117 protein-coding genes, 2 tRNA genes and 3 pseudogenes (2 of these 122 running past the window's edge) are annotated in these 112584 nt (G+C 59.5%); 76 read left to right on the plus strand and 46 right to left on the minus strand.

Annotated elements, in window-relative coordinates:
• From glnA to ntrC, 4 genes are all read left to right on the plus strand, one after another.
• Positions 1-238, plus strand: the end of a protein-coding gene (gene glnA, locus EI969_RS28730) for a type I glutamate--ammonia ligase (RefSeq protein ID WP_008002929.1). The gene continues 1169 nt to the left of window position 1, outside the view; 238 of the gene's 1407 nt are visible here — the last part of the coding sequence; the start codon falls outside the window, past its left edge; its stop codon occupies positions 236-238.
• Positions 239-381: 143 nt separating this feature from the next.
• Positions 382-897: a DUF4124 domain-containing protein gene (locus tag EI969_RS28735; RefSeq protein ID WP_160390671.1), complete on the plus strand. Its 516-nt coding sequence runs from the start codon at positions 382-384 to the stop codon at positions 895-897.
• A gap of 274 nt (positions 898-1171) precedes the next feature.
• Positions 1172-2257 (plus strand): nitrogen regulation protein NR(II), encoded by a 1086-nt coding sequence (gene glnL / locus EI969_RS28740; RefSeq protein ID WP_160390672.1) that lies wholly within the window; start codon positions 1172-1174, stop codon positions 2255-2257.
• Complete coding sequence (gene ntrC, locus EI969_RS28745; RefSeq protein ID WP_160390673.1) at positions 2254-3690, plus strand: nitrogen regulation protein NR(I); 1437 nt, start codon at positions 2254-2256, stop codon at positions 3688-3690. Before glnL ends, ntrC begins: the two co-directional genes overlap by 4 nt.
• A 545-nt stretch (positions 3691-4235) precedes the next feature.
• Here ntrC and EI969_RS28750 read toward each other — a convergent pair.
• Positions 4236-4676, minus strand: coding sequence for a hypothetical protein (locus EI969_RS28750; protein ID WP_178120865.1), 441 nt, complete (start codon positions 4674-4676; stop codon positions 4236-4238).
• Here EI969_RS28750 and EI969_RS28755 point away from each other — a divergent pair.
• Complete coding sequence (locus tag EI969_RS28755; protein WP_160390674.1) at positions 4675-5130, plus strand: tRNA (cytidine(34)-2'-O)-methyltransferase; 456 nt, start codon at positions 4675-4677, stop codon at positions 5128-5130. The genes EI969_RS28750 and EI969_RS28755 overlap by 2 nt on opposite strands.
• Positions 5131-5238: 108 nt before the next feature.
• Here EI969_RS28755 and secB read toward each other — a convergent pair whose 3' ends face one another.
• From secB to EI969_RS28770, 3 genes are read right to left on the minus strand one after another with little or no spacing between them, the layout of a single operon-like run.
• Entirely contained in the window at positions 5239-5724 is a 486-nt protein-coding gene (gene secB, locus EI969_RS28760) for a protein-export chaperone SecB (RefSeq protein ID WP_015093084.1), read from the minus strand.
• 56 nt (positions 5725-5780) lie between these two features.
• The gene (gene grxC / locus EI969_RS28765; RefSeq protein ID WP_160390675.1) at positions 5781-6035 is read right to left on the minus strand and encodes a glutaredoxin 3; all 255 of its coding nucleotides are present in this window, start codon (positions 6033-6035) and stop codon (positions 5781-5783) included.
• Position 6036: 1 nt separating this feature from the next.
• Positions 6037-6450 carry a rhodanese-like domain-containing protein gene (locus EI969_RS28770; RefSeq protein WP_160390676.1) on the minus strand — a complete coding sequence of 138 codons (414 nt, stop codon included), beginning with the start codon at positions 6448-6450 and terminating at the stop codon, positions 6037-6039.
• Between the two features lie 152 nt (positions 6451-6602).
• Here EI969_RS28770 and gpmI point away from each other — a divergent pair, with 152 nt between their 5' ends.
• The 4 genes from gpmI (at position 6603) to EI969_RS28790 (ending at position 11799) form a co-directional block, all read left to right on the plus strand.
• Entirely contained in the window at positions 6603-8132 is a 1530-nt protein-coding gene (gene gpmI, locus EI969_RS28775) for a 2,3-bisphosphoglycerate-independent phosphoglycerate mutase (protein ID WP_160390677.1), read from the plus strand.
• 241 nt (positions 8133-8373) lie between these two features.
• Complete coding sequence (locus EI969_RS28780; protein ID WP_160390678.1) at positions 8374-9669, plus strand: murein hydrolase activator EnvC; 1296 nt, start codon at positions 8374-8376, stop codon at positions 9667-9669.
• Between the two features lie 31 nt (positions 9670-9700).
• Positions 9701-11020: a S41 family peptidase gene (locus EI969_RS28785; protein WP_160390679.1), complete on the plus strand. Its 1320-nt coding sequence runs from the start codon at positions 9701-9703 to the stop codon at positions 11018-11020.
• A gap of 2 nt (positions 11021-11022) precedes the next feature.
• The gene (locus tag EI969_RS28790; RefSeq protein ID WP_160390680.1) at positions 11023-11799 is read left to right on the plus strand and encodes a divergent polysaccharide deacetylase family protein; all 777 of its coding nucleotides are present in this window, start codon (positions 11023-11025) and stop codon (positions 11797-11799) included.
• Positions 11800-11928: 129 nt separating this feature from the next.
• Here the strand turns inward: EI969_RS28790 and EI969_RS28795 are convergent, their stop codons facing one another.
• The 7 genes from EI969_RS28795 to EI969_RS28825 form a co-directional block, all read right to left on the minus strand.
• Positions 11929-12684 carry an ABC transporter substrate-binding protein gene (locus tag EI969_RS28795; RefSeq protein WP_160390681.1) on the minus strand — a complete coding sequence of 252 codons (756 nt, stop codon included), beginning with the start codon at positions 12682-12684 and terminating at the stop codon, positions 11929-11931.
• A gap of 78 nt (positions 12685-12762) precedes the next feature.
• Positions 12763-13533, minus strand: a complete 771-nt coding sequence (gene hisF / locus EI969_RS28800; RefSeq protein ID WP_007972752.1) for an imidazole glycerol phosphate synthase subunit HisF — start codon at positions 13531-13533, stop codon at positions 12763-12765.
• 9 nt (positions 13534-13542) lie between these two features.
• On the minus strand, positions 13543-14280 hold the full coding sequence (gene hisA / locus EI969_RS28805; RefSeq protein WP_027617356.1) for a 1-(5-phosphoribosyl)-5-[(5-phosphoribosylamino)methylideneamino]imidazole-4-carboxamide isomerase: 738 nt from the start codon (positions 14278-14280) through the stop codon (positions 13543-13545).
• Positions 14281-14322: 42 nt separating this feature from the next.
• On the minus strand, positions 14323-14580 hold the full coding sequence (locus tag EI969_RS28810) for a DUF2164 domain-containing protein (protein ID WP_093227621.1): 258 nt from the start codon (positions 14578-14580) through the stop codon (positions 14323-14325).
• Positions 14581-15219, minus strand: coding sequence for an imidazole glycerol phosphate synthase subunit HisH (gene hisH / locus EI969_RS28815; RefSeq protein ID WP_160390682.1), 639 nt, complete (start codon positions 15217-15219; stop codon positions 14581-14583).
• Positions 15219-15812, minus strand: coding sequence for an imidazoleglycerol-phosphate dehydratase HisB (hisB, locus tag EI969_RS28820; protein WP_007897437.1), 594 nt, complete (start codon positions 15810-15812; stop codon positions 15219-15221). The genes hisH and hisB overlap by 1 nt, the downstream gene beginning before the upstream one ends.
• A 227-nt stretch (positions 15813-16039) precedes the next feature.
• Positions 16040-17704, minus strand: a complete 1665-nt coding sequence (locus EI969_RS28825; RefSeq protein ID WP_160390683.1) for an OFA family MFS transporter — start codon at positions 17702-17704, stop codon at positions 16040-16042.
• Between the two features lie 226 nt (positions 17705-17930).
• Between EI969_RS28825 and EI969_RS28830 the strand changes: the two genes are divergently transcribed.
• From EI969_RS28830 to EI969_RS28950, 26 genes are all read left to right on the plus strand, one after another.
• On the plus strand, positions 17931-18335 hold the full coding sequence (locus EI969_RS28830; protein ID WP_160390684.1) for an acetyl-CoA sensor PanZ family protein: 405 nt from the start codon (positions 17931-17933) through the stop codon (positions 18333-18335).
• A gap of 78 nt (positions 18336-18413) precedes the next feature.
• The gene (locus tag EI969_RS28835; RefSeq protein ID WP_160390685.1) at positions 18414-20645 is read left to right on the plus strand and encodes an AsmA family protein; all 2232 of its coding nucleotides are present in this window, start codon (positions 18414-18416) and stop codon (positions 20643-20645) included.
• Complete coding sequence (gene mutY / locus EI969_RS28840; protein ID WP_160390686.1) at positions 20642-21709, plus strand: A/G-specific adenine glycosylase; 1068 nt, start codon at positions 20642-20644, stop codon at positions 21707-21709. Before EI969_RS28835 ends, mutY begins: the two co-directional genes overlap by 4 nt.
• Entirely contained in the window at positions 21706-21978 is a 273-nt protein-coding gene (locus EI969_RS28845) for an oxidative damage protection protein (protein ID WP_007972770.1), read from the plus strand. The genes mutY and EI969_RS28845 overlap by 4 nt, the downstream gene beginning before the upstream one ends.
• A gap of 103 nt (positions 21979-22081) precedes the next feature.
• Positions 22082-22157: transfer RNA gene (locus EI969_RS28850), tRNA-Phe, on the plus strand.
• A gap of 208 nt (positions 22158-22365) precedes the next feature.
• Positions 22366-23568 carry an integrase arm-type DNA-binding domain-containing protein gene (locus EI969_RS28855; protein ID WP_160390687.1) on the plus strand — a complete coding sequence of 401 codons (1203 nt, stop codon included), beginning with the start codon at positions 22366-22368 and terminating at the stop codon, positions 23566-23568.
• Positions 23569-23691: 123 nt separating this feature from the next.
• A complete protein-coding gene (locus EI969_RS28860) occupies positions 23692-24720 on the plus strand; it encodes a hypothetical protein (RefSeq protein ID WP_160390688.1) in 1029 nt (342 codons plus the stop codon).
• A gap of 158 nt (positions 24721-24878) precedes the next feature.
• Positions 24879-25133 (plus strand): AlpA family transcriptional regulator, encoded by a 255-nt coding sequence (locus EI969_RS28865; RefSeq protein ID WP_160390689.1) that lies wholly within the window; start codon positions 24879-24881, stop codon positions 25131-25133.
• A 1-nt stretch (position 25134) separates the two neighbouring features.
• Entirely contained in the window at positions 25135-25437 is a 303-nt protein-coding gene (locus EI969_RS28870) for a helix-turn-helix domain-containing protein (RefSeq protein ID WP_160390690.1), read from the plus strand.
• A complete protein-coding gene (locus EI969_RS28875) occupies positions 25434-25907 on the plus strand; it encodes a Rha family transcriptional regulator (RefSeq protein ID WP_160390691.1) in 474 nt (157 codons plus the stop codon). Before EI969_RS28870 ends, EI969_RS28875 begins: the two co-directional genes overlap by 4 nt.
• Positions 25908-26224: 317 nt before the next feature.
• Entirely contained in the window at positions 26225-26386 is a 162-nt protein-coding gene (locus EI969_RS30325; protein ID WP_178120866.1) for a hypothetical protein, read from the plus strand.
• Positions 26383-26694 carry a hypothetical protein gene (locus EI969_RS28880; protein WP_160390692.1) on the plus strand — a complete coding sequence of 104 codons (312 nt, stop codon included), beginning with the start codon at positions 26383-26385 and terminating at the stop codon, positions 26692-26694. The genes EI969_RS30325 and EI969_RS28880 overlap by 4 nt, the downstream gene beginning before the upstream one ends.
• Complete coding sequence (locus tag EI969_RS28885) at positions 26691-26969, plus strand: hypothetical protein (RefSeq protein WP_305989814.1); 279 nt, start codon at positions 26691-26693, stop codon at positions 26967-26969. Before EI969_RS28880 ends, EI969_RS28885 begins: the two co-directional genes overlap by 4 nt.
• A gap of 4 nt (positions 26970-26973) precedes the next feature.
• Positions 26974-27261, plus strand: a complete 288-nt coding sequence (locus EI969_RS28890) for a hypothetical protein (protein WP_160390693.1) — start codon at positions 26974-26976, stop codon at positions 27259-27261.
• A complete protein-coding gene (locus tag EI969_RS28895) occupies positions 27254-27481 on the plus strand; it encodes a hypothetical protein (protein WP_160390694.1) in 228 nt (75 codons plus the stop codon). The genes EI969_RS28890 and EI969_RS28895 overlap by 8 nt, the downstream gene beginning before the upstream one ends.
• Positions 27478-28359, plus strand: coding sequence for a toprim domain-containing protein (locus EI969_RS28900; protein WP_160390695.1), 882 nt, complete (start codon positions 27478-27480; stop codon positions 28357-28359). Before EI969_RS28895 ends, EI969_RS28900 begins: the two co-directional genes overlap by 4 nt.
• A complete protein-coding gene (locus tag EI969_RS28905) occupies positions 28346-30148 on the plus strand; it encodes a DUF927 domain-containing protein (RefSeq protein WP_160390696.1) in 1803 nt (600 codons plus the stop codon). Before EI969_RS28900 ends, EI969_RS28905 begins: the two co-directional genes overlap by 14 nt.
• Before the next feature lie 336 nt (positions 30149-30484).
• On the plus strand, positions 30485-30799 hold the full coding sequence (locus EI969_RS28910) for a hypothetical protein (protein WP_160390697.1): 315 nt from the start codon (positions 30485-30487) through the stop codon (positions 30797-30799).
• The gene (locus EI969_RS28915) at positions 30796-31404 is read left to right on the plus strand and encodes a hypothetical protein (RefSeq protein WP_160390698.1); all 609 of its coding nucleotides are present in this window, start codon (positions 30796-30798) and stop codon (positions 31402-31404) included. The genes EI969_RS28910 and EI969_RS28915 overlap by 4 nt, the downstream gene beginning before the upstream one ends.
• A gap of 110 nt (positions 31405-31514) precedes the next feature.
• A complete protein-coding gene (locus EI969_RS28920; protein ID WP_160390699.1) occupies positions 31515-31895 on the plus strand; it encodes a hypothetical protein in 381 nt (126 codons plus the stop codon).
• A gap of 10 nt (positions 31896-31905) precedes the next feature.
• Positions 31906-32526, plus strand: coding sequence for a tail assembly protein (locus EI969_RS28925; RefSeq protein WP_160390700.1), 621 nt, complete (start codon positions 31906-31908; stop codon positions 32524-32526).
• Positions 32523-33128, plus strand: coding sequence for a tail assembly protein (locus tag EI969_RS28930; RefSeq protein WP_160390701.1), 606 nt, complete (start codon positions 32523-32525; stop codon positions 33126-33128). Before EI969_RS28925 ends, EI969_RS28930 begins: the two co-directional genes overlap by 4 nt.
• Positions 33129-33176: 48 nt before the next feature.
• Positions 33177-33608, plus strand: coding sequence for a hypothetical protein (locus tag EI969_RS28935; RefSeq protein ID WP_160390702.1), 432 nt, complete (start codon positions 33177-33179; stop codon positions 33606-33608).
• Between the two features lie 120 nt (positions 33609-33728).
• On the plus strand, positions 33729-34718 hold the full coding sequence (locus EI969_RS28940) for a DUF2971 domain-containing protein (protein ID WP_218575264.1): 990 nt from the start codon (positions 33729-33731) through the stop codon (positions 34716-34718).
• Between the two features lie 394 nt (positions 34719-35112).
• Positions 35113-35724 carry a hypothetical protein gene (locus EI969_RS28945; RefSeq protein ID WP_160390703.1) on the plus strand — a complete coding sequence of 204 codons (612 nt, stop codon included), beginning with the start codon at positions 35113-35115 and terminating at the stop codon, positions 35722-35724.
• A 375-nt stretch (positions 35725-36099) separates the two neighbouring features.
• Positions 36100-36327 (plus strand): hypothetical protein, encoded by a 228-nt coding sequence (locus tag EI969_RS28950; RefSeq protein WP_160390704.1) that lies wholly within the window; start codon positions 36100-36102, stop codon positions 36325-36327.
• A 274-nt stretch (positions 36328-36601) separates the two neighbouring features.
• Here EI969_RS28950 and EI969_RS31145 read toward each other — a convergent pair whose 3' ends face one another.
• Complete coding sequence (locus EI969_RS31145) at positions 36602-37189, minus strand: topoisomerase DNA-binding C4 zinc finger domain-containing protein (protein ID WP_371926035.1); 588 nt, start codon at positions 37187-37189, stop codon at positions 36602-36604.
• 389 nt (positions 37190-37578) lie between these two features.
• Positions 37579-37833 (minus strand): hypothetical protein, encoded by a 255-nt coding sequence (locus EI969_RS28955; RefSeq protein WP_160390705.1) that lies wholly within the window; start codon positions 37831-37833, stop codon positions 37579-37581.
• Positions 37834-38340: 507 nt separating this feature from the next.
• On the opposite strand from EI969_RS28955, the gene EI969_RS28960 reads away from it, so the two are divergent.
• The 5 genes from EI969_RS28960 (at position 38341) to EI969_RS30335 (ending at position 44959) form a co-directional block, all read left to right on the plus strand.
• Complete coding sequence (locus EI969_RS28960) at positions 38341-39366, plus strand: hypothetical protein (RefSeq protein WP_160390706.1); 1026 nt, start codon at positions 38341-38343, stop codon at positions 39364-39366.
• A gap of 858 nt (positions 39367-40224) precedes the next feature.
• A complete protein-coding gene (locus tag EI969_RS30850; protein ID WP_160390707.1) occupies positions 40225-42858 on the plus strand; it encodes a calcium-binding protein in 2634 nt (877 codons plus the stop codon).
• A gap of 377 nt (positions 42859-43235) precedes the next feature.
• A complete protein-coding gene (locus tag EI969_RS28970) occupies positions 43236-44027 on the plus strand; it encodes a TSUP family transporter (RefSeq protein ID WP_160390708.1) in 792 nt (263 codons plus the stop codon).
• A 189-nt stretch (positions 44028-44216) separates the two neighbouring features.
• Positions 44217-44690, plus strand: a complete 474-nt coding sequence (locus tag EI969_RS28975) for a hypothetical protein (RefSeq protein ID WP_160390709.1) — start codon at positions 44217-44219, stop codon at positions 44688-44690.
• A 71-nt stretch (positions 44691-44761) separates the two neighbouring features.
• On the plus strand, positions 44762-44959 hold the full coding sequence (locus tag EI969_RS30335; protein ID WP_178120857.1) for a hypothetical protein: 198 nt from the start codon (positions 44762-44764) through the stop codon (positions 44957-44959).
• Here EI969_RS30335 and EI969_RS28980 read toward each other — a convergent pair.
• Together EI969_RS28980 and EI969_RS28985 are read right to left on the minus strand one after the other, a co-directional pair.
• Positions 44870-45264, minus strand: a pseudogene (locus EI969_RS28980) (TonB-dependent receptor domain-containing protein); the annotation flags it as partial. The gene EI969_RS30335 and the pseudogene EI969_RS28980 overlap by 90 nt on opposite strands.
• 61 nt (positions 45265-45325) lie before the next feature.
• The gene (locus EI969_RS28985; RefSeq protein WP_160390710.1) at positions 45326-45775 is read right to left on the minus strand and encodes a carboxypeptidase regulatory-like domain-containing protein; all 450 of its coding nucleotides are present in this window, start codon (positions 45773-45775) and stop codon (positions 45326-45328) included.
• Between the two features lie 254 nt (positions 45776-46029).
• Here EI969_RS28985 and EI969_RS28990 point away from each other — a divergent pair.
• The 4 genes and pseudogenes from EI969_RS28990 (at position 46030) to EI969_RS29005 (ending at position 49040) form a co-directional block, all read left to right on the plus strand.
• Positions 46030-47088, plus strand: a pseudogene (locus tag EI969_RS28990) (YhcG family protein).
• Positions 47089-47156: 68 nt separating this feature from the next.
• On the plus strand, positions 47157-48125 hold the full coding sequence (locus tag EI969_RS28995) for an alpha/beta fold hydrolase (protein ID WP_160390711.1): 969 nt from the start codon (positions 47157-47159) through the stop codon (positions 48123-48125).
• Positions 48126-48161: 36 nt separating this feature from the next.
• Positions 48162-48578, plus strand: a complete 417-nt coding sequence (locus EI969_RS29000) for a hypothetical protein (protein ID WP_160390712.1) — start codon at positions 48162-48164, stop codon at positions 48576-48578.
• Between the two features lie 6 nt (positions 48579-48584).
• Positions 48585-49040, plus strand: a complete 456-nt coding sequence (locus EI969_RS29005) for a hypothetical protein (RefSeq protein ID WP_160390713.1) — start codon at positions 48585-48587, stop codon at positions 49038-49040.
• A gap of 71 nt (positions 49041-49111) precedes the next feature.
• On the opposite strand, the gene gabP is transcribed toward EI969_RS29005, so the two are convergent.
• Positions 49112-50503, minus strand: a complete 1392-nt coding sequence (gene gabP, locus EI969_RS29010) for a GABA permease (protein ID WP_160390714.1) — start codon at positions 50501-50503, stop codon at positions 49112-49114.
• 564 nt (positions 50504-51067) lie between these two features.
• Here gabP and EI969_RS29015 point away from each other — a divergent pair.
• The 7 genes from EI969_RS29015 (at position 51068) to EI969_RS29045 (ending at position 56593) form a co-directional block, all read left to right on the plus strand.
• Positions 51068-51841 carry an ABC transporter ATP-binding protein gene (locus tag EI969_RS29015; RefSeq protein ID WP_150717416.1) on the plus strand — a complete coding sequence of 258 codons (774 nt, stop codon included), beginning with the start codon at positions 51068-51070 and terminating at the stop codon, positions 51839-51841.
• A gap of 13 nt (positions 51842-51854) precedes the next feature.
• Complete coding sequence (locus tag EI969_RS29020; protein WP_160390715.1) at positions 51855-52601, plus strand: ABC transporter substrate-binding protein; 747 nt, start codon at positions 51855-51857, stop codon at positions 52599-52601.
• Between the two features lie 78 nt (positions 52602-52679).
• Entirely contained in the window at positions 52680-53375 is a 696-nt protein-coding gene (locus EI969_RS29025; protein WP_150717418.1) for an ABC transporter permease, read from the plus strand.
• Positions 53372-54061: an ABC transporter permease gene (locus tag EI969_RS29030; RefSeq protein ID WP_015093059.1), complete on the plus strand. Its 690-nt coding sequence runs from the start codon at positions 53372-53374 to the stop codon at positions 54059-54061. Before EI969_RS29025 ends, EI969_RS29030 begins: the two co-directional genes overlap by 4 nt.
• Positions 54042-55271, plus strand: coding sequence for a methyltransferase (locus EI969_RS29035; RefSeq protein WP_160390716.1), 1230 nt, complete (start codon positions 54042-54044; stop codon positions 55269-55271). The genes EI969_RS29030 and EI969_RS29035 overlap by 20 nt, the downstream gene beginning before the upstream one ends.
• A 343-nt stretch (positions 55272-55614) precedes the next feature.
• Positions 55615-56439: an FkbM family methyltransferase gene (locus EI969_RS29040; protein ID WP_160390717.1), complete on the plus strand. Its 825-nt coding sequence runs from the start codon at positions 55615-55617 to the stop codon at positions 56437-56439.
• A gap of 78 nt (positions 56440-56517) precedes the next feature.
• Positions 56518-56593, plus strand: a tRNA-Thr gene (locus tag EI969_RS29045).
• A 296-nt stretch (positions 56594-56889) separates the two neighbouring features.
• Here EI969_RS29045 and EI969_RS30715 read toward each other — a convergent pair.
• Both EI969_RS30715 and EI969_RS30720 read right to left on the minus strand, forming a co-directional pair.
• On the minus strand, positions 56890-57153 hold the full coding sequence (locus EI969_RS30715) for a hypothetical protein (protein ID WP_160390718.1): 264 nt from the start codon (positions 57151-57153) through the stop codon (positions 56890-56892).
• Complete coding sequence (locus EI969_RS30720) at positions 57131-57667, minus strand: hypothetical protein (protein ID WP_256678382.1); 537 nt, start codon at positions 57665-57667, stop codon at positions 57131-57133. The genes EI969_RS30715 and EI969_RS30720 overlap by 23 nt, the downstream gene beginning before the upstream one ends.
• On the opposite strand from EI969_RS30720, the pseudogene EI969_RS30725 reads away from it, so the two are divergent.
• Both EI969_RS30725 and EI969_RS29065 read left to right on the plus strand, forming a co-directional pair.
• Positions 57604-57857: pseudogene (locus EI969_RS30725) on the plus strand (DEAD/DEAH box helicase); the annotation flags it as partial. The gene EI969_RS30720 and the pseudogene EI969_RS30725 sit on opposite strands and share 64 nt — an antisense overlap.
• Positions 57858-58177: 320 nt before the next feature.
• Positions 58178-58756, plus strand: a complete 579-nt coding sequence (locus EI969_RS29065; protein WP_160390719.1) for a hypothetical protein — start codon at positions 58178-58180, stop codon at positions 58754-58756.
• Positions 58757-59246: 490 nt separating this feature from the next.
• Here EI969_RS29065 and rffA read toward each other — a convergent pair whose 3' ends face one another.
• From rffA to EI969_RS29130, 13 genes are all read right to left on the minus strand, one after another.
• Positions 59247-60386 (minus strand): dTDP-4-amino-4,6-dideoxygalactose transaminase, encoded by a 1140-nt coding sequence (rffA, locus tag EI969_RS29070; protein ID WP_160390720.1) that lies wholly within the window; start codon positions 60384-60386, stop codon positions 59247-59249.
• Between the two features lie 20 nt (positions 60387-60406).
• A complete protein-coding gene (locus tag EI969_RS29075) occupies positions 60407-61156 on the minus strand; it encodes a trans-aconitate 2-methyltransferase (protein WP_160390721.1) in 750 nt (249 codons plus the stop codon).
• Complete coding sequence (locus EI969_RS29080; RefSeq protein ID WP_160390722.1) at positions 61153-61563, minus strand: GtrA family protein; 411 nt, start codon at positions 61561-61563, stop codon at positions 61153-61155. Before EI969_RS29080 ends, EI969_RS29075 begins: the two co-directional genes overlap by 4 nt.
• A 50-nt stretch (positions 61564-61613) precedes the next feature.
• Entirely contained in the window at positions 61614-62537 is a 924-nt protein-coding gene (locus EI969_RS29085) for a glycosyltransferase family 2 protein (protein ID WP_160390723.1), read from the minus strand.
• Complete coding sequence (locus EI969_RS29090) at positions 62534-63220, minus strand: WbqC family protein (RefSeq protein WP_160390724.1); 687 nt, start codon at positions 63218-63220, stop codon at positions 62534-62536. Before EI969_RS29090 ends, EI969_RS29085 begins: the two co-directional genes overlap by 4 nt.
• A complete protein-coding gene (locus EI969_RS29095; protein ID WP_160390725.1) occupies positions 63217-64482 on the minus strand; it encodes a hypothetical protein in 1266 nt (421 codons plus the stop codon). The genes EI969_RS29090 and EI969_RS29095 overlap by 4 nt, the downstream gene beginning before the upstream one ends.
• Positions 64483-64775: 293 nt before the next feature.
• Complete coding sequence (locus EI969_RS29100) at positions 64776-65486, minus strand: SDR family NAD(P)-dependent oxidoreductase (RefSeq protein WP_160390726.1); 711 nt, start codon at positions 65484-65486, stop codon at positions 64776-64778.
• Positions 65487-65531: 45 nt separating this feature from the next.
• Complete coding sequence (locus EI969_RS29105) at positions 65532-66188, minus strand: DsbA family oxidoreductase (protein WP_160390727.1); 657 nt, start codon at positions 66186-66188, stop codon at positions 65532-65534.
• Entirely contained in the window at positions 66185-66406 is a 222-nt protein-coding gene (locus EI969_RS29110) for a 4-oxalocrotonate tautomerase family protein (RefSeq protein WP_007972813.1), read from the minus strand. The genes EI969_RS29105 and EI969_RS29110 overlap by 4 nt, the downstream gene beginning before the upstream one ends.
• A 220-nt stretch (positions 66407-66626) precedes the next feature.
• Positions 66627-66911 carry a DNA-binding transcriptional regulator gene (locus EI969_RS29115; protein ID WP_008003166.1) on the minus strand — a complete coding sequence of 95 codons (285 nt, stop codon included), beginning with the start codon at positions 66909-66911 and terminating at the stop codon, positions 66627-66629.
• Complete coding sequence (locus tag EI969_RS29120; RefSeq protein ID WP_160390728.1) at positions 66901-67218, minus strand: transcriptional regulator; 318 nt, start codon at positions 67216-67218, stop codon at positions 66901-66903. Before EI969_RS29120 ends, EI969_RS29115 begins: the two co-directional genes overlap by 11 nt.
• 245 nt (positions 67219-67463) lie before the next feature.
• Positions 67464-68750 (minus strand): OprD family porin, encoded by a 1287-nt coding sequence (locus EI969_RS29125; RefSeq protein WP_160390729.1) that lies wholly within the window; start codon positions 68748-68750, stop codon positions 67464-67466.
• A 261-nt stretch (positions 68751-69011) separates the two neighbouring features.
• Positions 69012-69683, minus strand: a complete 672-nt coding sequence (locus tag EI969_RS29130; RefSeq protein WP_160390730.1) for a DsbA family protein — start codon at positions 69681-69683, stop codon at positions 69012-69014.
• Positions 69684-69946: 263 nt separating this feature from the next.
• Between EI969_RS29130 and EI969_RS29135 the strand changes: the two genes are divergently transcribed.
• On the plus strand, positions 69947-72040 hold the full coding sequence (locus tag EI969_RS29135) for a TonB-dependent siderophore receptor (protein WP_160390731.1): 2094 nt from the start codon (positions 69947-69949) through the stop codon (positions 72038-72040).
• Positions 72041-72226: 186 nt separating this feature from the next.
• On the opposite strand, the gene EI969_RS29140 is transcribed toward EI969_RS29135, so the two are convergent.
• The 3 genes from EI969_RS29140 to EI969_RS29150 all read right to left on the minus strand — a co-directional run bounded on the left by EI969_RS29140 (position 72227) and on the right by EI969_RS29150 (position 76978).
• Positions 72227-72439 (minus strand): hypothetical protein, encoded by a 213-nt coding sequence (locus tag EI969_RS29140; protein ID WP_085717852.1) that lies wholly within the window; start codon positions 72437-72439, stop codon positions 72227-72229.
• A 244-nt stretch (positions 72440-72683) separates the two neighbouring features.
• Entirely contained in the window at positions 72684-73790 is a 1107-nt protein-coding gene (gene aguA, locus EI969_RS29145) for an agmatine deiminase (RefSeq protein WP_160390732.1), read from the minus strand.
• A gap of 275 nt (positions 73791-74065) precedes the next feature.
• Positions 74066-76978 (minus strand): aminotransferase, encoded by a 2913-nt coding sequence (locus EI969_RS29150; RefSeq protein WP_160390733.1) that lies wholly within the window; start codon positions 76976-76978, stop codon positions 74066-74068.
• A 177-nt stretch (positions 76979-77155) separates the two neighbouring features.
• Between EI969_RS29150 and rfbC the strand changes: the two genes are divergently transcribed.
• The 4 genes from rfbC (at position 77156) to EI969_RS29170 (ending at position 81478) form a co-directional block, all read left to right on the plus strand.
• Positions 77156-77701 (plus strand): dTDP-4-dehydrorhamnose 3,5-epimerase, encoded by a 546-nt coding sequence (gene rfbC, locus EI969_RS29155; protein ID WP_160390734.1) that lies wholly within the window; start codon positions 77156-77158, stop codon positions 77699-77701.
• Between the two features lie 81 nt (positions 77702-77782).
• On the plus strand, positions 77783-79591 hold the full coding sequence (locus tag EI969_RS29160) for an ATP-binding protein (protein WP_160390735.1): 1809 nt from the start codon (positions 77783-77785) through the stop codon (positions 79589-79591).
• On the plus strand, positions 79588-80982 hold the full coding sequence (locus EI969_RS29165; RefSeq protein WP_160390736.1) for a sigma-54 dependent transcriptional regulator: 1395 nt from the start codon (positions 79588-79590) through the stop codon (positions 80980-80982). Before EI969_RS29160 ends, EI969_RS29165 begins: the two co-directional genes overlap by 4 nt.
• A 40-nt stretch (positions 80983-81022) precedes the next feature.
• Entirely contained in the window at positions 81023-81478 is a 456-nt protein-coding gene (locus EI969_RS29170; RefSeq protein ID WP_008003181.1) for a YiiD C-terminal domain-containing protein, read from the plus strand.
• A gap of 113 nt (positions 81479-81591) precedes the next feature.
• On the opposite strand, the gene cysQ is transcribed toward EI969_RS29170, so the two are convergent.
• On the minus strand, positions 81592-82419 hold the full coding sequence (gene cysQ / locus EI969_RS29175; protein WP_160390737.1) for a 3'(2'),5'-bisphosphate nucleotidase CysQ: 828 nt from the start codon (positions 82417-82419) through the stop codon (positions 81592-81594).
• On the minus strand, positions 82416-82982 hold the full coding sequence (gene nudE / locus EI969_RS29180) for an ADP compounds hydrolase NudE (RefSeq protein WP_160390738.1): 567 nt from the start codon (positions 82980-82982) through the stop codon (positions 82416-82418). The genes cysQ and nudE overlap by 4 nt, the downstream gene beginning before the upstream one ends.
• A gap of 88 nt (positions 82983-83070) precedes the next feature.
• On the opposite strand from nudE, the gene yrfG reads away from it, so the two are divergent.
• Positions 83071-83733 (plus strand): GMP/IMP nucleotidase, encoded by a 663-nt coding sequence (yrfG, locus tag EI969_RS29185; protein WP_160390739.1) that lies wholly within the window; start codon positions 83071-83073, stop codon positions 83731-83733.
• A gap of 126 nt (positions 83734-83859) precedes the next feature.
• Here the strand turns inward: yrfG and lysM are convergent, their stop codons facing one another.
• Positions 83860-84300, minus strand: a complete 441-nt coding sequence (gene lysM / locus EI969_RS29190; RefSeq protein WP_160390740.1) for a peptidoglycan-binding protein LysM — start codon at positions 84298-84300, stop codon at positions 83860-83862.
• A gap of 129 nt (positions 84301-84429) precedes the next feature.
• Here lysM and EI969_RS29195 point away from each other — a divergent pair, with 129 nt between their 5' ends.
• The 4 genes from EI969_RS29195 to EI969_RS29210 all read left to right on the plus strand — a co-directional run bounded on the left by EI969_RS29195 (position 84430) and on the right by EI969_RS29210 (position 89440).
• Positions 84430-85317, plus strand: coding sequence for a LysR family transcriptional regulator (locus tag EI969_RS29195; RefSeq protein WP_160390741.1), 888 nt, complete (start codon positions 84430-84432; stop codon positions 85315-85317).
• Positions 85318-85409: 92 nt separating this feature from the next.
• The gene (gene fdhD, locus EI969_RS29200) at positions 85410-86249 is read left to right on the plus strand and encodes a formate dehydrogenase accessory sulfurtransferase FdhD (RefSeq protein WP_160390742.1); all 840 of its coding nucleotides are present in this window, start codon (positions 85410-85412) and stop codon (positions 86247-86249) included.
• Positions 86246-88594 (plus strand): FdhF/YdeP family oxidoreductase, encoded by a 2349-nt coding sequence (locus EI969_RS29205; protein ID WP_160390743.1) that lies wholly within the window; start codon positions 86246-86248, stop codon positions 88592-88594. The genes fdhD and EI969_RS29205 overlap by 4 nt, the downstream gene beginning before the upstream one ends.
• Before the next feature lie 354 nt (positions 88595-88948).
• A complete protein-coding gene (locus tag EI969_RS29210) occupies positions 88949-89440 on the plus strand; it encodes a glycine zipper domain-containing protein (RefSeq protein ID WP_160390744.1) in 492 nt (163 codons plus the stop codon).
• Positions 89441-89506: 66 nt separating this feature from the next.
• Here EI969_RS29210 and EI969_RS29215 read toward each other — a convergent pair whose 3' ends face one another.
• The 3 genes from EI969_RS29215 to EI969_RS29225 all read right to left on the minus strand — a co-directional run bounded on the left by EI969_RS29215 (position 89507) and on the right by EI969_RS29225 (position 93255).
• Positions 89507-89929 carry a thioesterase family protein gene (locus EI969_RS29215; protein WP_160390745.1) on the minus strand — a complete coding sequence of 141 codons (423 nt, stop codon included), beginning with the start codon at positions 89927-89929 and terminating at the stop codon, positions 89507-89509.
• Between the two features lie 60 nt (positions 89930-89989).
• Positions 89990-91216 (minus strand): 3-hydroxyacyl-CoA dehydrogenase, encoded by a 1227-nt coding sequence (locus EI969_RS29220; protein WP_160390746.1) that lies wholly within the window; start codon positions 91214-91216, stop codon positions 89990-89992.
• A 68-nt stretch (positions 91217-91284) separates the two neighbouring features.
• Positions 91285-93255 carry an ATP-dependent DNA helicase RecQ gene (locus EI969_RS29225; protein WP_160390747.1) on the minus strand — a complete coding sequence of 657 codons (1971 nt, stop codon included), beginning with the start codon at positions 93253-93255 and terminating at the stop codon, positions 91285-91287.
• Positions 93256-93680: 425 nt separating this feature from the next.
• Between EI969_RS29225 and EI969_RS29230 the strand changes: the two genes are divergently transcribed.
• The 4 genes from EI969_RS29230 (at position 93681) to EI969_RS29245 (ending at position 96401) form a co-directional block, all read left to right on the plus strand.
• The gene (locus tag EI969_RS29230; protein ID WP_160390748.1) at positions 93681-93971 is read left to right on the plus strand and encodes a hypothetical protein; all 291 of its coding nucleotides are present in this window, start codon (positions 93681-93683) and stop codon (positions 93969-93971) included.
• 311 nt (positions 93972-94282) lie between these two features.
• Positions 94283-94777, plus strand: coding sequence for a transcriptional regulator (locus EI969_RS29235; protein WP_160390749.1), 495 nt, complete (start codon positions 94283-94285; stop codon positions 94775-94777).
• On the plus strand, positions 94774-96051 hold the full coding sequence (locus tag EI969_RS29240) for a type II toxin-antitoxin system HipA family toxin (RefSeq protein WP_160390750.1): 1278 nt from the start codon (positions 94774-94776) through the stop codon (positions 96049-96051). The genes EI969_RS29235 and EI969_RS29240 overlap by 4 nt, the downstream gene beginning before the upstream one ends.
• A complete protein-coding gene (locus EI969_RS29245) occupies positions 96048-96401 on the plus strand; it encodes a DUF1493 family protein (RefSeq protein WP_160390751.1) in 354 nt (117 codons plus the stop codon). Before EI969_RS29240 ends, EI969_RS29245 begins: the two co-directional genes overlap by 4 nt.
• Positions 96402-96489: 88 nt before the next feature.
• Here EI969_RS29245 and EI969_RS29250 read toward each other — a convergent pair whose 3' ends face one another.
• The 3 genes from EI969_RS29250 to EI969_RS29260 form a co-directional block, all read right to left on the minus strand.
• Positions 96490-98031: a phosphoenolpyruvate carboxykinase gene (locus tag EI969_RS29250; protein WP_160390752.1), complete on the minus strand. Its 1542-nt coding sequence runs from the start codon at positions 98029-98031 to the stop codon at positions 96490-96492.
• Between the two features lie 180 nt (positions 98032-98211).
• On the minus strand, positions 98212-99114 hold the full coding sequence (gene hslO, locus EI969_RS29255; protein ID WP_160390753.1) for an Hsp33 family molecular chaperone HslO: 903 nt from the start codon (positions 99112-99114) through the stop codon (positions 98212-98214).
• Between the two features lie 320 nt (positions 99115-99434).
• On the minus strand, positions 99435-99842 hold the full coding sequence (locus tag EI969_RS29260; protein WP_160390754.1) for an RNA-binding S4 domain-containing protein: 408 nt from the start codon (positions 99840-99842) through the stop codon (positions 99435-99437).
• Between the two features lie 234 nt (positions 99843-100076).
• Between EI969_RS29260 and EI969_RS29265 the strand changes: the two genes are divergently transcribed.
• Both EI969_RS29265 and rimK read left to right on the plus strand, forming a co-directional pair.
• The gene (locus tag EI969_RS29265; protein WP_174245532.1) at positions 100077-100538 is read left to right on the plus strand and encodes an ATP-dependent zinc protease; all 462 of its coding nucleotides are present in this window, start codon (positions 100077-100079) and stop codon (positions 100536-100538) included.
• Complete coding sequence (gene rimK / locus EI969_RS29270) at positions 100535-101440, plus strand: 30S ribosomal protein S6--L-glutamate ligase (RefSeq protein ID WP_007972871.1); 906 nt, start codon at positions 100535-100537, stop codon at positions 101438-101440. The genes EI969_RS29265 and rimK overlap by 4 nt, the downstream gene beginning before the upstream one ends.
• 154 nt (positions 101441-101594) lie before the next feature.
• Here the strand turns inward: rimK and EI969_RS29275 are convergent, their stop codons facing one another.
• Positions 101595-102908, minus strand: coding sequence for an ATP-binding protein (locus EI969_RS29275; protein ID WP_160390755.1), 1314 nt, complete (start codon positions 102906-102908; stop codon positions 101595-101597).
• A gap of 113 nt (positions 102909-103021) precedes the next feature.
• On the minus strand, positions 103022-103762 hold the full coding sequence (gene ompR, locus EI969_RS29280; RefSeq protein ID WP_047536233.1) for a two-component system response regulator OmpR: 741 nt from the start codon (positions 103760-103762) through the stop codon (positions 103022-103024).
• A gap of 361 nt (positions 103763-104123) precedes the next feature.
• On the opposite strand from ompR, the gene EI969_RS29285 reads away from it, so the two are divergent.
• The 7 genes from EI969_RS29285 (at position 104124) to tauD (ending at position 112399) form a co-directional block, all read left to right on the plus strand.
• The gene (locus EI969_RS29285; protein ID WP_160390756.1) at positions 104124-106448 is read left to right on the plus strand and encodes a Tex family protein; all 2325 of its coding nucleotides are present in this window, start codon (positions 104124-104126) and stop codon (positions 106446-106448) included.
• Positions 106448-106831: a PaaI family thioesterase gene (locus EI969_RS29290; protein ID WP_160390757.1), complete on the plus strand. Its 384-nt coding sequence runs from the start codon at positions 106448-106450 to the stop codon at positions 106829-106831. The genes EI969_RS29285 and EI969_RS29290 overlap by 1 nt, the downstream gene beginning before the upstream one ends.
• Positions 106832-107063: 232 nt before the next feature.
• Positions 107064-108647: a glutamate--cysteine ligase gene (gene gshA, locus EI969_RS29295; protein WP_160390758.1), complete on the plus strand. Its 1584-nt coding sequence runs from the start codon at positions 107064-107066 to the stop codon at positions 108645-108647.
• 247 nt (positions 108648-108894) lie between these two features.
• Entirely contained in the window at positions 108895-109872 is a 978-nt protein-coding gene (gene tauA, locus EI969_RS29300; protein ID WP_160390759.1) for a taurine ABC transporter substrate-binding protein, read from the plus strand.
• A 15-nt stretch (positions 109873-109887) separates the two neighbouring features.
• Positions 109888-110682, plus strand: coding sequence for a taurine ABC transporter ATP-binding subunit (gene tauB, locus EI969_RS29305; protein WP_150716144.1), 795 nt, complete (start codon positions 109888-109890; stop codon positions 110680-110682).
• The gene (tauC, locus tag EI969_RS29310; RefSeq protein ID WP_160390760.1) at positions 110679-111512 is read left to right on the plus strand and encodes a taurine ABC transporter permease TauC; all 834 of its coding nucleotides are present in this window, start codon (positions 110679-110681) and stop codon (positions 111510-111512) included. The genes tauB and tauC overlap by 4 nt, the downstream gene beginning before the upstream one ends.
• A 44-nt stretch (positions 111513-111556) precedes the next feature.
• Positions 111557-112399, plus strand: a complete 843-nt coding sequence (gene tauD / locus EI969_RS29315) for a taurine dioxygenase (RefSeq protein ID WP_160390761.1) — start codon at positions 111557-111559, stop codon at positions 112397-112399.
• Positions 112400-112492: 93 nt separating this feature from the next.
• On the opposite strand, the gene mgrA is transcribed toward tauD, so the two are convergent.
• Positions 112493-112584, minus strand: partial view of an L-glyceraldehyde 3-phosphate reductase gene (mgrA, locus tag EI969_RS29320; protein WP_160390762.1) — the final stretch only. 946 nt of this gene lie beyond the right edge of the window; only the last 92 of its 1038 coding nucleotides appear in the window; its start codon lies beyond the right edge, outside the window; it ends in the stop codon at positions 112493-112495.

The raw sequence follows: 112584 nt of genomic DNA on the forward strand, positions 1-112584 counted from the left end.
CGCTGCTGACAAAAACCTGTACGACCTGCCGCCTGAAGAGGCGAAAGAGATCCCACAAGTTTGCGGCAGCCTGAAAGAAGCCCTGGAAGAGCTGGACAAAGGTCGTGCGTTCCTGACCAAAGGCGGCGTGTTCTCCGATGACTTCATCGACGCTTACATCGCCCTGAAAAGCGAAGAAGAAATCAAGGTACGTACCTTCGTACACCCACTGGAATACGAGCTGTACTACAGCTGCTGATCCGGTAGCGCCGCATTACGCGGCGTGACAAAAAGAGGCCTCCTTCGGGAGGCCTTTTTTATTGCCCGGATATTTAGCGACTTGGGATAACCACCAAGCCTGGCCTATGCTGCAAGCCAACGTTTTCGCTTGCGGTCGATTCCATGGGTCGTGGTTTTCTCTTCATCTTGCTGCTGATTGCTCTGCCCGCCGTAGCGCAGATCTACAAGTACACGGACGCCAATGGCGCCACCGCGTACAGCAATCAACCGCCTGACGGTGTCAGCGCCCAACCGGTCCACTTGCCGCCCCTCAACAGCATCGAGCGCCAGCCTTCGGGCGAACCCGCACCTGCTGCCGAGGCCGTTCGTCATGAACAGCCCCTCAACGCCTATGAAGTGCTGGAGCTGGCCGGCCTGCCTGTCAATGGAGCCCTGCGCGCCAACAACGGCACGTTCACCGTAACCGTACTGATCAAGCCGCGCCTGCAAGCCCCTCACCTGCTGCGCCTGCTGCTGGACGGTCAGCCCTACGGCGAGCCAGGCAATGTGCCGACCCTGCAACTGGTGAACATCGATCGCGGCGAACATCGCCTCGCCGTGCAAGTGATCGATGGCGCAAACGTTGTCCAGCAGAGCCCCACCGCGACCCTCACCGTGCAACGAGTGCGCAGGCGCTGAAGACCTGACGGCCGAGTGCCTGCCGGCATGCCCAAGATTTTTTAGCCTCGTTCAGGTTTGCGCACTATATTGGTGCAATTGCTTGCACCGTACTCACATTGCAACCCATTTTGGTTCGAAACTACCCGCGAAAGCTGGCAAAGCGCCACGCAAACGAGCGTCAAACGCCTGTTTCAGGCCTTCGACGCTTCTTTTCGGAGCCTTGGTTTGGTTTTTGCATTTTCCCGTAACAAAGCTTCTTTCTTGCGCATGCTCCGCCCCAAAAGAGGTCCCGATGACCATTAGCGACGCACTCCACCGTTTGCTACTCGACAACCTCACCACCGCCACCATCCTGCTCGACGCCGAACTGCGCCTCGAGTACATGAACCCGGCGGCGGAGATGCTGCTGGCCATCAGCGGCCAGCGCAGCCATGGGCAGTTCATCAGTGAACTGTTTACCGAATCGACCGAAGCGCTCAATTCGTTGCGTCAGGCCGTCGAACAGGCGCACCCGTTCACCAAGCGCGAAGCCATGCTCACCGCCCTCACCGGCCAGACCCTGACCGTCGACTATGCGGTAACGCCGATTCTCAGCGATGGCCATACGATGCTGCTGCTTGAAGTCCATCCTCGCGACCGCTTGCTGCGGATCACCAAGGAAGAAGCACAGCTTTCCAAGCAGGAGACCAGCAAGATGCTGGTGCGCGGCCTGGCCCATGAAATCAAGAACCCCCTGGGCGGCATTCGCGGCGCGGCACAACTGCTGGCCCGGGAACTGCCGGAAGAAAGCCTGCGCGACTACACCAACGTCATCATCGAAGAAGCCGACCGCCTGCGTAATCTGGTGGACCGCATGCTCGGCTCCAACAAGTTGCCGTCACTGGCCCTGTGCAATGTCCACGAAGTGCTGGAGCGTGTTTGCCAATTGGTGGAAGCCGAAAGCCAGGGCTGCATCACTTTGGTGCGCGACTACGACCCAAGCATTCCCGACGTGCTGATCGACCGCGAACAGATGATCCAGGCGGTCCTGAACATTGTGCGCAATGCGATGCAGGCCATCAGCAGCCAGAACGAACTGCGCCTGGGCCGCATCAGCCTGCGCACGCGGACCATGCGCCAGTTCACCATCGGCCACGTGCGCCATCGCCTGGTGACCAAGATAGAGATCATCGACAACGGCCCGGGCATCCCTGCGGAACTTCAGGAAACCATCTTCTTTCCCATGGTCAGCGGTCGTCCGGACGGTACCGGGCTGGGCCTGGCCATTACCCAGAACATCATCAGCCAGCACCAGGGCCTGATCGAATGTGACAGCCACCCCGGCCACACCACTTTCTCGATCTTTCTGCCACTGGAACAAGGAGCCACATCGACATGAGCCGTAGTGAAACCGTGTGGATCGTCGATGACGACCGTTCTATCCGTTGGGTCCTGGAAAAAGCCTTGCAACAGGAAGGCATGACCACGCAAAGCTTCGACAGCGCCGATGGCGTGATGAGCCGCCTGGCGCGCCAGCAGCCGGACGTGATCATCTCCGACATCCGCATGCCCGGCGCCAGCGGCCTGGACCTTCTGGCGCGGATTCGCGAGCAGCACCCAAGGCTGCCGGTGATCATCATGACCGCTCACTCCGATCTGGACAGCGCTGTCGCGTCCTATCAGGGCGGCGCGTTTGAATACCTGCCCAAGCCGTTCGATGTGGATGAAGCGGTTTCCCTGGTCAAGCGCGCGAACCAGCACGCTCAGGAACAGCAAGGCCTGGAAGTCCCGGTTGCCTTGACCCGCACCCCGGAAATCATCGGTGAAGCGCCGGCGATGCAGGAGGTGTTTCGCGCCATCGGCCGCCTGAGCCATTCCAACATCACCGTGCTGATCAACGGCGAGTCCGGTACCGGCAAGGAACTGGTGGCCCACGCCCTGCACCGCCACAGCCCCCGGGCGGCTTCGCCGTTCATCGCGCTGAACATGGCGGCGATCCCCAAGGACTTGATGGAATCCGAACTGTTCGGCCATGAAAAAGGCGCATTTACCGGTGCAGCCAACCTGCGTCGCGGGCGCTTCGAGCAGGCGGACGGCGGCACACTGTTCCTCGATGAAATCGGCGATATGCCGGCCGACACCCAGACCCGCTTGCTCCGCGTACTGGCGGACGGTGAGTTTTACCGCGTCGGCGGTCATGTGCCGGTGAAGGTCGATGTGCGCATCATCGCTGCGACTCACCAGAATCTGGAAACCCTGGTACACGCCGGGAAGTTCCGTGAAGACTTGTTCCATCGCCTGAACGTGATCCGCATCCACATCCCGCGGCTGTCGGATCGTCGCGAAGACATCCCGACCCTGGCCAAGCACTTCCTCGCCCGCGCAGCCCAGGAGCTGGCTGTCGAGCCAAAGCTGCTGAAAAATGAAACCGAGGAGTACCTGAAGAACCTGCCGTGGCCGGGCAACGTGCGTCAGCTGGAGAACACCTGCCGCTGGATCACAGTGATGGCTTCGGGTCGCGAAGTGCACATCGGCGACTTGCCACCGGAGCTGCTGAGCCTGCCGCAGGATTCGGCACCGGTCACCAACTGGGAACAGGCCCTGCGCCAATGGGCCGACCAGGCCTTGGCACGTGGCCAGTCGAGCCTGCTCGACAGCGCCGTGCCGGCCTTCGAGCGGATCATGATCGAGACCGCCCTCAAGCACACCGCCGGTCGCCGCCGCGATGCCGCGGTTTTGCTGGGCTGGGGACGTAATACCCTGACCCGCAAGATCAAGGAATTGGGGATGAAGGTGGATGGCGGGGATGATGATGAGGGGGATGAGGGCTAAACAGTCTTCAGTTCTTCGCTGCCAGCTGCATCCAATCGCGGGCAAGCCCGCTCCCACAGGGTTAAAGGGTGTTCATTCGATCGTATGAACACTGAAAATCCACTGTGGGAGCGGGCTTGCCCGCGATGCTTTTGGGGGCCGGAGTGCACCGACTGAATGCACCGTGAACCGCAATCGCGCACGACAACCGATCCGAAACCCCGCCTGCATTCGCAATCGAACCCCTGTCGAAAAAACACGAAAGTCCCGGATTTCGGGGCTTTCAGCGTTTTTTGTTTCGCAATGTTAAAACCTGGCACGCCCCCTGCAACAACCCTTTCAAGTGAATCAGTTCACCCACCCGGTTTCGGGGACCTTGGTACAGGCAGGCCGGGGATTCCCCTCTTTACATCGGGCTCACACCGCACCCGCGACGAGCCCAGCCGTTTTGGGGCCCTTGATACAGGCAGGTCAGGGGTTCCTTCTTTACACCAGGCTCACACCGCACTTGCGACGAGCCTCCCGTTTTGGGGACCTTGGTACAGGCAGGCCGGGGATTCCCTCTTTTATTGCTCCCGGAGATGGATCTCCAGCCGCCAGCGGTCATCGACCTCGCTACCGGCCCACTCGCCTTGCAGGGGCCGGGCCGCCACCAGCGTCAGCAACAACCCTCCATCGCTCAAACGTACCCGCCAGTTCACGTCCTTGCCACCGAGCTTGAGCTGGCCTTTCTGCGCCTTGCCCTCGGCGCCAAACAGTAGCGCGACACTGCCATCAACCATCTCGCCATGGGTCTTGGGTTCGTTGTTGAACCACACCACCAGCCCGTCGTTCGTCACTTCAACCTGCTGCAGCTGACTGGGGTCTGGCGTGGTCAGGCGACCGATCATCATTCCGACCATCACCCCGACAATCGCCAGCGAAGCCATCACCCGCAGGAATAGTTTCGAACGCACGCCTTCTGGCGGCGTAGAATGCGCGTCATCTTTACCTTCGGAGCCGTGCATGTTTCACGTCATCCTTTTCCAACCAGAAATTCCGCCGAATACCGGCAACGTTATCAGGCTGTGCGCCAACAGTGGCTGCCACCTGCATTTGATCGAACCGCTGGGCTTCGAGATGGACGACAAGCGCCTGCGCCGGGCCGGCCTCGACTACCACGAGTATGCCACCCTGCAACGCCACGCGGACCTTGCCAGCTGCCTGGAAAGCCTCGGCCATCCACGGCTGTTCGCCTTCACCACCAAGGGCTCGCGGCCGTTCCACGATGCCAGCTTTGCCCCGGGTGATGCGTTTCTCTTTGGTCCGGAAAGTCGTGGCTTGCCAGCGGACGTGCTGGACGCCCTGCCCCCCGAGCAACGCCTGCGTCTGCCAATGCGCGAAGGCTGCCGCAGCCTGAATCTGTCGAATACCGTGGCCGTCGCGGTTTACGAAGCCTGGCGTCAGAACGGTTTCACGTAACCCAAAGAACTTTTCGCCTGACAGAAACAATCGCGGGCAAGCCCGCTCCCACAGGATTGTGCAAAACCTGTGGGAGCGGGCTTGCCCGCGATTTTTTAGCAGCGCAGCTTATTGAACGGTCGGAGTCTCGCCGGCCGCCTGCATGCGTTGCAGCTCTTGCGCGTACAGCGCATCGAAGTTCACCGGAGCCAGCATCAGTGCCGGGAACGAACCGCGGGTCACCAGGCTGTCCAGGGTTTCGCGAGCGTACGGGAACAGGATGTTCGGGCAGAACGCGCCCAGGGTGTGGCTCATCGAAGCGTCGTCCAGGTTCTTGATCAGGAAGATCCCGGCCTGTTGCACTTCGGCGATGAACGCCACTTCGTCACCGTTTTTCACGGTAACCGACAGGGTCAGCACGACTTCGTGGAAGTCGGACTCCAGAGCCTTTTGACGGGTGTTCAGATCCAGCGCGACGCTCGGCTCCCACTGCTGGCGGAAGATCGCCGGGCTTTTCGGAGCTTCGAATGACAGGTCACGCACATAAATGCGCTGCAAGGAGAATTGCGGTGCAGTTTCTTCTTCGTTCGCAGCAGTGTTCTGTTGGTCAGTCATCGCAGATCCTTCTTGATCCAGGGTTCTTTTAGGTTTGCTTGTTTGGGGTATTGCCGTCAGGCCTTGAGCAGCGCGTCGAGCTTGCCGGCGCGCTCCAGGGCGAACAAATCATCACAACCGCCCACATGGGTGCTGCCGATCCAGATTTGCGGCACGGACGTACGCCCGGCCTTCTGGGCCATCGCAGCGCGCACCTGCGGCTTGCCATCGACCTTGATCTCCTCGAAGGCCACGCCTTTGCTCACGAGCAGATTTTTGGCCCGGGAACAATAACCGCAGTAATCGCTGGAATAGACGACGACATTGCTCATATCACTTCACCAGCGGCAGATTGTCGGCTTTCCAGCTGGAGATACCGCCGGACAGCTTGGCGGCGGTGAAGCCGGATTTCATCAATTCGCGGGCGTGGGTGCCGGCGGTCTGGCCCATGGCGTCGACCAGGATGATGGTCTTGGCCTTGTGCTTTTCCAGCTCGCCAACGCGGGCGGCCAGCTTGTCCTGGGGAATGTTCACCGCACCGACGATATGACCGGCGGCGAAATCCTTGTTCGAACGAATGTCGACCACGACGCCCGCGTCCTTGTTGACCAGGCCGGTCAGTTCGCCGGTGCTCAGGCTGCGGCCGCCGCCCTGCATTTGATAGGCAATCAGCAACGCCAGCAGTACGACGAAGATACCGACGAGAATGTAGTGGTTAGTGGCGAATTCAATCAGGTGAGCAACCATCGAAGGAGGTTCCAGGGCGTTAAAATGTCGGCCAGTATACACAGCCACTATGGTGGGCCAAACCCCGTCCGGCGGTGACGTGGCCGGAACTTCGCTTTAAACTGCCACTCCCTTTTCCATTGCCCCTTTTATCTCAGCCACGAGTCGAATCCATGACTACCACGCCTAAACCTTTGGTCCTGATCATTCTCGACGGCTTCGGTCACAGTGAGAGCCCTGAATCCAACGCCATCTTCGCCGCGAAGAAGCCCGTACTGGACCGCCTGTGGGCCACCGTGCCGAACGGACTGATCTCGGGCAGCGGCATGGACGTCGGCCTTCCGGATGGCCAGATGGGCAACTCCGAAGTCGGCCACATGAACCTGGGCGCCGGCCGCGTGGTGTATCAGGACTTCACTCGCGTCACCAAATCGATCCGCGACGGCGAGTTCTTCGAGAACCCGACCATCTGCGCCGCCGTGGACAAAGCCGTCGCCGCCGGTAAAGCCGTGCACTTCATGGGCCTGCTGTCCGATGGCGGCGTGCACAGCCATCAGGATCACCTGGTCGCCATGGCCGAACTGGCCTTCAAGCGCGGCGCCCGGAACATCTACCTGCACGCCTTCCTCGACGGCCGCGACACTCCGCCGAAAAGCGCGCAATCGTCGATCGAACTGCTCGACGCGACCTTCCAGGCACTGGGCAAAGGCCGGATTGCCAGCATCATCGGCCGTTACTACGCCATGGACCGCGACAACCGTTGGGACCGCGTATCCCAGGCCTACAACCTGATCGTCGACGGCCAGGGCGAGTTCAACGCCGCCACCGCCCAGGAAGGCCTGCAAGCCGCTTACGAGCGGGGCGAGAGCGACGAATTCGTCAAAGCCACCTCCATCGGCGAGCCGGTAAAAGTCGAAGACGGCGATGCCGTGGTGTTCATGAACTTCCGCGCCGACCGCGCCCGCGAGCTGACCCGCGTGTTCGTCGAAGACGGCTTCAGTGAATTCGAGCGTGCCCGCCAGCCGAAACTGGCCGGTTTCGTCATGCTGACCCAATACGCCGCCAGCATCCCTGCGCCATCGGCCTTCGCCGCCGGCAGCCTGGAAAACGTGCTGGGCGACTACCTGGCGAAAAACGGCAAGACCCAGCTGCGCATCGCTGAAACCGAAAAGTACGCCCACGTGACCTTCTTCTTCTCGGGCGGTCGTGAAGAACCGTTCCCGGGCGAAGAGCGCATCCTGATTCCGTCGCCAAAAGTCGCCACCTATGACTTGCAGCCGGAAATGAGCGCACCGGAAGTCACCGACCGCATCGTCGACGCCATCGAAAACCAGCGTTACGACGTGATCGTGGTCAACTACGCCAACGGTGACATGGTTGGCCACAGCGGCGTGTTCGAGGCCGCGGTCAAGGCTGTTGAATGCCTGGACCTGTGCGTGGGCCGCATCGTCGACGCCCTGGAAAAGGTCGGTGGCGAAGCGTTGATCACCGCCGACCACGGTAACGTCGAGCAAATGGCCGATGAATCCACCGGCCAGGCGCACACCGCACACACCACCGAGCCGGTGCCTTTCATCTATGTCGGCAAACGCGATCTGAAAGTTCGCGAAGGCGGCGTACTGGCAGACGTCGCGCCGACCATGCTCAAACTATTGGGCCTTGAGCAACCAGCGGAGATGACCGGGACTTCGATTCTGGTGTAACCCGGTCGCACAAACACCGAAATACCCTGTGGGAGCTGGCTTGCCAGCGATAGCAATCTGACAGTCAGCATCTTTGTCGAATGATCGGACGCCATCGCGGGCAAGCCCGCTCCCACAGTGGTTCTGGGGTGTTTTCAGGTGCAACCTCACTCCAGTTATCACACAGTCAGAAATGGGCATTTTTTTTGCCGGCCATGGCGGGCATACTAGGCCGTCCCTTTCCCTGGTGCCGCCCGCCCCTATGCTTCGCGTCCTGATAGCCCTAGCCCTGACATGCCTGCTCCAACCGGCCTTTGCTGATGAGCGCGCAGAAACCCAACAACAGTTGGACGCCACGCGTCAGGACATTGCCGAGCTGAAGAAACTGCTGGGCAAGCTGCAGGAAGAGAAGTCCGGCGTACAGAAAGACCTCAAGGGCACCGAGACCGAAATGGGCAAGCTCGAGAAGCAGGTCGATGCCCTGCAAAAAGAGCTGAAGAAAAGCGAAGCCGAGCTGCAGCGACTCGATGCGGAGAAAAAAAAACTCCAGAGCGCGCGCACTGAACAGCAACGACTGATCGCCATGCAGGCCCGGGCGGCCTACCAGAACGGGCGTCAGGAATACCTCAAGCTGCTGCTCAACCAGCAGAATCCGGAAAAATTCGCCCGCACCCTCACCTATTACGATTACCTGAGCCAGGCCCGCCTGGAGCAGTTGAAGAACTTCAACGAAACCCTGCGCCAGCTGACCAATGTCGAAAAAGACATCGCCATGCAGCAGGCGCAATTGCTGGTGCAGCAAAGCAGCCTCGACACCCAGCGCGGTGAACTCGAGAAAGTTCGCCAGGAGCGCCAGCAAGTCCTGGCCAAGCTCAATGACGACGTAAAGGCTCGCGATCAGAAACTGGCGGCGCGCGAGCAGGATCAGGCAGACCTGTCTAAAGTCCTTAAAACCATTGAAGAAACTCTGGCCCGCCAGGCCCGTGAGGCAGAAGAAGCGCGGCAAAAAGCGCTGATCGCCCAGCAGGAAGCCGAAAAAAAGCGTTTACGTGAGGCCCAGGCGCAGGCAGAAGCCGGCGATGACGCCCCACGCAAACCGGTCAGATCGACTCCCGGCGCACTGGTTTCCAGCTCCGGCGAGACCTTTGGCGGCGCGTTTGCATCAACCCGCGGCAAACTTCCCTGGCCTGTCGATGGTCGACTGCTTGCGCGTTTCGGTGAAAACCGAGGCGATGATGCCCGGACCAAGTGGGATGGCGTGATGATCGGCGCGTCTGCCGGCAGTGCGGTGCATGCCGTACACGGTGGTCGCGTGGTGTTCGCCGACTGGTTGCGCGGCGCCGGGCTGCTGGTGATCCTCGACCACGGCAACGGTTATTTGAGTCTGTACGGTCACAACCAGACGCTGCTCAAGTCTGCGGGTGACGTTGTAAAAGCCGGTGAGCCTATTTCCACTGTCGGTAACAGTGGCGGGCAGGACACACCAGCACTGTATTTCGCAATTCGTCAGCAGGGTCACCCGAGTGACCCTGCGCAATGGTGTCACGCGCAAGGATAAGCGCGTCGCCTAATTCAGGAGTTCGTTCGACATGCTGCATTTGTCCCGCCTTACCTCTCTGGCCCTGGCGATCGCCCTGGTGATCGGCGCGCCTCTGGCGTTTGCCGCTCAACCAGCCCCGGCGGTTGCGCCGGCGGGCACTGCCGCGACCACCAAGGCGCCACTGCCGCTGGACGAGTTGCGCACCTTTGCCGAGGTGATGGACCGGATCAAGGCCGCTTATGTCGAACCGGTGGACGACAAGACCCTGCTGGAGAACGCCATCAAGGGCATGCTCAGCAACCTCGACCCGCATTCGGCCTACCTCGGCCCTGAAGATTTCGCCGAGCTGCAGGAAAGCACCAGCGGCGAGTTCGGCGGCCTGGGCATCGAAGTCGGCGCTGAAGACGGCTTCATCAAAGTGGTGTCGCCCATCGACGACACTCCAGCTTCCAAGGCCGGCATTCAGGCCGGCGACTTCATCGTCAAGATCAATGGCCAGCCCACCCGCGGCCAGAGCATGACCGAAGCCGTGGACAAGATGCGCGGCAAGATCGGCGAAAAAATCACCCTGACCCTGGTACGCGATGGCGGCACGCCGTTCGACGTGACCCTGGCCCGCGCCGTCATCCAGGTGAAGAGCGTGAAGAGCCAGTTGCTGGAGTCGGGCTACGGCTACATCCGCATCACCCAGTTCCAGGTCAAGACCGGTGAAGAGGTTTCCAAGGCCCTGGCCAAGCTGCGCAAGGACAACGGCAAGAAGCTCAAGGGCATCATCCTCGACCTGCGCAACAACCCGGGCGGGGTGCTGCAGGCGGCGGTGGAAGTGGTCGACCACTTCATCACCAAGGGTCTGATCGTCTACACCAAGGGCCGCATCGCCAACTCCGAGCTGCGCTTCTCTGCCACCGGCAAGGACGAAAGCGAGGCCGTGCCATTGGTCGTGCTGATCAACGGCGGCAGCGCCTCGGCTTCGGAAATTGTCGCCGGCGCCCTGCAGGACCAGAAACGCGCCGTGCTGATGGGCACCACCAGCTTCGGCAAGGGCTCGGTGCAAACCGTGCTGCCGCTGAACAATGATCGCGCCTTGAAGATCACCACGGCGCTGTATTACACGCCGAACGGCCGCTCCATCCAGGCCCAGGGCATCGTCCCGGACATCGAAGTGCGCAAGGCCAAGATCACCAGCGAGCAAGACAACGACTACTTCAAGGAAGCCGACTTGCAGGGTCACCTGGGCAACGGCAACGGCGGCGCCGACAAACCGACCGGTTCCAGCGGCAAAGCCAAGCCGATGCCACAGGACGATGATTACCAGTTGGCCCAGGCCCTGAGCCTGCTCAAAGGGCTGAGCATCACGTCCGGCCGTTGAGGATGCGCCTGCGGTACGTTCTCGGTCTGCTTTGCTGTCTGGCGGGTGTTGCTCACGCAGCGCCCGCCTCGACTGCACCGCAGAAAGCCTACCTGAGCCTGATCATCGATGACCTCGGGCAGAACCTGCCCCGGGATCGCCGCGTGGTGGCCCTGCCCGGCCCGGTGACCACGGCAATCATGCCCGACACACCCCACGCCACCGAATTCGCCCGCGAAGCCCATCGCGCCGGCAAGATCGTCATCCTGCACATGCCCATGGACCCGGCCACCGGACCGTTCGCCTGGCATCCCGAGTTGCCCATCGAAGAGCTGGAAACGCGCCTGAGCGCCGCGCTCAAGAGGGTCCCGTACACCAGCGGCATCAACAATCACATGGGCAGCCGCATGACCGCACAGCGGCCGGCCATGGCCTGGTTGATGGCCGACCTGCAGCGTCGGCACAAATTTTTCGTCGACAGCCGCACCAGCGCCCAAACCGTGGCCGCAGCCGAAGCGCAGAAGATCGGCCTGGCGAGCGTTTCGCGGGATGTGTTTCTTGACGATGAACGCACTGAAGCAGCGATCCTCACCCAATTGCAGACGGCGATCAGCCTCGCCCACAAGCAGGGTTCGGCGGTGATGATCGGCCATCCGTATCCACAGACGCTGGCGGTGCTGGAGCGCGAACTGCCCAGGCTCAAGGCTCAGGGGATCGAGTGGATTGATATCCGACAGATGATCAGCGTGCGCGGCAATCGGGCGACGGCGGCGCATGGCAAGGATGGCGTATACCGCTAGCCCCTGTGGGAGCGAGCTTGCTCGCGATGGCGCCATTACATTCAACATCTCTATCGACTGTCAGACCGTCATCGCGAGCAAGCTCGCTCCCACAGTGATATGCGCATGGCTGAATGACGGTGTCGGGCGTTAGAGATACTGCGCCATGATCTCGTCCACGCGCCCTTCCTTGCGCATCTGGTCCAGCGCCGCCTGGAGCTTGGCCACCGTCTCGTCCGGCACGTTCCTGTTCAGGGCCAGGTACAGCTCGGCACTGTTGAAGCGCAATACGGTTTTCAACCCGTTGACCCCTTCCTGGCGCGCCAGATAGCGCCCGGCCGGATCGCCGGTGGCCCACAGGTCGATCTGGCCGCTGACCAGTTTGCGGGCGTTGTCCTGATCACGCAGCACTACGATCGGGCTGAGACCTTGCTTGGCCAGCGTCTCGGCAATGGCATCGCCCTTGTAGGCGCCGATCTTGTACTTGCGCGCGTCATCCAGGGTGTCGAGGGTGATCTTGCTGTCAGCCTTGGCCAGCATGATCCAGTCGTCCGGGCCAATCGGGCCGACCCATTTGAAGAGCTTCTCGCGATCCGGCAAGCGCGCCATGACAAATACGCCGTAACCGGGTTTTTCCAGGGTGAGTTTGTAGATCCGCTCCCAAGGGAAACGCAGCGTCAGGCTGTAGGTAATGTCGGCGCGTTTGAAGATTTCGCGGACGATATCGGTGGCGATGCCATTGATGTTCTCGTCCTGAGCGAAGTTCTTGCCGTTCTTCGCCATGTTGTACGGCGGGAAGTTTTCAGTCAGCAACACCATGTCGGTATCAGGACTGTCTTTTGCGTGTGCTCCGTTGATCAACAACAGAGAGGCGCTGGCAAGGACGAGAAGAAAGCGTTTAAGCATGTCTGGCTACCGAAATCCATGGCGTACCCAAGAGTGCCTTGGGCACGCCATGATGTCCACTGGCCTGCATTGGTTTGTTCAGCGCATCACGATTCCGCGATGAGCCATATAGGCCTTGGCTTCCTGCACCGTGTATTCGCCGAAGTGGAAAATACTCGCCGCCAGCACCGCACTGGCGTGGCCTTCGATAATGCCGTCCGCCAGGTGCTGCAGGTTGCCGACTCCGCCGGAGGCGATCACCGGGATGCCCAGCGCGTCGCTGATGGCGCGGGTGACGCCCAGGTCGAAGCCGTTTTTCATGCCGTCCTGGTCCATGCTGGTGAGCAGGATTTCGCCGGCACCCAAGCCTTCCATTTTCTTCGCCCACTCAACCGCGTCGAGGCCGGTTGGCTTGCGACCGCCATGGGTGAAGATTTCCCAGCGCGGGGTTTCGCCAGGTCCGGAAACCTTCTTCGCATCGATCGCGACCACGATGCATTGCGAACCGAAATGCTGCGCGGCTTCGCCAACGAACTCCGGGTTGAACACCGCGGCGGTGTTGATCGAGACCTTGTCCGCGCCGGCATTGAGCAGGTTGCGGATGTCCTGCACGGTGCGTACACCGCCACCCACCGTCAGCGGGATGAACACCTGGCTGGCCATGCGCTCGACGGTGTGCAGCGTGGTGTCGCGGCCGTCGACGCTGGCGGTGATGTCGAGAAAGGTAATCTCGTCGGCGCCCTGTTCGTCATAGCGACGGGCGATTTCCACCGGGTCACCGGCGTCGCGGATGTTTTCGAATTTCACACCCTTGACCACCCGGCCGTTGTCCACGTCCAGGCAAGGGATGATGCGTTTGGCCAGCGCCATGATCAGTCCTCAGCCTTTGTACGAATCGCAGAAAGCTTGCGCTTCGGCGACGTCGAGGGTGCCTTCGTAGATCGCACGGCCGGTGATCGCGCCGATGATGCCCGGCGCCTTGGCGTCGAGCAGGGTCTTGATGTCGCCCAGGTTGTGGATGCCACCGGAAGCGATCACCGGGATTTTTGTTGCCGCCGCCAGCGCAGCGGTGAACGGCACGTTGCAGCCCTGCATCATGCCGTCTTTGGCGATGTCGGTATAAACGATCGAAGAGACGCCGTCGGCTTCGAATTGCTTGGCCAGGTCGATCACCTGGATGGTGCTGATTTCAGCCCAGCCGTCGGTGGCGACAAAACCGTCCTTGGCATCCAGACCCACAATGATCTTGCCCGGGAACGCGCGGCAGGCTTCGGCGACGAAAGCCGGATCTTTCACGGCCTTGGTGCCGATGATCACGTAGCTCACGCCCGCCTTCACGTAGTGCTCGATGGTTTCCAGCGAGCGGATACCGCCGCCGATCTGGATCGGCAGGTTCGGGTAGCGTTTGGCGATGGCGGTGACCACTTCGCCGTTGACCGGCTGGCCTTCGAAGGCGCCGTTCAGGTCGACCAGATGCAGACGGCGGCAACCGCCCTCCACCCACTTGGCAGCCATGCTCACCGGGTCATCGGAGAACACTGTGGAATCTTCCATGCGGCCCTGGCGCAGACGAACACAGGCACCGTCTTTAAGATCGATAGCGGGAATAATCAGCATCTGGCAAACCTTCAAATTTGAATGTTCAGCTTGGCTCGAAAATCAGTTTTTCTCGAGCGCCCACAGGTCGCTTTCGATGCTTTCGAACCTCTCTTTGAGGTGCGCCTGCACATCGAAAATCGCCCTGTTGTAATAGTGCGGAGCAATTTCACGGGTAAACAGCTCAAGAATCTCCGCCGCCTCGAACGAGCCGAGGTCGAGTTCGAAGCGGTCTTCCATGAAACGCTTGATCTTGCGATTGGCCTCGCTCTCCTGCTCGGGAGTGAGGGTCAGGATCGGCGGCTTTTTCTTGATTGCCATTTACCAGCGACCGTCCCACGCAGCGAAGTTCTGCAGAAGTTGCAGGCCATGGGTATGGCTTTTCTCCGGGTGGAACTGCACGGCGAAACGCGAGCCTTCGGCCAGCGCCGCGGCGAAATCGACACCGTAATGACCGCCACCGACCACTTGGCGCGCATTGGCCGCAGCGATGTAGTAGCTGTGCACGAAGTAGAAACGCGCCATGTCCGGAATGTCGTGCCACAGCGGGTGACTGACCTTCTGCTTCACCTGGTTCCAGCCCATGTGCGGGACTTTCAGGTGTTCGCCGTCTTCGACCAGATCCTTGCCGAAGAACTTCACCGCGCCCGGGAACAGGCCGATGCAGTCGACGCCATCGTTCTCTTCGCTGGTATCGAGCAAGGCTTGCATGCCGACGCAAATGCCGAGGAACGGGCGGTCCTGGCTGACTTCACGGACCAGCGAATCGAAGCCGAGGCGACGGATCTCCGCCATGCAATCGCGGATCGCGCCGACGCCGGGGAAAACCACCCGGTCGGCTTCGCGAATCACGTTGGCATCGCTGGTGATCAAGACCTTGCCGGCACCCACGTGCTCGAGGGCCTTGGCCACCGAGTGCAGGTTGCCCATGCCGTAATCGATAACCGCGACTGTCTGCATTACAGGACGCCCTTGGTCGATGGCATTTGCCCGGCCATGCGGTCATCGAGCTCGACGGCCATGCGCAGGGCGCGGCCGAAAGCCTTGAACACGGTTTCGATCTGGTGGTGGGTGTTGGTGCCACGCAGGTTGTCGATGTGCAGGCTGACCAATGCATGGTTGACGAAGCCCTGGAAGAATTCCTGGAACAGGTCAACATCGAAGCCGCCGACGGTGGCGCGGGTGTACGGCACGTGCATCTGCAGGCCTGGACGGCCGGAGAAGTCGATCACCACGCGCGACAGCGCTTCATCGAGCGGCACGTAGGCGTGGCCGTAGCGACGGATGCCTTTCTTGTCGCCGATGGCTTTGGCAAACGCCTGGCCGAGGGTGATACCAACGTCTTCCACGGTGTGGTGGTCGTCGATATGCAGGTCGCCCTTGCTGACAATATCCAGGTCGATCAGCCCGTGACGGGCGATCTGGTCCAGCATGTGCTCAAGAAAAGGAACACCGATATCGAATCGGGCCTTTCCGGTGCCATCAAGGTTGATCGAGGCTTTGATCTGGGTTTCCAGAGTGTCGCGCTCGACAGACGCCATACGTTCGGCCATCACCAGCTCCGCAAAATCATTGGGCGAAAAAGGCAGCCATTATAGGCGTGCGGGCGCCAAACAGAAACACGGGAGGTGATATCGCTGACGGAGTGAATTCAGCAACCCCGTCGTTATACCTGTCATGACATGTAGGAGCCGGCTTGCTGGCGATCAAGGCGACGCGGTGTATCTGACACACCGCGTCGCAGCGATCGCCAGCAAGCCGGCTCCTACAGGGGTTGGCTTTAGTGGAACAAGACTGCCGTTTTCTGCAGGGTTACCCAGACACCCCACGCCAGCGGAATGCCCACAGCCAGCCAGGCAGCAATCGCCAGAGGCTTGGTGCCCGGCGCTGCTTTCCACTCCAGCGACGTGCTGGCATCAGCGCCTTTGTCGTGCCCCAGCGCCTGTTCGGCGGCCAGTTCGGCGTCGGTCATGAAGTACTTGTCGGCCACCGGACGCACCAGCAGGTTGCACAGGAACCCCAGCACCAGCAGGCCGGCGAGGATGTACAGGGTGATGTCGTACGCCGCCGCACGCTCGACGCCGATGCTCAGCTGATACTCACGCAGGTAGTTGACCAGCACTGGACCGAGCACGCCGGCAGCCGCCCACGCCGTCAGCAGGCGACCGTGGATCGCACCGACCATTTGCGTGCCGAACAGGTCCGCCAGATACGCCGGAACAGTCGCGAAACCACCGCCATACATCGACAGGATGATGCAGAACGCCGCCACGAACAGCGCGATGCTGCCCAGATGACCCAGGTTCGGAATCAGTCCGTACAGGGCAAAGCCCAGGGCGAAAAACACGAAGTAGGTGTTTTTGCGGCCCAGGTAGTCCGAGAACGAAGCCCAGAAGAAACGCCCGCCGATGTTGAACAGGCTCAGCAGACCGGTGAAACCGGCGGCGATCGCGGCGATCGAAGCCAATTGACCTGCATCCAGTTGACCGAACGCAAGGTCATTGCCCAGCAATTTGCCGCCGAACACTTCCTGCAACAGCGGCGAAGCCATGCCGAGGATGCCGATGCCGGCGGACACGTTCAGGCACAGCACCAGCCAAACGAGGCGGAATTGCGGGGTTTTCCACGCCACATTCACGTGTACGTGACGGTTGGTGATCATCGCGTTCGAGGCTTTTTTCGCCGGAGCAGTCCAGCCTTCAGGCTTCCAGCCGGTTGGCGGCACGCGATAGGACAGTGCGCCACCGATCATGAACACGAAGTAGATCGCGGCCATGGCCACGAAGCTTTGCCATACGCCAACGCCTTCTGGCGAACCGAAGTGGCTCATCAGGGCAGTCGCCAACGGCGCACCGACCATCGCACCACCGCCGAAGCCCATGATCGCCATGCCGGTGGCCATGCCGCGCTTGTCCGGGAACCATTTGATCAGGGTCGACACCGGCGAAATGTAACCCAGGCCCAGGCCGATACCGCCAATGACCCCGGAGCCGATCCACATCAGCCAGATCTGGTGGGTATACACCCCCAGCGCCGAAATCAGCAGGCCACCGCACCAGCACAGCGCCGATACAACACCGGCCTTGCGCGGTCCGGCATGTTCCAGCCAGCCACCCCAGATGGCCGCCGAGCAACCCAGGAAAATGAAGAACAGGGTGTAGATCCAGCCGAGCATCGAGATCGGCCAGTCACACTGGGACGAAAAGACTTGAGCGATAAAGCTCATGTCCGGCGCGCAGGCTACCGGAGCGGTGATGCCCAGCGCCTTGGACAACGGCAACCAGAACACCGAAAAGCCGTAGGCCATGCCGATGCACAAGTGGATGGCCAGCGCGGCCGGTGGTACCAGCCAGCGGTTGAAACCGGGCCTGGCGATGATCCGCTCCTTGGACAGGAACGCGGGCTGGTCGGCGCCGAAGCCGTCCGCCGTGGTGCTCGTAGTCATTGTGTATCCCCCAATTATTAGTATGGTTCGCCAGCCACGGTTCACTCCCGGCCTTTTGCACGCACGCATGACCGTTTTTTTCGGTGGAGCACCCTGTAGTGCGACAACAAGTCGCAGAAGGACGGACGAACGGGCGAAGGTTACCATTTGCAGGTGACAGAAAAACCAAACTGACATCACGTTTTGTACGTTATCCGATCTCTCACCGACCCCCACAGGAATCACCATGCCGATCATTGTCGAGCTGCTGAACCAAGCCACGCCCCAGGATCGGCAGGATCTGCAGAAGATCTACCACGACGCTCCGGATTGGCTGTTCGCGCCTTTTTCCGGGGAAGCGCAGCTGATCGAAGACTGTTTGCGCGACGGCACACTGATCGCCGGACGCTTCAATGATCGCCTGCTGGGCGCAGCCCGCCTGCAAAGGCACCAAGACGCCTGGCATTTGTCACAAATATGTGTGCGAAAAATTACCCGTCGCCGTGGTGTTGCCGAACGGCTAATCACCGAAGCGCAAAAAATGGCCGCGCAATCAGGCATGACCCTGCGCCTGCTGGCGCCTGCCGGGCATCTCGAGGCGCAGGCACTGGCCGCCAAACTGAAATTGCCGCTGGATGTACTGCCGGTGTGATCGCTGACCGGTCGTCCGCTCCGGGGCGCTATACTCCCCGGCTAAATTTTGAATTCGATTAATTACAAGGACTCGCCCATGAAAGCGTTCGGCAAAATCCTGGGTCTGGTACTTCTCGGGCTGTTGCTGATCATTGTGGCGCTGGGCTTTGCCCTGACCCACCTCTTCGATCCCAACGACTACAAAGACGAGATTCGCCAGATTGCCCGCGACAAAGCCCACATCGAGCTGACGCTCAATGGCGATATCGGCTGGAGCCTGTTCCCGTGGCTGGGCCTGGAACTGCATGACGCCAGTGTCGCGACCATGGTCAAACCGACCGAACCGTACGCTGACCTGCAGATGCTCGGCTTGTCCGTGCGCGTACTGCCACTGCTGCGCCGTGAAGTGCAGATGAGCGACGTGCGCGTCGAAGGCCTGAACCTGCGCCTGACCCGCGACAAGGATGGTCATGGCAACTGGGAGGACATCGGCAAGCTGCCTGCTACGGCCGGCACCGACGCGACCGTCACCCCGCCCGCTGCCAGCGAACCTGCGCCCGACGCCAGCGTTGCAGCGGAAAAACCGCCGCAGCCGATCCGCCTGGACATCGACAGCCTGACCGTGAACAACGCACGGGTCGAATACACCGACGAGCGCACCGGCAAGAGCTTCAGCGCCGAAAGCATCCAGTTGAGCACCGGCGCGGTCCACGACTCCGTCAACATCCCGCTCAAGCTCACGGCTTTCCTGTCATCCAACCAGCCCGCATTGCGAGTGCGCACCGAGCTCAATGGCGAGCTGCGCATCGCACGTGCCCTGCAGCGCTATCAGTTCGAAGACATGAAGTTGTCCGGTGAAGTGACCGGCGACCCGCTGCAAGGCAAGTCCATGACGTTCTCCGCCCAGGGCCAACTGGTGCTGGACAAGGCCGCCAACGTTGCCGAGTGGACTGGCATCAAGATCTCCGCCAACCAGCTGCGGGCACTGGGTGAACTGAAGGTCAACGACCTCGACAAGACCCCACAGGTCAGTGGCGGCATCTCGATCGCCCAGTTCGACCTGGCGAAATTCGTCGACAGCATCGGCCAGAAACTCCCGGCCATGGCCGAAGGCAGCCTGAGCAAAGTCGAGCTGGTCAGCCGAATCGCAGCGACACCCACCAGCCTGGCGCTCGACAACCTCAACCTGAAACTCGACGACAGCACCTTCAGCGGCCGCATCGCCGTCGAAGACTTCGCCAAACAATCGCTGCGTGCCGTGCTCAAGGCCGACACCTTCAACGTCGACCGTTACCTGCCGCCGAAATCCGCCGAGGCCAATAGCGCGACACAAGTGCGCCAGGCCGAAGTCGCCAGCACCGAAGCCGATGCCATGGCCGGCGCGGGCAGTACACCATTGCCACCGGCACCGACCAAGGACGCCTGGAGCAACGAGCGCCTGTTGCCAGTGGAGCGCTTGAGCAAGCTCGATGTCGACGCCGACCTGACCTTCGGCCAATTGACCCTGCAAAAACTGCCGATCCATAACGCTGCGCTCAAGGCCACCGGCCAGGGCGGCTTGCTGACGCTGGCCAACCTGCGCGGCGACCTGTACGAAGGCAACTTCGAAAGCACCGGCACGCTCGATGTGCGTCAGGCAGTACCGGCGCTGAACCTGCAGACAAAGATCAGCCGGGTACCGGCAGAAAAAATCCTCGAAAGCCAGGGCAAGAACCCGCCGGTCAAAGGCCTGGTCACGCTCAACAGCAACCTGACCGGCAACGGCAACAGCCAGAAAGCGTTGATCGAAACCCTCAACGGCACCGCCAGTTTCGTCATCAACAATGGCGTGCTGCTCAACGCCAACCTCGAGCAACAGCTGTGCAAAGGCATCGCCACGCTCAATCGCAAAACCCTCAGCGGCGAGCCGCGCGGCAAGGACACACCGTTCCAGGAGCTCAAGGGCAACCTGACCTTGCGTAACGGCGTAGCCAGCAACCCGGACCTGAAAGTGCGCATCCCGGGCATGACCGTCAACGGTGACGGCGATGTCGATCTGCGGGTGCTGGGCATGGACTACCGCGTCGGCATCCTCGTCGAAGGCGATACCAGCGCCATGCCGGACCCGGCCTGCCAGGTCGGCGACAAGTTTGTCGGCATCGAGTGGCCATTGCGTTGCCGTGGCCCGCTGGAGCTGGGCGCCAAGGCCTGCCGCCTGGATAACGAACGCATGAGCCAGGTCGCGGCCAAACTGGCTGGCGAAAGGATCAGCGAAAAAATCGACGAGAAACTGGGCGACAAGGTCAACCCGCAACTCAAGGACGCGCTCAAGGGGCTGTTCAAGCGATGAGAGCCGAGCAGTTTTCAACGGCGGTGCTGGACTGGTTCGACCGCCACGGCCGTCACGATTTGCCCTGGCAGCAGGGCATCAACCCGTATCGGGTGTGGGTCTCGGAAATCATGTTGCAGCAGACCCAGGTCAGCACCGTGCTGAACTACTTCGACCGTTTCATGGCCTCGTTGCCGACGGTCGAGGCCCTGGCGGCGGCACCGGAAGACGAAGTGCTGCACCTGTGGACCGGCCTGGGTTACTACACCCGGGCGCGTAACTTGCAGAAGACCGCGAAAATCGTCGTCGAGCAGTACGGCGGCGAATTCCCCCGGGATGTAGAAAAACTTACCGATCTGCCAGGGATCGGCCTGTCCACCGCTGGCGCGATCGCCAGCATCAGCATGGGCCTGCGCGCGCCGATCCTCGACGGCAACGTCAAACGCGTGCTGGCGCGCTTTACCGCGCAGGAGGGCTACCCGGGCGAGCCGAAGGTCGCCAAACAGCTCTGGGCGAATGCTGAGCGCTTTACGCCGCAGACCCGTGTCAACGCCTACACCCAGGCGATGATGGACCTCGGTGCCACGCTCTGCACCCGCAGCAAACCCAGTTGCCTGCTGTGCCCACTGGAAAGGGGCTGCGAAGCGCACTTGCTCGGCCTGGAAACCCGCTACCCGATTCCCAAGCCGCGCAAGGCCATCCCGCAGAAGCGCACGCTGATGCCGATGTTCGCCAACGCCGAAGGCGCCATCCTGCTTTACCGTCGCCCCTCCACGGGCCTCTGGGGCGGTTTGTGGAGCCTGCCGGAACTCGACGGCCTCGACGACCTGGAACATCTGGCAGCGCAGCACTCGCTGGAACTGGGCACCCCACAGGCCCTGCCGAGCCTGGTGCACACCTTCAGCCATTTTCAGTTGTCCATCGAACCCTGGCTGGTTCAGGTCCAGGAGAGCGGCCATCACGTGGCCGAGGCCGACTGGCTCTGGTATAACCTCGCCACCCCGCCGCGCCTGGGCCTTGCCGCCCCGGTCAAAACCTTGCTCGAACGCGCGGCCGCCGTATTGAACGCAGGAGAGTCGTCATGACCCGCACCATCATGTGCCGCAAGTACAAAGAAGAATTGCCAGGCCTGGAGCGCGCTCCCTTCCCGGGCGCCAAAGGCCAGGACATTTTTGACCACGTCTCGGCCAAGGCCTGGGCCGACTGGCAAAAACACCAGACCCTGCTGATCAACGAAAAACGCCTGAACATGATGAACGCCGAAGATCGAAAATATCTTCAGGGCGAAATGGACAAGTACTTCTCCGGCGAGGATTACGCCAAGGCCGAAGGCTACGTACCGCCATCGGAATAACCCCGATAAATCGGGGGTCGGAACGTAAGCGACGGTAATAATTAAAATTTTTTTGAAAACTTGCTTGACGACCCCCTGAAAAACCCGTTTAATGCGCCCCGTTGCCCAGATAGCTCAGTCGGTAGAGCAGGGGATTGAAAATCCCCGTGTCGGCGGTTCGATTCCGTCTCTGGGCACCACCTTTCGTTTTCAGGTGATGCCAAGCACACCTGAAAGCACACAAGAAACCCGCCTAGTGCGGGTTTTTTGCTTTCTACGGTTCCCAACCGTTCCCTTGTAAGCCCAAACATATGTGAGTAGATTCGTGAGTAGATCCAGTTCGGTCTAGAAATCTACTCACACCAGGGCGGCAATACGCCCGCCTGGTGCGGCCTGCAAGGAGGCTGCGTGTCACTCTCAGATACCACCATCCGTACCGCCAAGCCGAAGGACAAGCTGTACCGGCTGACCGATGCCAATGGCCTATGCCTAGAAGTGACCCCGACCGGCTCTAAGCTGTGGCGCTATCGGTACCGCTTCAACGGCAGCGCGAAGATGCTGGCGCTCGGCACATACCCAGCGGTCACCCTGCTGAAAGCTCGTCAGCTTCGCGATGGGGCGCGCCAGCTGCTGATTGAGGGCACCGACCCCGGCGAACAAAAGAAAGCGGCCAAGCAAGCGCAGAAGGTCGAGGGACTGACTTTCGAGACGCTGGCGCGAGAATGGTTTGCCTACAACGCTCCTCGCTGGGCAGAGAGCACTACCTACAAAGCCAAGCTGTACCTGGAGAATGATTTAATTCCCGGCATCGGCGCCCGCCCGGTAAAAGCGATCACCCGGCCCGATCTGGTGGAGCTGGTGCGCAAGGTGGAAGCCAGGGGCACGCTCAATGCCGCCGGAAAGATCCGCCAATGGCTACACCAGATATTTCGGTATGGGCTGGCCAAGGGCGTCGTAGACGTCAATCCGGCCACTGATCTGAACGTAGTAGCTGCACCAACAAAAGCCGCCCGACACCACCCGCATATCACCTTTAACGAATTGCCCGAGCTACTGGGCAAATGCGAAGCCGCGAACATACATACCCTGACCCGGCAAGCTATCCGTCTGCTGACGCTGACAGCCGTTCGCCCTGGCGAACTTCGCCAAGCGCCATGGGTCGAGTTCGATCTGGATGCCGCTCTGTGGACAATTCCAGCCGAACGCATGAAAGCCCGCCGCCCCCATATCGTTCCTCTGCCCCGCCAGGCCGTCGCCATCCTGCGCCAGCTCCAAGAAGTTACTGGACGCTACGCACTTGTTTTTGCTGGCGCCAATCCCGATCGCCCCATGAGCGAGAACACGGTGAACAAAGCACTTCGAATGATGGGATACGAAGGTCGGCAGACCGGCCATGGTTTCCGCCACTTGCTCAGCACCGAGCTGAATGGCCGCGGTTACAACAAGGATTGGATCGAGCGCCAGCTTGCCCATGGTGATAGCGACGAAATACGCGGCACCTACAACCACGCGGCCTATGTCGAGCAGCGCCGGGAAATGATGCAAGCATGGGCTGACTCAATCGACGCCCTGTGCGTTGGCGCCAACGTGGTGAGCATCAAGCGTGCTTGAGACATTGAATTTCCGATAAATCATTCCCAATGTGTAGCAAGGGTTCCTTTTTCAAGTGTTGGACGGTTAACATATTGGCCACGGCTGGATATTCATACAGCGGACAATACATGAGCTTGTCGAATGGCGGGAGCCGGTGAAGACGAACAGCTGGAACCTTTCGGGCGCATAAGGCTCGATAGGATCTATGCCGACTGGGCGTCAGGTCATCATTTGAATCCTCGCCTGCTCGCCTCTGAACTCGCCGCTACGCTCGCAACATGCTCTCGTCTCGATCAGCCAGTAAATACTATGCATGCGTGCGTATTTTCTGATGGCCGATCAGACAGAACCATCCCGGTAACATTCGGGGCACTCATCGACTACTTCGATGCCGCCAGCGCCGGACAACAAGCCCTGACAATCGCAACCAGCTCAGGGCCGATACCGGCCGCTAGCATTCTGATCTGGCGAAAATGGATTGAGCGCCTTGTGGATGAGGCTACCGAGCGCGCCGAGATGGCCGCAGGATTCGCTCAGCCGGCGAACGATAGTGGAACGCTCTCACTGGCGATCAATGGCTCTGCCGCAACTAACCTTGCGCCCCCGCTGCCACACCTTTCGGGTAGCGCACCAGTAATTCTGAAAGCCCAGCAAGCTCAGCTTCGCCGTGAGGGCGAGAATAAGGCTAGCGAGCAGCTAGATAAGGAGCGGTCTGAGTGGGAACGCGAAAAACAAGAGAACATTGAACTCAAAGCTCAGCTCTTGACTGAACGAGCGCGGTCACAACAGCTAATGGAGGAAACTGAGCAGTACCGCAGGGAAGCTAGTGACGAGCGCCGCGCCAAGCGAGAGATCGAGGAGTCTCTTCTATCGATTGAGGAGAAGCTTGAGGAAGCTATGGTCCTGGCCGAAATAATGCGCACCGATAACGAGTTTTCACCACCTGAACTACGCCTCATGGTGATGTGCTGTCGTGAGCTCAGCCATGATTGCACCGTTGATGCTGTGGCCGAGAAAGGCATTGGGCTTCGTGAGCAAGTCAGAAGGTGGCTTGAAAAACGAGTGGGGAAACCGGCAGAAATTCAAATTGACCGATTTGCCACAGCGTTGACTCTGCTTTCTCGCAAAAAGGGAGGAGCTCCAACGCGTAGCACACGAAAAAAGGGGTGACCCGTTACAGGCTTTGTAAATCAATACGTGCAACCGTTATCCACAGCATGTTGGTGTAAACCCCTCACCCCTTGAGTGCAACCTCTCACCTGTTCCAGCCAATACTCGCCCGCCAACCTATGCCCATGTTCTCAACGCCACCCAAGGAGGCGCCCAACATGGCACGCACAGCCCACCCTCTCCGCAAACAAACCGAACAATCATCAGCCCAGTCTGAGCGGCCACTTCGCTTCATCAAGCTGGCTGAGGTCAAAGTTCTGACCACCCTTTCCACCTCCGAAATTTACCGCCGCATTGCAGCCGGACGCTTCCCCAAGCAGGTGATGCTGGGGCCGAAGTCTGCTGTTTGGATCGAGGCCGAGATTCTTGCGTGGTGCGACTCACTCGTCGCCATGCGAGTGGAGGCAGCCTGACATGCAGACAAAAAAAATGGCCGACCATCAGGCCAGCCACGAAAATACTCACGTAGAGAATACCAGCGGAACAGCTCAACGCGCTCGCCTTTTGGAGCGCCTGCAAGCCGGCCCGATTGACACCTTCACCGCCATCCGTGAGCTGAACATCGTCCGCCCTGGTGCCCGCATCAATGAACTGCGCGCTCTGGGCCACAAGATCCTGACCCACCGCCTCACCCTGACCGATGATCAAGGGCGCACCCACCAGGGTATGGCGCTCTACTACCTCAGCAACAACCCACCGGCCGGGGTGGCAGCATGAACAAAATCATGTTGAGCCAAATCAGCAGCGAGCCTCGCGTGGACAGCCGCCTACTGGCCGACCAGTTGGGCAATCAACACAAGAACTCCATGGCGCTGATCGAGCGCTACTCCGAAAAGTTCAAAGAGTTCGGCTTGCTGGCGTTTCAAACGGAGGCAAGGCCAGTCGGCCAGCATGGCGGTGGCGATGTGCGCTTCGCCCTACTGAACGAGGATCAAGCGTTCTTCCTGCTGGCGCTGTCTCGCAACACTGATCGCGTCGTAGAGCTGAAGTCTGATCTGATCATGGCGTTCCGCGAAGCACGGTATGGGCACGCCTACCAGACGTTGGAGGCTCGCAAGAAGGAAGCCAGCAGCAGTGGTCGCCGCCTGGCCCACTGGCGCTATGACAAGCCAGGCGTGTATGCGCACGTCGCCCATCTGAGGGAGCAACTGAAGTTGCCGCTTGATCTGGAGGACCTGCGCCCATGAACGCCTTGCTCATGCCCCGCGATGAAAGGTCTGTAACTTCTCTTGCCAGCAATCACGCCCGTCGGTATCGTTTGCCCGTCGCTGCAAATTCAGCGAACAGGCTTGGCGGCCTGAACTGTACAAGGCGCAACAGCGCCCCCATTATGATTGCAGGCGCTTTTTTTGTGCCCGCATTCTCGTGTTATGGCGGGTTGCGCAGGAGCACCCTCGGGTGCGCCGGTCTCCTTGTACGCCGGTCCGCCAATCCTGTGCAATCCGCCACCCTAATCTGCTTGGCGGCAGACCGTGGCGGTTCCTCAGTACAAGGAGCCTCATCCATGAAACGCGCCCTCATTCCGTCCGCAATTCGCGCCTTTGCTCACCGCCGCATGGCCCTGAGTGCTCTCCGCGAAAACTCGTCCCTCTCAGGTCGTCTCGCCCGCTACAACGCCCACATGGCAATCGTCCGCACTCTGGAAGCGCAGCGGGGTGTGCAATGAATGTGCAGACCCTGCCGGCAACGATGACTATCGAGGGTGAGATCCTCACTGACGCGATGCTGGATGCTCGCGATATGGCTTACATGAACTTCGCCCGCGAGGAGTTCAACAAGCTGGTACAGATCCTGTGGCCACTGCTCGACCATTTGTTGTGCCATGAGAAAAATGTTGTCGCTTCCGATATCGCCCGTCACATCGAGCAAGTCCGCTCATTCAGCGGCAACTTTTGCTGGCGGCATCGCCACTTGGGCGCCTCACATGGTGTCGTGGGCCAACGCAGCGAGTTGGGTGAAGGAGGTGCGGCATGACTGAAGCCCTCCAAAGCAACACGGGCGTCGTGGAGGATCTGCGCGACGCGCAAGAAACTCTAATGTTGCTGGCGCTTTCTTTTTCACTGATTGCCTCTCCCTCGACTCACATATTGGTGGCGCGCGTGACTGCCGTTTTCGCCCAACACACAGCTATGGCCTGGGCAGAACTGCTTGATGACGTGATCGCAGCTCAAGGAGGCTTACCGCTTGCCAAATTCTCGACAGCTTCCGGCACAGCCGCCCCGCTAATCACAGACCCGATAAAGGTTTAAGACCATGACAATTCAAAACGGCGCATTTGCGTCGACGGGATCGGCTTGCCCGAAAAAAGCCATCGAGCTGTTCTACGTCACGCACCCGAAGGTGCCCAAGGCGTTGTTGGGGCCGTTCTTGACCGAGGCTGACGCCGAGTGCGGACGCGTTGTTATGCGCAGTGCTGGCGCCCAGGTAACGGCCTGTTTGGTAGATGACATCGACGACATTACCCACTGGCACAGTGTGAACAACGGTCAGGTCTGCCGGGCCTTTGCTGGTGCTGGTCGCCGGGAGGTGGACCATGAGTAACGTTACTCCCATCAAGCGCAAAGATAGCGGTGGTCCGCCCAGTACGGGCGCTCATATCGACAGCGTCAGCTATGCGCTACTGGTGGAAACCCTGATTGGTTTCCTGGAACTGCGCATCAAGGAAGGCGACCAGGGCCGGAACTGCGATGAGCTGGAGCGCTTGAATCAGAAGCTGGAAAGCTTGGCCAAGCGATTCACCCCGCCGAAGGGGGCCGCATGACTGACGCCACGATCCTGTTCCGTGATGCGCTCCAGGCCGTCTATGGCCCACTCGACTGGACACCAGTGCCCGACGGCGCTATCCACCGGTTCCGTGTCCCGGACGACAAGACCGGCACCCTCAACGGTTGGTATGTGCTGTACCTGGACGGGATCGCCTCCGGCGCGTTCGGCAGTTGGAAGGCCGGTGGCGCCAGCACCTGGTGTAGTCGCGAACCGGTGGACGCCCGCGAGGCCGCACAGATCCGCGAGCGAGTGGATCAGGCTCGGCGCCAGCGCGAGGCCGAGCAGCACCGGCGCCAGCAGCAGGCCGCCGAGAAGGCCTGCCTCTGGTGGCGCAATGCGCGCCGCGCGGCACCAGACCACCCATACCTCGCCGCCAAAGGCGTTCGCTCCCACAGCCTGCGCCAGCGTGGCGCGGACCTGCTGATCCCGCTGTACCTGGATGGGCGCTTGGTCAACCTGCAACGAATTGCCCCGGACGGCGCCAAGCGCTTCTTGCCCGGTGGCCGCGTGAAGGGCACCTACTCGCCGCTGGGCATCATCGAACCGGGTTCTGTGCTTTGCATCTGCGAAGGGTGGGCGACGGCCGCCAGCCTCCACCAGCACGGCGGCTACGTCGTTGCCGCAGCCATGAACGCGGGCAACCTGATCCCGGCGGCGATGGGCCTTCGCTCCCGCTACCCAGGCCAGCCAATCGTCATCGCCGGCGACGACGACCGGCTCACCGACGGCAACCCAGGACGCAAAGCGGCAAACGCTGCGGCGGCGGCCGTGGGTGGCGAAGTGGCTTTCCCTGAGTGGCCAGAAGGCGCTCCCGATGACCTCACCGACTTCAACGACCTCGCCAACTGGAAACTCGCCAATGTCCAAGCCTGACACCAACGTGATCAACCTTCGGCCAGATGTGGCAACCATTGCGCCTGATCGTCCCTGCTGGGCGGTGTACGAACATTGGGTGACCAATGAAAAGGGCCGCAAGCTGCGCCCGGGCGTCTACTGGCACAGCTTCAAACGCGCCGCCGCGGATCAAGATGACGCCGAGGGCGATACCGGCGACCGGCCTATCACTGATGAATGGATCTCCAGCCCCGTCACTGTCGTGGCCCGCACCACCAACAGTGACGATGGCAGCGAAGGCCGGTTGCTGCGCCTGGTCACCGAGGGCGGCATCAAAGAATGGATTATCGCCATGGAGGTGTTCGGCGGCAGCGGCGAGGACGCCCGGCGTGCCTTGTTCGGCATGGGCGTCATTATCGCCCTCAAGAAACGCGGCACGTTCATGGAGTACCTGCTCGACCAGCACCCCGCCGAAGTGTTCGCCACCACCAGCCGGCCGGGCTGGCATGAGTCGGGCGCATTCGTGCTGCCTGGGCGAACTATTGGCAGCGCCAATGTCCGGTACCAGGCCAGCAACAAGGCTCAGGTACTTTTCAGCCGGCGCGGCGAGCTGGCGCTGTGGCAATCGGAGGTGGCCGCCAAGTGCGCAGGCAATCCGGTGCTGACACTGGCGATCGGCTGCTCGCTGGCTGGTCCATTGCTGAGCTTGGTCGGCGTGCTGGGTGGTGGTGTTCACCTGGTGGGCGACAGTTCGAGCGGCAAGTCACTGGCGCAACTGATCGGCTCCTCGGTGTGGGGTGACCCGGGCGTGTTCGCCGCCAGTTGGGACATGACCAAGGGTGGGCTTGAGATCGAAGCGTCGAGCCGTAACGACACCATCCTGCCGTTGGACGAAATCAAGCGCGCCGACCCGAAACGGGTTCAGGAGATGGCCTACTCCCTCGCCAACGGCCAAGGCAAAGGCACTATGACGCGTGAGCGTGAAGGCCGCGCCAAACTGAGCTGGCGCCTACTGACACTATCCAGTGGCGAGCGCTCCCTCTCTGAACACGCGGCCATATCCGGCAATGCCGCCCACGCTGGCGCCGAGTTGCGCATGGTCGACGTGAACGCCGGTACTCGGACACACCGGGCCTTCGACGAATTGCACGGGCTTGAGGGAGCGGACTTTCACCGACAACTCACCGTGGCGGTCAGCGCCCACCACGGACAACTTGGACCAGCTTTTGTGGAGCGCCTGGTCGCCGACGACGATAAGCCCGGGCTGCTCAGTGACTTTGACGGCATCCGCGCCCAGTTCGTCGAGGACAACGCCCAAGCCGGCCGCGTGGCTGACCGGTTCGCCGTAATCGCGCTAGCGGGCGAGATGGCCATCGCCTACGGCCTGCTGCCTTGGGAGCCGGGCACCGCCCTCGCCGACTGCCGCCTGCTCTACGGCGAATGGCTTTCCCGTGTGGGTGGAGGCAACGCAGAAGACCGCCAGATTCTGGCCGGCATCATCGACTTTATCGACAAGCACGGCAGCAGCCGTTTCTCGGACGTGGACGCACCCGAGGTGGACGTCAAGGTGTTCAACCGTGCCGGGTACTGGGAGGTGGTCGCCGGCAAGCGACTGTTCCTGTTCAACAAGTCTGCGCTCATCGAAGCCGCCCACGGGTTCGGCCTCACCCGGGTCATCAAAGCGCTGGAAGTCGGGGGAGCCCTGGCCAAGCGCGACACCGACCGAGAAAGCCGCAAAACCAAAAAGTACCGCATCCCCGCCGGCGGATCGGCTCGGCTGTACGTCATCGACCCGGAAGCCCTGGACAGCGAAGGCGGTGCCGCATGACCTCCACCAACATCAGAAATGAATGCCCGACTTCACAGGAACCTACAAACGTGGGGAACAGGGGGAACGGGGGAACAGCCAGTAAATACGCGGCCTGTAGCCGCTCCCCCTTATTGAGTGGTTGGGGAACAGGGGGAACACAAACATGTTTTTGAATATAAGCGAATACCGCCTTCCTGACGTTTGGTTATCACTGTTCCCCACAAAAAAGCGTGGGGTACAGAATCCCCCTCTAAAAGGCCCGGAATCATTGGGTGTTCCCACTGTTCCCCCGTTCCCCCGTTTTTTTTTCACAGACACATTTGGGCAATGGAGCAAATCGGGGGAGGTGACGACATGAGCCTCCTTTCCAGCCTGCTCGACCACATGCCGCCAGCTATCGCCGGTACCGACTCCCCAATTTTGCGGAGTCGCCCAGAACCTCGCCCGCGCCTGGTGCTGGCCACTCGCGTCGAGCGCCCTGGTCAGTTCATCACCGGCCCGCACGCAAGCGCCGCCACTGCCACACCCGAGTGGCGGCTGGCCCGTGATCAATACCTCAACCACATCATGGCTTGTCGGGGCTGCTACGCGCCCACCGGCCGCCATTGCACAGCTGGCGCCCACCTGCGTGCCAGCTACGACAACACGCCCACGGAGGCGCTCCAATGACGCCCGGCCTTATCACCCGCTTGTGCAACATCGCTTTGAAGCCAGACATCAGCGTCGCCACGCAGCTCATCACTACACGGTGGATCTGCCGCGCCATTGCTGACCAGCTCGACGCTATCCGCGCCGAACGTCGAGCCATTCGCCGCGAAGCCGGCAAGTTGAAAGCGTTCCTGCCGTTCACGCGACAAGCGATCGAGGAACTGGAGGAAAGGGCCCGGGATCACCAGGAGGCTATCCGCACCGGAGCACAGGATGCGCTCGCCGGGTTCGGCCAATCGCTGATGTTCGACCGGGAAGGGCTGGCGCAGGCGTGTGGATTCGACCGGATGTGCGACTTGCTGGGCGTCAACCCAGTACATCGCCAGCAAGCTAGAACAGACGGAGATACCAGCCTTCGCGGGTTGGCCTACCTCTCCCAACTGGAGGACAGCGCCGACCGCAAGAGTGAGGAATGGGGCGCCGGCGGCCCTCTGTATCGCGCCTTCCATGCCGCCATGATCCGGTTCATCAGGGAATGCCCGGAAGACCAGTTGCCCGATCCCTTCGCGCCTGGCGCTCCCTTCGGCCCGAAGCTCCCACCCACCCTGAGCATCGTCAGCAAGTAGAAACCCAATTACGCGACACGTTTTGCGAATTACGAAAACGTGTCGCGACACAGAGCAACACAACTGGGCATCAGCCCATAACCAGCGCCAGCGGCGCACCAGAGGTACATATGACGGAACAGGACAGCAACGCGGCGAGCCAACCGCCGACATATCGGGATCGCTTCGAGGAGGCGTGCAAGACAAACCGCTTTGAGTCTTACCCACTGAAACAGGGACCAGATTCTGGCTACTTGGTGTGGGATGTCCAGCACGTCCGCGATGGACAGAAGGTGACCATCGACGGGCCGTTTTTCACTGAAGAGGAGGCTCGGGTTTCGGCCGATCTACTGCGAGGAACGTTCCGCGGTGCAAGAGCGTACAAGGCAATCCACGACCGGATCTGGAACTACGACCCTCTGCACGAGCAAGTGATATTCGATCAGGCGCGCATGTCGCGATCCCTGCTCGCCATTCGCTTGGGCACCACAGTCCCAGCCATCAATCCATAGGAGAACGGAAATGGCCGCAACAGCAGCGCACTACAGACCACGGACAACGATTCAGCTCAGCAGCATCTTGGGAAGAAAGTTTTTCCGGCAGAAGGACTATCTGCTCGAAACCGGCAACGCCTGGGAAGTGTTCAGGGCATTGAGGGCAACGGTCGAAGGGTTCACTGAGGAAGTCGCCCGCCTTCAACGTCTGGGCATGAGGTTCGCCATAATCCGCAACGGCAAGAATGTTGGTGAGAAAAACTTCGACCTTGGCGGTATCAGGACACTGAAAATCGTACCGGTGATCAGCGGGAGTAAGCGTGCTGGTGTTTTTCAGACCATTCTCGGGGTCGTGATGATTGCCGCATCAGCTTTCATTACATATGCATCTGGAGGCACAGCATCCCCATTCACTAGCGCTATGGCTACCACTGGCTACGGCCTGGCGATCGGCGGCGTCATTCAGATGCTCAGCCCACAGGCCTCCGGCCTCAAGCAAAGCTCATCCCCCGAAAACGCCCCGTCCTATGCCTTCGGCAGCGCCAAGAACACTACGGCCAGTGGTAACCCAGTGCCGATCTGTATCGGCGAACGCCGGTGGGGCGGGATGATCATCTCGGCCTCGATCAGCGCGGAGGACAAAACATGAACAACTCACAGCATGAACAGATTAGGACCATTAAGCTCTACGGTCAGTTGCGTCAATTTGGAAAGTCCTACCAGCTCGCCGTGCGCACTCCTGCCGAGGCGGTGAAGGCGCTGTGTGTCCAAATCCCTGGGTTTGAACGATACCTCTCTAACGCGAAATCGCGAGGGATTGTGTTTGCCGTGTTCCGTGGAAAGAAGAACATCAGCCAGGCCGAGCTTGAGTATCAAGGTGATGGAGACATCATCATTGCGCCGGTGATCGAGGGCAGTAAGCGGGCCGGCGTCCTACAAACCATCGTGGGTGTGGCGCTCATTGTTGTAGCGGCCGTGATGACTTACGCGTCTGGCGGAACAGCAGCTCCGCTCACGTCCGGGATGATGACAATGGGGGCCGCGATGGCTTTTGGCGGGGTTATTCAAATGCTCAGCCCGGTAGCCAAGGGCCTGAAGACCAGCGCTGCGCCAGAGAACACCCCCGGCTATGCCTTCGGCAGCGCCAAAAACACCACGGCATCCGGCAACCCGGTCCCGCTGTGCATCGGCAAGCGCCGCTGGGGTGGCGCGATCATCAGCGCCGCAATTTACGCCGAAGACCAGATGTGACGGCTATATGCCGGTGCTACAGTTGCAACCTCATGACAAGGAGTTCCCATGCTGAAGATCGCCGCTGCAACTTCCCTGGTCGCCCTGGTGACCGGCTGCTCTACCTCTCCCGTATCGTTCGACCAGGCCAAGCCTGTTCCTAGTGAAAGGGTGCTGGCCTACGGGAAAAAACCTACTGGTCCTTATGGGACAATTCAGGTTGCACGCGATACCGGTTTCGTCGGCGGGGGCTGCTTTGTAGCCGTTCACGTCGACGGCCGACCGGTTGCTCGCATTGATACAGGCGAGGCGGTGAGTCTGTTCGTGCCTGCTGGCGATCACTTGGTTGGGCTGGGAGCAGATGAGCGCGGGTCTGGCCTATGCAGTTGGTCAGGGCAGCTAAAAGAGCAATCTGCAACATTGAAGGCTGGCCAGGTAAAGCGGTTCCGGATCGGCGGGGATACGAATATTGGCTTGGATATTCGCCCCAGCTCAATTTAACAAACGGTCAAAGCAGACCATATGATCTCACTGAGATCGTGTCGTCAGCTTTGCATCTCAAGATTGACGATATTCCCTACGTCTCTACTAGCCAATAATTGAAGACACCCTGGTGCCGATATGAGTAAGCAGAAAACGCCCCCTGTGCTTTTTCGGTTCCGCCCTCTTGACGATGATCTTCTAACACGTGAATTGGACGCACTTAAAAACGCTTACCTCTTCGCACCTCCATTTGGAAAAATGAACGATCCGATGGAGGCATTTTACGAAACGGGAAGCCACGGTGATCAATTCGTAAATGATGTTCTACAACCAACTGGCGTCAGCACCCACAGCTTCTACAAACCTTTAAAGGAAATGACGAATCGCTTCGCGTTGATCTCATTCTCCACCACGCACGAATACCTTCCTATGTGGGCGTACTACGCCAGCAATTTCGCAGGTATGTGCTTAGAGTTCAGTACCGCTCAGCTGTCTACCGGTGATTTGAAGGATGAGCATCTCTTGGAAGTCGAATATGTGACCTCTCCAGCCTCGCCCATCAACCTCACGGATATTTTTGCAAAGGACCAAGCTGCAAGGGTAATGAAGCGATTAGCGCAGAAGCGAATAGAGTGGCGCCATGAGGAAGAATGGCGTTTCGTTACCGGAGAGGTTGGGCGAAAACACTATCTCGATGACGCGCTAAGCCGCGTTTATATCGGGCCTCGAGCCAATCCAAGTCATGTTGCTGCCATCTGCGAGACGCTGGCTGGAAGACCTGTTGAAATTTTGCAAGGTGAGATTAATGGTTACTCAATGACGTTTCAGACCATTCAAGTCCCCACTCCATGGTCCGAGGCAGAAAGGCAAGTAGACTCGATATTCAATGGCGCTGAAGGCTTACCGGACCAATCGGAACTTGATGGTTTCCTTTCAGTCCCCTACAACACTCTAGCCGAGACTTGTATCTCGTTAGCACGACACCCAAATATGGAGGAATTCGGTGGGATCGGTTTGAATGGCGCAAATGACGCTCTGTTCATTTGGACCTCTTATCTGTTGCGCAACGGCAGACGAGTTTATGTGCGCCGCTACTATGGCCATGATATGGAACTGCTAGAAAATTAAGCTGAATAATGAGTAACCACAGCGGTAACCACCAAAAGTAATCACCCCCCGCCTGGGTCTCCGTTACGGAGTAATCCAGCGCCCTTCAACCTTGATAATTGTTAACAGGCTGATTGGCTGGCCAATGTCAGGTTTTGTCAGGTCGCTGACGCCGGCCAGATCGGTCGGTATCCACGCTGGTATCCACGGTTTGGGTAGCTACGGCGCGGATACCCTGGGTGGTGACCACCACTGGTGACCGCTCTCCCTAGTCACCGGAGCATCAAATCCCCTATACCGAAACAGCCCGTGGAAGATTGGCGTCAAGCACTAAGCTATCTCGCCACCGATCAGCGTTGGCCGACTGGCGGGCTGATATATTGCTCGGCTCCTCCCTAGAACAAGGAATGCGAAAGTGAAGCTCCTATCCATTTTGGCGCTCGCCCTATTAACAACGGGCTGTGCTACCGGACCAGCAGTTGAGTGGGTGACGGTCCGCAATACAGATCAATTCACGGACAAATCAAGCTGTGCTGTAACCGTAGGGGCTTACTACACCAAGCACGGGATATACACCGTCAGCAATCAGTATTACCCCTACATCGAGGCGGTAAACGGTGACCTACGAGTAGGCGTTAAAAGCGGTGGGCGCTTTCTAATCCCTGTCGGCGACGTACAAATCAGAGTCGATCAGAACAAGGCATGGACGATCAGCACCAGCGAAACCCCGCTGGACTATGTGCCCGAGGGCCAGCTTAAAGCTATGCAAGCCTACGCGCCAAAAGATCCCCAGCAGCAGCAAATAGTGGAAAACGCCTACAAGACTGCAATGGAGGCCACGGCACGGTCCATGTCGCCGTTTACCGCGGCAACAGGTGAGAAGGCTCGGTCAATTCTCAAAGAAATGCGGTCCGGCAAGACGCTTATCTATCGCACTGTTGGCTTGAATCAGGCAGCGTCTACGACCGGGGAATATGTACTGGACCAGTCGCTGGAGACTGCTTTGCGCCAGTGCGGTATCCAGTAACCGCGGGGATCAACAATTCTCGCGGAGTCTTTCGCGCACGGCCGTCGCGCACCTGGTCAATCCGCGAAGCCCTCTCCCCCGCAAGGTTTCACACAGCCTTTCACGCAGTGCCTTCACGCAACTGAACTGCGTGAACTCTCTGCGGGAGAGCGACGCGCCGCTGATACGCAGCCAGGTACGCACCATCGATACGCACTCGCCGATGCATACCGGTAGCAGGTTCGCACCAATGGTTCGCAACCACCAACGCGCGAACCACCGCCCCAGAAAGGGTGGGCCGGTCTCCTGTGCTGTTTCCACGGATCGCTGCTATTTCGCCCCGCGGGATGGACGAACTGCGGCTATCGTTGCTGCTCAAATCACGGAGACTCCAAAATGGCTGAACAGTACGCGGGACAAATCGTTGCGGTAGGGCCGGACAATTTGGATTACCAGATTCAGGTCTTTCAAGACGTGATCACAGAACGATTACTTAGCGGCGAGGTGAGGCACACGCCTGGATTGAAGCGTTATCAAATTCAGGGAGGCGGTGCTGTAAACCAGATATCTGAGACCGAATACCAAGTGGTCGCGACTGGCTTGAAGTTGACTGTGTACGCTTAAACAAAGCCGAATGGCCAAACACTTCCATGGATGAGTTCTGCACACACGATCAGTGCGCAGTTCGCATCCGTGGTTCGCGCTCCAAGTTAGTACCGCTCCAAACAGCACACAGGCAGCTCTCCGGTTATCAAAGGCATGTTTACAGGCGCTGGTTTCCACTGTGGTTTCCAGGGTATAGCAATGGTTTCCACTGGCAACCTAAGCTTCTAATAGGATTACTGAGGAGAGCTTTTGAATCAGAACTGACATCAGCGCGGCAATCAAACGGCTATTGTCACTGGCAAAAATCGGGGTAATGCGTTTTGGTTCCTTTGCAACGGGGGAAACGCTTACAGCCCCAAAACTTCCCGCCTGCATTCTTGCCTACCCTAGCGGTTCGTACTGACATACCTCCACCACAAATTGGGCATTTAACTTTGGGCGAACTCTTTGGGTGAGCTGCCTTTGGGCGCGACACCGGGCTATTCGCTGGCGGCGGGATAGCCTTCAAATGGATATTTGGGATTTCGGTGGCGGTGGCGGTGGCGGTGGCGGTGGCGGTGGCGGTGGCGGTGGCGGTGGCGGTGGTTAGAATCTCGCTATTTGCTCTAAGCTTCGCTAGCCATTTTTCCCTCCCTGCGCTGTATGCGACCACTGCCCAGACAGTCGCACCAATGCTAAGCAAGAATTTGATAGCGCCAACTGTTCGATCAACCCCGCCATGCGAGGAACATGCCCCACGCCGACCAATCGACGCAGAAGCCCAACCGTCACTACAAACGGCTCCGCCAAGAAGAATCGACAACAAGATCATCGCCCCCAGAAAGACGATTATTCCCACGAGCCACGTCCGGTCCTTGGAATACAAAATCAGGCCCCTCATCACACATTATCGGGATCGGGCGTAATGACCCGAACAAACTTGGCACGTTGATATCACATCGAATTTGAGTGGTCATCAATAGTTGTCTCGACCATGCGCGCCGTGAGTGTTGAATTCAACACACCGTGTAGATCCCAACACGCTGGCGCCCGCTATCTTTGACCACGCTTTGACGGAATGTGAGACAGGCATGAGACGAAATCAGCGCAGGGTGGGCGTCCGAGCCTTATCTAGTGCGAGGGCCGTCAAACTAGCCGGTCTGGCCGTCTCATCCCCCTGACAGACCTAAGACGGATTATGGACAGGCTCTGGACGGATTCTGACCATCGCCAGCAGACAGAATGCCGGGAAAGCAGTGGCACACCTGGTGCGCAGGCGGCTGAGCCGTGTCAGAGCAGTGCACCCCCGTCCAAAATGGCTGGAGCCTTGACCAGCCTTGACGAAATATTTGACAGGGTTTGACGGATTGTCAGGCGACCATGCGCCAGCGTCTGGCTGAACGCCTTGATCTGTATGGGCTGGCGCGGTTTTATCGGGTAGCAGTGGGCGCAGTTCGTCAAATACCCATCAAGGAAGATTCGCCAGCGAAAGAAGGCGAAAAACGCCCTGAGAACAGGCCGGAACAGGCGATAGGTCGTGCCCAAGCAAACTACCCGGATTCTGGGTAGTTATCAGATAATCGAACACCCGTTCAACGGCTGTTGAACACGACCACATCTGCGAGGGCCACCCCACATGTCTGTTATCGACTGTGATTACCTGCCCACTGAAAAGGTGGTGTTTCCACCCGAGCTGGCGCTACTGATTGTCCGGAAGGCCAGCGCAATGGCAGCAGTTTTCGAGGAGCAGGCGCTAGACCAGCTCACCAAGGATGCCCGGCGAGCCCTCTCCCAAGGCGTAGAGCCTCGGCGAGTTATCAGGGAAATGCGCTTGTATGCGGGCCGCCTGGGACTACCAGGATCTCAGTAGTTTTCCAGCACCTGACCTACCGGAATGGGAGGTCGGCCGATGTTAGAACTCATGAGGTCGAACCAACGTACATTGCGCCTATGAGCGGGAATTTATCCTTAGTTATAGCTAATTCGAATTTGCAGTCAAACTGCCATTAAGGCGATACTCGCCGCCGGTTTTTTCTGACAGGGAAGGTTGCATTGACAATTAATATTGCGATCGCCACGTACGATGCGATCGTATTCGGATGTGACAGCCTTTCGAGCATCGTAGAACAGGCAGTTTTGCCCTTCCGTTACGGACAAGACACTTTCGCACGCGATGCACAAGGCAATGAGCTCATCGACGCTTTCGGCAATCGGGTAGTTTCCGTAGCGAATGTGCAGCCTTTCGTCACGAACGTGTTCGGTGGGGCGCAGAAAATGTTTCTTCTGTACGAGGATGACGATACCTCGGTAGCCGCAGTCACTGCCGGTATGGCGACCCTGTCAGGAGTAACGATTGCCAGTGTTGCTGCTCGCTTCAGAAAGAAGAATTCCTCTGATGGCATCAGCTTCACGTCCGTTCAAGGGGTTGCTGACGCCTTTCTTGAGTACACTCGAACTGAGTGGGAGCGACAGCTGGATTACGCGAATGCACCTGAGGAACAGCGTCCATACTTCCCAGATGTACAGTTCATTGCGGGCGGTTATGGGAAAGATGATGAGACGAGCAAAGTCTTTAAGATCTACGTCGCTACCCGTACCCTGGAAGAGCAGTTCGTCTGGCAGACACGTTCAGGAACGTGTTTTGGTGGACAAGCTGATTTCGTAGAGCGTTTACTGGTGGGTGTGGATCAGCGAATCATCAACGGCGTGAACCACAGATTGATCAGTGATATGCCTGCCCGTGGCGCCCGCTTTGCGTCAAGCTTTGCGGAACAACTGCGAGCGGCGGGCGTCACGATTCCAGAGGGTTTCCAGTTCGACATCCCTCAAGAATTTACAGAGCTTCCTTGGCACGATTACGTTGCAAACATTGATTTCGCCAATCTGCCCACTCAATACGCAGTGGATTTGGTTGAGTTACTTGTAAATCTTCAGTCAGGAATGCAGCGTTTTGCGAATGGCGTTGCTACAGTTGGGGGACGCACACATGTGGGCGTACTCAAACGTGGTGAAAAATTCGTAATGCTCAATGAGCCAAAATTGCATCACAACCATACGGGTTACTCTCATGACTTATGATTATCGCGAGACCTCAGGACAGATCGGCAGCCCGCCAAAGCCTGAACGCGAGCTGTATCTCGCCAGATCTGTTAATTGCTCCGATCGGAGCGGTTCTATCCCCTCCTCCCAAGATCGGAAGCAAGGTGGGCTTGCGACTCGTCTGGGAGACTGCCTGCTAGCAACATTCCGGAACGGTACAGTCGAAGTTTGTTAAGTACGCCTGCCTAAAGAAAAGCTCCTTCGGGAGCTTTTCTTGTTTTTGGGGTCGTATGAAATACCTCCTCTGCCGTCAAATCCCCGGATTTGCGATCGACGATGATCACATCCAGCGTCTCGCAGCCTCAGACCTAGCCGGGCAGGCAAGGGCAAGGGCAAGGGCATAGTCGCGCCTCAAAAGTGAGGAGCCAGGCAATCGACCCAGATTTGAATTGATTGATCCAGGACTTAGTATTTGAACACCCTCTCACTTTCGACAGTTGGGGCAATAAAGGTTTACCGCTCGTCGAAAATTGATAGAGTAAATCAGGCCCGTTTCGGTCGTCGCTTGCATGGTCAAAACGGAGCCGCCTTTCAAAAAGCGAGTAGATTTGTGAGTAGAAAATCAATCATAAAACGCGAAAGCCTTTAAATACGCAGCCTGTAGGCATCTGTTCGATTCCGTCTCTGGCACCAAAATACCGAAAAACCCCAAGCGAAGATGATTCCTTGGGGTTTTTTATTGCCCGCGATTTAATGGCCACCGGCCCCCTTCCGGACCCGGCCACTTTCCACCCGACCACCGATTCGCTTAACCCGATGATGGCAATTTGACGCCATCGTTTTGCCCTGTAAACTGCCGGTCACTTCCGTTTTCTCTTTGCGTAAAAGGAATTAGCAATGGCGACCCTGGGCGAAATCCGCGTCAATACCACGACTGGCAAAAACTCCGAGCCCTCCCTCACGGCTCTGAAGGACGGTGGTTACATCGTGGCGTGGAGCGATCAGGGAACAAGCTTTACCGACTACATCTACACCCAGCGCTATAACGCCAGCGGCGTGAAGGTGGGCGAGCCAGCCCTGGTCAACAAAGTGACCAACAGCGCACAGGAAGATCCCTCCATTACCGCATTGGCCAACGGTGGCTACGTGGTCGCCTGGCAGTCGGATACCTACGACGATATGTCGGACATCGCCGCCCAGATCTACAACGCCAATGGCGTCAAGGTTGGAAGCGAGTTCATCGTCAACACGACCAGAATGGGTGAGCAGGACAGCGCGCAGATCACTTCGCTGAAGGACGGCGGCTTTGTGGTGTCCTGGGCTTCTTTCGGCCAGGACGGCAGCGGTTGGGGCAGTTACCTGCAGCGCTATGACGCCAGCGGGGCGAAGGTCGGTGTGGAGACTCGCGTCGCTACCACCACGCTGTCCGAGCAGGATGACTCTACTGTCACCAGCCTTGCCGATGGCGGCATCATGGTGGTTTGGGAAGGCAACGGCAAAGACGATGCATACGGCATCTTCGGCCAGCGATTCAAGGCCGACGGCAGCAAGTCGGGCGCAGAAGTCCGCATCAATACCAGGGTTGCCGACGATCAGACAGACCCTGTCGTGAAGGTCCTGAGTAACGGTAACTACGTCGTCACCTGGCAATCGGCTCCCGACGATGGTGATGGCAACGAGGAAACCGATGCCCCTGCCGACATCTACTCGCAGCTTTTCAATACCGCTGGCGTAAAAGTGGGCGCGGAAACCCGGGTCAACACCACCATCGCAGGCAATCAGGAAGAACCTAATGTCACCGCCATGACGGATGGCGGTTATCTGGTGACCTGGGCAGGCCAGGGCACCGGTGATGTCAATGGCATCTTCTGCCAACGCTTCAATGCCAGCGGCGTCAAGGTGGGCACCGAAACCCGCATCAACACCACGACCACCGACAATCAATTGTTCTCCCAGGTGACTGCATTGGCCGATGGCGGCTACTTGGTTGCCTGGGAGTCGTCGAAGGCGAGCGGGCAAGTTGACGTTTATACCCAGCGCTTTGACGCGAACGGCAACAAGGTTTCCAGCCTGACAGGCGATGCCTTGGCCAACACCCTGACGTGGACCGGCGCCGGCAGCGTGATCATCGATGGCGGCGCGGGCAACGACGCGCTTACAGGTGGCCGCGCCAACGACCATCTGAACGGCGGTGCAGGCAATGACTCGCTCGATGGCGGCGCCGGTGCCGACCGCATGATCGGCGGCGATGGCTCGGACCGCTACTACGTCGACAACGCCGGCGATATCGTCAGCGAGACCAACGTCTCGGCCAGCACCGGCGGCACCGATAGCGTCTACAGCTTCCTCGGCGCCTACACCCTGAGTGACAACGTCGAGAACCTGCGCCTGCTGGCGACCGGCAATGCCAATGGCACCGGCAACAGCCTCAACAACATCATCGACGCCGGGGCCGGCAACAACATCCTCAATGGCGGCGCCGGTATAGATACCGCGTCCTATGCCTATGCCACGGCGGCGGTAACGGCCAGCCTGAGCCTGACCACCGCGCAAGCCACCGGTGGTTCCGGCACAGACACCCTGCTGAACTTCGAAAACCTCACGGGCAGCGCCTATCACGACAACCTGACCGGTAATGCGCTTGCCAACACCCTCACGGGCGGTGCCGGCAACGACATTCTCAATGGCGTTGCCGGTGCCGACCGCCTGATCGGCGGCGATGGCTCGGACCGCTACTACGTCGACAACGCCGGCGATATCGTCAGCGAAACCAACGCCATGGCCAGCACCGGCGGCACCGATAGCGTCTACAGCTTCCTCGGCGCCTACACCCTGGGTGACAACGTCGAGAACCTGCGCCTGCTGGCAACCGGCAATGCCAATGGCACCGGCAACAGCCTCAACAACATCATCGACGCCGGGGCCGGCAACAACATCCTCAATGGCGGCGCCGGCATCGATACCGCGTCCTATGCCTTTGCCACGGCAGCGGTGACGGTCAACCTGGGCCTGACCACCGCGCAAGCCACCGGTAGCTCCGGTACAGACACCCTGCTGAACTTCGAAAACCTCACGGGCAGCGCCTATCACGACAACCTGACCGGTAATGCGCTCGCCAACACCCTCACCGGCGGTGCTGGCAACGACACGCTCAACGGTGGCGCCGGCAACGACCTGCTGATCGGGGGCACAGGCCTGGACAAGCTTTACGGTGGCGCCGGGGCCGACAAGTTCGACTTCAACGCCTTGAGTGAAATGGGCCTGGGCGCCGCCCTGCGCGATGTCATTGGCGACTTCAAGAGCAGCGAAGGCGACAAGATCGACCTGTCGACCCTGGACGCCAACCTGGCGACAGCGACCAACGATGCGTTCAGCTTCATCGGTTCCAGCGCGTTCAGCAGCAACGCCACCGGACAGCTACGGTTCGCCGGCGGCATTCTCTACGGCAGCACCGACGCCGATACCGCCGCGGAGTTTGAAATTCAGTTGCTGGGGGTGAGCAACCTGCAAACTGCCGACCTGATTGCCTGATAGAGGGTGATCGTACCGGCATGACACCGGCACCCAATACCGAAAACCCTGAATCGCAGGATTCAGGGTTTTTTATGCATTTGTGATCGGCCTTTCTTTGCAGTCTCTCAGGCCTATCAGAACGCTCCGCATGCTTTAACCGAAACGGATGACATACGCTGATCATGGAGTTGAGCAAAATTTGGAAGAGGAGCTGCCGCGATGTCATCAAAGACAACAGACGGGTCCTGGTTCGTATTTTCGGACTTTCAAAGTTTTCTACCCCCATCGTTGTTTCACAGGACCCGTTAGTGCTACGGGGCTGATTCTTTATGCGATCAGGCTTTTGAACGACCAGTCATATGATTACTGGGCAATAACCATAAAGAGAGAATGCAATGTCCTTGGATGTAATTGGCATGTTGGCGCTCGTCGCTTTTTGCGCCGGCTTTTTTGATGCGATCGCCGGTGGGGGCGGTTTGATCACCTTGCCTGCACTGTTTCTGGCAGGTTTAGATCCGATCAGTGCAATTGCAACGAACAAGTTCCAGGCCGCTTCGGCAACTGTTTCGGCAACGGTGACCTTTGCTCGCAAAGGAATGATCGAGTGGCGCGAAGGCCGTTTCCTGGTTATCTGCGGATTTATTGGCGGCGCCAGTGGTGCCTTGCTGGTCAGCTCTATTGATAAGCGCTACCTGGAAGCTTGCGTGCCTATCATGCTGATTCTGGTAGCCGTCTATTTTGCGCTATCTCCAAAGCTGGCCAATGAAGATCGACGCAAGAGAATTGGTATTCTGCTGTTCTCGTTTACCGTGGCACCTATCCTGGGTTTTTACGACGGTGTATTTGGCCCCGGTGTGGGCTCCTTCTTTATCGTTGGGTTCGTTCTTCTCTGCGGCTTGAGCATGATGCGAGCCATGAGCTTTACCAAGCTCGCCAATGCCTCCTGTAACCTGGGCTCTTTGTCGGTGTTCATTACCAAAGGGGTGATCATCTGGCCGGTCGCCATTGCGATGGCCCTCGCGGCCTTTATCGGCGCGCAACTGGGCGCGCGCGCCGCTGTGCGGGTCGGTCCAAGGCTAATCAAACCCATGTTGATCGTGGTGTGCTGTGCGTTGGCTATCAAGCTTCTGAGTGTGGAAAACAACCCCTTGCGCGTTGCATTCACGCACTTGGTAGCCTCGCTATGATCCTCGCAGGATTCAGGGTTTTCGGTATTGGGTGCGATTTAACAAATCCACCACCACCGAAAATTCCTACATCCTTCAGGCGCTTCCCCTCTCAAGTTGTGCCCGCTGTTCTTACAGCACTTCAGGATGGCTCTCATAGAGCGCATACGCTTACAGGGTGAAACTACTGCCGCAGCAAATCTGCCTGCCATGCATTCACGTCTCATCGTAAGGAAACAACGCTTGAACAACCTTTTGAAGTTCCTCACTCTGTCGACAATCATTGCGACAGCCAGCGGCTGCGTCAGCTATAACAACAGCCAGCCATCGTCGCCAATCGACAGCACCGTCAAGGCCGACCTCAAGGCGGACATCGCTGTAGGCGACGCCATTTCCGGCCAGTCTTCGGTCAACGTCCTGTTTGGCTTCCTCAAGTTTGGTGGCGACTCGCAATTTGCCGATGGCGTCAGCTATGGCGGTCAAAGCGGTGCCGGCCTGAGCAGCCTGGGCCTGGACCCTGTCAGCGCAGTTAAATCCGCTGCAGCCTACAAAGCGGTAAAAGCCAGCGGTGCCGACCTGATCGTCGCGCCCCGTTATGAAGTGAGCGAAGAAAACTACTTCATCTTCAAGAAAGTATCCGTCACGGTAAAAGGCAACAAAGGCAATATCCGCAGCATCCGCTGATTCATCTCCCCAGGTGATTGTTCAGCGACTCACCCTTGTGCTTTGGCAAACCGAAAAACCTGGCGCACTGCATGACGCAGGCAGTCTTTGAAAAACTGCGGCTTGCCGACATGAGAGTCGTTGTTACAGGCAAAAAACCCGCGATTCTTGAAAAGAGTTCGCGGGTTTTGTCGTTTCAGGCGGTGCCCCCAAACCGTGCTGTATTGCTTGTCCAGCAGGTTTTGGATACCGCCGCTGAAAGTGCCGAATTCGGTGCCGCGGCTGCCTAGCAGGTCGAAGGTGGTATAGCCGCTGATCTTGTGGTCGGCGTCGTCTTCGAGGGTAAACGCGTGGTTGCCCTGCACGCGGGCGCTGGTTTTGTCGCCTCGCTGAGGCCCGGCTTGCCATAAAACTTGGCCGCGTCGGGCAGATCGAAACCTTCGCCGTAGTTGATCCACACCTGGTGACCGTTCTTGAAATCGTAAATGATGCCCAGGTTGTACACGCTGACCGCGTAGTCGTTGCTGCCGCCCTCGGCCCCCTTGAAATGACCGACGTCGACATCCATCTGCTGGCGTCGCGCGCCACCGGAGATAAAAACGAAAAACCCTGAATGGCAGGATTCAGGGTTTGGTTGCGGTCCAAAACGCTTCTCGTTAACTCGCATCATTCCAGTGGAAAACCAGGTTGCGCGCTGCACCACTGCCAACATCGGCAACGTCCTGCCGTGTTTCGCCGTTGCGTGTCGCAATGACCGTGTATTTACCGGCAGGCAGTTTCACGTAAACCAGTGGACCGGCGTCATTGATCGTCAGCACGGTTTGCCCGGGGGCTTTCTGAATAACGACGCTCACATCAGGAATGTATTCATTTTCCGTCCCGACAGAGAACGTCATGTGCAGGTTATAGCCGGTGGTCTGCTGGATGGCCCTGGACTCATCCTCGCCGATACCACCGGACAGGTAGGCGATGCCGTTTTGCTCCTGGCGTTGCACCTGCACGCCAGCGTTGTCGATTGGATCAAGGCTGGCGGCTGGCGACATCGATGGAAACATCAACACGCCGACGGCGGTGAGGGGCAACAGGAGTGAATGGAGGTACTTCATGATGACGACTCCCGGGTTCTGCAGAACCCAATCGTTACATTCTTTGGATTTCCAACTGGGTGCAGGGGTTTTAGATTGATTTGGCCTGAGTACGAAACGTACTACGCCATTTGTTCCTCAGCCCTCGCCCGAATCGAGAACCGTCCTGCCGGAAAACCCGGTAATTCCTGCCTGATTTTCAGTAACTCCCGGCAGCGTCGAAGGGTGCTCGCTTGTCATGCTCTTTCGCTGCTCAACCTGCTGCGGAAGACTTCATGACGACCCTCACACCCGACGACGCCCACGACCCACATCTGGCATCCCTGCTTGGCAATCTTGGCAAATTGATCCATCAGGCACGGCGCAAGGTGCTTCGGGCGGTCGATACCGTTCAGGTGCAAACCTGTTGGCAGATTGGTCGACATATTGTCGAGTTCGAGCAGGAAGGGGCTCGGCGGGCGAGATATGGCAAGCGCTTACTGGCCACTTTGGCGAAAGGACTGAGTGCCGACTTCGGCAAAGGCTTTGACGAACGCAATCTGCGTTACATGCGGGATTTTTATCAAACTTTCCCAATTTGGAACGCAGTGCGTTCCGAATTGAGCTGGACCCACTACCGTCGCCTGCTTCGGGTCGACAACGACAGCGCTCGTCTCTGGTACATGAACGAATCCGCCAGCCAAAACTGGTCTAGCCGCGCCCTGGAACGCCAGATCAACACCCTGTATTACGAACGCCTGCTGGCAAGCCGCGATCGCAGCAGCGTCAAGCAGGAAGCCGCCACCAACATTCAGGACATGAAAGCCCGCCCCCGGGATTTCATCCGTGATCCGGTGGTGCTGGAGTTTCTTGGTTTACCCAATGCCGGCAAGCTTCAGGAAAGCGAAATCGAACAGGCACTGATCGAACAACTGCAGGGTTTCCTGCTGGAGCTGGGCAAGGGCTTCGCGTTCATTGCTCGCCAGCAACGCATCAGTACCGACAGCAAGGATTTCTACATCGACCTGGTGTTCTACAACTACTTGCTCAAGTGCTTCGTCATCTTCGATATCAAGCGCGGTGAACTGACCCATCAGGATGTCGGGCAGATGGACATGTACGTGCGCATGTACGACGACCTCAAACGCGGCGTGGAAGACGGCCCGACCGTCGGCATCATTCTCTGCGCGTAAAAGGATGAATCCGTGGTGCGTTACTCGGTGCTGGAAGGAAACGAACAACTGTTCGCCAGCAAGTACAAGCTTGTCCTGCCCAGTGAAGAGGAGCTGCGCAACGAACTGGATCGCGAACGGGCGGCACTTGAAGAACGATTGCTCGACCCACCACTGCGTTGAGGCCAATGGATTGTTCATCGACGCCATCAAGACTATCTTTGGCAGCTACCCGCAAAGGTTCGACGCCGATGAGTTTGCAGGAAACGCCCTCACTCGCCCCCACTCAAATCGAGCTGCCATTGCAACGCGTCGCGTCCGGCGAGCCGTTCAGGGAAAGCGCTGCGGATAGCTTTGTGCTCGGCGGCTTCACCTGGCGACACCCTTCCCGGGACGCCGCTCGTCCGGTCGTGATCATCAACGCCGCCACCTCGGTCCGCTGTCGCCATTACTCGCGCTTCGCCGACTATCTTTTCGACCATGGCTTCGACGTCATCACTTTTGACTACCGCGGCATCGGCGAGTCGCGGCCGGCATCGCTCAAGGGGCTTCAAGCCTCCTGGACCGATTGGGGAGCGCTGGATTTCGAGGCAATGCTCAAGCGCGCACAGCGCGAGTTTCCCGGGCAGCCCATCGATGTGATCGGCCACAGCTTTGGCGGCTGCGTAGCGGGACTGGGGGCCTCCGGGCACCTGATCCGGCGCCTGCTAACGGTTGGCGCACAATTCGCCTACTGGCGCGACTATGCGCCGGCTCATCGCTGGCGCATGTTTGGCAAGTGGCATGTGCTGATGCCACTGATAACGATGATCTGCGGCTACTTTCCCGGCAAACGCCTCGGGTGGCTGGAAGATACGCCCGCCGGTGTGGTCCGCGACTGGAGCCTCTCCACTGCCCGCTACGAAAAACGCTCCAGCGCCCGTGCGATCCCCTCCGGGCAATTACCCTTTGCCGGAGTCACCGCGCAAACCCTGGCCATCAGCATCAGCGACGACCCCTACGGAACGGTCCCGGCCATCGAACGCCTGCTCGGCTACTTCACCGGCAGCCATCGCACTCACCTGCGGATCCATCCCGAAGACATCGGCGAAGAAGAAGTCGGACATTTCGCCTTTTTTCGCAGCCCATACCAAGCCACACTATGGCCCATTGCATTGGCCTGGCTGCAAAACGGCGAACTGGCCCCCGATACTCCCGGGCGGCAAGTACCACGCAACTAGACCTTTTGCCCTTTCAACGTACACGGAACAACGCCCATGGCCTCCGCCAACAAGCAGCAAAAACGCGCCTCCCGCGCCAAGGCCAAGGCCAAGCAGAACCGCACCCAGCGGGCTGCCGCGCCGGTCGAGCTGGACCCGAACGACGATCGCATCGACTTCGAATCGGTGGACCTGACCGAACTGTTCAAGAAAATGATCGACGCCGAAAAGATCAGCCAGCAAGCCATGTGCACCGCCTTCCTCGAAGACCCGCTGCTGGAGCTGGTGTACGAGCAGGAAGGCGAGGAAGGCGCGATGGACTTCATCCTTGCCGCCTTGATCGAATATCGCCAATGGTCTGCCGAAACCGACGAGGCCGGCGCCCTGGCGTGGATCGAATCCCCGGCCTTCCAGGCCGACTATGTGGCGGCGTCCGACGCCATTGCCGCGCAAACCCAACAGAAACCCGACTGAGTTCCCATGGCCTCCCTGAACAAGCAACAGAAACGCGCCAAGCGTGCAAAAGCCAAAGCCAAGCAGATCAATATCCACGGCAGGAAACCCGCCGCGCTGGACGATGACGAACTCGGCCACCTCGCCGAACCGATCCCGGAATACACCCTGGCGATGTTCAGCAAAATGCGCGACGCGGAAGCCGTCAGCCGCAGCGAAATGCTCTCGGTTCTGCTGACGGACCTGGCCTTTATCATCATCGACCAGCCAGAACTGCTGGACATGGAAAACGCCGACGACGAAGGCATGGCCGCCACCCACCTGGCCGCCGACATGCTGATCGACTATCGCATGTGGGCCGACGGCATGGATCGCGAGACCGCCCAGGCCTGGCTGAGCGAGCCGCAGTTCATCGCCGATTTCAGCGCTGCGCTGGATGTCTACCGCGAGTCGCTGGAAGTACCGGAAGAAAAAGCCGAGTAAGGGTTACGACTCAAACAAAAACGGCCGCTTGTCATCACTGACAGCGGCCGTTTTGCGTTACAGGGTATGGATCAGTTCAGCACTACCGCGCCGCGCTTTTCCAGTTTGCGACGGCGAGCCACCAGCAAGCCGGCCGCTACCACCAGGGCACTGAGCAGGCCGGTCGCGAGAATTTCCACGCGATGGGCATCCTGGAACAGCATGATGGTCAGGGCCACAACGATGAAGACGATCACCGCGTAGGTCAGGCCCGGGAACAGCCACATGCTGAAGGCGATTTTCTCGCCGCGCGCAATACGCTGCTTGCGCATGCGCAGTTGCGATATCGCAATCACCAGGTACACCAGCAGTGCGATGGCGCCGGAGCTGGCCAGCAGGAATTCGAACACCGCAGCCGGGGCCACGTAGTTGGCGAATGTTGCCAGGAACGCAGCGCCGGTGGACAGCATCACCGCCCAGTACGGCGTACCGCTTTTGTTGGTGCGGGTGGACATGGCCGGCGCATCGCCGCGCTTGCCCAGGGAGAACAACATACGCGACGACGTGTAGAGCGCCGAGTTCAGGCAACTGGTCACAGCAACCAGTACCACGATGTCGACGATCATCTTGGCGTTCGGGATGCCCATGCGCTCAAGCACAGTCTGGTAGGAACCCAGGCTTGCCAGTACCGGGTCGTTCCAAGGCACCAGGGCCACGACGATGAAGATCGATACGAGGTAGAACAAGCCGATCCGCCAGATCACCGAGTTGGTGGCCTTGGAGATTTGCTTGCCCGGGTCTTTCGATTCCGCGGCCGCGATGGTCACGATCTCGGTGCCCATGAAGGAGAACATGGTGGTCAGGATCGCACCCAACACCGCGCCCATGCCGTTTGGCAGGAAGCCCTGGGTATCGAACAGGTGTGAAACGCCGCTGACCTGGCTGCCTGGCAGGAAGCCGAAGATCGCCATGACGCCGAGCACAATGAAACCGATGATCGCCAGGACCTTGATCAGGGCGAACCAGAACTCGAACTCACCGTAGTTCTTCACGCTGAACAGGTTGGTCACGGTCAGCAGCATCGTGATCACCAGGGCGAAGGCCCAGATGTCCACGCCGGGGAACCAGGCGTGCAGGATGGTCGCGGCGGCGTTGGCTTCCAACGGGATGACGAGCACCCAGAACCACCAGTACAGCCAGCCGATGGTGAAACCGGCCCAGTGACCGATCGCGCGGTCGGCGTAAGTCGAAAACGAACCGGTGTCCGGCGAGGCAACGGCCATTTCGCCGAGCATGCGCATCACCAACACCACCAACATGCCGGCGGCGGCGTAAGCCAACAGAACAGCCGGACCTGCAGCGGCGATGGCGTGACCCGAGCCAACGAACAAGCCGGCGCCGATAACCCCGGCAATCGACAGCATGGTCACATGGCGCGGTTTGAGCCCCTGTTCGAGGCCACTAGAGCTTTGGGTACTGCTCATTGAAACTACCTTTGTAAGGAGAAGCGAATGCGTGCATCCCGTTCGGCGGACCTTCTCGTAAAAAGAAGCCAACAGGGCGTTCTGGATTCTGCACGCAATAATTGCGCCAAAATATTTCAAATCCTTCTAGCCCGGTGATTCCAACCAGACCGGACGGTCATCGCAACCCATTGAATCTAATAGCACTTTGCCAGAACGTTACCCTGCGACCCACATTGCGGGGCAAATCCGCGCACCGGAAACACACCTGAAAATGGCTCCGCGCACATTAAAAGTGCACAAGCGGTGCATTTGGCCGGATAGCGCTTCCAACACCCTGTCAAAGCTGGCAACATCGCGCCTTTTTTTGCGGCAGCCACCGCGCTTTTTGTTGACAGGCAAGGTTCAAACGGCTGTTCGGTTGTTGATGGGGCGACAGTCTGCTGCGCCGATGCGACAACCTGCCACACACCAGCCGTTTACCGTCCGTAGCGCTGTTGGCTGCTATTGAAACGCTATGCTAGGTTGGCCGCCTCGCCAGGAAGGCCACCAACAGCAGGAGCGCAACATATATGAGGAACGCACATGGCTGAGGCCACGCCCGCGCTTGAAATCCGCAACTTGCACAAACGCTACGGTTCGCTGGAGGTGCTCAAAGGCATCTCGCTGACCGCCCGCGACGGCGACGTGATCTCGATCCTGGGTTCCTCCGGCTCCGGCAAGTCCACGTTCCTGCGCTGCATCAACCTGCTGGAAAACCCGCATCAGGGGCAGATCCTGGTCGCCGGCGAAGAGCTCAAGCTCAAGGCTGCGAAAAACGGTGAGCTGGTTGCCGCCGACGGCAAGCAGATCAATCGCCTGCGCAGCGAAATCGGTTTTGTGTTTCAAAACTTTAACCTGTGGCCGCACATGACGGTGCTCGACAACATCATCGAAGCCCCGCGCCGCGTGCTCGGCCAAAGCAAGGCCGAAGCCATCGAAGTCGCCGAAGCCCTGCTGGCCAAGGTCGGCATCGCCGACAAGCGCCATGCCTACCCGGCGCAATTGTCCGGCGGTCAGCAACAACGCGCCGCCATCGCCCGCACCCTGGCCATGCAACCCAAGGTCATCCTGTTCGACGAGCCCACCTCGGCGCTTGACCCGGAAATGGTCCAGGAAGTACTTAATGTCATCCGCGCACTGGCCGAAGAAGGCCGCACCATGCTGCTCGTGACCCATGAAATGGGCTTCGCCCGCCAGGTCTCCAGCGAAGTGGTGTTCCTTCACCAGGGCCTGGTAGAAGAGCAAGGATCGCCACAGCAGGTATTTGAAAACCCGCTTTCGGCGCGCTGCAAACAATTCATGTCCAGCAACCGCTAACGGAGCTACCCACATGCAGAACTACAAAAAGGTCTTCCTGGCTGCCGCCGTCACCCTGGCGTTCAGCGCCGGTGCCATGGCCGAAACCCTGAAGATGGGCATCGAAGCGGCTTACCCGCCGTTCAACAATAAAGATGCCAGTGGCAATGTCGTCGGCTTCGACAAAGAGATCGGCGACGCCCTGTGCGCCAAGATGAAGGTCGAGTGCACCGTCGTGACCTCCGACTGGGACGGCATCATCCCGGCCCTGAACGCCAAGAAGTTCGACTTCCTGATCTCCTCGATGTCGATCACCGACGAGCGCAAGCAAGCGGTGGACTTCACCGACCCGTACTACTCCAACAAGCTGCAGTTCATCGCCAAGAAAGACGTCGACTTCAAAACCGACAAAGACTCCCTCAAAGGCAAAGTGATCGGTGCCCAGCGTTCGACCCTGGCGGGCACCTTCATGGAAGACAACATGCCGGGCGTTGAACTCAAACTCTACGACACCCAGGAAAACGCCTACCTCGACCTGACTTCCGGCCGTCTGGACGGCATCCTGGCCGACAAGTACGTCAACTACGAATGGCTCAAAAGCGACGCTGGCCGTGAATACGAGTTCAAGGGCGATCCAGTGGAAGAAAGCGACAAGATCGGTATCGCCGTACGTAAAAACGATCCGATCCGCGCGAAGTTGAACACCGCGCTGAAAGAAATCGTCGCTGATGGCACCTACAAGAAGATCAACGACAAGTACTTCCCGTTCAGCATCTATTGATTCTGACCTGCCGGACCGGCGCCCTCCTCTGATGGCGCCGGTCCCCGGCCTTGCCTGCCGCGATTTGAAAAGAAATCCATGATTATCGACCTCTACGGATTCGGCCCGGCGCTCGCCGCCGGCGCGCTGATGACTGTGAAACTGGCACTCTCGGCCCTGTGCCTGGGGCTGGTGCTCGGTCTGCTCGGCGCCTTGGCCAAGACTTCCCCGTACAAGCCGCTGCAATGGCTTGGCGGCACCTATTCGACCCTGGTTCGTGGCATCCCTGAATTGCTCTGGGTGCTGTTGATCTACTTCGGTACGGTCAACCTGATGCGTGCCCTGGGCGAGTTTTTCGGCAACCCCGACCTCGAGCTCAATGCCTTCGCCGCCGGCGTGATTGCGCTGGGCCTGTGCTTCGGCGCCTACGCCACGGAAGTGTTTCGCGGTGCGATCCTCGCCATTCCCAAAGGCCATCGTGAAGCCGGCGTGGCCCTGGGCATGTCGAAATGGCGCATCTTCACCAAATTGATCATGCCGCAGATGTGGCGTATCGCCCTGCCGGGTCTGGGCAACCTGTTCATGATCCTGATGAAAGACACCGCGCTGGTGTCGGTGATCGGCCTGGAAGAAATCATGCGACACGCGCAAATCGGCGTGACCGTCTCCAAACAGCCGTTCACCTTCTATATGGTCGCCGCATTCATGTACCTGGGCCTGACAGTACTGGCGATGACCGGCATGTACTTCCTGGAAAAACGCGCCGCCCGCGGCTTCGCGAGGAGCACCCAATGAACTGGGAAGTCATCATCAAGTGGCTGCCGAAACTGGCCCAGGGCGCGACCCTGACCCTGGAGCTGGTGGCCATCGCCGTGATCGCCGGTTTGCTGCTGGCCATTCCGCTGGGCATCGCCCGTTCGTCGCGCCTGTGGTGGGTGCGGGCATTTCCCTACGGCTACATCTTCTTTTTCCGTGGCACGCCGTTGCTGGTTCAACTGTTCCTGGTCTACTACGGCCTGGCTCAGTTCGACGCGATCCGTAACAGCTCGATGTGGCCGTACCTGCGCGATCCGTTCTGGTGCGCCACGGCGACCATGACCCTGCACACGGCGGCCTACATCGCGGAGATCCTGCGCGGCGCCATTCAGGCGATTCCACCGGGCGAGATTGAAGCGGCACGGGCGCTGGGCATGTCCAAACCCAAGGCGCTGTTTTTCATCATGCTGCCGCGCGCCGCGCGCATCGGCCTGCCGGCCTACAGCAACGAAGTGATCCTGATGCTCAAGGCCAGTGCCCTGGCCAGCACCGTGACCTTGCTGGAACTGACCGGCATGGCCCGCACCATCATTGCCCGGACCTACCTGCCGGTGGAGATCTTCTTCGCCGCGGGCATGTTCTACCTGGTGATGGCCTACGTGCTGGTACGCGGCTTCAAGCTGCTGGAGCGCTGGTTGCGCGTCGATGCCTGCCAAGGGCGTTGAACCCTGCGTGCTGACGGGCGAGGCCCTGCTCGCCCGTTTCACCGCGCTGGATGCTTTTCTCACAGAGCATCAGGCGTTGTGGAAACCTCGGCCGTTCACTCACCTACAGCTTCCCTGGGAAGCGTCCTGCCCGGAGCTGGCCGCATGGCTACGTGGGCGAACGCTGGACGATGCGGAAAACGCTCACAACCAGCCTGCCCTTCTGAACGCACCGCAGCCTTTTGCTGCCTTGGCCACGACGTCCGTGGCCTTGAGTGCCGTGGATGAATTGCCTGCACATACACTCGAAGCGGCCAGCCATCGATTGAACGTCGATGTACCGGGGCGTAAATGGCAGCAGATCGAAGCGTTCGCCAGTCGACTGCAGTTTTCCGAGACACCCCGGCATTGGCTGGACTGGTGCTCGGGCAAGGGCCATCTGGGGCGCCGCCTGCTGCAACCGGGCCAACAACTGACTTGCCTGGAATACGACCCGGCGCTGGTCACCAGCGGCCAGGCACTCAGCCAGCGTCATCACCTGCATGCGCTGCATATCGAACAGGATGTGCTCGCGGCAGACGCAGCCTCTCTACTAAGTGCGCATCACACGCCTGTCGCGCTTCACGCCTGCGGTGATTTGCATGTACGGCTGATTCAACTCGCCAGCGCCACTGGCTGCAAACAACTCGCCATTGCGCCGTGCTGCTACAACCGGATCAGTCTTGCCCAATACTCACCGATTTCCTCCGCCGCCCAAGGCTCCGGCTTGCAGCTATCCCTCGACGACCTTGCACTGCCGATGAGTGAAACGGTCACCGCCGGCGCCCGTGTGCGCCGCCAGCGCGACACCTCCATGGCCCGGCGCCTGGGCTTCGACTTGCTGCAACGGCAACTGCGCGGCCTGGACGAGTACCTGCCAACCCCATCCCTGCCCAGCGCCTGGCTGGACAAACCTTTCGCCGAGTACTGCCATCATCTGGCCGCACTCAAAGAGTTATCCACAATCGGCGCGCAAGATTGGCCAGGCCTCGAAGCTGCCGGATGGCAGAGACTGGCCGAGGTGCGCAACCTTGAGCTGTTGCGTGGACTTTTCCGACGTCCGCTGGAGCTTTGGCTGGTCCTTGATCGGGCACTTTTCCTCACCGAACAGGGCTACAGAGTCCGCGTCGGCACTTTCTGCGAAACGCCGCTCACACCGCGTAATTTCCTGCTCCTGGCCGAAAGCGCTTAAACACGACTGGCCTGTGGATAACTCTGTTGATGGAAATATCGTGGATCCAATATTCATGCCAGTTTCAGGGCTAAATCCACACTGTTCATTTTTTGTACACCTGCATAAAAAATCGAAAAAACAGCCATTTGCGAACAAATGAGAACAGATCCACAATTTCGGCCTAAACCAGGTGCGCGGCCAGTTGCATTGTGCATAAGCATTTAATCAAAACGACATAAATGCCTAATCCGGGACCGCTGACGGGGGAAATTGCACCGCTGCACGTCTCTTGATATACACAAACGCCAGGGCGCCAGCAGCGCGGCCACCAACAAGAACATTCTTCCGACAGGATGCGCCAGTGACGTTCATTTCCTACGCACAGAACTTCGAAGACATACGCCTGTGGCGCGCCCTCAAAACCGTCGAGAATGGCTTCTATATCGACGTCGGGGCGAACCACCCCACGCATGACTCGGTCACCAAGGCGTTCTACGACAACGGCTGGACCGGCATCAACGTCGAACCGGTGCCCAGCTACTACGAAGCCCTTTGCCAGCAACGCCCCAAGGACACCAACCTGCAATGCGCGGCCGGGGAAAACGCTGACGAGCTGACCTTCTACGGCATCGCCGACACCGGCCTCTCGACCCTCGACCCGGCCATGGCGAAAATGCACAAGGATGCCGGCATGGACGTGCGCAGCCAGACGATCAAGTCCCGCACCCTGAGCTCGATCTGCGAGGAACACGCCCGGGACCGCGCCATCCACTTCCTGAAAATCGACGTCGAAGGCCACGAAGAAACCGTCCTGCGCGGCATGGACTTCAGCCAATGGCGGCCATGGGTAATCCTCATCGAAACCCCCTGGGCCCGCGACCAGGCCTGGGAAACCCTCGTCACCGACGCCGGCTACCACTCGATCCTGTTCGACGGCATCAACACCTACTACCTCGCCGAAGAACACCTGAACCTCAAACCCGCCTTCGACATCCCGCCGTGCAACCTGGACGAGTTCCAGTTCTGCAAAGGCCACAACTTCAGCCACCCTGTCAGCGACGCCGAACACCAACTCGCCGCCGCCCTGCAACGCGCCGAACAGGCCGAAGCACAGCTGCGCGCAATGCAAAACAGCCGAACCTGGCAAGCCATTCAGAAACTCAAGAAAACCCTGCTGCGCGCCTGACCTGAAGCTCGCGCAAAAATAGTCAGAATTCAGGGGTTTACAGAACCTATCCAATCGCTATAATCGTCGCCCTGACACGCCGGTATAGCTCAGATGGTAGAGCAACTGACTTGTAATCAGTAGGTCCCGGGTTCGATTCCTGGTGCCGGCACCATACAAGGTTCCAGAGAAGGCTTTCAAAATCTCTGAAACCCCCGAAAAACCCGCCTTCTGGCGGGTTTTTTCGTTTTGGCGTTCCGTAGGATTACGCCAAAGTCTTATGGATACCAGCCGTTTTAAGGATAAAGATAGGGGTAAGGTCATTCGATATAGGGAAGAGTACCCTTATGTCGCGCACCACTGCCCCACTCTCCGATTCGGCTTGCCGTTCAGCCAAGCCCACCGACCGCGCCTACAAGTTTTTCGACGGCGACGGCAGGTACTGCTGACGGAGGGCATCTGGACTGCGCTTTACCAAATTAGCTCCTCAGCCAGTATTTCGAGCCTTTCTCGAAACCCTGCATCAAGCCTGTCCAAAGCATCGATCAGCGGCGCGTCAATATGATTGCTCAATAAACAGCCATCATCATTTCGCTGCATATCCAGCTCGACCTTATGTTCGGAGCTAACCCCGTTATGTTCGGAGCTGCCGGCGTAATGTTCGGAGCTCTGTAGCGGACCTGCGAACACTTGCCCCGGCGTAGGCAGTTGCTCACCCGGCAGGTGATAAATCATGCCTCGTGAGCGCCCGTCGGGCACAAGGAATCCCAGAACCACCACGCTCGCCAAGGCCCATAAGAAGAAACATTTGGTGCATTAGCCTGTTCCGGCAATCGCTGGTACCCCCTTGCAACACCTGCTCAAGGGGTAACCGTAAGCCGCCAGGATTGCGAAAACCAAACAAGTCAGGACGCTTCACGACTAACACAGAAACCCGCCCGGTATAGTCGGCATGGACCAAGGTATTAACCAAAACCTCGCGCAGAGCTTCATGTACCGGCGTGTCATCCTGGCGCTGATCACCTTTGAGAGCGAACGGTACCTCTAAGTCCTCAACCAACTTGCGATAAACCCGCCGGTAGAAATCAAACAGAATTCCTGACCAGGTTCCATCAGGGACGAGCCTATCCACCCAACGTAGTTTTGTTTTTTCGTACGGCCGCTCCTGATAGTCCACAAAGTAATGCAGTAGGTGAAGGCTTCGATCATCCGCTGTTGGACACGTTGGTGCTGCCAATGCCCATCTCATTGAAGGGTATCCTTCAGCAATATGCGGGACGATTGCATCGATCGCATGCCGAAAAGGTCGACATGAGGGTGATCGACTTCGTTGACAGGGTAATGTCGCGCTGATGAGGATGTGGGATAAGCGCCAGGCGGGTTACAAAGCGATGGGCTACCGCATGGCTGATTCCATGGCCAGCATGGACTTACTCTAACTCTAACGTGGTTGACAGATTCACCCCGCTTCTAACTCACCGACTACCCGGGGCAATGAGCCTGCTGCCGCAGATCCAAAGCGGCCTAGCGCCGCAGCCTATAGGCCTCAATCAACGCTTTGTAATCCATACGGGTGAGAGCCGACATGAACCTCATTGAAATTTTGGTCACCGCCAAAACAATGTAAAACTATGGCGGAACTGATGAGTTCTGGAAGGCGGTGGAGCAAGGCTTTCTGCGTACCCGCTAATTTATGCACGGACATGAGTCACCAGTGGCATCCTAGTTTGCATCGAGCCTGAGGGCGTAGCAGCAATCAATGAAAAAGAAAATTCTGATTTATGGGTCGACAGAGTTTGGGGCGGTTGTGCGTGAGTTGGTACGGCACAGCGGTGCGGATTTCGGTGGGTTCGTCGATGACTGGCATGCCGGAGCGGATATTATTGGAACGCTGGCAGACGTTATCCAAAAATGCCGGCCTGAAGAGTATGACTTTGCCCTTGCCATCGGTTACAAGCACCTTGAAGCGAGACAGCGCAAATACCATGAGTTGTTGGCTCATGGCTACAGCCTGCCGCCTCTCATTCACCCTCAAGCTTATGTGAGCGATAGTACAACCATTGGCGATGGTGCAATGATCATGGCACGCGCTGTTCTCGACATCAGGACGCATGTAGGGGACCTGGCTGTCGTATGGCCCGGGGCTGTGATCAATCATGACTCCGTTGTAGACGGAAACACATTTATTTCTCCGAACGCCATCCTCTGCGGGCATTCCCGTATCGGAGTAGATACCTTCATCGGAGCTGGTGCCGTTGTGGTCGACCATACAACAGTGCCGAGGGGCTCCTTCATTAAGGCGGGATCGGTATTCGTCCTGAAGACGACCAGTAGCTAAATGTCTGGCGCACGTGCTGGTGTCATTGTTCACACTGATCTATCTGATAACACCGAATCTTCTGCGCAATGCCGACTAAACAAACGCCAGTATTCCTGGTCAGCCGCTGTCGATACTGGTACTTGAGGTGCAGGCACACTTAGATTCGATTCGGGAGCTAGGTCAGTCTTGTCACATTCCGGCGGATCTAGCTGAGCATGTGGTAGTGGATCACATGACTTACTTTGCCTACCTGAAAGATCGCAGCCCTATTCACGTTTTGTACATTTCGGAGTTCGGCTACGACGGGGACCTGCTCAACGGTAAGTTATTGCCGTTTCTCAAAGAAAGAAACAGTCCAGGTCTGATTACCCGCTGTGAAAGGGAACCCAATGAGTTTCGAGATGCCCAGCGGCATAATGACCGTGGTTACTGCTGCGTTGGTTTTGGTACCAAGTAGGGCCCCCGCCCCTACAGCGCAGGTACGCGTAGTGAGCGGGTTACTTAAGGGTTAGCCAAGTACTGCAACTAGCACAGCGATAACGCGATCTTGCTGTTCCTGCGTCAACCCGACCCACAGTGGCAATCGGATAAGCCGTTCCGATTGCCGGTCGGTCACGGCCATTGAGCCATGAACCCTTCCATAGCGTTGGCCGGCTGGCGACGAATGTAGTGGCACGTAGTGAAACACTGAGTGAATGCCCGCACTTTTCAGTGCATCGAGTACCACCTGGCGATCAATCTGCGAGTCCAGAAGTATGTAGTACATGTGTGCGTTGTGGCTGCAGTAGGCGGGTATGATCGGCCGTCTAAGCAAACCCTTTTTCTCCAGAGAAGCCAGAGCATCATGGTAGTGTTGCCAGCAGACCTGCCGCTGCTCGGTGATGCCTGTTGCTTCCTCCAGTTGCGCCCATAGGAATGCCGCGATCAACTCCCCAGGCAGAAATGACGAGCCAACTTCTTGCCAGGTGTACTTGTCTACTTCACCGCGGAAGAAGCTGCTGCGGTCCGTACCTTTTTCGCGAATGATTTCAGCACGTCGTACCAGCGCCGGATCGTTGACCAGTAGCGCGCCCCCTTCGCCGGATATGACGTTCTTTGTTTCATGGAAGCTCAATGCACCAAGGCTGCCCAGACTTCCCAGTGGGCGACCCTTGTAGCTCGCCATGATGCCTTGCGCGGCATCTTCGACAACGTGCAGATTGTGTCGCTTTGCAATCGTCAGAATGCTGTCCATCTCGCAGGCCACGCCCGCATAGTGCACGGGAACAATCGCTCGGGTGCGCGAGGTGATGGCTGCCTCGATCAAGCGCTCGTCGAGGTTAAGCGTGTCTTCGCGAATATCCACAAACACCGGTACACCGCCACGCAGCACGAAAGCGTTGGCGGTAGAGACAAACGTATAGGACGGCATGATGATTTCATCGCCGGGCTGAATTTCCAGCAGCAAGGCAGCCATCTCCAGCGCTGCGGTGCAAGAATGAGTCAGCAAGGCCTTGTTACAACCACTGGCGTTTTCGAGCCACTGGTGACAGCGCTTGGTGAAAGGCCCGTCGCCCGCCAGCATGTTGCCGAACTTGGCTTCGGCAATGTAATACAGTTCCTTGCCGGTCATGTGAGGACGATTAAACTGAATTTTTTCGCTGGTCATTGCAGTATTCCGTCGGGCGATTAGGGCTTGGTGGCAATCAGCAACAGAGAGCCGCCGATAGGGAAGCGAACACCCGTCTTCAGCAGCAGGAGTTCGAATTGCATCACCGTTTGAAGGGTGTAGTTTAGCCAGCGTGGAATATTGAATTCGGTCATGGGGTCATGCTGTTTACTTGTGCGTTTTCGTGATAACCACATCAAGGGGACCAGCAGGCTAACAAACGAACTGGCATAGCTCACTTGCAGGCCGGCTTGCTGAACTTTGGCTACCAGTTCGGCTCGGCTATAACGACGTACATGACAGGCATACTCGTCGACTTGCGACCAAAGCCAGCGATGTTGTGGAACGGTCAGCACCAGCGATCCGCCAGGGCGGATCGCTCTGGCAAGATTACGCAGTACCGTCTCGTCCTGTTCTATATGTTCAATGACGTCGAATGCGCCAACTACATCATATCGATCAACTTCGTCCAACAGGGTTGCGTCCAGCTGTCTCAGTTGGGCAGTAGGAACCCGTTTACGGGCGTGCTCCAGTCCTTCTTCAAAGTATTCGGAGCCGTACAACTCAATCTTCGGCCAAGTACGGCTGATACCTTCGAGCACATATCCAGTGCCACACCCGATCTCTAGCAGACTATTGAAGGGCTTCACCTTTTTGGTCAAGGCCCAGAGCACTACCCTGTTACGCACCCTGAACCACCAGTGACCTGATTCCGCCTGCGCAAGTTGGCCATAGGACGATGACGGAAATGGCGAACGGTTAGGTGTCATTGAGATGCCTTGAAAACGAAAAATTTGAGGGCGACGAACAGATAGCTAGCGACTATAAAGATGGCCGCGGCCTGTACCCACTGGTGTGAATAACCGTAGTGATCTACGAACACGGCGAGCAGACAGAAATTGATGCCATAACCAATCGCATGAGCCAGGACGAACCGTATTCCTGAGCTCAGCGTCCCCCCCTTATAGGAAAAGGTCAGGCGGCGGTTTCCGACGAAACTGATGAGCGCACCGGCAATATAGAGTGCAGTCATGGTTAGCTTTGGGGTGCTCCCTAGCTCTGTCAGTAACAGGTAAAGGGCATAACCGCAGGCATTACTGAAAAAACCGACCAGCGCATACTTGATCAACTGCGCCACAGGTATCCGACTTTTCAGCCGAGCTGTCAGGCTATTCATTTTGTTCCTTTGTCCAGCAATCGCTGCACCGTTAGCATGAGCGTTTTTTTTCATGAGCGGCCATAGATATTCCTGACGATGGTGTAAGGCCGGCGCTTGCTTTCGGAGAATACTTTGGAAAGATAGATGCCGATGATGCCCATGCAGGAAAGAATCAGGCCGCCCAGCAACCAGATCGAAACCATCACGGAGGTAAAGCCTGCCAGGGTGTAAGAGAAGAACATCCAGTTGATCAACAAATAGGCGGAATAGCAGCAGGCAAACGAGAAAATGATTAGGCCAAGATAGAAAATTGCGACCAGCGGGAGGACGCTGAACGACGTGACGGAGTTCACCACCAGCGACAGTTTGCGCCTCAAGGTGTAGGTCGATTGGCTGGTGCTGAGTTTTTGAATCAAGACAGCCTTTTGTACGAAGCCGGTGATGTGAAACAACCCGGCCATAAAGACCTCTCGTTCTTCATGGCGTAATAGCGCATCGACATAGCGCCGACTCATCAAGCGAGCGGTGACAATGTTGGCGGGGAGTGACAACCCGGACAACCGGTTAATCAACGTCCAGAAGAGCCCACCACTCAAACGCTCGAACCACCTTCCCTTACGTTGCTCCTGAACTCCATAGACCACGTCACAGTCTTCACTACGCATTTGTTCGGCGAACGTCACTAGACACTCCGGCGGCTCCTCCAGGTCGCTGTCGAGCAGGAATACCTCTTCGCCCTTGGCATGGGCAAGTCCGGTCATCATTGCCTTGTGGTGACCGAAGTTCCTGGATAGGTCGACCAGTACGACATGAGTATCAGTTTCTGTCAGGCGAATGGCTCGTCCCAAGCTGTCATCAGGCGAGCCGTCGTTGACCAGGACAATTTCATAGTCATCTCCCACATAGGCCTGCGCAACACTGCTGCAGCGAGCATAAAACTCTTGGAGGTGGTTTGCGGATTGATACAGGGTGGCGACGATGGACAATCTCATAGTCTGACATGCTTCATATAAGTTTGAGATCCAGGACCACAGTTAAAGAGCAAGTCAAGAATGCTGACCCCGTGAACGAATGGGCCCCACAGTTGTGGGTATTCGCGGTAGTCACTGTAGTCGAACCAGTGCAGATCAATGCCTTGCGCCTGGAATTGTTCAGGTTGTAAATAATCCTTGGCTGATGGCCCGGAAATATAGTCACTGGCACCGGTCTGCCGACACAAATCGACCAGACGCTCGGTCTTGCCATCACCCAGTTGATAATCCCAAGAGCACGATATCTTTGTCTTGATGCCCAGGTAAACGCAGATAGCCTTGATGAGGTCGCTGTTCAATTGGGTGAGATGGCTGTAGGACATTTCCAGGTACAGAGGTCGAAGCCAACTAGCGATTTCATTGAAATGTGCTGCGCGTCGGTAGTTGCTTTCGAGGGTTTTCCAATGCTTCACCTGCCAACCATCGACCAGCGGTACGTCGCGGATACGCCGACGAATATCCTGCCCCACGGGCACTGTCAGCCATTGCACACCTTGCGGCGTCTTGATCTGGTTGCGATTGCGCCAGTCGTTCTTGGTGAACTGCATGTCGTCGTAGAGGATGAACTCATCGACCGCAGCGATCATGTCGAAATAGCCCTTCCAGGGTATGTAGTTCGACTGGAGAATCGCGACGGTCTTCATGGCTGCTTGACGCTGGCGTCCCAGGCGCCCGGGAAGTAGCACCCCTGGCATTTTGCCTGCGCGACCTGCTGGAGATGGAAGGAAATGCAGAACAACAGCGCCAGCGCCCAGAAACGCAATGCAGCCGGTGAAGGTTTGAATGCAAAGTTCAGAACGATCGCGACGAAAACCGGTGCCATCAGCAGGTAGTCATACAGGTACGGATGAATGGCAACGGCCTGCGGCCACAGCAGGCCGGTCATCACGTATTGCGAAAAAAGCAGGAAGTAGAACATGCCGATGCCGGCCAACGGGGAGGTCCCCGCCGGTGCCGCAACGCCGGCAGGTTCACGCCGTTTGATCATGCGCAAACAGGCCAACTGGGCTACCAGGAACAGGATCGGCACGGCAATGGTCCCAAATGGCCGCGGGAACTGCGGAACAAGTACCGACTTCAGGACGTTGGTGAAATACGTGGTGTCGCCATCCAGGCCAGCGCGAAACAGCCAGCTGCTGTTGGACGAGGTGAAACCCAGCGCCTTCGATATCAGCGGGGATGGCAGATAGAAGGCAACGGCCGCAACGAGGGCCACCAATGCCAGACGACACATTCGTCTGTCGAGACCGTCGCTGCGGCATGCCCAAACCAGCAAGGCGAGGCCCAGCAACGCTGCCGAGATCGGAGTAAACACGGCAAACAACACGATCACTGTCATGACCGCCGTGGACCGTTCCTGATTTTTCCAGATAAAGAACGCAGCCAGCGCCTGGGACGCAAATATCAATGGGAACGTATTGTCGACGTTGAATCGGGCCGAAGAAATCCAGAATCCCGGCATCGACACCATGAATACGACCGATAACAGAATCAGCAGCCCCTGACCGAATGCCAGGCGCTTTTCCACCAGACGGGACAGAAAAAAGAACGTAACGCCTGCCAGCGAAATGATGTTCAGGAAAGCCCCTGTCACTCTCATCGGTAATGCCGACACATACATTTCCACTTTATAGAGGGCGTACATGTAGAACAGATAAGCCGTGGAGTGGTTGGAATACGCGATCTTTTTTGCGTAGTCCTCCATCGAATAGAAGACGAGGAAACCGTGCTGCGAAAAAGCGTGTTGCTCCCAGATGGGGAACGTGAAGTTTCTCAGGCGCTCGGGCTGGGTCGCAATCTGGCTTGCCGCTTCCCGGAAGCCCAGGGAGTAGACCACGCCGATGGTTATGACAATTGCCAGCAAGTATAAGCAGGAGAAAAGCTTATTATTTTTTATAAAGATCATCTGTTCCAGTATTCGCAATACGCTTGGGATAATGGGTGCCAGTGCGGGAGGCCCAACGCGGCATTTGCTGCCAAACGAGGTAGAATCGGGTAGCGATCGGGGGAAAGGCCCGTAGTATAAGGGATTACGGTCAGGCGGCAGCGCGATCATAATCTAGATGTACGGTCTGGTGAAGCGCTCCTCGTAGTGAATGGCGAATTGATTCTTCGTGCTTTTCCTGCCGGCACCCTACAAAACTAAGCCCCTGCAAAAATGCAGGGGCTTAGTTGTTTCCGGGGTTTGCAAAAGCGCTTTTAATGTCCCGCGCTCTGCCCACCATCCACGTGCAGGATTTCGCCGGTCACGAACTTGGCGCCGTCCAGATACACGACCGCTTGCGCAATGTCATCGACCTCGCCCATGTGCCCGAGCGGGTGCAGGCTGCCCAGTGCTGCGTGGGTTTCCTCGCCATGCATCGGGGTCTTGATGATGCCTGGGCTGACCGCGTTCACCCGGATCCCGCGCTTGGCGTATTCGATGGCCAAGGATCTGGTTGCCGCGTTGAGGCCGCCTTTGGTCAGCGATGCAAGCACCGATGGCACGCCGTCGATGGCGTGGTCCACCAGGCTGGTGGTGATGTTGACGACGTGGCCGCTGCCTTGCTTTTCCATCTCGGCGATGGCGAGTTGGGTGATGTAGAAGAAGCCGTTGACGTTCACCGACAACACATTGGCGTAGTCTTCTGCGGTGTACGCGGTGAAGGGCTTGGCGATGAAGATCCCGGCGTTGTTGACCAGGGTGTCGATGCGACCGAAACGGGCCATCGCTTCACGGATGACGCGCTGGGCGGTTTCCGGCTCGCCGATGTCACCGGCCACGGTGAGAATGTCCGGATCGCTGGACGGTTTGATCGAGCGCGAAGTGGCGACGATCCGGTAACCGAGTTCACGAAAGGCTTTGACCATACCGTCGCCGAGACCCTGGGACGCACCGGTGATGACGATGACCTTTTTCGAAATGCTCATGATGAAGACCTCTGACAATCAAGAATGGGGGTAGAAAATCGGTAATCAGGCTTCGGCCGGTGCCTTGGCCATTTGTCGCAACATCTGTTCGTAGTACTCGACCGATTGCGAACCGGACACCAGGTGGTGACCGTTGAGCACCATCGCCGGGACCGAATTGATGCCGCGCTGCTGGTAATACGTTTCAAGCTCCCGCACTTCGTCGGCGAACGCACCGGACGCCAGCACCTCTTGTGCACTTGCCCCATCCAGCCCCGCTTCAGTCGCCAGCCGCACCAGGGTTTGCTGATCGCTCGGGTTCTGGCCCGCGCTGAAGTAGGCCTGTAGCAACACCTTCTTCAGCTCGACCTGCCGCCCTTCCTGCAACGCCCACAGCAACAAGCGGTGCGCATCGAAGGTGTTGTAGAAATGTGTGCGCTTCTCCAGATCGAATTTGAAACCGATGGCCTCGCCGCGAGCGATCTGCATGGCCTTGCCAGCAGCGACTTCGTCGGCGGTTCTGCCGTACTTGCGCATCAAGTGCTCGACCGCTTGCTCACCTTCGACCGGCATGTTCGGGTTCAGCTCGAACGGCTTGTAGGTCAGCTCGACCGAGACTTCCCCGGCCACGTTCTCGATTGCCTGCTCCAGCGCCGTCGCTCCCAGCGCGCACCAGGGGCACACCACATCGGAGATGAAATCGATGGTGACCGACGCCGTCATGACTTGCCCTCCGCCTCGGCCAGTTGCTTGCGGTACTGAGTGGTGGTGATACCGGCGTAACCCCAGTTATCGGTGTCGACTTCCTCGATCACGATGTGGGTCAGGTCAGGGCGTTTGTTGAGGACGCGTTCCAGTGTTTCAGTGATTTCGGCAATCACCTGAGCTTTCTGCTCAGTGGTAACACCATCGCGGGTGATGCGTACGGTTACGAAAGGCATGAGGGAAACTCCAGTGACCTTCCCGTCGGGATGATGGGAGAGGCGTTGGAGATGAATGTAGGGGGTTATGTCAGGGTGAAAAAGGTGGGGGCGGGAACTTCATTCGTTACGTGGTGTAATGAATAAAGGAGTAGGCATACAAATGGGCTGGCGCCCATCGAGAGACCTGCCGAGCTTCTCAATTTCGGCGATGTGTTTAGAAGGGAATATGCCTTCTTAGCTAAATCGCTTGAAGGTCACGCAATGCCTCAGGATGCTGACTCGCCACACGCAACAGCGTCTGCGCCGCTCCCGTCGGTTGCCGCCGCCCCTGCTCCCAATCCTGCAACGTTCGCAAACTGACTCCAATCAGCTTGGCGAATGCGCTTTGAGATACACCGACTTTGGCCCGCGCTTCAGCTGCTGCAGACAACGGCACCTCTGTCACACGAGCGGCTTTGCCCGCTTTCATTTGACGCACAGAATCCAGCAAGTCCTGCTGGAATTGCTCCAGTTCATTGACCATTGCTGATTTCCTCCTTCAGTTGCTTGAGGAAGGCTGCGGGTAAATTGTCGAACTTCGCCTTGGTGTAGGCGATTAACAACCAGATTGAGCCTTCAGAAAGCGTGTTGTAGTAAATGATACGGGTACCGCCTCGTTTGCCCATCCCGCTACGGGACCAACGGACCTTGCGTAGGCCACCGCTACCAGGCACCACATCGCCGGCCAACGGATTAGCTACCAGCCAGGTAATGAATTCATGACGTTCGCCATCGTCCCAGATGGATTCAGCATAACGCTTGAAAATTTCGGTTTCGATAATCGTGAACATGAACCTGACTATACGGCATTGCCGTATATGCGAGCAATCGATTTGAAGTGCTAAGACGTGTCGCAATTTTTCACTTTTTGCAACACGTCTTCCGAACATGTCGCCGCGGACGACACGTTCGCCAGACGTGTTACCAAAATCGAGTTTTGACGACATGAGCACATCAACAGCACAAAAAAGCCCCGAACCAGTCGGGGCTTCTTCACTCTCAGCCTTGCATCAGGCCTCGACACCACAACCCATCATCAAAAAATATTGATCGGGTAATCCACAAACACACGCACTTCGTTGCCGCTGACGTTGTACTCGCTCGACTTCTGCGACACGCGCAGGACCGAGCTGCGCAGTTTCACGCTGAGGTCTTTGGCCGGGCCGCTTTGGACGACGTATTTGATCTGATTGAAGATCTCGCGCTCGGTGCCGCCTTCGCTGGTGGAGGTGGTGATGTTGTCACCGCGCACGTAGGCGAAGTTGTAGCTCAGGCCCGGTACACCGAAGGTGCTGAAGTCCAGGCCGTAGCCAAGCTGCCAGCTGCGTTCGTCTTCGGCATTGAAGTCCGACCAGTAAGAGTTCGCCAGGTAGATGGTGTTGCCACCGTCGCCGACGCGACCCTGGTCTTTCTGGTAGCCGCCGTAGGCGTAGCCCAGGTTGCTGTCGCCGGAGCTGCGCTGGTGCGCGAGGGTGAACGAGTGCGGGCCGGTGATGAAGGTGGCCGCCAGGCTCCAGATCTTGTTGTCGTCGCCGGTGATACCGTTGTCGCGGACGTAGGAATCGTCCAGCTTGGTGCGGTAGCCGTTGAAGTCCAGGGTCAGGGACTGATCCTTGTCGATCGGAAACACGTAGTTGGCGTTCACGTATTGTTTCTTCAGCACGTCTTCGACGTCGGAAGCGTAGAGCGCGGCCTTGAATTGCTCGGTGAACTGGTAGCTACCGCCCAACACGTTGATCGACTTCAGGCCACCGCTGTCGCGGCCTTCAGCGCTTTTACGCGATTCGGCGGTGAAGCGACCGGCGTCCAGTTGCAGGCCTTTGATCTCCCTGGAGGTGATCAAGGTACCGGTGTAGCTTTCCGGCAGCAGGCGCGAGTTGTCGTAGTTCAGCACCGGCAAGGCCGGCATCTGGTCACCGTAAGTCAGGGTGGTGCTGGACAGGCGGAACTTGATCGCTGCGCCGCCCTTGGACAGGTCGTCCGCCGGCTCGCCGCTGGCGCCCTTCTTGAAGAAGTCGATGCCTTGCGCGCCGCTACGGTCTTCGCTGCGTTCCAGGTTCAGGGCGTACAGGCCGAAAGCGTCCACACCCACACCGACGGTGCCTTGGGTGAAGCCGGACGAGAACGTGCCGATGGCCGCCTGGCCCCACTCGGATTTGTCCGGGTTACCGTCTTTGTAATCACGGTTCATGTAGGCATTGCGCAGCAGCACTTTGAGGCTGCTGTCTTGAACAAAACCCTTGGATTCGGCCTGGTCGTTAGCCATGGCCTGTGAAGCGCTCAAAATCCCCAGAGCGATCAGGCTGATTCGCTTGTTCAACATTTTGTTTTTTTCCTTAGTACGGTTGATACGCGCTGTGTCGAACGGCTGAAACGGCGCTATCGCGCTCTTTTTTCAAGGCGAAAACAAAAAGGCCCGCCCACGATTTCTCGCGGCGGGCCTTTTTATTGTTTTTGAGTCGTGGCGGTCGGCCACAGGCGTTGGGCCGAATCGTAGCTGCGAGCTCAACAATGTGTCAATTTCATGAATCGTCTACAAACAGGCAAAAAACGTCTAGGAAGTTGCTTTACGCGGCAGGATTATTCAATCGACGCAGCCATCCAGGCCACAGGCTGCTACGGGACCGGATGAGTGCTGCTCCGGCAACGACTGACCCAGCCATTGCGCAAACGCCTGGGGTTTACCCAGCCATGGCCCGATATCGATCAGGGTGAATTGCTCATCGTGCTCAAGCACCAGGGTCGGAAAACCCTGCCCGCCAACCTTGGCCAGTAACGCCCGGCTGTCCCGGATATGGCTTTCGGTGTCGACCATCCTGAAGGCTCTTTCGAAGTCTTGAGGATCCAGCCCCATGCCGTGGGCCAGTTCAAACAAGACCGACTCGTCGGCGATGCGGCGCCCTTCCACGTAGTGAGCACTTTGCAGACGCCCCAGCAACTCCAGCCCGCGACCGGCCATTTGCTCGGCAGCCAGCACCGCGGCGATGGGTGGAGCCGAGTCGAACACGGCGGAATGATCACGCAGCAAACCTTCGAAATAGGCTTCGCCGAACGGCTGCCCGCTGTATTCGGCAATGCGCCGGTCGTGAGGCATGACGTAACTGCGCAGTTGTGGCGAAACCTTTTGCCGATTGGCCCCCGTCATCATGCCGCCGCCGTGGGCAAGCACCGGTAGCACAGCCTGGGCGGCTTGCACCAGCGGTTTGGCGCCGTAGCACCAACCGCACAACGGGTCGTAGATGTAATGCAGGATCATGGGAAAGCTCCGACAGAAACTCAGGAAAATTCGATGTCGACAGGTTAGTGCCACAACGGTCCCGGAAAAACGCCGGATCGGCTTTCAGTCTGTTGCTTGAATCGGTCGAATGGCTGCGCAAACACTTTGTATGAATTCAGACATAATTCGAAACAATCAAATGAGATAAATTCTCAATAACGACTAACAGCGGTAAATGACAAGCATTACTATTCGCACCCTCCAGATGCTTCAACCTAAAAATCCTACGGATGCGCTCTTCAATGCCTGCCCCTTTTCGCCTTGCGCCCTACAGCCTTGGGCTCTCTGCCTTGTTGTCTGCCGGTTTTTCCTACGCTGCACCGACCACCCTGCCTGCCACCTCGATCAGCGCCGAAGCTGAAGCCGACGACCCGCGGGTGACCCAAACCAGCACGGCGACCCGGACTGCTACACCGGTGCGCTACGTGCCACAAGCCATCGACTCGATCAAAACCTCGAACGTAGTGGATTACGGCACCAACGATCTAGGCACCGCGCTCAGCGGCATCCCCAACGTCAGCAGCGGCGCCGACACTCGCTTCGACAGCCTGCGCATCCGTGGTTTCGACGCCAGCAACGACTTCTATCTCGATGGCATTCGCGACGACAGTCAGTACGTGCGCGACTTGCACAACATTGAACGCATCGACGTTCTGAAAGGCCCCGCCGCCGTGTTGTATGGCCGTGGCAGCCAGGGCGGCATCGTCAACCGGGTGAGCAAACTGCCCGAGTTCGGTCGCCGCTCGACCATCGAGGCCCAGGGTGGCAGCGAGGACTTGCGCAGCCTGTATGCCGACCTCAGCACCGACCCGTCCGAGAACATCAGCCTGCGCCTGAACATGGGCAACATGGACGAGAACAGCTTCCGCGATGGCGTGAGCGGCAATCGCCAGCTGTTCGCGCCTTCGATGAGCTGGCAGCTGACGCCCGACCTGAACTGGCTGGTGCAGTACGAATACAGCCGCTACAACCGCACCCCTGATCGAGGCATTCCAGGGGCTGGCGGTCGCCCGGCCGACGTAGGACGCGATACCACTTACGGCAGCGAAAACGACTTCATCGATGACAAGGCGCAATCCCTGCGCTCGAAACTCACTTATGAACTGAGCGACAACTGGCAACTGCGCCAGACCCTGGGGGTGTTCAAGCTCGACAGCGATTTCGACAACACTTACCTGAGCGGCTATGTCCCGGCGACCAACAAGGTCACGCGCCAGCACTGGCAGCAGGACCTGAACACCCGCAATGTCTACAACAATGTCGAGCTCGAAGGTGGCTTCGATACCTTCGGCCTGGAACACCGCCTGCTCACCGGTATCGAAATCGGCAGCCAGCGCCGCGACCCGCTGCTGTACACCGCCGCCACTTCCGGGCCAGGCAGCTCACCAGTGCCGGCGCTGGACCTGTACACCCCCGACCGCAATTTGCGCCATACCGGGCGCATGGTGGTGTCGAGCAACACCCACACCGAGGTCGAGAGCCGTGCGGTGTATGTGCAGGATCAACTGCGCCTGAACGATCAATGGCAATTGCTCGCCGGCCTGCGTTACGACACGTTCGATATCGAGTCGACCAACAAGGTGCGCAATATTTCCGAAGACAGTGACAGCCACAGCACCAGCCCCCGCGTTGGCGTGGTCTGGACGCCGCTGCAAAATCACTCCTTCTACGCCTCCTGGAGCAAGACCTTCTCGCCGGTCGGCGGTGGCTTGATCGGCATCACCCCGGGCGCGGCCGGTAACAGTAACGACCTGAGCCCCGAGCGGACCAAGCAGAAGGAAATCGGCGTGAAAAGTGACTGGCTCGACGATCGCCTGAGCACCACGCTGGCCATCTATGAGCTGGAACTCTACAACCGCCGCACCAGCGATCCGAACAACCCGACCATCACCCTGCTCACTGGCCTGCAACGTTCCCGCGGGATCGAATTGACCGCCGCCGGCAAAATTACCGGCAACTGGTACGTACGCGGTGGCGTGGGTGTGCAGGACGCAACGATCGAGAAGGACAACAACGGCCTGGAAGGCAAGCGCATCAACAACGTGGCCAAGCACAACGGCAGCCTGTTCCTGACCTGGAAACCGGAAATGGGCTGGTACGCCGAAACCGGTCTGACCCTGGTTGGCGACCGTTATGCCGACAACCTCAACACTACCGTATTGCCGGGCTATGGTCGCTGGGATGCGTTGGCCGGTTTCCGCCAGAAGGATTGGGATTTGCGCGCAGCGCTGAACAACATCAGCGACAAGACGTATTACTCCTCGGCGACCAGTGCATTCCAGATCCAACCGGGTGCGCCGCGTAGCCTGGTGGTGACGGGCACTTACAGCTTCTAAACACCACAACACTTGTAGGAGCTGGCTTGCCAGCGATGGCAATTTTTCATTCAACACTGATGTTGAATGTGATGACCTCATCGCTGGCAAGCCAGCTCCTACAGGAGGTCTGGCGGCAAAACCGTTGGACAAAAAAAAGCGCTGCCATCCCGGCAGCGCTTTTTTATCAATCCGTTGTTGTTCTTCTTATCCTTCCATCACATCCCACAACGCATCCAGTTCCGCCTCGCTGAACAAGCCAGCAGGGTAACGCTCGATCATCGTCCGGCGCGGATCAGTTTCGCTGATCTGACGCGTTCCATTGGACTTGAACCAGTGCGCCAGAATCTGGAGCGATTCGCTGTTTACGGCCAGGGGATGCAACGCCTTGTCGCTCACCACATTCACTTCGGCGTTCATTTCAGCGCTCTCTCCCGGTTTGTGAGCGGCTAACTTATCCAAGGTTTATGACAGAACATCGAAGTCCTCCCCTCCCCCGAGTTACACCAGCAGAGATACAAGAGCTGTGCCAAGGTTTCTGAAGTGTGGCCAAGTGGATACAAAAAAGCCCGCAACCCTGAAGGGCTGCGGGCTCTGTGCAATGTCGGAGGCGGATTTACAGCTTGAGGAATTTCGCAATCAACTCAAGCTGTTACAACCTCACTCACTCTTTGTGCGGCGCCGGTTGCTGCTGGGTAAGGCAGTGAATATTGCCGCCCCCCAGTAACAGTTCGCGACCAGGCACCATCACCACTTCATGCTGTGGGAACAGGCTCTGCAGGATCTCCCTGGCCGGGCCATCCTGCGGGTCGTCGAAGCACGGCGCGATGATGCCGCCGTTGACGATCAGGAAGTTCACGTAGGAACCGGCCAGACGAACCGTCGGGTTGCGTTCCTGAGTACCATCGACCGGATCGACACCGGCGCACTCTTGCTCGGTCGCAAACAACGGACCCGGAATCGGCATCTTGTGCACCGTGAACGGGCGACCCTTGGCGTCGGTGCTGCTTTGCAGCACTTTCATCGCCGCCTGGCAGCGCGGGTAGTTCGGGTCCTGTGGATCATCGGTCCAGGCCAGCAGCACTTCACCCGGGCGCACGTAGCAGCAGAAGTTATCCACATGGCCGTCGGTTTCGTCGTTGAACAAGCCGTCCGGCAACCAGATGATTTTATCCACAGCCAGGTTCGCACTCAGCACCGCTTCGATTTCCGCGCGATTCATGTGCGGGTTGCGATTGCGGTTGAGCAGGCATTCTTCGGTGGTGATCAGGGTGCCTTCGCCATCGACGTGAATCGAGCCGCCTTCCAGCACGAAACCTTCGGTGCGGTAGCGCGGGCTGCGCTCGATCTCGAGGATCTTGCCGCCGACCTGCGAGTCACGGTTCCACGGCGAATACAGGCCGCCATCAAAACCGCCCCACGAATTGAAGTCCCAGTTCACGCCACGGACTTCGCCATTGTTGTTGATGACGAAGGTCGGGCCGGTATCGCGGACCCAGGCGTCGTCGCTGGACATTTCCACTACGCGGATATTCGGTACGTCCAGGCGGGCACGGGCGTTTTCGTACTGGCCGGCGGAAACCGCCACGGTCACCGGTTCGAAACGGGCGATGGCCTTGGCCACTGCGACGTGCGCGGCTTGCGCCGGCTTGCCACCCAGGCGCCAGTTGTCCGGGCGCTCGGGCCAGATCATCCAGGTTTGGGTTTGGGGTGCCCATTCGGCTGGCATGTAGAAGCCGTCGGCGCGAGGGGTGCTGTTCAACGTGGTCATGGCTCAGGACTCCGGAATGGCTTTGATACCTGAAAAAATTGGAAGCGCAGTGGTACACGCCGTGGACTGTGCCACTTTATATCCGATAAATATCGGCTTTTAAAGCACCATACATCCAGCAACACAAAAACAATCGATGAAAAGCCGATATCAATCGAACTAACACCACCCTCCATGTGGGAGCGAGCTTGCTCGCGATAGCGGTCATTCAGTCGAAAAAACTGTGACTGACATGGCCTCATCGCGAGCAAGCTCGCTCCCACAGAGGTCAGTGTTTACAGCCCTTGCGCGAGCACCTTCGACAGCATGTCCACGAAGAAATCCACGCTCTGCCGTGAAGTGACCATCGGTGGCTTGATCTTGAGGATGTTCAGGTAATCGCCGGTCGGCTGCATGAAGATCCCCAGCTCACGCAAGCGATCGCACAGTGCGGTGGTTTCTTCGGTGGCCGGCTCCAGGGTTTCGCGGTTGCGGATCAGTTCGACACCCAGGTAGAAACCGGAACCGTGCACCGCACCCACTAACGGATGAATATCGATCAAGGCTTCGAGACGCTGCTTGAAGTGCCCGCCAACAACCTGGGCGTTCTCCCAGAGTTTTTCTTCTTCCATCACATCCAGCACGGCCATGCCGACCTGGCAACTGACCGGGCTACCGCCGGCGGACGAGAAGAAGTAACCCTCGGCTTCCAGCGCCTCGGCGATTTCCCGGCGAGTGATGACCGCGCCCAGTGGCTGGCCGTTGCCCATGCCCTTGGCCATGGTGATGATGTCCGGCACCACGCCCTGCTCTTCGAAGCCCCAGAAAAAATCGCCCATGCGCCCGTAGCCGACCTGTACTTCATCGGCGATGCACACGCCGCCCCGGTCCCGGACCATGCCATAGACTTGTTGCAAATAGCCCGGTGGCAGCGAAATGCCGCCGGCATTGCCATACACCGGCTCGCAGATAAAACCGGCCAGTTGGCGTTTCTGCTCGGCGATTTTCGCCAGGTTGTGTTCGACGCTGCGCACATAATCCGGCGCGCTGTCGGGGCCACGGAACTCACCGCGATAGGTGTTTGGCGCGGTCACCGGGTGTACCCAGTCCGGGCGGCTGCTCAAGGCCTTGGGGTTGTCGGCGATCGAGGTCGACACCGAATCCGCGCCCACCGTCCAGCCGTGATAGGCCTCCAGCACACTGAGCATGTCGCGCCCGCCGCTGTAGGCCCACGCCAGGCGAATCGCCAGGTCGTTGGCCTCGCTGCCGCTGTTGACCAGGAACACGCGGTCCATGCCGTCCGGTGACAGTTTCAGCAAACGTTCGGAGAACTCGGCCACGGCCGCATAGTTGAAGCGCGAGTTGGTGTTGAGCAACGACCATTGGCGACTGGCGACCGCCGCCATGCGTGGATGGCCGTGCCCCAATACCGCAACGTTGTTGAGCATGTCGAGGTAGGAACGGCCCTGCATGTCGATCAGATGGTTGCGCCAGCCACGCTCGATGCGCGGCGGGTCGACGTAATAATGTTTTTGCGTGCGGGCGAAACTGGCATCGCGCCGGGCCAGCAAGGTCGCGCCGTCGAGTTCCGGCTCGGCGTCACACGCCAGCCCCAGCAGAGCCGCCGGTGACGGGCACAGTGCCTGCCAGGCGGCGGCGCGCGATGGCGTGCAGAACAACGGCGCATCGATCGACGCGCCACGGCACAACTGTACGAGCAAAGGTCCGCTGACCGAGCCCAGCACTTGGCCTTTGACCAGTGCCGCGCCGCTGTGCAGCGACGGCGTGACGCCCCAAAGCCGCACACTCAATTGCGGGCCGTCCAGTTGCAGCACGCCCGCCGACGGGTGATGCACCACCCCGGCAAACGGCGCTTCGACCGCCGTGCCCAGCGGCACACGCAACTCGACATGCAACGGGCAAGTGTCAGGCTCAACGTCGCTGTCAGGGCGGGTGTGGGACAGCCGGTACTGTCCGTAACGACTGGCCGCCAGGCCATGTGCCGCGGCTGCTTCATCCAACAGGCGCTGATCGACGCCCTCCTGCTCCCAGTTCCCGGCCTCGAAATGCGGGCTGAGCACACCCAGGTCGATAAGGGCGAACTCACGCCCCACCAGGCTCGGCAACAGCGGCGCAAAGCCCTCGCTGCCGATGGCCGCAAGACTCTGGCCGACGGCCGTGAGGATCGCCGCTTCCATCAATGCCAACGGTACCGACGTGGCCACACGGAAGATTTCCCATTCATGGACCAGGTTATCGCGGCTGTAGGCATTGCCCGGATCGATGCTGACCTGCTGTTCGCCGCTGAGCACCAACACCGCCGCACGGGCGACGATCAGCGGCCACAGCGCCAGCAGTTCTTCGTGTTGCAACGGATTGACCGCGTGATAGGCCTGGATTGCCGGCAAAATGCAGAACGGATCGCCCTCGCCATGATGCAGCAGCGCGGCGCAGGTCACCGACAGATCGGTAATGCGCCAGGTGCGCACCAGGTCGCCGAAATCGATCACGCCTTGCAGCTGCCAATGGCGTTGCACATCACGCTGCCACACCACGTTGTCGTCGGTGATGTCCATGTGAATGGCCTGCACCGGCAATCTGGCTTCCAGTGGCTGCAAATGCCGCTCGGCTTGCGCGGACGCTTCGACGATCAGTTTGCGCCGGGCTTCATCCTTGATCACCGGCAGCAAGTGCGCGATCAGGGCGTGAGCATGGCGGGCGTCCCATTGCAGGGTTCGCACCAGCCCCGGATGGTCGAAGTCCGCCAGGGCCAGGTCCATTTCACCGCACAGACGACCGAAGCCGGCCACCACCGTCGGGTTGAAATACTCGAGGCTGGTCAGCGGCTGGCCTTCGATGTAATCGAGCAGGCGAACGTGGACTGCCTGGCCAGCAACCTCCAGAGACAGCAGGTCTGCGCCGTTTTTCGCCGCGATGACACGCGGCACATGCACATCCGGGTGCTCGCCCAGATGCTTGAGCCCGGCATGCTGTGCCTGGAGCTCGACCACTGCGTAGTCGCCACGGCAGATTTTCAGGACGAAACGCCCGCGGTCGCTGTCGACTCGGTAGTTCAGGTCCTGCTGGCTGCCAAGGGCCTGCAACTTGCCACTGAACCCGTAATGTTCTTCCAGCAGTTCCAGCGCCTGCTGCGCAGACACCTGCGGGCTGGGCAAACTGGCGCGATGAATCAACGTGGCGAGCGGCATACAACGACCCCTGAAATTTTATTAGGCGCCTATATCGCCACTGCTTCGGGCGATACGCAACCCCCCGGGGCCGGCATGGCGCCATTTGGTGAAAGCGGGCTTTGTTCTGGTACTCGCCTCGATCAGCACTTTGCGCAAGAATGGCGGCCATTAAACGCACACTGCTGGAGAGCCACCATGAATGTTGTGACCACCGACCTGCCCGGTGTTCTGATCCTCGAACCCAAGGTCTTTGGTGACGAACGTGGTTTCTTCTACGAGAGTTTCAATGCCCGGGCCTTCAAGGAAGCCACCGGACTGGAAACTGAATTCGTTCAAGACAACCACTCCCGTTCGCAGAAGGGCGTGCTGCGCGGCCTGCATTACCAACTGGAAAATACCCAGGGCAAACTGGTGCGCGTCACGGCAGGTGAAGTGCTGGACGTCGCCGTGGATATCCGTCGCAGCTCGCCGCACTTCGGTAAATGGGTCGCCGTGCGCCTGTCCTCCGACAATCATCGCCAGCTCTGGGTCCCGGAAGGTTTTGCCCACGGATTCGTGGTCTTGAGCGAGTTTGCCGAGTTCCTGTACAAAACCACCGACTACTACACGCCGGCGGCCGAGCGCAGCATTCGCTGGGACGACCCGGACCTGGCCATCGACTGGCAACTGCAAGGCACGCCGCAGCTGTCGGCGAAAGATCAGGCCGGGGTATTTTTCAAGGACGCCGACGTCTTTGCCTGACGCTCGCCCATCAAGATGCCGCTGACCCAAGGCGGACAAGCCTAGGCATAATGCGCCTGTACCCACAGGCGCATGCTGCTCATGAAACCGACCCTTCCTCCCAGACCCCGTTGGCGCAGCCTGGCCCTGCTGGCACTGTGCCTGGCGCCGTTGCTGTGGCCGCTCGAGCATCTGGCCGAGCGCTATTACCGCAGCGAGCTGGCCAGCCAGAATCGCCAGACCCTCGACCTCTATGTCGCCAACCTGCTGGGCACCCTGCATCGCTATGAAGTGTTGCCACAGATCCTTGGCGACCTGCCGGCCCTGCGTGCCGTAGTCGGGGCGCCGGACGATAGCGTCACCCAGGGCAATGCCAACCGACTGCTGAAAAACATCGCGACCCAGACCGGCGCTGAAGTCATGTACCTGATGGATGCCACCGGCAAGACCCTGGCCGCCTCCAACTGGGACAAGCACGACAGTTTCGTCGGGCGCAATTTTTCCTTCCGGCCGTATTTCAGCGAAGCCATGGCCGGGCGGCTCGGGCGCTTTTTCGGCCTGGGCACGACCTCCGCCAAGCGCGGTTACTTTTTCGCCGCCGGGGTGCGCGACGGCGAAAAAATCGTTGGCGTGCTGGTGGTCAAGGTCGACCTCGACCACACCGAAAGCCTCTGGGGCAAAACCCCGGAACAACTGCTGCTGACCGATCACAACGGCGTGGTCATCCTCACCTCGCGACCGGAGTGGCGATTTCGCTCGACCCGCCCGTTGAGCGAGGACGAAAGCAAGGCCATCACCGCGATCCAGCCCTATCCGACCCGCGACCCAAAACCGCTGAAGCTCAATCCCAATGCCTGGCTGACCCAGACCCAGCCAATCGCCGAAACCGGCTGGAATGTCAGCATCCTCGCCCCGCGAACCTTGATCGACCGCCCGGTGCGCACGGTGGTGGCCATCGGCGGTGCAACCCTGCTGGTGCTGATGCTGTTGCTTGGACTGATGATGCAGCGCCGTCGCCACTACCTCGAACGCATCGACTTCGAAGGCAAGGCCCGCCGCGAACTGGAAGGCCGGGTCGCCGAGCGCACCAGCGATCTCGAAGGCCTGAACCGGCGCCTGAAACAGGAAGTGCTGGAGCGCGAACAGGCCCAGCAGGAGCTGGTCCGCGCCCAGGATGATCTGGTGCAGGCCGGCAAATTGTCGGCACTGGGCACCATGTCGGCGAGCATCAGCCACGAACTCAATCAACCGCTGGCAGCAATTCGCAGCTACGCGGAAAACGCCGAAGTATTGCTCGATCACCAGCGCACCGACGATGCCCGCGGCAATCTCAAGCTGATCAGCGAACTGACCGGGCGCATGGCTTCGATCATCGCCCACCTGCGCGCCTTTGCCCGGCGCGACCGGCATGCCCCGGAAAGCGTCGCCCTGCAACCGGCGCTGGACGATGCCCTGGCCTTGCTGGCCAAGCGCCGACGCAGCATGGAAGTCGAACTGATCCGCGACTTGCCCGCCGCCACCCTGTGGGTCGAGGCCGGGGAAACCCGCCTGCGCCAGGTACTCGGCAATCTGCTGGCCAACGCCCTGGATGCCCTGACGGAAAAAGGCCCGCCACGTAAACTCTGGCTGAGTGCCCAATCCACGGCCGAAGGCGTCAACCTGTACATTCGCGACAATGGCCCCGGCTTTTGCATGGAAGCCCTCGGGCGTGCCAGCGAGCCGTTCTACACCACCAAGACCCGCACCCAAGGCCTTGGCTTAGGGCTGGCGATTTGCGAAACCCTGATGCGCGCCTTCGGCGGTGAACTGTCGTTCGCCAATCACAAGGAGGGCGGCGCCCTGATTACCCTGAAGCTGCGCGCAGGCGCACCGGGCGTGAGCCTGCAACCGTCCGAGGACCGAAGTGCATGACCATCGACAACCGCATTCAGGTCGTGTTGATCGACGACGATCCCCACTTGCGCCAGGCCCTGAGCCAGACGCTGGATCTGGCCGGCCTGAAGATCCTGCCGCTGGCCGAAGCCAAGGGCCTGGCCGCGCAACTTGAACGCGACTGGCCTGGGGTGGTGGTCAGCGACATCCGCATGCCCGGCATGGACGGCCTGGAACTGCTGAGCGAACTGCACGCCCAGGACCCGGAGCTGCCGGTGCTGTTGATCACCGGCCACGGCGATGTGCCGCTGGCGGTGCAGGCCATGCGCGCCGGGGCCTATGACTTTCTGGAAAAGCCGTTTGCCAGCGACGCCCTGCTCGACAGCGTGCGCCGGGCGTTGGCCCTGCGCCGGCTGGTGCTGGACAACCGCAGCCTGCGCTTGGCCTTGAGCGACCGCAATGAACTGAGCGCCCGCCTGGTGGGCCACTCACCTTCGATGCTGCGCCTGCGCGAGCAGATCGGCGCCCTGGCCGCGACCAAAGCCGATGTGCTGATCCTCGGCGAAACCGGCGCCGGCAAAGAAGTCGTGGCCCGGGCGCTGCACGATCTATCAAGCCGCCGCAACGGTCCGTTCGTGGCGATCAACGCCGGTGCCCTGGCCGAGTCAGTGGTCGAAAGCGAGCTGTTCGGCCACGAACCCGGCGCCTTCACCGGCGCGCAGAAACGCCGCATCGGCAAGTTCGAATTCGCCAATGGCGGCACCTTGTTCCTCGATGAAATCGAAAGCATGAGCCTGGATGTGCAGGTCAAGCTACTGCGTTTGCTGCAAGAGCGGGTGGTCGAACGCCTGGGCGGCAATCAGCTGATCCCACTGGACATCCGCATCATCGCCGCCACCAAGGAAGACCTGCGTCAGGCCGCGGATCAAGGGCGTTTCCGCGCCGACCTGTATTACCGCCTGAACGTTGCGCCGCTGCGGATTCCACCGCTGCGCGAACGCGGCGAAGATGCACTGATGCTGTTCCAGCATTTTGCCGATGAAGCCAGTGCCCGCCACGGCTTGCCGCCCCATGAACTGCAACCGGGGCAACGTGCCTTGCTGCTGCGCCACACCTGGCCGGGCAACGTGCGCGAGCTGCAGAATGCCGCCGAGCGGTTTGCCCTCGGGCTGGAACTGGCCCTCGACAACGGCACTCCGGATGGCAGCGCCTGCAACAGGGTCGAAGTCGTCAGCGGCGGTTTGAGCGAGCAAGTGGAGAACTTCGAAAAAACCCTCATCGCCGCCGAACTGGCGCGCTCGCACAGCTCCGTGCGCAGCGTCGCCGAAGCCCTCGGCATTCCGCGCAAGACTCTGCACGACAAACTGCGCAAACACGGTTTGAGCTTCTCGGACAGTGGCGCCCCGGCCCACCCTGACGACCTCGACTGAGCTAACGTCCAATCATCCACTTCACGCAAGAGGTCCCTGAATGAGCCGCGACAGTCGACAACTGGAATCAGTCCTCCATCACGACATTCCCCTCACCCGGGACATGGGCCTCAAAGTGCTCGACTGGCATGACCAGCAACTGCGCCTGCACTTGCCGCTGGAAGCCAACGTCAACCACAAGAGCACCATGTTCGGCGGCAGCCTGTATTGCGGCGCGGTCCTGGCCGGTTGGGGCTGGCTGCATCTGCGCCTCAAGGAAGAAGGCATTACCGACGGGCACATCGTGATTCAGGAAGGGCAGATCAGCTATCCGCTGCCGGTGACGGGCGATGCCAACGCCATTTGCCAGGCGCCGGATCCGGTGATCTGGAAGAAATTCCTGACCACCTTCCAGCGCTACAGCCGAGCGCGGTTGACCCTGCATACGCGGGTCGTCAATGAAGGCCGTGATGAGGATGCGGTGAGGTTTGTCGGGCAGTACGTGCTGCACCGCTAAACGCCACTGCCTCTGCCTCTGCCTCTGTAGGAGCCGGCTTGCTGGCGAATGATGCAACGCGGTGTGCCTGACACACCGCTTCGCTGCGATGCGGCGACCCGACACGCCAGCTCCTACAGGGAAGCGAGTGCCAGCAGCTTCTCGCGCCACGCCGCCTTCGCCGGCAGCGCCAGGAAGAACGCATTCAACAGCGACTCCCGCGCCGGATAACTGAACGGCTCACCACTCAACTCCAGCACCTCACCACCCGCGCCTTCCAGCACACCTTGCGCCGCCGCCGTATCCCACTGCGAAGTCGGTGCCAGGCGCGGATAACAATCCGCCGCCCCTTCGGCCAGCAGGCAAAACTTCAGCGAACTGCCGATATTGGCCAGTTGCAGCTCGCCAAGGCTCGCACTCAGCCCCGCCAGCAAACGCTCCTGCTCCGGGCTCGAATGGCGACGGCTGGCCACCACGGTGAACGACTCGCCTGGCGCCAGCGCATCACGCACCTTGATCGCCACCGGCGTGCCACCTTTATCGCCACGCCAGGCACCGAGGCCGGCACCGCCAACATAGAAACGTCCGTTGGTCGGCATCGACACCACGCCGAACACCACTCGACCGTTTTCGATCAGGGCGATGTTGACGGTGAATTCTTCGCTGCCGCTGATGAACTCCTTGGTGCCGTCCAATGGATCGACCAGCCACCAGCGCTGCCATCCGGCACGTACGCTTTGCGCAATGTTGGCGTCCTCTTCGGACAGCACCGGGATGCTCGGATCGAGCGCCGTCAGCCCGGCCAGGATCAGGTGGTGCGCGGCCAGGTCGGCAGCGGTCACCGGAGAATCATCAGCCTTCGCCGTAACGGCGGTGCCTGTGCGCCAGAACGGCAGGATCGCCTCACCGGCCTGCAAGGCCAGCTCGATGACCGGTGCCATCAACGGATGCGGGAAATTCATGACTGGAACGCTCCGCGCTGAGTCAACAGGTCGCGGGCCAGATACAGCGCCGCCAAGGCACGGCCTTCGGTGAATTGCGGGTTTTGCGCCAGCGCCGAGAGTTCCCGCAGATTGACCTTGTCGACCCGCATAGGCTCTGGCTCGTCGCCTTCCAGACTCGCTTCGTAGAGGTCGGTAGCCAGCACCACTTGAATCTTCTGGCTCATGTAACCGGGGGACAACGACAACTCGGTCAAGTGCTCCAGTTGCCGCGCGCCGAAACCAGCCTCTTCCTTGAGTTCACGCTCGGCCGCCGCCAGCACGTCTTCGCCCGGCTCGATCAAGCCCTTGGGCAGCGACATTTCATATTCATCCGTGCCGCCGCAATACTCCTCGACCAGCACCGCGTGCTCGGCATCGAGCATCGCCACGATCATCACCGCGCCGTACCCGGCACCTTTGCCGACCAGCCGCTCATAGGTGCGCTCCACGCCGTTGGAAAAGCGCAACTTCAGCTCTTCAACGCAGAACAATCGACTGGTGGCGACAATTTCGCGGGCGAGTATGGTGGGTTTCTGGCGCATGCAAAGCTCCTTGGCGTGAACGCGCTACTATAACGCGGCTTTCCCGTTTGTTTACGCCAGAAATCTATCTACTGCCCGAGACGTTGCCATGCCTTCACTACCCTGGTCCGACATCGATACCGTTCTGCTGGACATGGACGGCACGCTGCTGGACCTGCATTTCGACAACCACTTCTGGATGGAGCACCTGCCCCAGCGTTACGCCGAACTGCACGGGGTCAGCCGGGCCATGGCCGAGATGGAGCTGCAGCCTTTGTTCGAGCGCAATGCCGGCCAGTTGCAGTGGTACTGCCTGGACTTCTGGAGCGCCGAACTGAAGCTGTCGGTGCGCGACCTGAAACTGGAAACCGCGCATCTGATCGCCCTGCGCCCGGACGCCGACACTTTTCTCGCCGCGATCAAACGGGCCGGCAAGCGCGTGGTGCTGATCACCAACGCCCATCGGGATGCGCTGTCGTTGAAGCTGGAAAAAATCGAACTGGCGCCGTACTTCGAGCGCTTGATCAGCTCCCATGACTACGGTTTCCCCAAGGAAAACCAGCAGTTCTGGGATGCGCTGCAAGCCGATATCGGGTTCGATCCGGCGCGCAGCCTGTTCATCGACGACACCTTGCCGATCCTGCGCAGCGCACGGGACTTTGGCGTGGCGCATTTGCTGGCCGTGCGCGAGCCGGACAGCCGCAAGGGGCCGAAGGACACGGCGGAGTTTGCGGCGGTCGGGGATTATCGGGATTTGATTGCCGGGCTCTAGACCGAGTTGTCCGCATCGCGGGCAAGCCCGCTCCCACAGGATCCGAGTCGTTCACGATGAATGCGAACGACGCGATTCCTGTGGGAGCGTGGCTTGCCCGCGATGGCCATCACGCGGTTTGACGACTTACTCAGGAATCCGCAACGACTGCCCCGGATAGATCTTGTTCACGTCCTTGAGCATCGGCTTGTTGGCTTCGAAGATTTTTTGATACTTGTTGGCATCGCCATACACGCGCAAGGAAATGGCGCTTAGGGTGTCACCCTTCTCGACCACAACAAATTTCGCCGCAACGACCACCGGCCCGGACACCGTAATCTGATCATCCACGCTGCCAACCCCGGCAATATTACCCACCGCCAACAGGATCTTTTCCTTCTCTTCCTGGCTCGCCACTTCGCCAGTCACCGTGACCTTGTCGCCATCGACTGTCGCCTGCACGTTCGGATTACCCAGGCCGACCTTGCTGATGTGTTCTTTCAATTGCTCACTGGCATTGGCGTTGCCTGGCGTCAGCAAATCCAGCAGCTTTTCGCCTGCTTCTTTCACAAAGCTCAAAAGACTCATGGTGCACTCTCCTTGGGTTTGGGGGTTCCAGACGCAAAAGCCTAGACCACAGCAGTCACTTGCGAATCCAACCCGACCAATGACCCCGCTTGCGATAGAATCCGCACCTTCCCAAACGCCGGAGCGAAGATGGACATCAAGCAGCTGAAATTCCTCATCGCTCTGGACGAAACCCGGCATTTCGGCCAGGCCGCCGCACGCTGCCATATCACCCAGCCGACCCTGTCCATGCGCCTGCGCAGCCTGGAAGAAGAACTCGACCTGCCGCTGGTCAATCGCGGCCAGCGCTTCGAAGGTTTTACCGCGCCTGGCGAGCGAGTGCTGGCGTGGGCGCGCACGGTATTGGCGGCCTATGACGGCTTGTATGCCGAGGCCGCCGCCTGTCGCGGCAATCTGGTCGGTACGTTGCGCCTGGGCATGGTGCCGCTGTCGAGCTTCGATCCGCTGCCACTGCTGCAACGCCTGCACGCCGAACACCCGAACCTGCGCTTTGAATTGTCAGCGCTCAGTTCCGAACAGATCCTCGAACAACTGGCGAGCAATCGCCTGGACCTCGGTGTTTCCTATCTGGAGCGCCTCGACGCCGAACACTTCGACTCCCTGGCCTTCAGTGAAACCCGCATGGGCCTGCTCTACGATCAACGCTACTTCACCTTTGGCGAGGCGCCGCTGAGCTGGGAATCATTGATCGAACTGCCACTGGGCATGCTCACCAGCGGCATGCACTTTCGCCAGTCCATCGACCATAACTTCCACAGCCGCGGCCTCACCCCACAACCGCTGCTGCAGACCGATGCCGTCCATCAACTGCTGCAAGCCGTGCACGGCGGCCTGTGTTGCGCCGTGATGCCATTGGACGGCGGCCTCGAAGGCCTGACCGAACACTTGCGCCTGCAACCGATCGAAAGCGCCAAGACCCTCGGCCGCCTGGGGCTGATCATGCGTCGCAGCGCGCCACGCTCGGCCTTGGCGGAGGCCTGTTTCGCGATTTACCAACAATCACCGACCGGCGCTTGATCGACGGCATCTATCGGTAGATCAGTAATAGCGATTAGACGCGACAAGTTGCCGCGCCTAGTCTTAAAGCTGATCAAACCGTGGGTGATGCCATGAACACCAAGCGCCCTTCCTGCGCGGCGCCTGCCCTCGAAACGCCCGCGCCCGCCGCCAGCCAGACGTACAGTTACAGCAATCTTGAATACTCGGAGTCGGACAGCACCGCGCTGGCCGAGGAAGTCGCGTTGGCGATTGCCTACAACGGCATCAGCCAGGCGGTCATGCTGGTAACGCCGACGGATCTGGAAGACTTCATTGTCGGCTTCAGCCTGGGCAGCGGCATCATCCAGGACGCCTCGGACATCTACGACCTGCAACTGACCGGCTCGGGCTCGGCGCAATACGCGCAAGTGACCATCGCCAACCGCGCCTTCTGGAACCTCAAGCAGCAGCGTCGACAACTGGCCGGCACCAGCGGTTGCGGGCTGTGCGGCGTGGAGGCGGTCGAGCAGGCCCTGCCGGACCTTCAGGTATTGCCCGGCGCCCCGCTGCCACCCCTTAAATGGCTCGATGGCCTGCGCCAGCGCATCGGCGCCTTCCAGCCTTTGGGCCAGCATTGCGGTGCGGTGCACGCCGCGGTGTTCATGAACGATCAGGGCGAGTTGCTGATGGGCCGCGAAGACATCGGCCGGCACAACGCCCTCGACAAGCTGATCGGCGGCCTTGTCCGCCAGAACATCCCGACCGCCGGCGGGCTGGCGATCGTCACCAGCCGCTGCAGTCTCGAATTGATCCAGAAAGTCCTGCGCGCCGGCATCCAGACGCTGGTCAGCCTGTCGTCGCCCACCGGCCTTGCCGTGCAATGGGCGCGCCGCCACAACCTCAACCTCATCCATCTGCCACAGAAGAATGCGCCGCGGGTCTACAGCCCAACGTTGGAGAAACAAGCGTGAGTCAACACCGTCAAGCCGACCAGACCCCTGTTCCTCGCTACAAGCCCTATAAAGGTCCTGCCGGTGGCTGGGGCGCGTTAATCAGTGTGGCCCAGGCCTGGTTGACCAGCGACAACGCCCTGAAAAACCTGCGCATCATGCTCAAGACCAACCAGAACGGTGGCTTCGACTGCCCCGGTTGCGCCTGGGGCGATTCCCCGGAAAAGGGCATGGTGATGTTCTGCGAGAACGGCGCCAAGGCGGTGAACTGGGAAGCGACCAAACGCCGTGTCGATGCAACGTTCTTCGCCAAGCACAGCGTCACTTCGCTGCTGGAGCAAAGCGACTACTGGCTCGAATACCAGGGTCGCCTGACCGAGCCGATGAGCTACGACGCACAAACCGACCGCTATAAACCGATCAGTTGGGACGACGCCTTCGCGCTGATCGCCAAACACCTGAACGGCTTGTCGAGCCCGGACCAGGCCGAGTTCTATACCTCGGGCCGCGCCAGCAACGAAGCGGCATATTTGTACCAGCTGTTCGTGCGCGCCTACGGCACCAACAACTTCCCCGACTGCTCGAACATGTGCCACGAAGCCAGCGGTGTGGCGCTGTCGCAAAGTGTCGGCGTCGGCAAAGGCACCGTGACCTTCGACGACTTCGAACACGCCGATGCGATTTTCGTCTGGGGCCAGAACCCCGGCACCAACCACCCGCGCATGCTTGAACCGCTGCGTGAAGCAGTGAAGCGCGGCGCGCAAGTGGTGTGCATCAACCCGCTCAAGGAACGCGGCCTGGAACGCTTCCAGCACCCGCAGCACGCGATCGAAATGCTGATGAACGGCTCCGAGCCGACCAACACCGCATTCTTCCGCCCCGCCCTGGGCGGTGACATGGCGATCATGCGCGGGATGGCGAAGTTCCTTTTGCTGTGGGAACGCGACGCACAGAAAACCGGTGCGCCAGCGGTGTTCGACCATGACTTCCTCAATGAACACAGCGCCAATGTGCTGGAGTACCTGGCGGTCATCGACGAAACGCCATGGGAGCAGATCGTCGAGCAGTCCGGCCTGACCCTGGTCGAGATCGAGCAAGCGGCGCGCATGTACGCCAAGGGCAAGAACGTCATCATGTGCTGGGCCATGGGCATCACCCAGCATCGCCATTCGGTGGCGACCATCCAGGAAATCGCCAACCTGATGCTGCTGCGCGGCAACGTCGGCCGCCCGGGTGCCGGCCTGTGCCCGGTGCGGGGCCACAGTAACGTGCAGGGCGACCGGACCATGGGCATCAACGAACGTCCGCCGGCAGCCTTCCTCGATTCCCTGGAGCGCCGCTTCCAGTTCAAGGTGCCACGCCACAACGGGCACAATGTGGTCGAGGCGATTCATGCCATGGCCGAAGGCCGGGCGAAAGTCTTCATCGGTCTGGGCGGCAACTTCGCCCAAGCCACGCCGGACAGCCCGCGCACCTTCCAGGCCCTGCAAAACTGCGACCTGACCGTGCAGATCAGCACCAAGCTCAACCGCAGCCATTTGACCCACGGCAAGGACGCGCTGATCCTGCCGTGCCTGGGCCGCACCGACATCGATATCCAGACCGAAGGCCCGCAAGCGGTGACCGTCGAAGATTCGTTCAGCATGGTCCACGCCTCCAACGGTCAGTTGCAGGCGTTGTCGAACCAGATGCGTTCGGAACCGGCGATCCTGGCTGGTATCGCCGCCGCGACCCTGGGCAGCCATCCCGTGGACTGGAACTGGCTGGTGGCCGACTACCGGCGCATCCGCGACCTGATCGCCGAGACCATTCCCGGCTTCAAGGACTTCAACGAGAAGATCAAGAACCCGGGTGGCTTTTACCTGGGCAACAGCGCCGGTTCGCGCAAGTGGAGCACCGCCTCGGGCCGGGCCAACTTCCGTCCGAACGCACTGCCCAAAGACCTGGTGCACGAACGCACCCGCGCCACCGGTGTGCTGCCGGACCTGATCATGCAATCAATGCGTTCCCACGATCAGTACAACACCACGATCTATGGCCTCAACGACCGTTATCGCGGCGTGAAAGGTCAGCGCGACGTGTTGTTCGTCAACGAGGCCGACATCATTCGCCTTGGCTTCAAACCGGGGCAGAAGGCCGACATCGTTTCGCTCTGGGACGATGGCGTCGAACGTCGGGTGAAAGGCTTCACGCTGCTGGCGTTCGATATCCCGGCCGGGCAGGCGGCTGCGTACTATCCGGAAGTGAATCCGCTGGTGCCGCTGGAAAGCGTCGGGGATGGCAGCCATACGCCGACGTCGAAATTCGTGGCGATCCGGCTGGAAGCGGCGAGTGAGACCGGGCTGATCATGGCCAGGTCTGCTTAATGTGTTGTCTGAACTGGCCCCATCGCGAGCAAGCTCGCTCCCACAGTCTTTTTCTGTTGTTCACATAATCTGCGTTCGACTGAAATCCCTGTGGGAGCGAGCTTGCTCGCGATGGGGCCAGACCAATCACCAAAAACTCCGGACCCTGCACTTTCCTTTCGCCCACAAAAAAGGCCGTTTCCTCACGAAAACGGCCTTTGCGAATAAGTAAAAGACCGGCAAAAAAACGTTAAGTTCCGCCCAAAAAACAGTAACTTGCAATATTGTATACAAGTCGTGTTATTCGTCGGATTTCGATTGTCACGCCCATTCCAGAGCCTCAGGATCGCGCCGTCATCCCCTTGAGGTTCCTCCATGAAGTTCTCCTCGATTCTCTTGTTGTCCCTTGGCCTGGTCAGTGGCATTGCCTCTGCCGGCGGCACCACCGAAGCCGGTGTAGGCGGCGCATTGGGCGGGGTTCTGGGCTCGGTCGTCGGTCAGTCGTTAGGCGGCAGTACAGGTTCCACCATCGGCGCGGCCCTGGGCGGCGCGGGTGGTAGTGCCGTCGGCGCAAACAAGCACAGCCGTGGCGAAGCGGCCATTGGTGGTGCGTTGGGCGCAGCGGGCGGTAACGTGGTTGGCCGCAGCGTGGGCGGCACCACCGGCAGCCTGATCGGCGCAGCAGCAGGCGGCGGCGCCGGTGGCGCGCTGGGTAACTACATGGGCAAAGAGTACGATAATGATGACGACGACGATCGTCGTTCGTATCGCGGCCATGGTGATCGCCGTTACTACCGTGACGGCCATCCGGGCCGTGGTCATGCCTATGGCCATCGCAAGAAGCACCACAAGTACTACCGCGACTAAGGCCTCGAGCGCCTCGCTGGCAGGTACAACAAAAATCGCAGCCCAAGGGCTGCGATTTTTTTTGCCTTACTGAGCCACCAGACGCTCCAGCGCCCCGCGCAACCCTGGCGGAATCGCCACGGGCTGATTCGACGCCCGATCGACAAACACGTGCACGAAGCGCCCTGCCGCGCAGGCTTCATCCTCCCCTTGCTTGAACACGGCCAGTTCGTACTGCACCGAACTGTTGCCCAACTTGCCCACCCGCAGACCGATCTCGATGCGGTCCGGGAAAGCAATGGAAGCAAAGTAATCACAGGCCGAACTCACCACGAACCCCACCACCTCACCGTCGTGGATATCCAGGCCGCCGACTTCGATCAGGTAAGTGTTCACCGCCGTATCGAAGAAGCTGTAATAGGTCACGTTGTTGACGTGACCGTAGGCGTCGTTGTCGTGCCAGCGGGTGGTGATGGGCTGGAAGTGCGGGTAGTCGGTGCGTTGCGGCATTAGCGTTGCTTCCTGAGTGGGTTCGCCAGTCTAAGGCGAAAACCGCGTTGCCTTCATCGATCACTTGTCAGCGAAGCCCTTGCCCGCCGCCGCCAGTTCCCCGATCAACCGCGCCGATTGCCAGTGAGCGCCCTGACACGTCTCAAGGTCCATCAAGCGTCGATGGATATCCGCCAGCCCTTGCTGATCGGCCCAGGCCATCGGCCCGCCCTTGTCGGCCGGGAAACCATAACCGTTGAGATAGACCAGATCGATATCGTGAGCCGATCCGGCAACACCTTCCTGCAGGATCTTCGCGCCTTCGTTTACCAGCGCCAGCAAGCAGCGTTCGAGAATCTCCTGCGGGCCGATCTCGCGGCGCTGGAACCCCAGTTCCTCACTGACTTGCAGCACCAGTGCGTCGACCTGCGGATCGTGCTCGGCCTGACGACTGCCCGGCTCGTAGTGGTAAAAACCGTTGCCACTCTTCTGGCCAAAACGCTCCATCTCGCACAACCGGTTATCCACCTGAACCTCCGGCGCGTCCTGCCCGACCCCGGACAGTTGCCGTGAGCGCCACTGCAGGTCGACGCCCACCACGTCGAACATGCGGAACGGCCCCATGGCGAAACCGAAGCCTTGCAGCGCTGCGTCCACCTGGTAGGGATAAGCACCCTCCAGCAGCATTTTGCGCGCTTCAAGCACGTAGGTATTGAGCATGCGATTGCCGATGAAACCATCGCAATTGCCCGCCACCACACTGACTTTGCCCATGCGCTGGCCGAGCGCCAGCGCCGCGTCGAGGACTGCCGGTGCAGTCTGCGCGCCACGGACGATTTCCAGCAGCTTCATGATGTGCGCCGGGCTGAAGAAATGCAGGCCCAGCACTTGCTGCGGCCGACGTGTCGCCGCCGCGATAGCGTCGATGTCCAGCGCCGAAGTATTGCTCGCCAGTATCGCTTCAGGTTTGAGCAGGCCATCGAGCTCGCGGAAAATCTTCTGCTTGAGCTCAAGGTTCTCGTACACCGCTTCAATGACCAGGTCGACGTCGCGGATGGCCACATAACCATCGGCCGCGGTTACACGCGCGACTCGAGCATCGGCTTCACCCTGATCAATGCGGCCCTGACGCACACTGTGGGCATAGGTGTCCGCCACGCTTGCCAGGGCTTGCTCGAGCATTTGCGGATTGTTGTCGACCCACTGCACGGCCACTCCGGCGTTGGCCAGGCACATGACAATGCCACGGCCCATGGTGCCCGCGCCGATGACGGCGGCGCGCTGAATATTCGACGGTGTCTGGCTCATGTTTTGTTCTCTTGTTGGCGATCCGAAGACAGCCACCACCATAGTCAGCCACCGGGCTTTTTTGAAATTTATTCCTGTGATGAGCAACATTCAGCGGATGGATGTAACCCTGCCAGATGCCTGTGCGCCCACTCCCGCACCTCGGCATACGGATAATCCTCCAGCGCCGCAAACCCGGAAATCGAGCGCGCCTTGAGCTTGGTAAACAACGGCACGCTGATCCCGCACAGAAACCGAGTCACGCGCTCAGCCGAGGGCAAGCTGCCCGTGTGCTGCTCGTGCCTGTGGATAAAACCGCCACACAGCGCCACGAAATTCTTATCCACAAGCGCCGGCAGCTCCGGCGGTGCCGGTAGCCGCGCCACCTGGCCATGGCACACCGAACAATGGCCACACTGCTGCGGAGCATTCTGGTCGCCGAAATACTCGGCCAGGCGATAGCCAAGGCAACGGTCGGTGGCGAACAGATCCAGCATCGCGTGAATCCGCGCGACCTCGGTGCGCTCATGCCGAGTGAAATAGCCGTGCAGTTCCTCGCTCAACGCGACGTTGTCGAACCCGTTTTGCAGCACGCTGTAGACCTCGGTCATCTGCTTGCTTTCGAGCTCCACCCACCCCTTCTCCTGGAAGTAATCGAGCGCCTTGACCACCCGATTGCGCTCGGCCTGATGCTGCGCGTACAACGCCTCGAAATTCACCGTGGCCCAGGTCCGGGCGCGACTGGAGGTCTGGATGATCGCTGCGACAAAATCCCTGCGCTCGCCTTCGAAACGCGCCAACAACGCCTCGGGCTCTTCGAGGTACTTGAAGCGGTACTCGGCGTAGTACGCGTAGCGCGGTGCTATCAATCCGCGCAATTCGAGTTGCACCAGCAAGGTCTTCAGCGGCAATTGGCGAATGTTGCTCTGGTCGGCCAACGGCCCCAGCAGGAACTCCCACTGCCCTTCGGGCGCTGTGGCCTGCATCTCGTCAAGCACGCAACGGATGCCATCCAGCTCCGGCGTGTCGCCGTAGACGAAGTTCTCCAGCACGTTGAGGCTGTCGCGGTTGGCCAGCACCAGGCAATCCGACGGTTGCCCGTCACGCCCGGCGCGGCCGATTTCCTGACTGTAGTTCTCGATGGATTTGGGCAGGTCGAAATGCACCACGTTGCGGATGTCGCTTTTGTCGATGCCCATGCCAAAGGCAATGGTGGCGACGATGCAGTTGGACTGTCCGCTCATGAAGCGACGCTGGATCGCTTCCCGTTGTTCATGGGGCAAGCCGGCGTGATAGGCCTCGGCCTGAATGCCGTTGCGGTTCAGGTGTTCGGCGATCTGCTCGGCGGTTTTCTGCAACGTGACATAGACGATCCCCGGCTGGTCCGGACGCTGGCTCATCCACTCGACGAGACGCCTGCGTTTATCCGCTGCGCGCACCGGCTCCACCAGCAGATTCAGGTTCGGGCGATAGAAACCGGTGGTCACCACATCGTCGGCGGCGATGGCGAATTTTGCCTGCATGTCGGCGATGACCTTGGGCGTCGCCGTTGCGGTCAGCAGCAGCACCTGAGGGATATTGAACTGGCGTTGATAGTCGGGGAGCTTGAGGTAGTCCGGGCGAAAATTATGTCCCCATTCGGAGATGCAGTGCGCCTCGTCCACCACCAGCAACGAGATCGGAACTTGTTGCAGGAAATGGCGAAAACGCTCGTTCTTCAGGCGCTCCACCGAGATCATCAGAATCTTCAACTCGCCGGACCTGGCACGCGCCATGACATCGCTGGCGTCATCGCGGCTCTGCGCCGAATCGATGCTGCCCGCCGAGATGCCGTGGCGTTGCAGGAACGCCAGTTGATCCTGCATCAACGCCAGCAGCGGCGAGACCACCAGCGTGAGGTGCGGCAGCAACAGCGCCGGCAATTGGTAGCAAAGGGATTTGCCGGAACCGGTGGGGAAAATCGCCGCCGCCGAACGCCCGGCCAGCACGGCACTGACGGCCGCCTCCTGACCGGGTCGAAACTGTGGATAACCGAAAACCTGTTCCAGGGTGTTGTGCATAAGCTGTCACTCCGTTGACTGCTGCGGTGTCAGAAGCCTAGCCAGCGATCGCAGCGAGTCGAGAAAAGGTCGGGGGCAAAACGATACGGGATGATACAGCGGATGGCTGGAAGGGCTTGAGGAATCGGGCAACTCACCCACCGCAAAACTCGAAATGCCCGACGCTGTCCGAGAGCCCCTCTCCCGAGACTGACTGCGAAGCGGCTGAAAGCGTTGTAGGCATTTTTACCTCCAGCCAAGTCACGTTAAAAAACCAGCAGCAGCGTGTAGTCCCTTTCCTCAAAATATGACAAAACCCTTACAAAGCCTGTCGATCTCAGCCGTCTTGTTCCGCAACGCCATACCCTCCTATAGTTTCCAGCGCGGCTGAAAACAGTGTCTCGGCCTGCCGGGAACATTTGCCGATTTCGCACAGGATCCACTCAATGAAAAACCCTGACTCACTGACAGCCCGCTACCACCCACTCAAGACCCGCTACAGCGAAACCCCGGTGCTGGTCATCGACACCGAGGCCGACCCCTACGAGATCCTCGATGCCGCCCGACAACGCATCCGCGCCGCCAGCGACCTGCTCGAAACCCTTTATTGCACGTGTTTCAAACAGGCCGATGCGAGCGACATCCCCAAGATCGTCAGTGCCCTGTACCTGCTGACCCAGGATGGCAACGACATGCTCGACATTGCCCGACAGCGTTTGCCGAAACTCACCACCTGAACCATCACCACAACCCCCTGTAGGAGCTGGCTTGCCAGCGATGAACGTAACGCGGTGCGACCTGCTCAAGGTTGCCCAGCACAACGCATGCTGAAAGTCCCGCTTAACGCCATTCATCAGAGCGCTAAAGTGGAATTATTCTGGCTGTTTCAATATAAAACAGATGGAATAATGGTAGTTAGAAGGCATTCCTTAAGAAAATCAGCGTCACGAGAATGGTGTCTTTTTCAATGCCCCAATCGCAGCTCACCCTTTCCTTTAAGTGCTATTATTCTGGCAGTTATAGCGCCCTAATGAAGGAATATTGGCACATGGCCAAGAAGACAGCTCCACTCTTGCCCGCCGCTTCCAGACTACTTTCCGAGTTCGGCGAGCGACTGAAACTCGCTCGCCTACGCCGCAAACTCACTGCCAAACAAGTTGCCGAGAGGTCGGGCATGTCCCTGACAACCTTGCGTTCCCTGGAATCAGGTGGCTCAGGGGTGACCATCGGCGCCTACCTGTCTGTCATGCAGGTTCTGGGGCTGGAAAAAGACTTGAACAAACTCGCGGCAACCGATGAGGTGGGCCGTCAACTGCAAGACGCACAACTCAAATCCAAGGCAACCTCCGCTCAAGACTCAAACCGACGAGTACGCAGAATAAGCACAGTAAAAAAAGCCCCTCCGACACCTGAAAAAGACGCCGGAGTGATTGAAAGTGCCACCCAGACAGAAGATCTATCCGCTGACTTCCCCTTCAACACCCAGTCACTTTCCAATCTGTTGAGCAAGAAAAAAACCAAGCCCGCGACAGGTGAAAAATGACGCACATTGCGGTGTATGCCGATTGGGAGTCCTTGAATGGGCCCAGACGTCTCGGTTTTCTGCATGCCCGAAAGGCCCGCTCCACAGAAGTCTTCGAGTTTGAGTACGACACTGCTGCGCTGGCGGATCCCGAGTTGAACTTCACACCCCTAGACCCTCGAATCGGGCTCTATGAAGGTCGTCAGTTCCCGGGGCAGCATCAAAGCCGGTTTGGCGTGTTCGCTGATTCAAGCCCGGATCGGTGGGGCCAATTACTGATGAAGCGACGACTGGAACGCGATATCCGCGACGGCCTGGCTGCCAAAGGCAGCAAGCTTCACGAGTCGGACTTCCTGTTAGGCGTACATGACCTCTATCGGGTCGGTGCGATCCGCTACAAGCTCAATGACCAAGGCAATTTTCTCGATGATCGTGATGGCGTGGCCGCCCCCCCGTTCATTGAGCTGCGGGCTTTGGAGCAAGCGAGCCGAGCGCTGGAAAACGATCCGGACAACACCTCACTCGATGGCCGCGAGTGGCTGAGAATGCTGATCGCACCTGGAGGCTCACTGGGTGGCGCACGCCCCAAGGCCAGCGTTGCAGACGAGCAGGGGCACTTGTGGATTGCCAAGTTCCCCAGCACCCGCGACGACTATGACATTGGCGCTTGGGAGCTGGTGGTGAATGCCCTGGCCAATCATTGTGGCCTTCGAGTCGCGACCGGCATCGCCCGACGCTACGCCAGTGATCATCACTGCTTCATGGTCAAGCGCTTCGACCGCACAGATCGGGGTGGTCGCCTGCACTTTGCCTCGGCCATGACCATGACTGATCGAGTTGACGGTGACGATGCCTCAGTCGGCGCAAGCTACCTTGAGCTGGCCGAAGTGCTCATGGAACACGGTTCGCAAACCAACGCAGACCTACGGGAGTTGTGGTCACGAATTGTGTTCAACATCCTGGTCTCCAACAGCGACGATCACCTGCGTAACCATGGTTTTATCCTTGATCCGGGTCGGGGATGGCGATTGTCTGCCGCCTATGACATGAACCCGGTGGCCCACGCCGACGGCTTGAAACTAAACATCACAGATACCGACAACGCCCTGGATCTGGAACTGGCCCGGGAAGTGGCGGAGTATTTTCGGGTCAGTCGTATGGATGCAGAAAACATCATCGAGAGCTTCAAAGAAGTCGTCAGCCAATGGTCAACGCTAGCAGGGGCTCTGGGCCTATCGAAACGTGAACAGGATAATATGGCGCCTGCATTTCGATTGGCGGAACCTAAGCAATGAACCTCGCCCCCAACCTCCCCGACGACCACTTGATGCAGCAACTCATGCAACTGCTGCATGAAGAACTCGGCTTCCCCGAACGCAAAACCATAAGCCTGACCACCTCGATCAACTTCGACTTGGGCTGCAACGGTGCAGACGCCCGGCATTTGATCGAAACCCTGGAAGACCACTTCGCCATCGACTTCGTGGATTTCGACAGCTATCGCTATTTCCAGCCCGACGGCTTTGACGTGAATCTAAAGCGAAAGGCCAAGGGTCGCGGCGAGAAGGTGCCATTGACCATCGGCATGCTCTATCGGGCTATCAAGACCCAACGCTGGGACACGGATGAGCTAGAAGGCCTGTAACGGCCCGACGCATGCCCGCGAAAAACTGAATCTCGCGCACAAAAAAGCCGCCCCGAGGGGCGGCTTCTTCGTTAGCTCAATCCAACACTTACAGCTTTGGACCCGCAGCCTTGATCGCGTCGCTCACTTCGAACTTCTTGAAGTTCTCGACGAACAGGCCGGCCAGTGCTTTGGCGGCTTCGTCGTAGGCGGCTACGTCGGCCCAGGTGTTGCGTGGGTTCAGCAGGCCAGTCTCAACGCCCGGTACGGCCAATGGCACGTCGAGGTTGATGGTGTCCAGGTGCTCGGTTTCGGTACCGATCAGCGCGCCGCTCTGGATCGCTGCGATCACCGCACGGGTGGTCGGGATGTTGAAGCGCTTGCCGACGCCGTAGCCACCGCCGGTCCAGCCGGTGTTGACCAGGTAGACCTTGGAGCCGAAGCCGCGGATGCGCTTGATCAGCAGTTCAGCGTATTCGCCGGCCGGACGCGGGAAGAACGGTGCGCCGAAGCAGGTGGAGAAGGTCGACTTGATGCCGCTGCCCGAACCCATTTCAGTCGAGCCAACCAGAGCGGTGTAGCCGGACAGGAAGTGGTAGGCCGCTTGCTCTTCGTTGAGGATCGACACTGGCGGCAGCACGCCAGTCAGGTCGCAGGTCAGGAAGATCACAGCGTTCGGCTCGCCACCGAGGTTCTTCTCGGAACGCTTGGCAACGTGCTCCAGCGGGTAGGCGGCACGGCTGTTCTGGGTCAGGCTGACATCGGTGTAGTCGGCGTGCTTGGCGTCATCGATGACGACGTTTTCCAGGACCGCGCCATGCTTGATGGCTTTCCAGATTACCGGCTCGTTCTTCTCGGACAGGTCGATGCACTTGGCGTAGCAGCCGCCTTCGATGTTGAAGACAACGCCTTCGCCCCAGCCGTGCTCGTCGTCACCGATCAGGTAACGGCTTTCGTCGGCCGACAGAGTGGTCTTGCCGGTACCGGACAGACCGAAGAACAGGGTCACGTCGCCCTCTTCGCCGATGTTGGCGGCGCAGTGCATTGGCAATACGTCGGCAGCCGGCAGCAGGAAGTTCTGCACGGAGAACATGGCTTTCTTCATTTCACCGGCGTAACGCATGCCGGCGATCAGCACTTTCTTCTGTGCGAAGTTGATGATCACGCAGCCGTCGGAGTTGGTGCCGTCACGCTCTGGCACGCACTCGAAGTTGGCCACGTTGAGGACCTGCCACTCGTCACGACCCGCCGGGTTGTACTGGGCCGGGTTGATGAACAGGCAACGGCCGAACAGGTTCTGCCAGGCGGTCTGGGTGGTCATCTTCACGGCCAGGTAGTGCTCGGAAGCCGCACCTACATGCACGTGGGAAACGAAATGCTCTTGCGCGTTGTTGAAAGCTTCAACACGGTCCCACAGGGCGTCGAACTTGTCGGCCGGGAACTTGCGGTTGATCGGGCCCCAGGCGATGGCGCCCGTGGTGCTCGGCTCATCAACGATGAAACGATCGACTGGCGAACGGCCGGTACGGTGACCGGTACGAACAACCAGTGCGCCGGTATCGGCAAGCTCGCCTTCACCGCGGTTGAGGGCTTCTTTAACCAGATCATCAACACTCAGATCGGTGTACACGGCGTTATTGGCTTGCGTCATGAGGTTCCCCGTCGGCCAGTGGCCGAGTGCTCCAAACGTTTTTGTAGTAGAAAGTCGTGCACTACTACCGCGAAAAAAGTGGGCCGGATTATGCCAGAAAAGCCCAAAAAGAGTAGGCCCCTCCTGTCGTAACGGCGTTAATCCGGCGCAAGGCAGTGAATTTACCTGCGCTGAACCGTTTTAGTGACGGGTATCTGACGGCGTCTCGATGCCCGCACCCGCGAACAATTGAGTGACATCGGCCGCGTCGAACAGATAGCGCTGGTTGCAGAACTGGCAATCGATCTCGATGTTGCCACCGTGTTCTACCACCAATTGTTGCGCGTCCTCCACACCCAGACTGACCAGCGCATTGGCCGAACGTTCGCGCGAGCAACTGCAGCGGAAGCGCAACTTCTGCACATCGAACAACCGCACCTGCTCGTCGTGGTACAGGCGATGCAGCACGGTTTCGTTGTCCAGGCCCAACAGCTCATCGGCGGTCAGCGTACCGCCCAGCGTGGTGATGTGCTGCCAGCTGGCGGCGCGCTCGTCTTCGTCTTTCAAACGGTCGGCAGGCAGTTGTTGCAGCAGCAGGCCACGGGCGCGACGGCCATCGGCGTACAGCCAGAAGCGTGTGCCGACTTGCTGGGACATGACGAAGTAGTTGGTGAAGCACTCGGACAGGGTGGCGCCGTCGAGGTCGACGATGCCCTGGTAGCGCTGGCCCTGTTTCGGGTCGATGGTCAATGCCAGCACGCCGTCCGGCATCAGGTCGGCCAGGGTTGCATCGGCAGCGATGCGGTCCGCGTCGTAACGGGCCAGACCACGGATGTCGCGCTCGCTGGAGCACTCGATCATCAGCAGCGGGATCGGGCCTTCGGAACGGGCCTGCAGAATCAGCAAGCCATCGAACTTCATCGTGCCGACCAGCAACGATGCGGCCGCCATCAGCTCGCCGAGCAGTTGCGCGACCGGCTGCGGGTAGGCGTGCTTGGCCAGGACTTCGGCGTAGCTGAGCTCCAACGAGACCAGCTCGCCACGGGTGTCGCTGTCATCGAAGATGAAGCGTTGGGTGAAGTCGTTATCCGCTTGATCGGTCATAGGTCTGGGTATCTGAAGTGGTGAAAAAGGTGACAGGAAACAGGAAATTTTCCTTGCGCCAGCCCTCGGGGGCGCAATGTTCGGCCATGAAAGGCATTTTATGAACAATCCGGGCCTGATCCAAGCAAGGTGGACAAGCGCCGACGGATTCCGGGTCGTTTCCCGCTCTGCACTGCTGGCAATCTGGTTATGGCCTACAGGTCAGAGACTGTGTGCGATTTTCGACGAGCGGCGGTTTGTTCAACTCAAAGCGACGCTGGCGATTCACCCGATATGGATGCGCAGGCCGCCAATTGCAAGTGCGCAGACCCTCGATCCCTTCAATCGCCGTGGCTGTCACCACGAAACTTGAACAGATCCCGCCGCTGCTTCTTGCTCGGCTTGCCGTCGGTGCTCACGCCCAGGGCGCCCGCCTTTCTTTGCGCCGCCGCCTCTTCGCGCTTGGCGATGCTGGCTTGTGTCTCGGCATACAAGGTCTGCGCCTCCGGGGCGCCACGGCGAACGATCGACAACGCCTGGACCACCACTGTGCGCTCATCGAAACCGGCGCGTATCACAAACTCATCGCCGACCCGAGGCTCTTTACCCGGCTTGCAGCGTTCGCCCCGGCAATGCACCTTGCCGCTTTCAATGGCCGCCTTGGCCAGGGCGCGGGTTTTGTAGAATCGTGCAGCCCACAACCATTTATCGAGGCGGACTTTGTCGTCCTCTTCGTTTTTTTGTGCCATGGAATTTCCTCATTCTGAAATATTGGTGAACTGTACTACCGTTTCTCTCGTACCAAGAATTTCACCGGAGCGGATTACAATGCACCTATTCCAGAACCTCACCGAGGGACTGGAAATCCGGGCCGTAGATATCTGTCGCCTTTTAATCATTATTCTGCGTGAATACCGCGAATCCGGCCGCGTGCGGCCCGAGCGGTTTCTACCGGTTGAGCACTTTTGAAGACATTTGACCATTTGACCGTTGTCGGTCTGCGCGAGTGGGTGGCGCTCCCGGATTTGGGAGTCGCGGGCCTTCGGGCAAAAATCGACACCGGTGCCAGCACCTCAAGCCTCCACGCCACCGAAATCGAGCTGTTCGAGCGCGATGGTGAGCAGTGGGTGCGCTTTACCGCCCACCTGGGTTCCGTCGTCCAACTACGCCACCGGCGCTGCGAAGCACCGTTGGTGACGATGAAAACCATTAAAAGCTCAAACGGTCACGCGCAGGTGCGATACGTGATCAGCACCACCCTGGCCCTTGGTGATCGGGTCTGGCGGGTCGAGTTCACGCTCGCCTGCCGCAAGTCCATGCGTTATCGCCTGCTGCTCGGCTCCAAAGCCCTGATCCACGGCCAGTTGGTGGTCAATCCGGGCATCAAGTATGTACAAGACAAGCCGGTGTTCCCGGTATCTACCTCCTCCACAGGTGTTGCATGAAGATCGCTGTGCTGTCGCGGAACCCGCGTCTGTATTCCACCCGCCGCCTGGTTGAAGCCGGTACCGAACGCGGCCATGAAATGGTGGTGGTCGATACCCTGCGCGCCTACATGAACATTGCCAGCCACAAACCGCAGATCCATTACCGCGGCAAACCGCTGGAGGGTTTCGATGCGGTGATTCCACGGATCGGTGCGTCCGTGACCTTTTATGGCTGTGCAGTGCTGCGCCAGTTCGAAATGATGGGGGTGTTCCCGCTCAACGAATCGGTGGCCATTGCCCGCTCGCGGGACAAGCTGCGCTCGCTGCAATTGCTCTCGCGGCGCGGGATCGGTTTGCCGGTTACCGGTTTCGCCCACTCCCCCGACGACATTCCCGACCTGATCGAAATGGTCAACGGCGCACCGCTGGTGATCAAGGTGCTGGAAGGCACCCAGGGCATCGGCGTGGTGCTGTGCGAAACCGCCACGGCCGCGGAATCGGTGATCGAGGCGTTCATGGGCCTCAAGCAGAACATCATGGTGCAGGAGTACATCAAGGAAGCCGGTGGTGCGGACATTCGCTGCTTCGTCGTCGGTGACAAGGTGATTGCAGCGATGAAGCGCCAGGCCAAACCCGGCGAATTTCGCTCCAACCTGCATCGCGGTGGCAGCGCGAGCCTGATCAAGATCACACCCGAGGAGCGCATGACCGCATTGCGAGCGGCGAAGGTCATGGGGTTGGCGGTCGCTGGTGTCGACATCCTGCGATCCAATCATGGGCCTCTGGTGATGGAAGTGAACTCGTCGCCGGGGCTTGAGGGGATTGAGACCACCACCGGGAAGAATGTGGCGGGGATCATCATTGAGCATCTGGAGAAGAATGGTGGGCCGAATATGACTCGGACCAAAGGCAAGGGTTAAACCTCAAGCCTTGTGGCGGCAGGGATGCCGCCTTCGCGGGCAAGCCCGCTCCCACAGGACTTTGGGTTGGTAGCGATATTTCGGCTAGCCACAATCACTGTGGGAGCGGGCTTGCCCGCGATGGGGCCATCAGCCTCACTGAAAAAAATCAGGCTTAAACGGCATCCCTCGGCAACATCAACCCCAGCGGCAACCGCACTCGAGCTTCCAGGCCACCGCCCGAACGGTTGCGCAGTTCAACATTTCCGCCGTGCATCGAAGCAATCCGTTTCACGATCGCCAGGCCCAGACCGGTACCCTTCCCGCCGCGGGCACGATCACCACGGGTGAACGGGTTGAAGATGGCCTCCAGCTCCGACGGATCGATCCCGGCGCCACGGTCCATGACGCTCAGGACCACGTACGGTGCGGCCGTGTCCCCGGAGACGTACGCCGCCACTTCCACACCGCTGCCGGCATGATGCAACGCATTGCCGATCAGGTTGTTCAGCAGTCGTTTCATCGACACGCGACGCAATGGAAACGGCTGGATCGGCTCCAGGCGCAGCCGCACTTTCTCTTCATTCTGGTTGTAGGGTGCAGCGACTTCGCGGACCAGGTCGCTCAGGTCAACCTCCTCCACGGACTCGTCACGCCCGTCACGAATGAACGCCAGGAACTGGTCGAGAATCGCATCCATGTCTTCGATGTCACGCACCATGTCGTCGGTCAGATCGGTGCGATCGCCCATCAATTCCAGGGACAGGCGCAAGCGGGTCAACGGTGTGCGCAAGTCGTGGGACACCCCGGCCAGCATCAGCTCGCGCTCGCGACCGGCCTGCTCGACGTCTTCGGCCATCTGGTTGAAAGCGCGATAAACCTCTGTCATTTCACTCGGTGTGTCGCTGATCGGCAGGCGCACACTGCGACCCTGCCCCAGTTGCCGCGCCGCGTACACCAAGCGTTTCAAAGGCTGGTTCAGCTGGCTGACGAAGATCCATGCCGCCGCCGTGGACAACAACCCGATAGCGAGGAACCAGCCCAGCACGTTCCAGATTTTCTGACCGCGCAGTGGGTGCGGATACAGCGGAACCTTGAGCCAGCCCTCACCCAGGCTTGGCGCTCGAACCCATAACGCCGGCGGTGCATGCATGCGCAATCGCACTTCGGTGTCAGCCCCCAGCTCAGCCTGCATCTGCCGCTGATAGATCTCACTGTAGGGCCAGTGTTGCTCGCCTTCCGGCACCCCGGCCCCGACCACTCGTATCAGGGGCACGGAACCTGCGATCTTTTCACGGTTTTCTTCATCGGCAGCCCAATAGGCACGCAGCGTCAGGGCGACACCGTGGCTGTATTGGCGGTCCACCAGCACGTCTTCGTTCATCAGCAGATAAACCAGGGTCAGCGCCTTGGAGAAGAGAACAACGATAAGCACCAGCCAAAGGGTGCGAGAGAAAAAGCTCTGGGGGAACCAAACGGGGGTTTTCATGGGTAACCGTTAAACACTTGCAGGAGCGAGCGATGCTCGCATATTGCGGATCGCGAGTCTGCGGACTGGATCAATTGATCCAGTCCGCATGACCCGCTCCTACAAATCGCCAATCACTTGGTGGCGGTACCATCCGGCACAAACACGTAGCCCACGCCCCAGACAGTCTGGATGTAGCGCGGTTTGGACGGATCGGGTTCGATCATCCGGCGCAGACGGGAGATCTGCACATCGATGGAACGCTCCAGGGCATCCCACTCGCGGCCTCGGGCCAGGTTCATCAACTTGTCGCGGGTCAGCGGCTGACGCGCGTTCATCACCAGGGCCTTGAGTACAGCGAATTCACCGGTGGTGAGCATGTGCACTTCTTCGCCGCGCTTGAGCTCGCGGGTGGCCAGGGACAGTTCGTAGTCACCGAAGGTCACGCTTTCGTCTTCGCTGCCCGGGGCGCCAGGCACCGGAGCCGACTGGCGACGTAATACCGCCTTGACGCGGGCCATCAGCTCATCGGGGTTGAACGGCTTGGCCAGGTAATCGTCGGCGCCCAGTTCCAGGCCCTTGATGCGGCTCAGCTCGTCGCCCTTGGCGGTCAGCATGATGATCGGAATCTGGTTGTTCGCACCGCGCAGACGGCGGCAGGCGGTCAAGCCGTCTTCACCGGGCAGCATCAGGTCGAGGACGACCAGGTTGAACACTTCGCGCGCCAGCAGGCGATCCATTTGCTCGGTGTTCGGTACGGCGCGGGCGCGGTAGCCCTTGCTGACGAAAAAACGCTCCAGCAGGCTGCTCAGCCCGGGATCGTCGTCAACGATAAGAATTTTTTCGCCTTCAGCAATGTTTGCAGTGCTGCTCATTAGATGCTCCTTTGATCTCGGCGCGCATTATGGCGTAGCTGCCGTTATACGCACCGTGTGCATTGTTAGCAGATTTTTCCTTTACCGCCAGAAAACCGGCCACTCAAGCCGCATCCCGCGATACCCCCGAATGCCGGAACGCTGGTTATAATGCGCGGCCTTTTGTGTCAGGCAACATCAGACAGGTACTACAGACGGGCGCCATTTTTTTTCATGGCGCCGGCAGTAATTGTTCGATTTCACGGGTCAACGGGATACCTTTTGATCCAGGTAGCGGCGCAGCCCAGGCCGCTCAACCAGACTCGCCGAGGCCCTATCTCTGCGCCTGCGAGCCTGCTTTCACAATTTGTCAGGTGGTTTTATGGACAGCATCAACAGCCGCATCGCCGAGGAACTCGGTGTACGCCCACAACAGGTCGAAGCGGCCGTCGCGCTACTCGATGAAGGCTCAACCGTTCCCTTCATCGCCCGTTACCGGAAAGAAGTGACCGGCAGCCTCGACGATACGCAATTGCGTCATCTGGAAGAGCGCCTGCGCTACCTGCGAGAACTCGACGAACGGCGCATCAGCATCCTTGCCAGCATCCAGGAGCAGGGCAAGCTGACCCCGCAACTGGAACGCGACATCAAGCTCGCCGACACCAAGACCCGCCTCGAAGACTTGTACCTGCCGTACAAGCAGAAGCGCCGCACCAAGGGCCAGATCGCCCTGGAAGCCGGCCTCGGCGAACTGGCCGACGGCCTGTTCAACGACCCGTCCCTGAGCCCGGAAAACGAAGCCGCACGCTTCATCGACGCGGAAAAAGGCGTGGCCGATGTAAAGGCTGCCCTCGAAGGCGCCAAGTACATCCTGATGGAACGCTTCGCCGAAGACGCCGGCCTGTTGGACAAGCTGCGCAACTATCTGAAGCAGGAAGCCACCCTCAGTGCCCGCGTGATCGCCGGCAAGGAGGAGGAAGGCGCCAAGTTCCGCGACTACTTCGAACACGACGAACCACTCAAAAGCATGCCGTCGCACCGCGCGCTGGCAATTTTCCGTGGCCGCAACGAAGGCATCCTCAGCTCCGCGCTGAAAGTCGGCGATGAGCTGCCAGGCACCATGCACCCGTGCGAAGGCATGATCGGCCAGCAATTCGGCATCCAGAACCAGAACCGCGCCGCCGACAAATGGCTAGGCGAAGTGGTGCGCTGGACCTGGAAGGTCAAGCTCTACACCCATCTGGAGACCGACCTGCTGGGCGAGCTGCGCGATGGCGCGGAAACCGAAGCGATCAACGTATTCGCCCACAACCTGCACGACCTGCTGCTGTCGGCCCCGGCCGGCCCGCGCGCCACCCTGGGCCTCGACCCGGGCCTGCGTACCGGTTGCAAGGTCGCCGTGGTCGACTCCACGGGCAAACTGCTGGATCACGCCACGGTTTACCCGCACGTGCCGCACAACAAGTGGGACCAGACCCTCGCCGTGCTCGCCGCCCTGTGCGCCAAGCACTCGGTGGACCTGATCGCCATCGGCAACGGTACCGCCAGCCGCGAGACCGACAAGCTGGCCGCTGAACTGATCAAGAAGTACCCGGCCATGAAGATGACCAAGGTCATGGTTTCCGAGGCCGGTGCATCGGTTTACTCGGCGTCGGAGCTGGCTTCCAAGGAATTCCCGGACCTCGACGTGTCGATCCGTGGCGCCGTGTCGATTGCCCGTCGCCTGCAAGACCCGCTGGCTGAGCTTGTGAAGATCGATCCGAAATCCATCGGTGTCGGCCAGTACCAGCACGACGTATCGCAACTGAAACTGGCCCGAGGCCTGGATGCGGTAGTCGAAGACTGCGTGAACGCCGTCGGCGTCGACGTGAACACCGCTTCCGTGGCGCTGCTGGCACGGATCTCCGGCCTCAACGCGACCCTGGCGCAGAACATCGTCAGCCACCGCGACGAGAACGGCGCGTTCAAGACCCGCGCCGCGTTGAAGAAAGTCGCGCGACTGGGTGAAAAAACCTTCGAACAAGCCGCCGGTTTCCTGCGCGTGATGAACGGCGACAATCCCCTGGACGCCTCCGCGGTGCACCCGGAAGCCTATCCACTGGTGCAGCGTATCGCCGCCGAGACTGATCGCGATATTCGTTCGCTGATTGGCGACAGTGGCTTCCTCAAGCGCCTGGACCCGAAAAAATTCACCGACGAAACCTTCGGCCTGCCAACCGTCACCGACATCCTTCAGGAACTGGACAAGCCAGGCCGCGACCCGCGTCCCGAGTTCAAGACCGCCGAGTTCCAGGAAGGCGTCGAAGACCTCAAGGACCTCGAGCTGGGCATGATCCTCGAAGGTGTGGTGACCAACGTGACCAACTTCGGTGCCTTCGTCGATATCGGCGTGCATCAGGACGGTTTGGTGCACATCTCCGCGCTTTCGGAGAAGTTCATCAAGGATCCACGCGAAGCGGTGAAAGCCGGCGACGTGGTGAAAGTGAAGGTCATGGAAGTCGACATCCCGCGCAAACGCGTGGGCCTGTCGATGCGTATGAGCGACACGCCGGGCGAGAAGATCGACGGTGCTCGTGGCGCGCGTCCGGGGTCGGCGCCACGCCAGTCCCAGAACACCGCACCGCGCAAGGAAACCACGCCGGCGGCTCCGGCCAACAACGCCATGGCTTCGCTGTTCGCCAACGCCAAGCAGCTGAAGAAACGTTGATGGACACCCCTGCCGGGTACACCGAAAGCGCCTTTTTCAAGCTGCTGGGCTGTCGCTTGCACAGCCTGGAAACCGGGGTGGCGCAAGTCGCCCTGGGGCTGGAACCGGAGCTGCGCAATCGCGCCGGTAAACTGCACGGCGGGGCTTTGTTCAGCCTGGTGGACATTGCCATGGGGCTGGCCTGCTCCAGCTCCCACGGCTTTGACCAGCAGAGCGCGACCATCGAGTGCAAGATCAACTACATCCGCGCCGTTTCTGACGGCGAGGTGATGTGCACGGCGCGGGTGATCCACCCGGGCCGGCGCACACTGGTGGTCGAGGCCGATGTGATGCAGGGCGACAAACTCGTCGCAAAAGCACAAGGCACGTTCGCTGTCCTGTAGCTAGATGTCATCGATTTGAGTTAATTTCGGCGCTAAGACCTGTAGGAGCGAGCTTGCTCGCGATGAACGTCAGGGCGCCGTTTTCATTCAGGCACCCCGCGTTATCGTTAACCTCCATCGCGAGCAAGCTCGCTCCTACAAAACCAGGCGAAAACGCCAGTTTTAACTTCACCCTTGTAGACCGTCTTGCCCACCCCCATATTGGGGCGACTGACGCGTGAAGGAATCCAACTTGAGCGAACTTCTCAACCGCCGCCTGGCCCTGCTCGGCGAGCGCGCTAACCTCTCTCTGCTCGAACAGTGCCTTCACGGCATCGAACGTGAATGCCTGCGCGTGACCGGCGAAGGTCGCCTGGCGCAAACGCCGCACCCGGAAGAATTGGGTTCCGCGCTGACCAATGAACAAATCACCACCGACTACTCCGAGTCGCTGCTGGAGTTCATCACTCCGGCCCTGCCCGACCCGGCGGACACGCTGGCGAGCCTGGACAGCATTCACCGTTTTGCCTACAGCAAGCTCGGCAACGAGTACCTGTGGAGCCCATCGATGCCGTGCCCGTTGCCGGCCGAGGAAGACATCCCGATCGCCTATTACGGCACGTCCAATATCGGGCAGCTCAAGTACGTCTACCGCAAAGGCCTGGCCCTGCGTTACGGCAAGACCATGCAATGCATTGCCGGTATCCACTACAACTTTTCGCTGCCGGAAAAACTCTGGCCGTTGCTCAGGCAGGCCGAAGGCTTTGTCGGCACCGACCGCGATTACCAGTCGTCGGCCTACATCGCGCTGATCCGTAACTTCCGCCGCTACAGCTGGCTGCTGATGTACCTGTTCGGTGCCTCGCCGGCACTGGACGCCGGCTTCCTGCGCGGTCGTTCGCATCAGTTGGAGCAACTGGATCCGCACACCCTGTACTTGCCGTACGCGACCAGCCTGCGCATGAGCGACCTGGGTTACCAGAGCAACGCCCAGGCCGGCCTGACGCCGTGCTACAACGACCTGGCCAGCTACACCGACAGCCTGCGCAAAGCGGTAGCCACGCCGTACGCACCATACGTCGAAGTCGGCACCCACCAGGATGGTGAGTGGGTACAGCTCAACACCAACATCCTGCAGATCGAAAACGAGTACTACTCCAACATCCGCCCGAAACGCGTGACCTACACTGGCGAGCGTCCTATCCAGGCGCTGGTGGCCCGGGGCATCCAGTACGTTGAAGTGCGCTGCCTGGACATCAACCCGTTCCTGCCGATGGGCATCGACCTCACCGAGTCGCGCTTCCTCGACACGTTCCTGTTGTACTGCGCGCTCAACGACAGCCCGCTGCTGACCAACACCAGCTGCAACAACGCAACCTCGAACTTCCTCAGCGTGGTCAAGGAAGGTCGTCGTCCTGGTCTGCAACTGCAACGCGATGGCCAGCCGGTTGACCTGAAGGAATGGGCCGCTGAGCTGCTGGAAAAGATTGCCCCTCTGGCCGCGATGCTCGACCAGAGCCATGGCGGCGACGCCCACAGCAAAGCGCTGGACGCCCAGATGGCCAAGGTTCGGGATCCTTCCCTGACGCCCTCGGCCCAGGTGCTGGCAGCGATGGCCGAGCACAAGGAAAGCTTCGCCCAGTTCTCCCTGCGCCAGAGCCAGGCCCACGCCGAGTTCTTCCGCAGCGAGCCGTTGGCGGCTGAGGAACAGGCGAAGTTTGAAGAGCGGGCGCGTTCATCGCTGGCTCAGCAGACTGAGCTGGAACAGAACGAAGTCGGTGATTTCGATGTGTTTGTCGGGGCGTACCAGGCGAGCATTCTGGCGATCAGCAATTAACCGTCGAAGGTCCTGCGGACCTTATCGCGAGCAAGCTCGCTCCCACAGTGGATTTTCAGTATTCGCACAATTGTGTGAACACCGCTGAACCCTGTGGGAGCTAGCCTGCTAGCGATTGACCGCGAAGCGGTCGCACCTCAATTTTCCTCTCATAAGCTAATTCTAAAAAGTTATTTATTTTCGACTTCTTAGATCATTTAGTCTCCTTATCACGCCGACACTCGGTCGCCTGACAAGGAGCTTTCTGATGAAACTGACTTTCCCTCTACGCTTGCTGGCGGCCGCTACTTTGGCAGCAGCCAGTTTGCTCGCCCAGGCGGCCGACGTCACCGTCGCCTACCAGACCACCGTTGACCCGGCGAAAGTCGCCCAGGCCGACGGCGCTTACGAAAAAGCCACCAAGGCCGATATCAGCTGGCGCAAATTCGACAACGGTGCCGACATCATCGCTGCCATCGCCTCCGGCGACGTGCAGATCGGCTACCTCGGTTCCAGCCCACTGACCGCTGCAATCACTCGCAAAGTCCCGGTGGAAACCTTCCTCATCGCCACCCAGATCGGCGCCGCCGAAGCCCTGGTCGCCCGTGACGGTTCCGGGATCAAGACCCCGCAAGACCTGATCGGCAAGAAGATCGCCGTGCCGTTCGTTTCCACCGGCCACTACAGCCTGCTCGCCGCGCTGAAGCACTGGAACATCGACCCATCGAAAGTCACCGTCCTCAACCTGGCACCGCCAGCGATCATCGCCGCCTGGAAACGCGGTGACATCGACGCCACCTACGTCTGGGACCCGGCTCTTGGTGTGGCCAAGGAAAACGGCAAGGTACTGATCACCTCCGGCGAACTGGCCAAGTTCGGTGCCCCGACCTTCGACGCCTGGATCGTGCGCAAGGATTTCGCCGAGAAGCACCCGGAGATCGTCACCGCGTTCGCCAAAGTGACCCTGGATGCCTACGCCGACTACCGCAAAGACCCGCAAGCCTGGCTCGCCAATCAAGGCAACGTCGACAAGCTGGTAAAACTGTCCGGCGCCAAGGCCAGCGACATTCCGCTGCTGCTGCAAGGCAACGTCTACCCGTTGGCGGCTGATCAGGTCATCACCCTCGGCGCGCCGACCACCAAGGCCATCACCGACACAGCGGCGTTCCTCAAGGAACAAGGCAAGGTCGAGGCCGTGCTGCCGGACTACGCGCCGTACGTCAGCGCCAAATTCATCACCAACTGATCGGGAGTCAACGCGATGGCTTTGCTACAGCTGGAGCGCATCAGCGCACAGTACCCCGGCAACCCGGAACCGGTGTTGGCGGATATCTCCCTAAGCCTTGGGCCCCGGCAATTGCTGGTTGCCCTCGGCCCGTCCGGCAGTGGCAAGACTTCGCTGTTGAACCTGATTGCCGGTTTCGTCGAACCCAGCGCCGGGCGCATCACCCTCGACGGCGTGCCCGTCAAAGGCCCGAGTGCCGAGCGCGGCGTGGTGTTCCAGGACGACGCGCTGTTGCCGTGGCAAGACGTGCTGGCCAACGTCGGCTTCGGCCTGGAGCTGGCCGGCATCGCCCGGAACAAACGCGAGGCCCGCGCCCGGGAAATGCTCGCCCTGGTCGATCTTTCCGGTTTTGAACAGCGCCGCATCTGGCAGCTTTCCGGCGGCCAGAAGCAGCGAGTCGGCCTGGCCCGCGCCCTCGCCGCCGACCCGCGCGTGTTGCTGATGGACGAACCTTTCGGCGCCCTCGACGCCTTCACCCGCGAGCAGATGCAGGAGCTGTTGCTGCAAGTCTGGCAACGCACCGCCAAACCGGTGTTCCTGATTACCCACGACATCGAAGAAGCCGTGTTCCTCGCCACCGACCTGATTCTGTTGGCGCCCAACCCGGGGCAAATCGTCGAGCGCCTGAGCCTCGATTTCGGTCAGCGTTATGCCGCCGGTGAGTCGGCCCGCTCGATCAAATCCGACCCGCGCTTCATCGAAACCCGCGAACACGTACTCGCCAAAGTGTTCTCCCAACGCAGCGCCGCCCAGCGGCAGGAGCGCGCATGAGCAGTTATGAAATTCCCGTCGCGGCGATAAAGCCAGGCACCCCCGTGACTGCGCCACGACGCAGCTTGAGCACGCGCTGGATCAGTGTGCTGACGTTGGTCGCTCTCGTTGCCATTTGGTGGGCCGTGACGGCGACCGGTTTGATCGAGCCGCTGTTCCTGCCACCACCTTCGGCCGTGCTGCAAAAAGGCTGGCTGCTGGCGACCTCGGGTTATATGGACTCAACCTTGTGGCAGCACCTCGGCGCGAGTCTGAGCCGCATCGGCCTGGGCCTCGGTTTTGCGATTCTCACCGCCGTGCCGGTGGGCATCGCCATCGGCGCCAACCGTATCGCCCGTGGCGTGCTCGATCCGCTGATCGAGTTTTACCGGCCGATTCCACCGCTGGCCTACCTGCCGCTGATCGTGATCTGGTGCGGCATCGGTGAATTGTCGAAAGTGCTGCTGATCTACCTGGCGATCTTCGCCCCGATTGCCATCGCCACCGCCACCGGTGTGCGCACGGTCGACCCGGCCAAATTGCGTGCCGCACAGTCGCTGGGCGCAACGCGTGTGCAGTTGATCCGCCACGTGATTTTGCCGAGTGCCTTGCCGGACATCCTGACCGGTGTGCGCATTGGCCTCGGTGTCGGTTGGTCGACGTTGGTCGCCGCTGAATTGATCGCCGCCACCAGCGGCCTGGGTTTCATGGTGCAGTCGGCCGCGCAGTTCCTGGTCACCGATGTGGTGGTGCTGGGGATTCTGGTGATCGCGCTGATCGCCTTCGCGATGGAGTTGGGCCTGCGTGCCCTGCAACGCAAACTGGTGCCGTGGCATGGCCAGGCCCACTGATGACTCCCACAAAAAACACGGCACCCGGATTCAAGAGAACCACCATGAGCCAACTGACCATCGTCCCCCTAAGCTCTGCCCTCGGCGCGCAAATCAGCGGCATCGATATCAGCCAACCGCTGAACCCGGAGCAGCGCGATGCCATCGAGCAGGCCCTGCTCAAGCATCAGGTCCTGTTCTTCCGCAACCAACCGATCACGCCGCAGCAACAGGCACGCTTCGCGGCGAATTTCGGCGACCTGCACATTCACCCGATCTACCCGAATGTGCCGGAGCAACCGCAAGTGCTGATCCTCGACACCGCCGTCACCGACGTGCGCGATAACGCGATCTGGCACACCGACGTGACCTTCCTGCCGACCCCGGCCATGGGCGCAGTGCTCAGCGCCAAGCTGCTGCCGGAGTTTGGCGGCGATACGTTGTGGGCCAGCGGGATTGCGGCGTATGAAGCCCTGTCGGCGCCGATGAAAACCTTGCTCGAAGGCCTGACCGCCACCCACGAGTTCACCCGTTCGTTCCCGCTGGAGCGCTATGGCAACACGCCCGAGGCGCTGACCCAATGGGAAGAAGCACGACGCAAGAATCCGCCGCTGTCTCACCCGGTGATCCGCACGCACCCGGTAAGCGGACGGCGCTCGTTGTTCGTCAACGAAGGTTTCACCTCGAAGATCAACGAACTGTCGGAAACCGAAAGCGAGGCGATTCTGAAGTTTTTGTTCGCCCACTCCACGCGGCCGGAATTCACCATTCGCTGGCGCTGGCAGCAGGACGACATCGCGTTCTGGGACAACCGCGTGACCCAGCATTACGCGGTGGATGATTACCGGCCGGCGCGGCGGGTGATGCAGCGGGCGACGGTGTTGGGGGATGTGCCGTTTTTCAGATAGATGACTGCTGCGCAGTCAATCGCTGGCAAGCCAGCTCCTACAAAGACCCATACATTCTGTAGGAGCCGGCTTGCCGGCGATGCGATCTGCAGGTTACTCAGCCGTCGAAGGCTTCTCCCAAAGATTGATCCCGCCCTCTTGGGCAAACCGGTCAATCTCCGCCAGCTCATCCGCACTGAAGCTCA

It is taken from the genome of Pseudomonas sp. PB101, assembly GCF_009764265.1.
Classification (GTDB): Bacteria; Pseudomonadota; Gammaproteobacteria; order Pseudomonadales; family Pseudomonadaceae; genus Aquipseudomonas.

What these genes read in the sequence shown, in the direction of transcription:
- EI969_RS28735 (WP_160390671.1), top strand. Translation starts at nt 382, where the DNA reads ATGGGTCGTGGTTTTCTCTTCATCTTGCTGCTGATTGCTCTGCCCGCC.
- glnL (WP_160390672.1), top strand. Translation starts at nt 1,172, where the DNA reads ATGACCATTAGCGACGCACTCCACCGTTTGCTACTCGACAACCTCACC.
- ntrC (WP_160390673.1), top strand. Translation starts at nt 2,254, where the DNA reads ATGAGCCGTAGTGAAACCGTGTGGATCGTCGATGACGACCGTTCTATC.
- EI969_RS28755 (WP_160390674.1), top strand. Translation starts at nt 4,675, where the DNA reads ATGTTTCACGTCATCCTTTTCCAACCAGAAATTCCGCCGAATACCGGC.
- EI969_RS28750 (WP_178120865.1), bottom strand. Translation starts at nt 4,676, where the DNA reads ATGCACGGCTCCGAAGGTAAAGATGACGCGCATTCTACGCCGCCAGAA.
- secB (WP_015093084.1), bottom strand. Translation starts at nt 5,724, where the DNA reads ATGACTGACCAACAGAACACTGCTGCGAACGAAGAAGAAACTGCACCG.
- grxC (WP_160390675.1), bottom strand. Translation starts at nt 6,035, where the DNA reads ATGAGCAATGTCGTCGTCTATTCCAGCGATTACTGCGGTTATTGTTCC.
- EI969_RS28770 (WP_160390676.1), bottom strand. Translation starts at nt 6,450, where the DNA reads ATGGTTGCTCACCTGATTGAATTCGCCACTAACCACTACATTCTCGTC.
- gpmI (WP_160390677.1), top strand. Translation starts at nt 6,603, where the DNA reads ATGACTACCACGCCTAAACCTTTGGTCCTGATCATTCTCGACGGCTTC.
- EI969_RS28780 (WP_160390678.1), top strand. Translation starts at nt 8,374, where the DNA reads ATGCTTCGCGTCCTGATAGCCCTAGCCCTGACATGCCTGCTCCAACCG.
- EI969_RS28785 (WP_160390679.1), top strand. Translation starts at nt 9,701, where the DNA reads ATGCTGCATTTGTCCCGCCTTACCTCTCTGGCCCTGGCGATCGCCCTG.
- EI969_RS28790 (WP_160390680.1), top strand. Translation starts at nt 11,023, where the DNA reads ATGCGCCTGCGGTACGTTCTCGGTCTGCTTTGCTGTCTGGCGGGTGTT.
- EI969_RS28795 (WP_160390681.1), bottom strand. Translation starts at nt 12,684, where the DNA reads ATGCTTAAACGCTTTCTTCTCGTCCTTGCCAGCGCCTCTCTGTTGTTG.
- hisF (WP_007972752.1), bottom strand. Translation starts at nt 13,533, where the DNA reads ATGGCGCTGGCCAAACGCATCATCCCTTGCCTGGACGTGGACAACGGC.
- hisA (WP_027617356.1), bottom strand. Translation starts at nt 14,280, where the DNA reads ATGCTGATTATTCCCGCTATCGATCTTAAAGACGGTGCCTGTGTTCGT.
- EI969_RS28810 (WP_093227621.1), bottom strand. Translation starts at nt 14,580, where the DNA reads ATGGCAATCAAGAAAAAGCCGCCGATCCTGACCCTCACTCCCGAGCAG.
- hisH (WP_160390682.1), bottom strand. Translation starts at nt 15,219, where the DNA reads ATGCAGACAGTCGCGGTTATCGATTACGGCATGGGCAACCTGCACTCG.
- hisB (WP_007897437.1), bottom strand. Translation starts at nt 15,812, where the DNA reads ATGGCCGAACGTATGGCGTCTGTCGAGCGCGACACTCTGGAAACCCAG.
- EI969_RS28825 (WP_160390683.1), bottom strand. Translation starts at nt 17,704, where the DNA reads ATGACTACGAGCACCACGGCGGACGGCTTCGGCGCCGACCAGCCCGCG.
- EI969_RS28830 (WP_160390684.1), top strand. Translation starts at nt 17,931, where the DNA reads ATGCCGATCATTGTCGAGCTGCTGAACCAAGCCACGCCCCAGGATCGG.
- EI969_RS28835 (WP_160390685.1), top strand. Translation starts at nt 18,414, where the DNA reads ATGAAAGCGTTCGGCAAAATCCTGGGTCTGGTACTTCTCGGGCTGTTG.
- mutY (WP_160390686.1), top strand. Translation starts at nt 20,642, where the DNA reads ATGAGAGCCGAGCAGTTTTCAACGGCGGTGCTGGACTGGTTCGACCGC.
- EI969_RS28845 (WP_007972770.1), top strand. Translation starts at nt 21,706, where the DNA reads ATGACCCGCACCATCATGTGCCGCAAGTACAAAGAAGAATTGCCAGGC.
- EI969_RS28860 (WP_160390688.1), top strand. Translation starts at nt 23,692, where the DNA reads ATGGCGGGAGCCGGTGAAGACGAACAGCTGGAACCTTTCGGGCGCATA.
- EI969_RS28865 (WP_160390689.1), top strand. Translation starts at nt 24,879, where the DNA reads ATGGCACGCACAGCCCACCCTCTCCGCAAACAAACCGAACAATCATCA.
- EI969_RS28870 (WP_160390690.1), top strand. Translation starts at nt 25,135, where the DNA reads ATGCAGACAAAAAAAATGGCCGACCATCAGGCCAGCCACGAAAATACT.
- EI969_RS28875 (WP_160390691.1), top strand. Translation starts at nt 25,434, where the DNA reads ATGAACAAAATCATGTTGAGCCAAATCAGCAGCGAGCCTCGCGTGGAC.
- EI969_RS30325 (WP_178120866.1), top strand. Translation starts at nt 26,225, where the DNA reads ATGAAACGCGCCCTCATTCCGTCCGCAATTCGCGCCTTTGCTCACCGC.
- EI969_RS28880 (WP_160390692.1), top strand. Translation starts at nt 26,383, where the DNA reads ATGAATGTGCAGACCCTGCCGGCAACGATGACTATCGAGGGTGAGATC.
- EI969_RS28885 (WP_305989814.1), top strand. Translation starts at nt 26,691, where the DNA reads ATGACTGAAGCCCTCCAAAGCAACACGGGCGTCGTGGAGGATCTGCGC.
- EI969_RS28890 (WP_160390693.1), top strand. Translation starts at nt 26,974, where the DNA reads ATGACAATTCAAAACGGCGCATTTGCGTCGACGGGATCGGCTTGCCCG.
- EI969_RS28895 (WP_160390694.1), top strand. Translation starts at nt 27,254, where the DNA reads ATGAGTAACGTTACTCCCATCAAGCGCAAAGATAGCGGTGGTCCGCCC.
- EI969_RS28900 (WP_160390695.1), top strand. Translation starts at nt 27,478, where the DNA reads ATGACTGACGCCACGATCCTGTTCCGTGATGCGCTCCAGGCCGTCTAT.
- EI969_RS28905 (WP_160390696.1), top strand. Translation starts at nt 28,346, where the DNA reads ATGTCCAAGCCTGACACCAACGTGATCAACCTTCGGCCAGATGTGGCA.
- EI969_RS28910 (WP_160390697.1), top strand. Translation starts at nt 30,485, where the DNA reads ATGAGCCTCCTTTCCAGCCTGCTCGACCACATGCCGCCAGCTATCGCC.
- EI969_RS28915 (WP_160390698.1), top strand. Translation starts at nt 30,796, where the DNA reads ATGACGCCCGGCCTTATCACCCGCTTGTGCAACATCGCTTTGAAGCCA.
- EI969_RS28920 (WP_160390699.1), top strand. Translation starts at nt 31,515, where the DNA reads ATGACGGAACAGGACAGCAACGCGGCGAGCCAACCGCCGACATATCGG.
- EI969_RS28925 (WP_160390700.1), top strand. Translation starts at nt 31,906, where the DNA reads ATGGCCGCAACAGCAGCGCACTACAGACCACGGACAACGATTCAGCTC.
- EI969_RS28930 (WP_160390701.1), top strand. Translation starts at nt 32,523, where the DNA reads ATGAACAACTCACAGCATGAACAGATTAGGACCATTAAGCTCTACGGT.
- EI969_RS28935 (WP_160390702.1), top strand. Translation starts at nt 33,177, where the DNA reads ATGCTGAAGATCGCCGCTGCAACTTCCCTGGTCGCCCTGGTGACCGGC.
- EI969_RS28940 (WP_218575264.1), top strand. Translation starts at nt 33,729, where the DNA reads ATGAGTAAGCAGAAAACGCCCCCTGTGCTTTTTCGGTTCCGCCCTCTT.
- EI969_RS28950 (WP_160390704.1), top strand. Translation starts at nt 36,100, where the DNA reads ATGGCTGAACAGTACGCGGGACAAATCGTTGCGGTAGGGCCGGACAAT.
- EI969_RS31145 (WP_371926035.1), bottom strand. Translation starts at nt 37,189, where the DNA reads ATGAGGGGCCTGATTTTGTATTCCAAGGACCGGACGTGGCTCGTGGGA.
- EI969_RS30850 (WP_160390707.1), top strand. Translation starts at nt 40,225, where the DNA reads ATGGCGACCCTGGGCGAAATCCGCGTCAATACCACGACTGGCAAAAAC.
- EI969_RS28970 (WP_160390708.1), top strand. Translation starts at nt 43,236, where the DNA reads ATGTCCTTGGATGTAATTGGCATGTTGGCGCTCGTCGCTTTTTGCGCC.
- EI969_RS28975 (WP_160390709.1), top strand. Translation starts at nt 44,217, where the DNA reads ATGCATTCACGTCTCATCGTAAGGAAACAACGCTTGAACAACCTTTTG.
- EI969_RS30335 (WP_178120857.1), top strand. Translation starts at nt 44,762, where the DNA reads ATGACGCAGGCAGTCTTTGAAAAACTGCGGCTTGCCGACATGAGAGTC.
- EI969_RS28985 (WP_160390710.1), bottom strand. Translation starts at nt 45,775, where the DNA reads ATGAAGTACCTCCATTCACTCCTGTTGCCCCTCACCGCCGTCGGCGTG.
- EI969_RS28995 (WP_160390711.1), top strand. Translation starts at nt 47,157, where the DNA reads ATGAGTTTGCAGGAAACGCCCTCACTCGCCCCCACTCAAATCGAGCTG.
- EI969_RS29000 (WP_160390712.1), top strand. Translation starts at nt 48,162, where the DNA reads ATGGCCTCCGCCAACAAGCAGCAAAAACGCGCCTCCCGCGCCAAGGCC.
- EI969_RS29005 (WP_160390713.1), top strand. Translation starts at nt 48,585, where the DNA reads ATGGCCTCCCTGAACAAGCAACAGAAACGCGCCAAGCGTGCAAAAGCC.
- gabP (WP_160390714.1), bottom strand. Translation starts at nt 50,503, where the DNA reads ATGAGCAGTACCCAAAGCTCTAGTGGCCTCGAACAGGGGCTCAAACCG.
- EI969_RS29015 (WP_150717416.1), top strand. Translation starts at nt 51,068, where the DNA reads ATGGCTGAGGCCACGCCCGCGCTTGAAATCCGCAACTTGCACAAACGC.
- EI969_RS29020 (WP_160390715.1), top strand. Translation starts at nt 51,855, where the DNA reads ATGCAGAACTACAAAAAGGTCTTCCTGGCTGCCGCCGTCACCCTGGCG.
- EI969_RS29025 (WP_150717418.1), top strand. Translation starts at nt 52,680, where the DNA reads ATGATTATCGACCTCTACGGATTCGGCCCGGCGCTCGCCGCCGGCGCG.
- EI969_RS29030 (WP_015093059.1), top strand. Translation starts at nt 53,372, where the DNA reads ATGAACTGGGAAGTCATCATCAAGTGGCTGCCGAAACTGGCCCAGGGC.
- EI969_RS29035 (WP_160390716.1), top strand. Translation starts at nt 54,042, where the DNA reads ATGCCTGCCAAGGGCGTTGAACCCTGCGTGCTGACGGGCGAGGCCCTG.
- EI969_RS30715 (WP_160390718.1), bottom strand. Translation starts at nt 57,153, where the DNA reads ATGATTTATCACCTGCCGGGTGAGCAACTGCCTACGCCGGGGCAAGTG.
- EI969_RS30720 (WP_256678382.1), bottom strand. Translation starts at nt 57,667, where the DNA reads ATGAGATGGGCATTGGCAGCACCAACGTGTCCAACAGCGGATGATCGA.
- EI969_RS29065 (WP_160390719.1), top strand. Translation starts at nt 58,178, where the DNA reads ATGAAAAAGAAAATTCTGATTTATGGGTCGACAGAGTTTGGGGCGGTT.
- rffA (WP_160390720.1), bottom strand. Translation starts at nt 60,386, where the DNA reads ATGACCAGCGAAAAAATTCAGTTTAATCGTCCTCACATGACCGGCAAG.
- EI969_RS29075 (WP_160390721.1), bottom strand. Translation starts at nt 61,156, where the DNA reads ATGACACCTAACCGTTCGCCATTTCCGTCATCGTCCTATGGCCAACTT.
- EI969_RS29080 (WP_160390722.1), bottom strand. Translation starts at nt 61,563, where the DNA reads ATGAATAGCCTGACAGCTCGGCTGAAAAGTCGGATACCTGTGGCGCAG.
- EI969_RS29085 (WP_160390723.1), bottom strand. Translation starts at nt 62,537, where the DNA reads ATGAGATTGTCCATCGTCGCCACCCTGTATCAATCCGCAAACCACCTC.
- EI969_RS29090 (WP_160390724.1), bottom strand. Translation starts at nt 63,220, where the DNA reads ATGAAGACCGTCGCGATTCTCCAGTCGAACTACATACCCTGGAAGGGC.
- EI969_RS29095 (WP_160390725.1), bottom strand. Translation starts at nt 64,482, where the DNA reads ATGATCTTTATAAAAAATAATAAGCTTTTCTCCTGCTTATACTTGCTG.
- EI969_RS29100 (WP_160390726.1), bottom strand. Translation starts at nt 65,486, where the DNA reads ATGAGCATTTCGAAAAAGGTCATCGTCATCACCGGTGCGTCCCAGGGT.
- EI969_RS29105 (WP_160390727.1), bottom strand. Translation starts at nt 66,188, where the DNA reads ATGACGGCGTCGGTCACCATCGATTTCATCTCCGATGTGGTGTGCCCC.
- EI969_RS29110 (WP_007972813.1), bottom strand. Translation starts at nt 66,406, where the DNA reads ATGCCTTTCGTAACCGTACGCATCACCCGCGATGGTGTTACCACTGAG.
- EI969_RS29115 (WP_008003166.1), bottom strand. Translation starts at nt 66,911, where the DNA reads ATGGTCAATGAACTGGAGCAATTCCAGCAGGACTTGCTGGATTCTGTG.
- EI969_RS29120 (WP_160390728.1), bottom strand. Translation starts at nt 67,218, where the DNA reads ATGTTCACGATTATCGAAACCGAAATTTTCAAGCGTTATGCTGAATCC.
- EI969_RS29125 (WP_160390729.1), bottom strand. Translation starts at nt 68,750, where the DNA reads ATGTTGAACAAGCGAATCAGCCTGATCGCTCTGGGGATTTTGAGCGCT.
- EI969_RS29130 (WP_160390730.1), bottom strand. Translation starts at nt 69,683, where the DNA reads ATGATCCTGCATTACATCTACGACCCGTTGTGCGGTTGGTGCTACGGC.
- EI969_RS29135 (WP_160390731.1), top strand. Translation starts at nt 69,947, where the DNA reads ATGCCTGCCCCTTTTCGCCTTGCGCCCTACAGCCTTGGGCTCTCTGCC.
- EI969_RS29140 (WP_085717852.1), bottom strand. Translation starts at nt 72,439, where the DNA reads ATGAACGCCGAAGTGAATGTGGTGAGCGACAAGGCGTTGCATCCCCTG.
- aguA (WP_160390732.1), bottom strand. Translation starts at nt 73,790, where the DNA reads ATGACCACGTTGAACAGCACCCCTCGCGCCGACGGCTTCTACATGCCA.
- EI969_RS29150 (WP_160390733.1), bottom strand. Translation starts at nt 76,978, where the DNA reads ATGCCGCTCGCCACGTTGATTCATCGCGCCAGTTTGCCCAGCCCGCAG.
- rfbC (WP_160390734.1), top strand. Translation starts at nt 77,156, where the DNA reads ATGAATGTTGTGACCACCGACCTGCCCGGTGTTCTGATCCTCGAACCC.
- EI969_RS29160 (WP_160390735.1), top strand. Translation starts at nt 77,783, where the DNA reads ATGAAACCGACCCTTCCTCCCAGACCCCGTTGGCGCAGCCTGGCCCTG.
- EI969_RS29165 (WP_160390736.1), top strand. Translation starts at nt 79,588, where the DNA reads ATGACCATCGACAACCGCATTCAGGTCGTGTTGATCGACGACGATCCC.
- EI969_RS29170 (WP_008003181.1), top strand. Translation starts at nt 81,023, where the DNA reads ATGAGCCGCGACAGTCGACAACTGGAATCAGTCCTCCATCACGACATT.
- cysQ (WP_160390737.1), bottom strand. Translation starts at nt 82,419, where the DNA reads ATGAATTTCCCGCATCCGTTGATGGCACCGGTCATCGAGCTGGCCTTG.
- nudE (WP_160390738.1), bottom strand. Translation starts at nt 82,982, where the DNA reads ATGCGCCAGAAACCCACCATACTCGCCCGCGAAATTGTCGCCACCAGT.
- yrfG (WP_160390739.1), top strand. Translation starts at nt 83,071, where the DNA reads ATGCCTTCACTACCCTGGTCCGACATCGATACCGTTCTGCTGGACATG.
- lysM (WP_160390740.1), bottom strand. Translation starts at nt 84,300, where the DNA reads ATGAGTCTTTTGAGCTTTGTGAAAGAAGCAGGCGAAAAGCTGCTGGAT.
- EI969_RS29195 (WP_160390741.1), top strand. Translation starts at nt 84,430, where the DNA reads ATGGACATCAAGCAGCTGAAATTCCTCATCGCTCTGGACGAAACCCGG.
- fdhD (WP_160390742.1), top strand. Translation starts at nt 85,410, where the DNA reads ATGAACACCAAGCGCCCTTCCTGCGCGGCGCCTGCCCTCGAAACGCCC.
- EI969_RS29210 (WP_160390744.1), top strand. Translation starts at nt 88,949, where the DNA reads ATGAAGTTCTCCTCGATTCTCTTGTTGTCCCTTGGCCTGGTCAGTGGC.
- EI969_RS29215 (WP_160390745.1), bottom strand. Translation starts at nt 89,929, where the DNA reads ATGCCGCAACGCACCGACTACCCGCACTTCCAGCCCATCACCACCCGC.
- EI969_RS29220 (WP_160390746.1), bottom strand. Translation starts at nt 91,216, where the DNA reads ATGAGCCAGACACCGTCGAATATTCAGCGCGCCGCCGTCATCGGCGCG.
- EI969_RS29225 (WP_160390747.1), bottom strand. Translation starts at nt 93,255, where the DNA reads ATGCACAACACCCTGGAACAGGTTTTCGGTTATCCACAGTTTCGACCC.
- EI969_RS29230 (WP_160390748.1), top strand. Translation starts at nt 93,681, where the DNA reads ATGAAAAACCCTGACTCACTGACAGCCCGCTACCACCCACTCAAGACC.
- EI969_RS29235 (WP_160390749.1), top strand. Translation starts at nt 94,283, where the DNA reads ATGGCCAAGAAGACAGCTCCACTCTTGCCCGCCGCTTCCAGACTACTT.
- EI969_RS29240 (WP_160390750.1), top strand. Translation starts at nt 94,774, where the DNA reads ATGACGCACATTGCGGTGTATGCCGATTGGGAGTCCTTGAATGGGCCC.
- EI969_RS29245 (WP_160390751.1), top strand. Translation starts at nt 96,048, where the DNA reads ATGAACCTCGCCCCCAACCTCCCCGACGACCACTTGATGCAGCAACTC.
- EI969_RS29250 (WP_160390752.1), bottom strand. Translation starts at nt 98,031, where the DNA reads ATGACGCAAGCCAATAACGCCGTGTACACCGATCTGAGTGTTGATGAT.
- hslO (WP_160390753.1), bottom strand. Translation starts at nt 99,114, where the DNA reads ATGACCGATCAAGCGGATAACGACTTCACCCAACGCTTCATCTTCGAT.
- EI969_RS29260 (WP_160390754.1), bottom strand. Translation starts at nt 99,842, where the DNA reads ATGGCACAAAAAAACGAAGAGGACGACAAAGTCCGCCTCGATAAATGG.
- rimK (WP_007972871.1), top strand. Translation starts at nt 100,535, where the DNA reads ATGAAGATCGCTGTGCTGTCGCGGAACCCGCGTCTGTATTCCACCCGC.
- EI969_RS29275 (WP_160390755.1), bottom strand. Translation starts at nt 102,908, where the DNA reads ATGAAAACCCCCGTTTGGTTCCCCCAGAGCTTTTTCTCTCGCACCCTT.
- ompR (WP_047536233.1), bottom strand. Translation starts at nt 103,762, where the DNA reads ATGAGCAGCACTGCAAACATTGCTGAAGGCGAAAAAATTCTTATCGTT.
- EI969_RS29285 (WP_160390756.1), top strand. Translation starts at nt 104,124, where the DNA reads ATGGACAGCATCAACAGCCGCATCGCCGAGGAACTCGGTGTACGCCCA.
- EI969_RS29290 (WP_160390757.1), top strand. Translation starts at nt 106,448, where the DNA reads ATGGACACCCCTGCCGGGTACACCGAAAGCGCCTTTTTCAAGCTGCTG.
- tauA (WP_160390759.1), top strand. Translation starts at nt 108,895, where the DNA reads ATGAAACTGACTTTCCCTCTACGCTTGCTGGCGGCCGCTACTTTGGCA.
- tauB (WP_150716144.1), top strand. Translation starts at nt 109,888, where the DNA reads ATGGCTTTGCTACAGCTGGAGCGCATCAGCGCACAGTACCCCGGCAAC.
- tauC (WP_160390760.1), top strand. Translation starts at nt 110,679, where the DNA reads ATGAGCAGTTATGAAATTCCCGTCGCGGCGATAAAGCCAGGCACCCCC.
- tauD (WP_160390761.1), top strand. Translation starts at nt 111,557, where the DNA reads ATGAGCCAACTGACCATCGTCCCCCTAAGCTCTGCCCTCGGCGCGCAA.